This window comes from Idiomarina sp. H2, assembly GCF_004364275.1.
GTDB classification, from domain to species: domain Bacteria; phylum Pseudomonadota; class Gammaproteobacteria; order Enterobacterales; family Alteromonadaceae; genus Idiomarina; species Idiomarina loihiensis.
The window spans coordinates 344,326-433,134 of record NZ_SNZY01000001.1 but is presented as its reverse complement, the minus strand read 5'-3'; the positions used below and the strand labels follow the sequence as shown (position 1 = coordinate 433,134).

Genomic DNA, 88,809 nt, shown 5'->3' with positions numbered 1-88,809 from the left:
TTAAGTGGAGAGCCGTATGCGCTGAAAGGTGCACGTACGGTTCGGTGAGGAGAAGCAGGGAGATAGTGAGACTACGCCCTGCTTCTTACTCTACTCTGGACTGGCTCGGGCTGGCATTATGCCGCCGTCGTTATTGACCTGTTTGCGCGTCGGGTTATCGGCTGGTCGATGTCGCCTCGCCCTGACGCAGAGCTTGCTGCACGTGCACTGGATATGGCTTATGAAATGCGCGGTAAACCCGAGGGGGTGATGTTCCATAGTGATCAAGGTACTCAATATGGGGCACGAAAATTCAGGCAAAGGTTATGGCGTTACCAGATAACTCAAAGCATGAGTCGACGCGGAAACTGTTGGGACAATAGTCCAATGGAGCGAGTATTTAGAAGTTTAAAGTCTGAGTGGGTGCCGGCAACCGGTTACCGTTCAGCAATTGAAGCAAAACGAGATGTCAGTTACTTCCTAATGAATTATTACAACTGGGAGCGACCGCATCAATTTAATGATGGTCTACCACCGGCTAAAACAGAAAAATTAGCTAAAAAGGTGTCCGGGTTTTGTTGACCACTACATGCAGTTATGGATTTGTGGAGTATCGCACGTAAATCGCTGCTTGGTATCCCTCTTCCAAACTATGGAATGGTTGGGCGCTGGATTGCACACATGACTCACGGTCAATTCAGGCATAACGCCATTGCAAATCCCGCCAGGTAACCGGGGAGCATATTATAGGATGGACCACACACTATCTGATAGGCACGATTTTTGCTGCGTTACTCATTACTATTTGGGGAGAGTCGTGGCTTCACAATCCGACAATTACCCCGGCACTACTGGTCGGAATAGCTACCGTTTTAGCCCCTTTTCTAGTTATGCAGCCAGGTATGGGAGCAGGCATTGCAGCGTCCAAAACACAAAACCCAGCCTCTGCCCGACTACAGAGCTTAATAACACACACAGTTTTTGGGCTCGGCTTATATTTATCCGGCTGGGTAGTAAAACTTTTTTACTCAGTATAAAAATACCCAAACCGCTCGTTCAGCCGAATTTCCGTTCGAGAATTTACCCTTACGCCTTCTTAGCTTGCAGCCAGAGCGCTTCGAGTTCGTCGAGGTTGCAGTCGGTTGGGTGCTTGCCCTGGTCGCTCAGGCTTCGCTCTATGTGCTGAAAGCGGCTTTTGAATTTGTCGTTAGCGCGTTGCAGCGCGGCTTCGGGGTTTACTTGTTTGTGGCGGGCTAAATTAACTACGGCAAACAATAAGTCGCCAATTTCTTCTTCAATATGGTCCTGGTCGGTGGCTTCTTTTACTTCCTGAATTTCTTCGTCAACTTTGGCGTAAACGGGCTCGGCTTCGGTCCAGTCAAAACCTACTGACGCGGCACGCTTTTGCAGTTTGGCGGCTTTTAGAATACTGGGCAGTTGGCTGGGTATGTCGTCAAACACAGAGCCTTTGGCGTCTTTCTTTGTGCGCTCCTGCTGCTTTATCTGTTCCCACTGGGCTTTAATTTCGGCGTCAGACAGATTGCGCTGCGCATCGGTGCCGAACACATGCGGGTGGCGACTTATCAATTTTTCAGCGGTATGTGCAGCTATGTCGTCCAGCTCAAACTGCTGTTCTTCGCGCGCTAACTGAGCATAAAACACCACCTGAAACAGTAAATCGCCCAGCTCATCTTTTATCGACTGCCAGTTACCCGACTGAATGGCATCTACCACTTCGTAGGTTTCCTCTATGGTGTAAGGAATGAGCGAGGTCATGTTCTGCTTTAAATCCCAGGGGCAGCCACTTTCTGGGTTGCGTAGCTGAATCATAACCTGTTGCAGTTGTTGCATTCCTTTCACTGAGGTACCTCTATTGTTTCAACTAAAGCTTTAAAGTAATACGCTGAACCTGCTCAACACCATGAACCTGGCGCAGTCTGTCTGTAATACGGCTGAGCGCGTCGCTATCTTTTACGGTCAGAGTTAACACCACTGTCGCCGACTGTGACTTCGCATCGCTCTCGCTGTCCATTTGAGCCACTGCCGCCTTTTCATTCGACAGCACGCTGGTAATGTCATGTAACAAACCGTTACGATCTAAAGCCGACACACGCAGGCTTGCCCGGTATTCCTGTTTGGAATGCCCCGACCAGGACACTTCAATACCGCGCTCGGGGTGCTGATGCAATAAATGCTTCAATTGATCGCAGTCGCTGTGGTGTACGGATACGCCACGCCCCTGAGTAATAAACCCAGTAATGGGCTCACCCGGCAGCGGTTCGCAGCAGTTAGCAAAGTGCATCATCAGGTTACCGATGCCTTCTACCGTTACGTCCGACTTCGGCGTTTTTGGTGACTGCTTGGCTTTACGACGTTTAGTTAAGCGCTCTACTTTGTCGGCTTCGGTTTCCTGCGGTTTCAGGAAGTTCACCACCTGGTGCAAGCGAACGTCGCCAGCCCCAATAGCGGCTAACAAATCGTCCAACGTCGGCACGTTAAAGCGCTCGACCGCTTTGTTGGCATCCTGCACATGCAGTTGATACTTCTGCAGTTCGTTTTCCAGTAACTCTTTACCGGCCTGCAGGTTCTTTTCCCGGTCTTCTTTTTTGAAGTAGGTGTGAACCTTGGCTCGTGCCCGTGACGAATGCAGGTAACCCAGTTGCGGATTTAACCAGTCGCGCCGTGGTTGGGCGTTTTTCTGAGTCAGAATTTCAACCCGGTCACCGTTTTGCAACTGGTAAGTAAAAGGCACAATGCGGCTGTCGATTTTAGCGCCAATGCACTTATGCCCTACCTGACTGTGAATGTAGTAAGCAAAATCGAGCGGGGTTGAGCCCATGGGCAAATCGACCACCTCACCCTTCGGGGTAAACACGTACACACGGTCTTCAAACACCTGCGAGCGAATTTCATCTACCAGCGTTTCGCTGCCGGCCATGTCTTCGTGCCAGGCCAGTAGCTTACGCAGCCAGGCTATTTTGTCTTCAAAACCGTGGCGTTTACCGGCGGCTGCGCCCTCTTTGTACATCCAGTGAGCGGCCACGCCCAACTCGGCGTCGTCGTGCATGTCGTGCGAGCGTATCTGAATTTCAACGTTCTTGTGTTCAGGACCAATAACCACGGTATGTATGGACTGGTAGCCGTTCGGTTTAGGCGTTGCCACGTAGTCGTCAAACTCGGACGCAATATGGCGCCAACTGGAATGCACAACGCCTAGTGCGGCGTAACAGTCTTTCAGGTTATGCGTCAGAATACGTACGGCGCGAATGTCGAACAGCTGGTCAAACTGCAGATGCTTTTTCTGCATTTTGCGCCAAATAGAATAAATATGTTTGGGGCGACCATAGACATCGGCATCAATACCCTGCTGCTTCAGTGACTCCTGCAAACCTGACACAAAGTTATCTATGTAGAGTTCCCGGTCGGTACGGCGCTCATCCAAACGCTGAGCAATGGTTTTGTAGGTTTTAGGATGCAGGTAACGGAAAGAAATGTCCTCCAGTTCCCACTTCAGCTGCCCTATGCCTAACCGGTTAGCCAGCGGCGCGTATATTTCAGCGCACTCTTTAGCGGCCAGTACCCGGGTTTCTTCGTCGGCTTTCTTCACTTCGCGCAGGTAGCAAATGCGTTCGGCTAGCTTTATCAGCACCGCGCGCACATCTTCCACCATAGACAGTAACATGCGTCTCACATTGTCTATCTGGCTGCCGTCTGGCTGACCGTGTTGGAAGTGTTGTAAGTCACCTATACTTTGCATTTGCTGTACGTTACGCAGCAGCACAATCAGGGTTTTCGACTGTTTACCGGTGAGTTTGTCTAAATCGAGCTTGCCTGCTTCCAGCAATGGCACGTACAACGCCGCCAGCAAGGATTCTGCATCCAGCTTTAGTGGTGCCAGTATTTCGACCATTTCCTGGCCTTTCAGCAAAGCTTCAGCTTCCTCAGGAAACTGCTGCTTCAGTTGCTGAAAAGTACTTTCTAACGGCTCAGGATCACTCACAGCGTTCAGCCAGTGCTGTTCACTGTCTTTGTATTTGGGGTCATCCACGTGGGTACTGCGTACATGGACCATGATTTACGACGCTCTCTCCAGACAAACCATAGTTTCAATGTGATGCGTTTGCGGAAACATGTCAACTGTACTCAGGCCAATTATGCGGTAATTACAGCCCTTGCTTTCGGTTAGCATGCCGGCAATATCCCGCGCCAAAGTATCCGGTGCGCAGGAAACATACAAAATGCGTTGTGGTCTGTGTTCGGGCTTCAGCTTATGCAGCAACTTCACCACACCTTCAGCTCCCGGTCTGGCAGGATCTAAACACCACAAATCGGCGGGTTCGCCTAAGTCTGAAGCAGTTATTTCGTTTAAGTCAGCGCTAAGTGAACTCAGGTTATCCATACCGTTGATTTCGGCGTTAATCCGCGTCTGCTCGGCCATACGGTAAACACCTTCTACCGCCAGTACCGACTTTGCCCGGCGCGCCAACGGCAGACTGAAGTTACCAATACCGGCGAAAAAGTCATACACGCGCTGTGTTTTTTCTGGCTTCAGCCAGTCCATAGCCTGTTGCACCATGCGCTGGTTAATAACGCCGTTAACTTGTAGGAAGTCACCCGGCTGAAAATACAGCTTGTCGCCGTCGATGCTAGTATCAAAAGGCATTGCAGCACCGGCTAAAGGCTGCAGATCATTCTCGCTCTGTAACCAAATATTGGTTTTATTGACCGTTTGCCACTCCTGCAACGCCTGCATAGCATCACCCGGCAGCGCTTCCGTGATACGCAGCAAAATAATGGGCGTGTTGGTGTTTATTGCTTCAATATGGCCCAGCTTGCTGGCAACAGTCGATGTATTTAATAACGGGTATAGGGTATTTACGCATTGCAGCAGAACTTCATCGGCTACCAGGCAGTCCTGTATGGCGACAATATGGTGGCTTTGTGCTTCTCTGAAGCCAATCAGCAGCTTTTGCTCTTTGCCCAACCAGCGCGTTGCCAGCCTCACTCTGCGACGGTAACGCATCGGTTCGCTGACAAGAGGTTCCTGCCACGGCAAACTGCTGGTTTGGGGATTAAATACGCCGAACTTCTGAAACAGCTCTTCCACCACTTGCCGTTTATGAGCCAATTGTTTTTGCTCGTCTATATGCTGAAAGTCGCAACCTCCACAGCTAGCATAATACTCACAGGGCGCTTCGCGACGGTCGCTACTGGGTTCCAGAATGCGCTCTAAATGACCACTGTGTTTGCCGGCAGTTTTGTACTCTATAACTTCGCCCGGCAAGGCGCCCATGATAAAACGGGTGGACTGACCTTTTACAGCTGCACGTACAACCGCACGCGCCTGATGGTCAAGTGCTGACACCTGACCTTTTAGGGTTTTACTTACGGACTTATTGCGCTTCTGCGGCTTAAAAAATTGCGCCATGTTGGTTTTGCTTTACCTGATTTATTTCTAGTCTGTTTCTAAAATAACCGTTGCTACCGCGTAGTGCTTTTCATCACTAATGGATAAATGACTACCCCTGATGCCCTGCTCTTTTACCCATTGTGCCGCGGTTTCGGTGAAATGCCATTCGGGTTTACCGTATTCATCATGCACTACCTGCATGTGCTGAAAAGACAACCCCGCGGAAATGCCACGGCCGAAGGCTTTAGAACAGGCTTCTTTAGCGGCAAAACGCTTGGCCAGAAAAGCCGCTTCATCCACCGAGGCTGTCATTTCTTCCTGCTCTTTTGGCGTTAATACGCGTTTCACTAAACTGTTGCCACGAGCTAAAGACTGTTCTATACGGGCTACTTCAACAATGTCAGTACCTAAGCCCCAAATTGCCATTAGCGTGCCTTATCTAAAATATTGCGCATATCGCGCACAGCCTGATCCAAGCCAACCAATACCGCACGGGCTATAATCGAATGACCAATGTTCAGTTCACAAACTTGTGGAATTTCTGCCACTTCTAATGTGTTGTGATAGTGCAGACCGTGTCCCACATTCACCTGCAAACCAATAGAATGCGCGTATTCTGACGCTTCCATTAAGCGTGCCAGTTCAACGGTACGCTGCTCTTCAGTTTCAGCCTCAGCGTATTGTCCAGTGTGCAACTCCACAATCGGTGCGCCGGCTTTTTTAGCCGCGTCTATTTGCTCATGGTCAGCATCAATAAATAAAGAAACCTGGATACCTGCATCGCTTAAGCGACGAGTCGCATGGGTGATGGTTTCTAACTGACCAGCAACATTCAGGCCACCTTCCGTAGTCAGTTCCTGGCGTTTCTCCGGTACCAGACAACTGTAGGTAGGCTGCGTTTTTATCACTATATCGATCATTTCCTCGGTAACGGCCATTTCCAGATTCATGGGAACGTTCAGTGTCTGCTTCAGCATGGCAACGTCGCGGTCAGTAATGTGGCGACGGTCTTCACGCAAATGAATGGTAATGCCGTCGGCACCAGCTTGTTCGGCAATAGCTGCCGCAGCTACCGGGTCGGGATAACGAACTCCACGTGCGTTACGCAACGTGGCCACATGGTCAATGTTAACGCCCAGGCGTAAACCTTTCATTATTCAGCTCCTTTCGCTTTGGCTAGTTCTTCGTAATTCACTGACGCTTAATGCCCCGGAACAATTCACGACTGCGCAGCGGTTTATCACCTAAGTAAACCGCTAAGGCGTCACGCATAATATATTTTAGCAGTCTTAAGCGATTTTCGTCGTCAACATCCCACGCGGCCAGTTTTTGAATATCCGCCACCGAGTATGCTCGTTGTTGATTGTCTCTGGCTTGGGTCACAAAGCCATGATCGGGAATAAAATAGCACCACTTCGAGTCGGACAGCACATTACCGCTGTCGGCGTCATAATGCCAGTCAAACGCCGCTCCCAGATGCTGTAATAACTGCCACTCAAACTGACGCAAAACTGGCTCTACACGCTCGCTGTTGGTCATGTTTTGCAAGGCTGACAAATAGCTTTCAAAAAGCTCGGGGGCTTCAGCTTCTGCCGGCACCAGCCGTTGAATTAATTCGTTGAGGTAAAAGCCACTGTAGAGTTTATCGCCCTGCAACAGCAGCTTCTGAGTTGTCTGTTGCGGCTCCAGCAAGGTTAAGGTTTTTAAGTCGCTTCGGCCCTGGAATTCGGCCAGCAGCGGCATAAAAGGTTGGGCTAAACCACGCCAGGGGCTTTTCGGGCGTTTAGCCCCTTTGGCAACCACCCGAACCCGTCCTTTATCTTCAGTGAACAGATCCAGAATGAGACTGGTTTCCTGATAGTCCCAACGATGCAACACCAGTGCCCGCTGCGCCACCGGTTAATCTTCCCGGTAGCCCAGACTTTTCAGTGCCCGTTCGTCGTCCGACCAACCGGATTTCACCTTAACCCAAAGCTTCATCATGACTTTGTTGTCCAGCAGTTTTTCTAAATCGCGCCGGGCTTCGGTACCTATAGTTTTCAGCTTGCTTCCGCCCTGACCGATGATCATGCGTTTCTGCGCTTCGCGTTCAACCAGTATTAAGGCATGAATGTGAGTGGTGCCCTTTTCAGACTGACCAAACTGTTCAATTTCCACGGTCGTTTCATAAGGCAGTTCATCACCGGTAAAGCGCATTAGCTTTTCACGCACAATTTCTGCCGCCATAAAACGTACAGAACGGTCGGTTACATAGTCTTCGGGGTAATAGTGGTAGCCCGGCTGCAAATGCGAGCGAACAATTTTTCGCAGCTCATCAATATTGTCACCATGAGTTGCTGATATAGGCAGAATGGCGTCAAACTTATGCTGCTCATTCAGCCACTGCAAATGCGGTAACAAACGCTCTTTGTCTTTCAGCTGGTCGACTTTATTAACCAACAGAACCACCGGCGTTTTACTGCGCTGAATTTTTTCCAGCACCATTTTGTCGTCTTCTAGCCACTTTAAGTTTTCGACCACAAACAGCACTAAGTCCACGTCTTTTAACGCGGAAGAAGCGGTCTGATTCATCACCCGGTTTATGGCCCGGGGTTCTTCTTTATGCATACCCGGCGTGTCGACATAAATAGCCTGACAACCCTCGTCGGTGTCCACACCTAAAATACGATGACGGGTGGTCTGAGGTTTATTTGAGGTAATGCTGATTTTCTGACCCAGCAAATAATTAATCAATGTGGATTTACCCACATTCGGACGACCAACAATAGCGACAAAGCCGCTGTGTTTATTCTCGTCCAGTTCTATATCCAGCGTCATGCGCTCTCCTGCAAATGTTCTAATGCGGCCGTTGCTGCAGCCTGTTCGGCTTTACGGCGGCTGGTACCTGTGCCTTTAAAAGGGCTTTCGATACCTTCTATAGAACAGTTTACGGTAAATTGTTGATTATGCGCCTGCCCTTGCGTAGCGACCACGTCGTACTCAGGTAAAGGCTTCTGACGCGCCTGCAATAACTCCTGCAAGCGTGTTTTCGGATCTTTCTGGCTGGTACCAGGTTCAATCAAGGTTAACTGGGGTTCAAACCAATTAAGAATGACCTGCCGAATGGTATCCATGTCACTGTCGAGGTAAATGGCACCAATAATGGCTTCTACTGCATCGGCAAGAATGGACTCGCGACGATAACCGCCACTTTTTAATTCGCCCTGACCCAACGACAAAAAATCGCCCAGTCCCATTTTTTTACCAAGCTTTGCCAAAGAACGCCCGCAAACGATGGCGGCGCGCATGCGGCTTAAATCACCCTCAGCTACTTTGGGAAACTTTTGATACAAAGCTTCAGCTATCACCAGACCTAAAATAGAATCGCCCAGAAACTCCAGGCGTTCATTGTGCGTTGATGAAGCACTGCGGTGGGTCATTGCCTGACGCAATAAATCCTGCTTTTCAAAGCTATGACCAACAATTTTTTCCAGTTCCGTTAAAGGTGGTTTGGGCAAACTCACTCAATACTCCCTAGCCTTTCAAATCGAACTCCCGTAGGAACCCACGACGGCAACCAACTATCGCTACTGCGATCCATTTCAAAACTCATCCAGATGAATACCGCTCTGCCAACCAGCAGCTCTTCGTCAACAAAGCCCCAATAGCGGCTGTCACGAGAATTATCGCGGTTATCACCCATAGCAAAATACTGGCCTTCCGGCACCACCCACTCGTCTTTCTGTGTGCCCGGCTGATTAAAATACGACATAGTCCGTGGCGCAACACGTGGGTCGATAAGAATTTCGTGGCTTACATCGCCTAACTGTTCTTCATAGGTACGCAATGGCGACGAACCAGAGAAATACTCACCATCTGCTTTTAATGAGGTGGATACCACCTTCATTTCTTCACAGTCTTTCTCGCCAACGGCACACGCAGGCTGAATATAAAGTGACTTGTTTCGGTAAATAATACGGTCGCCAGGCAAGCCAATAACGCGTTTTATGTAATCTATGCTCGGTTCTTCCGGATATTTAAATACGGCGATATCGCCGCGTTCAGGCAACGAGGTATCCACCAACGTCTTTTGAAAAAGCGGATCTTTAATACCGTAGGAAAACTTTTCTACCAGAATAAAGTCGCCCTTTAGTAAGGTTGGCATCATTGAGCCTGACGGTATCTGAAATGGCTCGTATAACAATGTACGAACCACCAGTACTAAAGCAATCACTGGAAAAATAGACTCGCTCAGCTCCATAAGTTTAGGCTGAGGTGCCAGTGTGTCAATTTGCTGTTCGGTTAAAGCCTTGGTTGTTTTGGTCTCAACCTCAGCAATAACCGCTTTACGCTTTGGCTTCAGTACTCGCGCATCGTAAAGCCATAACAACCCGGACAGAACGGTAATAACGGTTAAAATAATTGAAAAATAATTGGCCATTTCCTATTTGCCTACTTTTAAAACCGCAAGAAAGGCTTCCTGAGGTACTTCTACGTTACCCAGGTTCTTCATGCGCTTTTTACCCTCTTTTTGTTTTTGTAAAAGCTTCTTCTTACGACTAATGTCGCCGCCATAACACTTCGCTGTTACGTTTTTACGCAACTGCTTGACCGTCGAGCGCGCAATAACATGGTTGCCAATGGTCGCCTGAATGGCAATATCAAACATTTGTCGTGGAATTAACTCACGCATTTTATCAACTAACATGCGGCCGCGCCCTTCAGCGTGATCACGGTGAGTGATCATTGCCAGCGCATCTACCCGGTCGCCGTTAATCAGTATATCGACACGAACCATGTCCGCAGGTTCAAATTTCTTGAACTGATAATCCAGTGAAGCATAACCACGACTGGTCGATTTTAACCGGTCGAAGAAATCCATAACCACTTCTGCCATGGGCAGCTCGTAAGTTACCGCAACTTGTTTACCATGATAAGCCATAGCCGTTTGTACGCCGCGTTTATCAACACATAAGGTAATCACATTACCCAGAAACTCTTGCGGAACCAAAATGTTGGCTTCCACAATAGGTTCGTAAATGGTTTCAATATCGTTAACCGCTGGCAAGTTCACCGGGTTATCCACTTTGACTATGCTGCCATCGGTCTTTTCAACTTCGTAAACAACCGTTGGTGCCGTGGTAATCAAGTCTATGTCGTACTCACGCTCTAAGCGTTCCTGAATAATTTCCATGTGCAGCATGCCAAGGAAACCACAACGGAAGCCAAAGCCAAGTGCCGCAGAGTTCTCCGGCTCATAAAAAAGCGACGCGTCATTTAACGACAATTTCCCCAAAGCATCCCGGAACGACTCATAGTCCTCTGAGCTGATTGGGAACATACCTGCGTAAACCTGAGGTTTGACTTTTTTAAAGCCCGGTACCGGTTCTTTTGCCGGGCTCTTCGTGTTGGTTAGAGTATCACCGACGGGGGCGCCCAAAATGTCTTTAATGCCTGAAATAACATAGCCCACCTCGCCGGTGTGTAAAATACCGGTTTCGTGAGGTTTCGGGTCAAAATAACCAACTTTATCAATTTGATACGACTGACCAGTAGACATTACTGTCATTTTCTCGCCGGCACGCAACGTTCCGTTGCGGACGCGAACCAAAGAAACAACCCCCTGATAATTATCAAACCAGGAGTCAATAATCAGTGCCTGTAATGGCTCTTCTGGTTCGCCCTTAGGCGGCGGTATTTGCCGGACAATGCGCTCAAGCACGTCGCCAATACCTAAACCAGTTTTAGCCGAACACTGAACCGCATCCACAGCTTCAATGCCGACAATGTCCTCTATTTCCTGTGCAACGCCCATAGCATCGGCCTGCGGCAAGTCAATTTTGTTCAATACCGGAACAACTTCCAGGTCCATTTCAATAGCGGTATAACAGTTTGCCAAAGTCTGCGCTTCAACACCCTGAGCTGCATCAACAACCAGCAGTGCGCCTTCACAACCCGCCAACGAACGCGAGACTTCATAAGAGAAGTCAACATGCCCTGGCGTATCGATGAAGTTTAACTGATAGGTTTCACCATCTTTAGCCGTGTAATAAAGGGTTACGCTCTGCGCTTTAATCGTAATACCCCGCTCACGCTCCAAATCCATGGAATCGAGTACTTGCTCAGCCATTTCACGGTCAGTCAGTCCACCGCAATGCTGGATCAAGCGGTCGGACAAGGTGGATTTACCGTGGTCAATGTGAGCGATGATCGAGAAGTTACGAATATTACTTTGCTTGAACGCCCTATTCGGCATTGATGATACCTCTGTAAAACTGAATTCTGGAACTTAAAAAATTAGTCCCGATCATACTCATGTTAGCGGCAAGAACAAAGGACTTTATGACAGTTCAGGGGTTTCAGTGCTGAACTTCAGCCGCGACGGTTTCCAGTTTGACCATTGCATTGACTTGAATGTCACGTTTACGGAACCAGCGTTTTAGTCCCCAGAAGGTAAAAGCAAAGCCAGCAAAGGACAATAAAATAACAAAACCTTCGGGTAACGTGCCTGTGTTTTCCAGTAGCACAGCTAATAGCAACAGTGTCAGTATAGGTAAACCGTAGAGTAGTAGAGCAAAACGTGTTACTGCGGTTTCCGGTACTTCTAGTTGCACCTGGTCGCCGGGACTAAACGTTTGTTCGGTAACCACAGTAAACTGCGCATTTCGGTCGGCAAAAACTTTACTTAAAATGCCAGCGCCACAGTTAGATACCTGCGCGCAACCCGAACAGGCCGTTTTTAACTGGGTGGTAACGGTTACGCGGTTGCCATCAACCGCGGTTACTTCTGCTACTTCTTTCATTATTTAACTTCCGCCGCTATGCGTTGAGCCATGGTTAAAGGTACCTGACCCACCACTGTCACAAGAAAGTTATTATAACGCTTTGAGAACAAAGTGTGTGAAGAAGATAGCGCGAGATCGGTTTCCATACCTTCTGTTAGCTCAGCCACATAAACAGAATATTCGGCGAGGCCATCGGAAAACAAATAATGATCAACCGGCGTTGCGTCAACAACGAGAGTGTGGCTTTGCTGGCTTAATAATTTGAATCCTCGCGGTGCCCACCGCGGCCCAACACTGTAGTTTATCGCACTTTGCACACGGAGGTCTTTTAACAGCGGTGGCATTTCAATATTGCTTATTTCTTTGGTTATTTCGGGAGCGGTATCACGAACCGATAAACTGGTTAGTTGCATTTGCTCCACAACATCGCCGGACTGATTCATCATGATCATTTTAAGCGGCATACCGTTCTTGCGGTCAATCCATAGTGCATAGCTGTAACGTTGATTATCTCGGCTTAAAATACGAATATGCTGGGCATTGCGACCTAAAACCCGTGCACCACCACCCACCATAACTTGATAACTATGGCTAAGACCCTCAAAGGGTTGAGAAAATGCGGCCGGAAAGATAGCGGTAATAGTATCAGACTCTAGCGCGTAATTACTGGATGAGGTATTAAAGTGGGCAACCTTGTTATCCACTCTTAAGATGCGAAAGTCCGGACCGTTCATTTGAATTAACAGTTCGGTACTTCCTGTCTCCGGATCGTTGCCCTGTAGCCACTGATAAGGCTCAATTTGATCACCATGTACATGAACTAAAGAAGCCTCAAAATTCAGTTCAGTTAAAGCTTCTGCCATACGGTTGAACCAGTCAGCGCCACTTTCTGCTGGTTCGTTAGTCTGCTGTGCGCTTACCGAGAAGGTGCTGGCGAATAAAACAGCGCCACATAAAATAGACCGATACAACCGAGTTATCATAGCCTTAATTACCTTTGTTGAGCTCCTGCTCTGACTGCTCATCTTTTTCTGCTTGCTCTGTTTTCTGCTGCAACATCAATTGTTGTTGATGATCAATCAGGTATGACTGAACCTGACGGCGTCTTTGCTGATCGCTGATTTGCGACATTGGCTCAACACGATTCAAGCTCACCGGCTCACGGCCACCACCAATGGGGCTGGTCAGCAGAGTAGGTTCTGCGCTGCTACCATCGGGTGTCGCGGGTTGCTGATAAGTTTGCACTGTCATCACCGCAACCACGGCCACACTTGCTGCAACGGCAACTTTGGCGAAAGGCTGGAACCAACGTGAAGCCGCTTTATTCTGGCTCTTAGAGCGACCAAAACCTGGCTTAACGACATTGGACTCCTGGCTTACGCTAACACGAACACGCTCGCTAATATCAAGGCTGATATCCGAGTTTAAGTCACCTTTTATTGCCGCGCGAATAACACTGTAACGGTGCCACTCCTGCTGAGCCTGTTCATCTTGCAACAGTGCTTCAATTTCATCGGCATTGATGAGTTGTTCATCAAACAGCGCGGATGTTGATTCTGATTTATTCCGAGACATAGATGCCCCTCTGTTAGTTTACCGTTCCAGCAACGGTCGGAGTTGATTATCTATTGCTTCCCGAGCGCGAAAGATGCGAGAGCGGACAGTACCTATAGGACAATCCATTTCTAGCGCAATTTCCTCGTAACCGAGACCTTCAATTTCCCTTAAAGTAATTGCCCGACGTAAATCATCCGGCAATTCATCAATTGTTTTTAATACCACATCTCGAATCTCATCAGAGAGCATTTGCCTTTCCGGAGAGGCGCTGTCTCTTAGCGCACCGGCTCCTTCATAAAACTCTGCGTCTTCTGCATCAATGTCAGATGCGGGCGGTTTTCTACCTTGCGAAACTAAATAGTTTTTCGCCGTATTCACCGCAATTCGGTACAGCCAGGTATAAAAGGCACTGTCGCCACGGAAGTTCGGTAACGCCCGATACGCTTTTATAAACGCTTCCTGTGCAACATCAGCTACGTCGCCCTGTTGTTTGACATAACGCGATATCAAACTCATGACTTTATGCTGATACTTTTTTACCAGCAGATCAAAAGCTCGGTTATCACCTTGTTGTACTCTTTCGACCAGCTGTTGGTCACTCACCTGTTCGCTCATCCGAGCCTGTTCTCCCTTAACCCAGGAACTGCTGGAACTGGCGGCCCGTCCTGTTTCTTACTGACTGTGACAGAGCCGCATGTAAAAAGTTCGCAAAAATATCGTCAAATGCGTAAAATCGTTCAAAATTCACATTGAGTACTTTATGGAACCTGTTGCAAATTATCAATGCGATGTACTGATTATTGGTTCGGGAGCCGCGGGATTAACTACCGCTTTACAGTTGGCCGATAACTTAAACGTTACGGTACTAAGTAAAGGCCCGCTGACTGAAGGCTCAACCTTTTACGCGCAAGGCGGCATTGCCGCAGTATTCGACGAAAACGACAGTATTGAGAGTCACATCGAGGATACCTTAATTGCCGGCGCCGGCCTTTGCGATCCCGAAGCCGTTAAGTTTACCACAGAAAACGCGCGCGCAAGTCTGCAATGGCTGATTGATGCCGGCGTGGGTTTTGATCAAGTCGAGTCTAAAGACAGCAACCCAGCGTACCACCTGAACCGTGAAGGCGGTCACAGTCATCGACGAATTCTGCACGCAGCAGATGCCACCGGCAAAGCGGTACAGACAACATTGCAGAAAAAAGCAATGGAGCATCCAAATATTCAGGTGCTGGAACGATACAACGCGGTCGATTTGATCACGGGTTCTCGTATCGGTAAACCTGACGGTTGCTATGGAGCTTATGTCTGGAGCCGTCAGAAAGAACAAGTGGAAACCGTTGCGGCAGGCTGTGTGGTATTGGCTACGGGCGGTGCAAGTAAGGTATATCAGTATACCAGTAACCCGGATATTGCCAGCGGCGACGGTATTGCCATGGCCTGGCGCGCAGGCTGCAGTGTGGCCAATATGGAATTTAATCAGTTCCATCCAACCTGTTTATTTCACCCCAACGCGCAGAGTTTTCTATTAAGCGAAGCCTTGCGTGGCGAAGGCGCTTTGCTGAAACGGCCCGACGGAACTCGTTTTATGCCGGACTTTCATGAGTCTGCTGAATTGGCTCCGCGCGACGTGGTTGCCCGCGCTATCGACTTTGAAATGAAGCGTCTGGGTGCTGACTGCATGTATCTGGATATTTCTCATAAACCGAAAGACTTTATTCAGCATCACTTCCCTACCATTATGGAAAAATGCTTGTCGCTGGGTATTGATATCAGCAAACAGCCGATGCCGGTTGTTCCTGCGGCCCATTACACCTGTGGCGGTGTTAAAACCGATATGAACGCAGCGACCGATTTACCCAACTTGTATGCTGTTGGTGAGGTTGCCTGCACAGGTCTGCACGGAGCCAATCGCATGGCTAGCAACTCGCTGCTGGAATGTCTGGTTTTCGCCCGTGCGGCGGCTAAAGATATTTTATCTAAACGCCCTCATCAGAAGGCCTTAAATCATATTCCCGGTTGGGATGAAAGTCAGGTAGGTAATTCCGACGAGGAAGTTATAATTCAACATAACTGGCATGAGCTACGACTGTTCATGTGGGACTACGTTGGCATTGTGCGTACCACCAAGCGTCTGGAACGGGCCCTTCACCGAATTCAGTTGCTACAGCGCGAAATTCACGAGTATTACTCGAACTTCCGCGTGAGTAACAATTTACTGGAGTTACGTAACTTAGTGCAGGTATCAGAGCTTATTGTGCGAAGCGCTATTAGTCGTAAAGAAAGTCGCGGCTTACATTATACTCTCGACTACCCTGACACATTGCCGGATCCTCAGCCTACGGTGCTGACACCGAAAAGTTAAGGCTCTGACAACTGTTGTAACTGGCGCCGCAGTTTTATCTGCTGCGCCTTTGACAACTGAAACCACCAAACCCGGAGCCAGTGCCGCTTTTCCTGACCTTTTTCTGTTTTATAGGCAAGCGGCAGTAAAACCAACATACCGCCTACGACCAGTGCCTTGCTGAATAATTGACAACGTTCACCCAGCCACCACCAGTAACGTCCGCACGCTGACACAGACAACACGCGCATAGGTCGCTGTAAACGAAAATAACTGTCAGGGTTCACCGCGCGGGTCTATACCTTAACGCGTGACAACATAAACCGAATCATTTCAGCAAGTTCTTCGTCTTCACACTTTTGGTGACCCATAAACCAGGCAAAAAGATCCGGGTCATCGCAGGTAATTAAACGGCGAAATACCGCTTTTTGTTCTTCACTTAGTTCGTCGTAAGCCTGATCAACAAAAGGTTCAAATAATACATCCAGCTCCAGCATGCCCCGGCGGCACGCCCAACGTAAACGACGCTTGTCTTTTAGTGCTTCTTCTGACTGTTTTAACGGCAACATAAAATCTCCGCAGCAATTGCCCTTGTAATTCGATAATGTGCCCTAATATTACCACGTAAGCCATTTAATAAGGAGTCATTGTGGTTGAGTTAACGCAGCATTTTACTGACGCAAATCAGGATCACCTTTCCGTTCAACTGACGGACTATGGTATCCTCTCGGTTTCTGGCGAAGATGCTGACAGTTTTTTACAGGGTCAGCTGACATGTGATTTACGCAAACTCGACCAGGATAATTGCTTATATGGCGCACATTGCGATCAAACCGGAAAAGCGTTTAGCATCTTCTGGCTTTATCGCGAAGACGACGCCGTTTTTTTAATTATGCATCGCAGTGCAATTGAAGGCTCTTTGGCACAATTAAAGAAATTCGGTGTCTTTAGTAAAGTCACTATTGAAGATGTAAGCGACGACTGGAGCATAGCCGGTGTTTTCGGTAGCAAAGCAGCCAGCGTTGCAGCAGAATTTGATGGCCGGGTAATGCAGGTTGGGACCAGTCCCGACCAATATCTGTTACTCAGCCAACAGCCAATTTCTACGGATTATCCGCAACCTTACTGGGATGCGTTGGAAATTGAACGGGTTCGTCCACAACTTACGTCTGAGAACATCCAGGCGTTTGTCCCGCAAATGATGAATTTGCAGGTGTGGGATGGAATCAGTTTTGACAAAGGATGTTATATCGGCCAGGAGACTATTGCCCGGATGAAATATTTGGGCAAACAGAAACGGGCGCTCTTTCGCTTATCCGGTAAAGTAACGGCTCAAGTTACTGCTGGTACGCAATTAGAGAAAGCCATTGGCGAGAACTGGCGTCGTGCAGGTACGGTCATTATGGCAGTGAACCGCACCGACACCCAAGTGGACTTATTAGCTGTTTTACCCAGTGACATAGACACTGACACGGCTATACGAGTCCGGGATGACGACGCAAGTCTTCTGGAAATACACTCACTGCCTTATCAATTAGGTTAAATTTATGAGCGAAACCATTGCACCAAACAAAGTCGTGGCTATCAACTATGCCGTTAAAACGGAAGATGGCCAGACGCTGGACCAGTCTAAAGATGGCAGCCCACTGAACTTCATCCACGGTCGTGGCATGCTGATTCCTGGTCTGGAAAATGCACTGGAAGGCAAAAAAGTTGGCGATAGCTTCACTGCAGAAGTTAAACCAGAAGAAGCTTATGGCGAACGTCATGACGGCTTAATCCAGACTGTACCACGTAACCTGTTCGGCGAAAACGAAGTACAGCCTGGCATGCAGTTCCGTGCCAGCACGGATCAAGGCGAACAGTCTGTTGTTATCGTTGAAGTAAAAGACGACGAAGTGACTGTTGACGGTAACCACCCACTGGCCGGTGTTAACCTGAACTTTGACGTAGAAGTTATTGAAGTTCGTGAAGCGACTGAGCAAGAACTTGAGCACGGTCACGTTCACACTGACGGCGAAGATCACTAAGCGCTGTTTTTGATAAAAGAAACCCGGCTAATAAGCCGGGTTTTTTTGTTTCAGAGAGGTAATTAATCCGCTTTTGGGCGCATATGCGGGAACAATAATACGTCGCGAATAGACGCAGAATCCGTTAGCAACATTACCAGACGGTCAATACCGATGCCCTGACCGGCTGTTGGCGGCATACCGTGTTCCAGTGCGGTGACATAATCTTCGTCGTAGAACATGGCTTCGTCGTCGCCCGCTTCTTTCTGTTCAACTTGCTCGCGAAAACGTTCAGCCTGATCTTCAGCATCGTTAAGCTCCGAGAAACCATTCGCCAACTCACGACCACCGGCAAAGAATTCAAAACGATCAGTCACAAACGGATTGTCGTCGTGACGACGAGCCAACGGTGAAACTTCAGCCGGGTACGCAGTAATAAAGGTAGGCTGAATTAAACGATGCTCAGCAACAGTCTCAAAAATTTCGATTTGAACTTTACCTAAGCCCCACGACGGCTTAACACTGACACCAACCTGCTCGGCAATTTCAGTTGCTGTGTTCATGTCATTAAGCTGCTCAAGGCTCACTTCCGGCATGTACTTAACAATAGCTTCCAGCACTGTCATGCGCTCAAACGGCTTACCGAAATCATAATCCACGCCCTGGCTGGTAAACTGAGCAGAGCCTAAGACCGACTCAGCCGCACCGCGTAACATCTGCTCGGTTAAATCCATTAAGTCGTGATAATCCGCGTACGCCCAGTAGAACTCCAGCATAGTAAACTCTGGGTTATGGCGTGTGGAGAGACCTTCATTACGGAAATTACGGTTAATTTCGAACACCTTCTCAAAACCACCAACGACTAAACGTTTCAGGTAAAGTTCTGGTGCAATACGTAAAAACAGCTCCATATCCAGTGCGTTATGGTGCGTGCTGAAAGGACGAGCTGCGGCGCCACCCGGAATAGCCTGCATCATAGGAGTTTCAACTTCCAGAAACTGACGGTCACTTAAAAAACGACGAATATAGTCAATGATTTTAGAGCGAGCCATGAAAGTACTGCGAGACTCTTCGTTGGTAATCAGGTCCAGATAACGCTGACGATAACGCATTTCCTGATCTGACAAACCATGGAATTTATCCGGCAAAGGACGCAGTGCTTTAGTCAGCAAACGTACTTCGTCAACTTGCACACTTAACTCTCCGGTTCCGGTAATAAACAAGGTACCAGAAGCGCCGAGAATATCGCCTAAATCCCACTTTTTAAATTCCGTGTTGTAATAACCTTCAGGCAGGTTGTCGCGGGCAACATACAGTTGAATTTTTCCGCTCATATCCTGAATGGTTGCGAAACTGGCTTTCCCCATAATACGGCGGGTCATCATACGGCCGGCAACTTTCACGCGAATGCCTTTTTCTGCCAGCTCTTCTTTACTCAGATTATCGTATTCAGCGTGTAAGTCACCAGCTAACGAGTCCCGACGGAAATCGTTCGGGAATGCGATACCCTTATCGCGAAGCGCCGACAGTTTCGCCTTTCGCTGCGCGATCTGTTCGTTTACGTCTACTTCAGGTGCCTGCGATTTATCAGTCATTATCGATTTTCCTCTGTCGGGATACTTAAATTAAACTTACAGCCCGCTTTTTAAGCTGGCTTCAATAAACGGGTCAAGTGCGCCATCAAGCACAGCTTGGGTATTACGGTTTTCGATACCCGTACGTAAATCTTTGATACGCGCATCGTCCAGAACATAAGAGCGAATTTGACTGCCCCAGCCGATATCAGCTTTTGAGTCTTCTAATGCCTGTTTCTCTTCGTTCTGTTTCTGTAATTCAAATTCGTACAATTTCGCTTTCAGCTGTTTCATTGCTGAGTCGCGGTTCTTGTGCTGCGAACGGTCACTCTGACATTGCACCACAATGCCTGTTGGTTCGTGCGTTAAACGAACTGCAGAATCGGTACGGTTAACGTGCTGACCACCGGCACCCGATGCCCGATAGGTATCCACCCGCAGGTCAGACGGATCAATTTCAATATCAATGTCGTCGTCTACTTCCGGGTAAACAAAAACCGAAGCGAACGATGTATGACGGCGATTACCTGAGTCGAAGGGGGATTTACGTACTAAACGGTGCACACCGGTTTCAGTACGCAGCCAGCCGTAGGCGTATTCTCCGACCACACGTACCGTAGCCGATTTTATACCAGCGACATCGCCTTCTGACAGCTCAGTAATTTCCGCTTTAAAGTCATGCGCTTCTGCCCAGCGCAAATACATGCGTAGCAGCATATTAGCCCAGTCCTGAGCTTCGGTTCCGCCGGAGCCTGACTGAATATCCAGGTAGCAGTCTGCCGAGTCGTTGTCTTTTGAAAACATACGACGAAACTCTAAAGCTTCCAGCTGTTTTACTAAACCGGACAGCTCTTCATGGGCTTCGTTAAAGGTGTCTTCGTCTTCTGCTTCCACTGCAAGATCAACAAGACCCTCGACATCATCCAGCCCTTGCTGAAGTTTATCCAAGGTTTGTACCACTTGCTCTAATGCCGCACGCTCTTTACCTAAGGCTTGCGCCTTGGGTGGATCATCCCACACATTGGGCTGTTCCATCTCACGGGTAACTTCTTCCAGACGCTCTAACTTAGCATCGTAGTCAAAGATACCCCCTAAGCGAATTACTACGCTCACGCATTTCTTTGATGTTGTTGTAGGTTGCGTTGGTCTCGAACATGCGACTACCTAATTCTGTTAATTCTAAAAGGGGCGTAGTTTAACGTATTGCGCGGATTTGCTCCACCAACAACTGAACGTTTGTGCGTCCGCGAAAGTGATTAAGTTGTGGCTTGTATAAAAGTTCAACAACCGAGGCCTGCTGCGCCGGCCATTGTTGTGTATCAACGTTAAAGGCAATCGCATCTAATAATTCGCCTTGCGGGTGACGCACAACCAATTTTAGATGTCGCTCTCCGACAATACGCTGATCCACCAGCTCAAACTGGCCGTCAAACATAGGCTCGGGAAACTGCTGACCCCAGGGACCTGCACTTTGCAGCATATTCACACTGTCCTGCGAAAGTTGCAGTGTTGTGAGTTCGCCATCAGACCAGAACACACGTTGCTTCTGTTCTTCTGACAACCACTCCGACGCAACTTGCTCCGCCAGTTCAGAAAAGCGCGCCAGATTTTCTTTTTTCATGGTTAAGCCGGCGGCCATGGCATGTCCCCCGAAACGTTCCATAATGCCCGGCTGCAGACTATGAACACGTTCCAGTAAATCCCGCATATGCAGACCACTAACCGAACGTGCGGAGCCTTTTAGGAATTCATCGTCATCGTTGGCTAACGCAATAACCGGCCGGTTCACCTGCTCTTTTACCCGGCCCGCGACAATACCAATGACACCAGCATGCCAGTCCGGCTGATACAAAGTGACTAAATCAGGCACCTGCCCTTGATCAAAACGCAGCTTTGCGACAGCGCTTTCGGCGTGCTCGCGCATTTCCGTTTCAATCGATTTACGTTGCTGGTTTAAATCGTTAAGTTGCTGCGCTAACTGCTGCGCCCGGGTCTCACCCGCTAATAAGCACTCTATTCCCAGCCCAATATCGTCTAAGCGGCCAGCAGCATTAATTCGCGGACCAAGGGCAAACCCTAAATCACTGGCGGCCAGCTGACTGGCATCACGGTTCGCAACTTCCAGCAACGCTTTAATTCCGGGTCGGCTCATGCCTTTACGAATACGGGCTATCCCCTGCTGCACTAATACGCGATTGTTATAATCCAGCGGTACAACATCCGCTACAGTGCCAAGAGCAACAAGATCCAGCCAGTCAGCCAGGTTAGGTAACGGTTCAACGCCTTGTTCACGTAACGCTGAACGCAACGCCAGCAGGACATAAAACGCCACACCCACACCCGCTAAATTTTTGCTGGGAAACTCACAGCCATGCTGATTCGGGTTCACTATCGCATTAGCCGGAGGCAGCTCTTCAGGCGGCAAATGGTGGTCGGTAACCAACACTTGTATGCCCTTCTCACGAGCAAGTGCAATAGCTTCGTTCGCTGCAATGCCGTTATCGACAGTCACAATTAACTGCACATTCTCGACAGCTAGTTGTTCTACCATGGCAACAGAAAGTCCGTAGCCGTCAGTCATTCGGTTTGGTACGCGATACCCCACCTGCTGTAGACCAAAGGCCTGCAAGGCCGACACCATTAATGCCGAACTGGTTGCACCGTCGGCATCAAAATCACCGCAAATACAAACTTTTTCTTGATTTTTTAACGCATTTTGCAGCAGTTCAACGGCTTTTCCGATGTCTCTTAACGAAGAAAAATGCAGTAAACCGGAGGCTTTCAAAGATAATTCGTCAGCACGACGGACACCCCGGCGGGCATAAATTTGCCGCAACAAAGGTGGCATTTGTTGCGGCAAAAAGTCATCGTCAACCAGTTGATAACGACGTATTTCATAATCACTCATGAATTACTGTGACTCACCTTTTTTAATTTCAGCAATTAAGCGTGATGCAGGTAACGCCCCCGGTACTAAGCGACCGTCGGGCAGAACGATAGCGGGCGTACCGCTTACCCCAAAAGATTTGCCCAGTTGGTAGTGCTCAGCAACCGGATTGGAGCAGCTTGAGTCGCCACTGTAATTTTCGTCTTCTTTAAAGGCGGTAATGGCCGCTTTTTTGTCATCCGCACACCAAACGGTTTGTAGCTGCTGCCCGCCTTTGCTACTCATACCACCACGGGGAAAGGCCAGGTATTTTATGGTAATGCCTTGTGCGTGATAGCTGTCCATGTTTTCGTGCAGGCGCTGACAATAACCGCAGGTAGTGTCAGTAAAAACCGTTACCTGATATTTCTCATTCTCAGCCGGGTACACGATCATATCGTCAGCAAAGCCTTTTAGCATTTTCAGGCGAACTTTAGCCATGCCGGCTTCACTTAAATTTTCCGGTTCACTCCCGGTTATATCAAACACATTGCCGCTAATAAGCCGTTCACCGTCATCTGACACATAAAACATGCCCTGATTAGTCACCGCACGGACATAGCCGTCAATTTCACCGGGCTCTGTGGACAACACTTCAATACCAATTTTATTCAGGTGCCGGGTGTCGACTTCACTTTGTTCCGCACTAATAGCCGACGCACTGAAACTTGCGCCGACCAGCCCTACTAATCCAACTACAGACATTAAATTGCGCATAAATACCTCTTAAATTAACTGTCCGAACCCTACCCTGTTACCAGCCAAAATGCAATTAGCCTCGCGGGTGATGCTGAGCATGTAAGGCCTGCAGACGTTCACGTGCAACCTGGGTATAAATTTGTGTGGTAGATAAATCACTGTGACCTAACAGTAGCTGTAAGACACGTAAATCGGCCCCATGGTTCAGCAAGTGCGTGGCAAAGGCATGGCGTAAAGTGTGTGGCGACAAATGGGCGTAAATGCCGGCCTCTTCGGCGTAGTGCTTTAATCTGTACCAAAATGCCTGACGCGTTAATAACGAGCCTCGCTGTGTAACGAATATCCAGGGACTACTCTTATCAGTTATTGCCGGGCGCCCATGCTTTAAATAATTGTCCAGCCACTCCAGCGCTTCTTCCCCTAACGGCACCAAACGTTCTTTGTTGCCTTTGCCAACAACCCGAACTAAGCCTTGCTGGCGGCTCAACTGATCATATTGCAGACGAATAAGTTCGGTTACCCTTAACCCGGTAGCATAGAGCACTTCCAACATAGTTCTGTCACGCAGACCAATAGGAGTTTCTGTATCCGGTTGTTCCAATAGAGAAATTACATCCTCTTCGCTTAACGAATGTGGAATGCTTTGCGGTAATTTAGGGCGTTTCAGGCGTGTGGTCGGATCTACTGCCATCCACTGCTGTTTTACAGCAAACTGGAAGAATTTCTTCGTCGAACTTAAAAAACGCGAGGTACTTCGTGGCGATAAGCCTTGCATACGCCGCCACAACAGGTAGTCCTGCAGCACCACTTCATCGGTGTCCATTAAGGACTTTTTCAATGGTATTAAATATTCGCAGAAACGACGAAGATCACTGCGATAAGCAGCCTGAGTATTATCGCTGGAACCATGATGCAGCCACAAGTGCTCAGTAAAAGCATCAATACGGTCTTCGTCCTCTGGGCGGAGTTGCTTCATGCGTTTTGGAAATTAGCGAAGTGATAATGCCATTATGCCGTATAGTAAGAGCCGCGGGAACTCTTACTAAAAATAACTAGCTAAGAAAAGAAAGAGCCGCTAGTGGGTAATACCCAGCTTTTGCAGAACATCGTAAAGACCGGCTGGCCCTTTGTGTTTGTATTTGTATTCGTCTTCTTCTTCCGTTTGCGGATGTTTCTTCTTTTCCAGCCGCTGACGAACCCGCCAGTCCAGGTTATGAAGAAGCTCCAGGGGCAAACGATCAGGCGTTGCATCGGGAATAAGCGGCTGAGGATGAGTTGCGTCCTGCAGTTTAAAGTCTGACAACTGACTAACTGTTGCATAGACACCACTAGCCAGCACCATGCCTGGCTTTACATCTAAAGGCCGCGTTCTGCCGGCACCAATGGTTCTTTGCCAGTTAACTTGCGCAGGGCGCTCAGAAATAACCGGGTCGTCACCCAAGGCAGACACCCAATAAGCAAACTCGCCCGCGAAGCCGTGATTAACTGCTTCGCTCGCGTGTTGCTCAAAGAAATGAGCGGCCTGGTTTTCGACAGCACTATTCTGTACAGCTGAAACTTGACTCATTAAGACTCTGGATAATCGGTTACAGATACTTCTGTATCGGCCAAAGTCCTAAAAGTTTAAGTTTTCTCTTTACAGCTAAGCTAAGACTGTTATTATACGCGCCTCTTGAGTGGAGGGGTTCCCGAGTGGCCAAAGGGATCAGACTGTAAATCTGACGGCTCAGCCTTCGCAGGTTCGAATCCTGCCCCCTCCACCATTTCTTTACTGCACCGGCAGTTGGCTATCAGCCTGAATTACTCTTCCGAAAGCGTTATAACCACCTTACCCTGAGTTTTATTATCTGCAACATAATCCAGTGCTTGCTGAATATCGTCAGCGGCAAAAACCTCATCGATGATAGGTTTTATGGTGCTGCTTTTAAACTTATCGCCAAAATCACGCCACAAACCCTGTAAAATTTTTCCTTTGCGTTCCGGTGATAATGCTCGCAGAGTTGAGCCAATCAGCTTTTGGCGCTTCATCAGCATACGTCCGAAATCAACTTCGCCAGTCACGCCAGCCATTAAGCCAATTAAAATAATACGGCCATCCTGAGCCAAATACTGCTGGTCTTTTGCTATGGACTCACCAGCGACAGGATTCAGAATGACGTCGACTTCGCCCAGAGCTTTAACTTCTTCAACAATGTTCTGTTTGTGCCGGTTTATCGCATTTTTCGCCCCCAGTTTCAGGCAAAACTCTGATTTCTCTCCACTACCCACTATGGCGGTAAGCTCATTACCACTTTCCCGGCACAACTGGATCAGTGACGAACCCACACCGCTGGCACCCGCATGAGCTAATACTCTCTCTCCGGGTTTTAAGTCAGCTAATTGATAGACATTAAGATAGGCCGTAGCAAAAGTTTCCAGCCAACCCGCAGCTTCTGCATTACTCCAGTTTTCAGGCACCTCCAGTATTTGTTCAGCGGAAACATTCACTTGTTCAGCAAAACCGCCGCCAGCCAATAACGCGCTGACACGTTGCCCGGTTTGCCAGCCATTGACTTCGCTACCTACTTTTTCTATAACCCCACAGACTTCTAGTCCAGGAATAGTTGAGGCACCTTTAGGTGGTGGGTATTTCCCTGCTATTTGCATTAAGTCGGCACGATTAAGCCCGGCGCTCAGTACCCGCAGCTGAACTTCATTAGCCTGTGGCTCGTCCAGCTCAGGATGGTTCTTCCAGTGTACTTTTTGTTCGGAAATAGCAATTGCTTTCATATCAGCCTCTGTTGCCGCTTAACATTATTGAAATTAGCCAGTATGCTGTCGGTATGAATAAGATCAGGATACTGTTTGACGCAAATGGACAAAACCTTAGAGCTCAATAATAAACGCGTATTATTAATAGATGACCAGAAGCCCTTTCAGGTCATGCTCAAAGGCTTGCTGTTAAACTTGGGGGCGCAGGACGTACAAGTCAAGACCACTGGCGAAGCCGGCATTGCCGCTTACATCAAAAATCCGCACGATATTCTGCTGGTAGACTATAACCTGGGACGTGGCCGCAATGGTCGTCAGGTTTTAGAGGAACTGCAAGTTCGAGGGTTAATGAAAGAGCATACTCTGTTCTTTATTATTACCGGCGACAACACCCGTCCTATGGTTCTCAGCGCACTGGAACTTCAACCCGATGATTATTTGATGAAACCGTTTTCACATAGAGTGTTGCGCTCCCGCCTGGTGCGAGCCTATAAACGCCGCATGTGGTTAAAAGACGTATTCAAGGCGCTGACAAATCATGATTATGAAGCCTGTATTGGTGCCTGCCAGAAACATATTCAATCTAACAGCCGCTACAGTAATTACTGCCGCAAACTGCAAATTGAGTTGTACAACAAAACCGGTCAATTAGATAAAGCGGAAACGGCAATTAAAGAACTACTTGAGGAAAACTCTCACAGTTGGGTCTTTCTAAAACTGGCTGAAACGCGGTTATTACAAAACTCTCCCGAAGAAGCCCTGAATATTCTTAATCATTTAATTAAGCGCATGCCTAATGCTGTTGAAGCTTATGACCTGAAAACCGAATGTTACCTTCAACAACAGCAGCTGGAAGACGCTTTGGAAAGCGCCCGTGATGCCATCACCATGGCGCCATTTTCAATTGAAAGGCAAACCAAACTGGCCCATATTGCCCGCGACAACGGCGACTTTGACATTGCCAAGCAAGCCATGAACAACGTTTTGCAAATAGCTCGTAAATCGGTTTTTCGTAACGCACATCACTTATGCAACTATTTACGCAGCATTTTAGATGCGGCCGAAAATAGCGATACACCGCAGCAAATCAGTAAGTATCAGACGGAAGCAACAATGGAGCTGCAACGAGCCCGCTATGACGAGCATCTGTTGCATGCCGATATTTCGTTTGAGGATTTGGAATCCATTTTATTATCGCGTATTGATTCATTTAATGGTCGTTTACGCGAAGCTCAGCAACGCTTAAACGAGGTTGTTGGCGAAAAACTGGCGCACAACCAGCCTATCAATAAAGACTTACTACCTGACGTTATCGCCATTTTACTGGATGTCGGGGAGTATGAAAAAGCGAATGCGCTAGCAGCGAATCAGGACGAAAATCCGACTCTTGACAGTTATACCACTAAAATTTTACAGGCACGCTTGACTGCAGCTCAAAAACAGCAGGATAACTTCTTTGAAGTTCATAAGGCAGGCTTAGATGCTTATCAGCAAGGCAATTATATTCGAGCACTGGAGCTGTTTCGTAAAGCCATGGAAGCTGCGCCAATGAACAGTGGTGCGGCACTTAACTTTATTCAGGCGGCCGTCCGTTATGTTGAAGAAACTCCAGGTGGAGAGCGAGTTCGGCTTAAGAAAGAATGCGATAATTGCTTTAAAGTCTTAGAGGGGCTGCAATTATCCAGTAGCCACAGTAACCGCTATGAGCGGTTACTGGAGCAAACTGAAGGGTTGGAACTGCGCTAGCTCAGCTTTTGGTTAGCGGCTAACTGACCTGATTGATAATCCTTAATAGCCTGCTCAATCTGATCCGACGAATTCATGACAAAAGGACCGTATTGGGCAATGGGTTCTTCAATAGGTTTAGCGGCCAACAAGATAAAGCGCGCATGTTCAGTAGCGGAAAAATCTAAGGTTTCAGCAGGATCAAGCAAGATCAACTCGCCCTCTTTCGCCGCCTCCCCATTCACTGTCAGCTCACCCTGATAAACATAAGCCAAGCGTCGTTTTTGCCCTTGTGACGGCAAACTGAAGCTGTCACTTTCTAAGTGAACATCGAGCATTAGAAAGTCTCGTCCCGGCGCATTTACTGGACCCTCCTGCTGCTGGTATTTCCCTGAAATAATTCGGATCAGGGCATCACCATTTTTCACTTCAGGAATGCTGGCTGCCGGATAGTCGTGCCACTCAGGTTCACTCATTTTTTCATCGCCCGGCAAGTTTACCCAGAGCTGAAAACCCCACATAAGGCCTTCAACTTGCTTCGGCATTTCGGCGTGAATAATACCTTTCGCCGCCTTCATCCACTGCACACCGCCAGCATCAACTTCACCGCTATTACCAACAGAGTCTTTATGTTCCATAGTGCCCGCTAACATATAGGTCAGCGTACAAAAACCGCGGTGTGGATGGGGCGGAAAACCCGCAATATAATCGTCCGGGTTATCGGAGCGAAACTCATCCAGCATTAAAAACGGGTCCTGATGTTTTAGCCCCGGCTGATTAATAATACGAGTGAGTTTAACTCCCGCGCCATCCTGCGCCGGCATTCCACGGTGTTTGGCTAAAATAACACTCATGACTGGCTACTCCCCTTGCTACCCCGATTATGTGCCTGGTGAAAATCGATTTCCGGCCCCTTAGGCACTACTTGTGTCGGATTAATGGTTTTATGGCTGGCATAGTAATGCGTCTTAATGTGGTCCATCACGACGGTCTCTTCTACCCCGGGATGCTGATATAGCTCCAATAGGTAATTCCACATATTAGGGTAATCGACAATGCGCTTCTTGTTGGTTTTAAAGTGCCCGAAATAAACCGCATCGAAACGTACCAGAGTAGTAAATAAACGCCAGTCAGCCTCGGTTAATACGTCACCAGCTAAATAACGGCTCTGACTAAGAATGTTCTCTACTTTGTCTAAGGCAGCAAATAGCGATTCGTACGCTTCTTCATACGCCTGCTGCGTGGTCGCGAAGCCACTACGGTAAACACCGTTGTTAATGTCGTTGTAAACCCACTCATTAACTTCTTCTATCTGCTTTTGCTTACCTGCGGGAAAGAAGTCCAATGTATTCCCGGTCAGTTCATTAAACGCTGAATTGAAAATACGAATAATTTCGGCCGACTCATTGTTCACTATGGTTTGATTTTTCTTATCCCACAGTACTGGAACGGTTACTCTTCCGGTGTATTCGGGGTCGGCTTTTAAATACAGCTGATAAAGAAAGTCTGCGTCGTACAGTGGTTCGTTAAGTGGCGCGTCAGCAAACTCCCAGCCATTCTCCAGCATCAGCGGGTGCACAACGGAAACGTCGATATGACTTTCCAGACCTTTTAATTTACGGAAGATAAGCGCCCGATGAGCCCACGGACAGGCGTAAGAAACGTAAAGATGGTAACGCCCCGATTCAGGCTCAAACTCAGTACCCTGCGCTACGGTATTACGAAACTGTGATTCGCTGCGAACAAAGCGCCCACCGTGTTTTTTGGTGTCATACCATTTGTCGTGCCATTGACCATCAACTAATAAACCCATAATAAACTCCTTAAGTTGGTATAGCTTTATAATAGAGTCTATTTTTTGGAATTATTAGCGCATTATTTTCTATTTATTTTTCTAAAAAATAGAACTATAGAAAGGATTCAACCACGTCAGCAGCTTTTTCGCTCGCCGATACCTGTAATTGCTGGTGAATATTCGTGAATTGCTCCAATAAGGGCTGGCTGTCTTGCTCAATTAACTGAACTAGCGCTTGTTCGATTGCCTCTTCCGAAGCATCAGATTGAGCCAGTTCCGGCACAATTTCTTTACCCGCTAAGAGGTTAGGTAAGGAGAAAAAAGGCGCGTGAAATAAACGTTTAATGATTTGATAAGATAACCAATGAAAACGATAAGCTACTACCATAGGGCGTTTTATCAGCAAGGCTTCAAGCGCAACGGTTCCTGACGTTAGCAGTAAATAATTGGCTGCGGCCATAACTTTTCGACTTTCACCAACAGGTAACACAATATTCAGTTCGGGACTGTATTGGTCAACTAGTTCCCGAAATTGTGCGGCGCGAGCTTCGCTTATCATAGGCGCAACAAAGCGAAGTTCTGGGTATCTTTCTGCTAGTTTGTTCGCTACTTTCAAAAATACCGGCGCCATACGGGCAATCTCACCTTTACGACTTCCAGGTAAAATAGCCAGATACATAACAGCAGGTTCAAGTTCCAGCTCATTACGTGCTTCTGTTTGCTGCCATTGCATAGGAATATCATCTGCCAACGGATGACCAACAAAAGTTGCAGGCAATTGATGTTTATCGTAGAAATCTTTTTCAAAAGGCAATAAGCACAGTACGTGATCAACTGCTTTTTTTATGCCTTTAATGCGCCCTTCTCGCCATGCCCAGACAGATGGACTGACGTAATGAATGGTAGAGATACCGGCTTTTTTAAGGCGAGCTTCAACCGTTAGGTTAAAATCAGGAGCATCAATGCCTATCATCACATCCGGTTGCTCAGAAATGAGATAGTTGACCAGGTTCTTTCTGTGTTTTAACAGCTTAGGAAGTTGCTGAAAAACCTCGGCGATGCCCATAACGGCCAAATCGTCCATGGCAAAGAACGAGTCCATTCCCCGTTCTGCCATTAAAGGGCCACCGACCCCAATAAAAGTTGCATTGGGGTGACGTTTGGCAATGGCCTGCATTAGCCCGGCGCCTAGAAGATCACCCGAGTGCTCACCGGCAACAATAGCTATTTTAGGCGGCTGATTGCGGCTCATTACGGACGAATAATGCCTCGTGAACTGTTTTCAACAAAAGCTTTAAAACCATCCAATACCGGTTCATTTAATGCTGAAATACCTTCCAGGGCTTCGTCTACAGTCAAGCTGGAGCGATACAAAATTTTATAGGCACGACGGACATTTTGAATTTGTTCGGGCGTATAGCCGCGACGCTTTAAACCCTCGGAATTGATTGTTCGGGGTTTGGCGTTATGACCCTGCGCCATCACAAAAGGAGGAATATCCTGAACGATAATAGAGTTAACCGCGGCAAAAGAGTGAGAACCAATATGACAAAATTGATGCACACCACTCATGCCACCCAGAATAACCCAGTCGCCTACGTGAACATGGCCAGCCAGAGTAACCTGATTAGCAAAGATATTATCATTACCTATGACACAATCATGCGCAACATGTACGTAGGCCATAAACAGGTTATTATCGCCAATTTTAGTTAACGAGTTATCCTGCACCGTGCCACGGTGAATCGTTACCGACTCGCGGATAACGTTGTTGTCGCCAATCTCAAGCTCAGTCGGTTCGCCGTCGTATTTTTTATCCTGGCAGTCTTCACCAACCGACGCAAATTGATAAATGGTATTGTTCTTACCAATGGTTGTTGGGCCTTTTAAAACAACGTGTGAACGGATATCGCAGTTGTCGCCGATAACAACATCGGGGCCAATAACCGTCCAAGGACCGACACTAACGTTCGTACCGAGTTTGGCGCTGGGGTCGATAATTGCGGTTTCGTGAATCACTTAAACTTCTCTTCTTGCACAAATAATTTCAGCAGTACAGGCAACGTCACCGTCAACTTCCGCGCGACCAGTAAATTTCCAGATACCACGGCGTTCTTTTTCGAAGGTAACAAAGAAATCAACGGTGTCCCCCGGGATAACCTGACGTTTAAAGCGGGCATTATCAATACCGGCAAAAAGGTACAAATCGTTTGCATTCTTTTTGCTTTCTGTAATTTTAAAACCTAATAAGCCACAGGCCTGAGCTATAGCTTCAAGCAACAACACTCCCGGGAAAATAGGCTTTGCCGGAAAATGTCCATTGAACATGGGCTCGTTAAAAGTCACGTTTTTTATCGCGTGTAACGAGTCTTTAGAGTTTGTTTCTATAACTCTGTCTATTAATAAAAACGGATAACGATGAGGCAGTAAATCTAGTACGCCCTGAATATCAAAACCTGATTCCGTAATTTTCAAATCTTCCACCTTACTCAGTTATTATCGTCAGCTTGTTTTTCTAACTCTTTGACACGCTTAAAAAGATCATCCAGCTGACGGAATCTCGCTCCATTACGTCGCCATTCACGATGCCCACTGGCAGGAATACCTGACGCATAAACACCTGGCTCGGTGATTTCTTTTATCACCATAGCAAATCCCATAATTTGCACGTCGTCACACACACTGATATGACCGTTAATAGCCGAAGCCCCACCAATCATACAACGCTTACCAATGCGGCAACTGCCTGCTAGTACAGTACAGCCTGCGATAGCCGTATCTTCATCAATGAATACGTTATGCGCAATTTGACATTGATTATCAATAATACAGCCCGACGAAATAACCGTGTCGTCCAGAGCTCCGCGATCGACCGTTGTGCTGGCACCAATTTCAACATTGTCTTTAATAACAACGCGGCCTAGCTGAGGAATTTTTAGCCACTTGCCATTATCAGGAGCCCAACCAAAACCATCAGCACCAATAATTGAGCCAGAATGAAACAGGCAATCATCGCCAATAACACAACGGTGATAGATTTTAACGCCTGACCAAAGTGTGCACCCAGCGCCAATTTGCGTTTCCGGGCCAATATAGCAATGCGGGCCAATACTGGTGTTATCACCAATTATAGCGCCTTCGTCAATCACCGTATATTCACCAATGCTAACGTTCTTACCGATAGTAGCTGACGGTGCAATTTTCGCAGACTCTGCGATACCATGAGCTGGCTTTGGAGTGGTGTCTAATAGTTGAGCAATTCGCGCAAAAGCCGCATAAGGGTTAACTACCCGGATTGCATTATCTATCGCATCGCTATCGTCTTTTTCAGAGACAATAACAGCGCCGGCGGAGGTTGTTTCTAACTGACTTTTGTAACGGCTATTCGCCAAAAAAGCGATAGCGTCACCAGTAGCAGACTGCAAGGTCGCCACGCGCAAAATGGGGAGCTGCGAATTGCCTCGCACCTCCCCACCCACATGGTCAGCCAACTGCTGCAATGTGTACTCAGACATAAATTAGTTACCTGAAGTCATTTTCTCGACAACAGCACCAGACAAGTCATTATCGGCTTTCATGTAAGTAACCGCGTTACTTTCAAGAACCATGTCATAGTCTTTAGCTTCTGCAACAGCAGTAATCGCGTCCTGAACTTTTCCAAGCAACTTGTTACGTTCTTCATTTTGACGACGACGAGTGTCCTCTTGCAATGCTTTGCTTTTCAGCTGCGCTTCAGAGATAGTCTGCTCAAGATCTCGCTCTAGCTGAGTTTTCTCAGAAGCTGACATGATTGATGCATCGCGTTCTTGCTTTTGACGCAGTTCCTGAACTTTCTGTTCAAGCTGACGCATTTCCTCAAAGCGATCCTGAAACTCTGTTTGCAGCTGTTCGGAAATTTGCTCACGTTGTGGTAACTGCTGGAATACTTCCATCATATCGACAACACCAATTTTTTGCTGTGCCTGTGCAGCACCAGCAAAAAGCGCTGTTGAAACAGCAACTGCTGCAGCTGTAGATTTAATTAACTTTTTCAAGGTAAAACTCCTTCAAATTTTTTGTAACTATTATGTAATTATTATTATCAGAATGTAGTTCCGATATTAAATGAGAACACTTGGGTTTCATCACCCTCAACTTCTTTTAAAGCCCGACCTAACGAGAAAGTTAATGGACCCATTGGAGATATCCATTGCACAGACACACCAGCCGATGCGCGGAAATCTCCCGGTGAGCTATAGTCAGTTAACGGTTGTGGACTAGTATTTTCCAAGTCCTTGTATCTATCGTAGTCGAATTCAGTATCCCAAACCATACCAAAATCAACAAAGACACTAGTTCGTATGCTATTACGCATACCTTCGTCAACAAAAGGTGTCGGTACAATCAGTTCCAGTCCACCAGAGACTTTAGCGTTACCGCCTAAAGAATAGTTATTTTGTACAAACAACTGCTGGTTACCCGTTTCCGAACTGTAGTTCGGTGTTGGCAACCCGGTGAAATCCGGAATACCCTCAGAGTTGACCGACTCAGGTACAACATAAACAGCTCTCGGACCGACAGTATTCGGTTCAAAACCGCGTAAATCGCCCTGGCCACCAATACGGAAGTATTCCCAGAACGGTAAGAGGTAATCATTTCCAGCATCGTCTTCACCGTAACCGTTACCATAACCTAAATTCAGTCTGGTGAGAAATGACCACTGCTGGTCACGACTTAACGGATAATAGTGCTTGTACTCATAGTTTAAACGAAAATACTTTACGTCACTAAATGGCGCCGAAATTTCGGCACTAGCACGCTGCGAGGATCCACTAGTCGGGAATGTTCCACGATTAAGCGTCACCCGAGACCAACCGGCATTTAATTCATAAATATCGAAACTGATTGGTCGCTCCGGATTCTGGTCATCCAGATAAGAGCGGTAAAACTGCTGGATTTGCTCGATACTTTGGTTCTGCGAATTAACACTCACTTCCTGATTTTTATAACCCACGCCAAAGTTTAAGCGGTTAATTTCATCTATTGGAAAGCTAAGTCCCGTGGATAACCCATAGGTTTTCTGATTATAGTTAACGAGGTTTTGCGCATTACCTGCGTCAAACTCGCTCATATAAATCTGACCGGAGAGTCCAACACCATTCATAGTAAAATAAGGGTCGGAATACGACACACTGACGTTTTTGTTAAAACGACTGGTACTGATATTGAACCCGACTCGGGTACCCGTACCTAAAAAGTTGTTTTGCTGAACACCTGCGTTAAGTTGCAGACCTGAGTAGTCTCCGTAACCGATACCAGCATTGAAAGATCCTGACTGTGCTTCCTTAACCTTATAAGTCACATCTACCTGATCATCCCTGCCTTCAACCCGTTCAGTGGACGTTTCTACGGTCTCGAAATAGCCCAGACGCTCAAGACGAACTTTACCTTGCTCAATGTTGCTGTCAGACAACCATGCGCCTTCAAGTTGACGCATTTCACGGCGTAACACCCGGTCTTTGGTCGCGCCATTGCCTTCAAAATTAATATGACGAACGTAGACGCGTTTTCCTGGGTTTATCGAAAAGGTAATTTTAACCGTTTTATCTTCATCATCGTGCTCAGGGATAGCTCTAACTTCTGGATACGCATAACCATAGCGACCATAAAAGCGGCTGATCATGTCTTCAATATAAGTAACCTGTGCCGCGTTATAGAGCGTGCCTTTCTCAATTTTAGCAATTTTTCCAACCAACTCGTCATGGCCTTTTAAATCACCAATGACATCGGTCTCGCTAATTTTATATTTATCACCTTCACTGACATTTATAGTGATATAAATGCCTTCGCGATCCGGCGTCATAGAGACCTGTACAGACTCTACCCGGAAGCGCAAATAGCCGCGGTCACGATAAAATGACTCTAAGGTTTCCAGGTCACCGCTTAATTGTTGTTTCTGGTAACGCTTTTCGCCTATAAAGTTCCACCATGGAAGGCTATCCCGAAGTTCAAAGGTATCCAGTAATAGCTCATCAGCGAAAGCTTTATTGCCCACAATATTAATTTGCGCAATTTCCGCCGCATCACCTTCTTCAAAGTTCATGCGTAACTCAACACGGTTACGTGGCAAGTCCACAACCTGAACTTCCACCGACGCATTATATTTACCCACACTGTGATAAAAGTCTTCCAGACCTTTTTCAATGCCAGAAATAGTGGTTCTGTCTAAAGGTTCACCAGTAACAATATTATTATCAACTAAGCTTTCCTGAAGCTGCTCGTCTTTAATATCGCTGTTACCTTCAAAGGTGATTTCGGCAATGGTTGGCCGTTCACTAACAGTGAAGATCAAAGTGTCTTCACTTCTGCGCGCATCGATATAGTCGAAATGAGTAGAAGAATAAAGTGAGCGAATAGCGCTGCGAATTTGCAACTCGCTAACTTCGTCACCGACTCTCACAGGTATGTAGGTTAACGCAGCACCTAAAGCGACACGTTGTAATCCTTTTACTTCAATATCTTCGACAACAAATTCATCTTGTGCGTAGGCTGGTGCTACTGCACCTGCAATCATGGCACTCACTAACAGCTTTTTAAACGTCATTATCACTAGCTACTTATTGTTAATTCGTGACTCAGAATGCGAAACGGGCGATGTCATTTGATATTGCTAACGCCATCAACGCGAATACCAGCACCCCACCAATCCTATAGCAAACGTCTTGCACTCTTTCGGATACCGGCTTACCGCGCACCCATTCAATGCTGTAAAACATCAAATGACCGCCGTCTAATACCGGTAAAGGTAATAAATTAATTATCCCTAAATTGACACTTAACAGCGCCAAAAAACTTAAAAAATAAACGAACCCATTGCTGGCACTAACTCCAGCACCTTCGGCAATACTTAAAGGCCCTGCCAGGTTCTTTACAGAAACATCTCCGGTCAGCAGTTTACCTATCATTTTCACGCTAACAACCATCAATTCCCAAGTTTTTTCTGCGCCTTTCGCTAAGCCGCTAAAAAAACCATATTGATGCGTGAAAACGTAATCATCTGGCAAAGGCTCTGTTACCGGAACTACGCCAAGGTAGCCTATGACACCATTTTGGCTTTCCCGTTCCCCTATTTGAACAGAAATTTGCTGCTCAACCTGATTCCTCTGAACCGTAAATAAAACATCCTGTCCCGCCGATTTAGCGATTATTTTACGTATTTCAGTCCAACTTTCGACACTTTCATCACCAATTCGGGTGATTGTGTCACCTTCTTTTAATCCGCCGGCCTCGGCTGGGGAGCCACTTTCTACCTGGCTAAGTTCGGTATAAACAGCAGGTTGATAAACCTCAATTCCCAAACTGCCAAAGGTCGATTCCGTTTCCGGATCAAACTGCCAGCCACTTAAATTCAGTGTGCGTTTTACTTCGTCACCGTCCGGCGTTCTTAATGTGAGTACTGTTTCATCGTCGCCAATTGCCGACATAAGCCCCAGCTGAACCTGTTGCCAGTCATAGGCTTCAACATTATCAACTGAAAGAATTTCGCTACCTCTTTCAAGCTGAGCTTCGGCTGCAACAGAGTCGGCTTTTACATAGCCGATAACCGGTTTCACCGTGGGAACACCAATGCCAAACATCAACCATAAAACAGCGACCGCTAAAACAAAGTTCGCGATTGGACCGGCAGCAACTATCGCAAAACGTTTATATACTGATTGCGCGTTAAAGCTAACATCTCGCTCTTCCTCGCTGACATCATCAATACGTTCGTCCAGCATGCGAACGTAACCACCAAGGGGAATAATCCCCAGTTGATAAACCGTGCCGTCTTTGCCTTCACGTTTCCATATAGCCCTGCCAAAACCTACCGAGAAAGTTAACACTTTTACACCGCAGCGGCGCGCAACCCAAAAGTGCCCAAACTCGTGAAAAGCAACTAAAATACCGAGAGTTACAACGAAGGAAAAGAAATACCAAATTGCGTCTATCACTGTGCGTACTCCTGCAACCATTTATTGGCTGCTAAACGCGCTTGTTTATCTATGGCTAACAGCGTCTCTAAGCTGTCGGCCTCATCAGCTTGTATTGACTGCAATACCGAATCACAAACTTTTGCAATATCAGTAAAACCAACCTGTTCTTGTAAAAATGCAGCAACGGCAACTTCGTTCGCCGCGTTTAAAGCCGTAGTGGCCCACTGCCCTTCCCAACATGCTTCTATCGCCAACTGTAAACACGGATAACGTTGCGCTTCGGGCTGCTTAAAGGTCAGTTCGGCTAATTGAGTAAAATCTAAGCCCGCAACACCGCTTTCTAAACGCTCTGGATAACCCAACGAATGGGCTATAGGCGTGCGCATGTCCGGTTCACCCATTTGAGCAAGTACGGAACCGTCGGTGTATTGCACCATAGAATGAATAACGCTCTGCGGGTGAATAACAACTTTCAGTTGGTCACGCGAACAATTGAATAACCAGCGGGCTTCAATGTATTCCAGCCCCTTGTTCAGCATGGTGGCAGAATCCACTGAAATTTTCCGACCCATGGACCAATTTGGGTGATTGCATGCCGCACCAGGGGTTTGTTGCGGCAACTCCTCAAGAGGTATATCGCGAAACGGACCGCCGGAGCCGGTTAACAGTAAATACTGAATGCCATGCTCCGCTAACGCCATAGTACCAACCTGTTGCTGCGCAGCCTGGGGTAAACACTGAAAAATAGCGTTGTGTTCGCTGTCGACCGGAATAATTCTAGCGCCGGAACGTTGAGCATGATCAATAAACAACTGACCGCTCATAACCAGAGCTTCTTTATTGGCTAACAGTACATCTTTACCTGCGTCAATCGCAGCTAGTGTCGGTGATAGTCCGGCCGCACCGACTATAGCCGCCATAACCACATCCACCTCACCGTCCGAACTGACCTCAGCTAAAGCCTGATCTCCATACATAACCTGAGTTGAAGTCTGTTGACCGAGAAGCGCTTTAAGCTCCGCAGCAGCATTTTGTGAGCCCATAACCGCGTATTGCGGATTATGCTTTACACAAAGCTCAGCCATAGCACTAATCTGGCTATGGGCTGTTAAGGCAAAAACCTGAAAGTCATCCGGATGCCGTGAGACAACGTTCAATGTGTTTTGACCAATAGAGCCGGTTGCTCCCAAAACTGTTATTCGACGCATAGGTTTAATGCAAAAACTCCAGATAAGCTAAGGTGAAAATAGGCACTGCAGCGGTAAGACTGTCAATACGGTCAAGAATTCCCCCGTGCCCGGGTAAAATTGAACCGCTGTCCTTAACCCCTGCACTACGCTTAAACATGCTTTCGTTTAAATCACCAAATACTGAAGCAACCACAGTAAACAATCCGGTTAAGTAATAACCGGTAAACTGATCGGCAGGCACTTTAGTCCAGTGCGCCACAACCATCATCACCACAAAAGCTAAGGTCACACCACCACAAAGGCCTTCCATTGTTTTACCCGGGCTTACCGCTGGCATCATCTTATTACGGCCATAACGCACGCCGGCAAAATACGCACCAACATCAGCAGCCCAAACCAGCAGTAAAATAAAGAGAACCACCCAGCCACCAAAGAAGCGCGACTCATCAATATCAATTGAGCGAACCGTGACTAATGCCGCCCAGGTAGGAATAAAAATTAACAAACCAAATACACCGACAATGGCTCGGGTTCGTGACCACATACGTCGGCTGGAGGGATAATTTACGATCATTGCCAACGCAACGACCCACCAGACACCGCCAGCTAAAATAGTGTAGTAGATGAGTTTAGAGAGCTCACCGCCCTCCCACAAATGCTCGTAGGGAGCCAGCCAGGACAACACGCCAATTATGGCGCCGACAAATAAGGTGTAAGCGATGCGCGCTGAAATGCGACGCACGCCCATTAGCGGAGACCATTCCCAGGCGCCCAGCATAAGGACCCCCTGAATGAAAAGAGCAAAGCCCCACAACGGCAGCATAAAAACACCGTACAGTGCCACCGGAACCAGCAATAGTGCTGTAATAATACGTTGTTTTAGCAAGTGTTATTCCTCTATCCGAGTTTCTATGCCTTGCATTAGCACGGTTAATTGTTCGCTCGTTAAACCAAAACGGCGTTCCCGTTGCGCAAAATCTGTAATTGCCTGAGCAAAGGCCGTATCGTCAAAATCAGGCCATAATACTGAGGTGAAATACAGTTCGGCATAAGCCAGCTGCCATAAAAGAAAGTTACTGATACGATGTTCACCGCCTGTACGAATAAGTAAATCCGGCAAAGGCTGGTCTGCCATCATCAATTCGCCTGCTATTGTCTGTTCAGTAATTTCCGCCGGTTCTATTTCACCCGCTTTCACTCTCTCAGCTAATCTACGACTGGCTTGTGTAATATCCCACTGACCGCCGTAGTTCGCCGCTATGTTTAGATTGAGTCCGCTGTTACTGCGCGTTTGCTCTTCTGCTTCACTCATGCGCTTTTGCAAACGCTTTGAAAAAGCCTCTTTGTCACCAACTATGCGCAAGCGAATATCGTTGTCATCTAATTTTTTAATTTCGCTTTTCAGTACTGACATAAACAATTCCATCAATACCGAGACTTCAGTTGCCGGACGCTTCCAGTTTTCACTACTGAATGCGAACAAAGTCAGTGACTCAATACCGTTACGGCGAGCAAAAGCAACAGCCTTGCGCACTGCTTCCGCGCCGGCTTTATGCCCGAAGGTTCTTATTTTACCGCGTTGTTTCGCCCAGCGCCCGTTACCATCCATTATAATGGCAACATGCTTGGGGACTAACTGCTCAATTGACGGTAATTCTTTCATTCAATCTGCCGTAAACATTAAAAAACGCCGTGCGAGTATACCTGACACGGCGTCATAGACCAACGTAGGGACGGTTTGATGGTTAAATTTCCATCAAATCCGCTTCTTTTGCTTTCAGAGCTTCATCAATTTGCTTCACGAATTTATCGGTCAGTTTTTGAATCTCTTCTTCAGCATTACGTTCTTCGTCTTCAGTAATTTCTTTCTCTTTCAGCAGATCTTTAATATCGCCATTAGCATCGCGACGAATATTACGTACCGCAATACGTCCATTCTCAGCTTCGGCACGAACAATTTTAACTAAGTCGCGACGACGCTCTTCTGTCAACGGAGGTAATGGAATACGAATAACTGCGCCTGCTGAGGCCGGATTCAGACCCAAATCAGAATTAATAATGGCTTTTTCAACTGCCGCTGAAGCTGACTTATCAAACACTGTCAGAGCCAGAGTTCTGGAGTCTTCCGTGGTGATATTAGCTAACTGCTTAAGAGGCGTGTCAGTACCGTAATAGTTCACCATGACACTGTCCAGTATGCTTGGATGAGCACGACCCGTACGCACTTTTGACATTTGACTGCGCAGCGACTCAACACTTTTTTCCATGCGATCTTTAGCGTCTTCTATAGTTTCTTTTATCACTGTCTTATACCCTTTTATTCAATAACTGCGTTTACTCTGCGTTCTTGCTAATCAGTGTACCTTCTTCTTCACCCATTATCACGGCTCGTAAGGCACCCGGCTTATTCATATTAAACACCCGGATAGGCAAAGCGTGATCACGCGCCAGAGTAAAAGCCGCTAAATCCATTACTTTTAACTGTTTTTCCAGTATATCATCGTAATTAATATGCTTATACAAAGTCGCATCCGGGTTACTCACCGGGTCATCAGAATATACTCCGTCAACCTTGGTTCCCTTAAGTACGACTTCAGCTTCAATTTCGATACCGCGCAAACAAGCGGCAGAATCTGTAGTAAAGAACGGATTACCGGTTCCCGCAGAAAATATCACTACACGTCCTGATTTTAGCAAACTGATGGCTTCTGCCCAGTTGTAACTGTCACAAACACCGGTCAATTCAATAGCTGACATTAAACGTGCGTTAACAAAGGCTCGGTGTAAAGCGTCGCGCATAGCCAGGCCATTCATTACTGTGGCCAACATGCCCATGTGGTCGCCCACAACCCGATTCATACCAGCTTTTGCTAAGCCTTCTCCACGGAATAAGTTACCGCCCCCAATGACTAAACCAACCTGAACCCCAAGTTCAACCAATTCTTTAATTTCCTGCGCCATACGATCAAGTACTTTGGCGTCAATACCAAATGGCTCATCTCCCATAAGGGCTTCACCACTGAGTTTTAACAATATGCGTCGATAACTGGGTTTCGGATGGGTGCTCATCATTGCCTCTACTCTTTCCTTTAGTTTAAAAAAAACCGCGTCCTGAACGCTCAAGACGCGGTTTATAATTTTCTATTTCATGGGGCTGGTCGAGACCACGCTATTAGCCTTTACTCGCTGCCGCCACTTGTGCCTGAACTTCAGAAGCGAAATCTTCTTCTTTACGTTCAATACCTTCACCCACTTCAAAGCGAACGAAAGTCACAACATCAGCACCAGCTTTCTTCAGTAACTCACCAACAGTCATTGATGGATCTTTAACGAAAGGCTGACCTGTCAGGCTGATTTCGCCGGTAAACTTACGCATACGGCCTTCAACCATTTTTTCAGCAATTTCTTTCGGCTTACCGCTTTGCATTGCGATATCAACCTGAATAGAACGCTCTTTTTCTACAACTTCAGCTGCAACGTCTTCAGGCTTAACGAATTGCGGGCTGCTTGCTGCAACATGCATGCACAGGTCACGAGCCAGATCTTCGTCACCGCCAGTTAAAGCAACAGCAACACCAATGCGGGCACCGTGAGTATAAGTCGCAACAACGTCGCCAGCTTCAAGAGTTTGAACACGACGAACGTTCATGTTCTCGCCAATTTTAGCCACTAAGTCTTCACGAGTTTTCTCAACAGTCTGACCATCAATGTCAGTTGTTTTTAATGCTTCAACGTCATTTTCTTTATTAGCAAATGCTGCGTTGATAACTTTATCACCGAATTCCAGGAAGCTGTCATCGCGAGCAACAAAGTCGGTTTCACAGTTCAGTTCAACCAAAGTTGCCTGATTACCTTCAGATTTAACTAAGATAACGCCTTCAGCCGCAACACGGCCTGCTTTTTTAGCTGCTTTTGCCTGACCGCTCTTACGCATCAGTTCAATTGCCGCTTCCATATCACCGTCGACTTCCTGCAATGCTTTCTTGCAGTCCATCATGCCAGCGCCTGTGCGCTCGCGCAGTTCTTTAACTAGAGCTGCTGTAATAGCCATGATTCTATTCCTCGATTATTCAGTTGCTTCGACGAAATCGTCTGAGTCTTTCGCTTCAACTTGCGCTGTACGTGCTTCTTTTACCGCTTCAGCAGCAGTGTTCAAGTATAATTGAACCGCACGGATTGCGTCATCGTTACCTGGAACAATGTAGTCCACACCGTCAGGGTTAGAGTTTGTATCCACAACAGAAACAACTGGAATGCCCAGGTTATTTGCTTCTTTAATAGAGATGTGTTCGTGATCTGCGTCGATAACAAACAGAACGTCTGGTAAGCCGCCCATGTTTTTGATACCGCCTAAGCCTTTTTCCAGCTTTTCCATTTCACGAGTATTAACCAAAGCTTCTTTCTTGGTCAGTTTCTCGAAAGTACCGTCCTGGCTCATTGTTTCAAGGTCTTTTAGACGCTTGATTGATTGACGAACTGTTTTCCAGTTAGTCAACATGCCGCCTAACCAACGGTGGTTTACATAGTACTGACCACAGTTAATGGCTGCTTCTTTAACCGCTTCAGCTGCTGCGCGCTTAGTACCAACAAACAGGATTTTACCTTTGTTAGAAGCAACGTGCTGCATATAGCTCAACGCGTCGTTGAACATAGGCACAGTTTTTTCGAGGTTAATGATATGAATTTTGTTACGAGCACCAAAAATGTAAGGTTTCATTTTTGGGTTCCAGAAACGAGTTTGGTGACCGAAGTGGACACCCGCTTTCAGCATGTCACGCATTGACACGTTAGCCATAATATTTTCCTTTTTAGGGGGTTAAGCCTCCATACATCCCATAAGCCGACCTGTTCTTAGACAAGCACCCCGCCTTATGTGTCGATGTATGTGTGGATTATAATTTACATACAAGTGTACTTTGTTGGCATAAGGCCAAAAAAGCGTGCGTTTTATACCATAAAGCCGAGCCCTGCACAACAAAAAACCTTCGCTAACTTCTGCTTTGACCCACCTCAAAGATAGCGAATTTTATCAGTCACTGTTAAACTGTCGGCTTTTCCAGCAGTCATGGACAGGAAGAGAATGACCATCTCAATTAAGACACCCGAAGAAATCGAAAAAATGCGCGCCGCAGGCAAACTCGCCGCCAGTGTGCTTGAAATGATTGGTGAATACGTCAAACCAGGCGTAACCACGGAAGAACTGGATGATATCTGCCATAAATACATCACGGATCATAACGCCTATCCAGCACCATTAAACTATCACGGTTTCCCTAAATCGATATGTACGTCGGTTAACCATTGTGTCTGTCATGGTATTCCTGGCCCGAAAAAACTGAAAGACGGCGATATCATGAATATTGACGTTACCGTTAAACTGGATGGTTACCATGGCGACACTTCGAAAATGTTTGTTGTGGGTAAACCTTCAATAATGGCCGAGCGGTTAATTAAGGTAACTCAGGAGTCGCTTTATAAAGCCATAGAAATGGTTAAGCCAGGTATCAAGCTGGGTGACTTTGCTGAAGTTATTCAGAAACACGCCGAAGGCCATGGCTATTCTATTGTTAGAGAGTACTGCGGTCACGGTATTGGCTCTGTATTCCATGAAGACCCACAAATTCTGCATTACGGTGAGGCAGGTACTGGCGAAGAGCTAAAAGCCGGTATGTGTTTCACTATTGAACCTATGGTAAATGTGGGTAAGCGCCATACTAAACTGATGAAAGACGGCTGGACCGTACTGACTAAAGATCGCAGCTTAAGTGCACAGTGGGAACATACATTATTAGTTACCGATAACGGTGTTGAAGTACTGACACTGCGCAGTGATGAGCCTGACTTAGCGCGAGTTATCGAGCACAGCTAACGCATTTGCAGGGGGAGCCTATGGCTAACGTTCAAGAAGATAAAGACTTTCACGGGCGCTGGCCTGACCGAACCCTGCAACCTTGCCTAAAAGACTACAAAGCGCTTTTAGAAAGTTACCAAAACTGGTCTGCAGCACGTTTTGTTACCGCCGATATCGATGAGCTGGTTCATCACCGTGCGACCTTCTTTGACCAGCTAATTAGCCAGTTGTGGCAGCAATTTCAGCTTGAAGACGAGCCGGCAAGTATTTTAGCTGTGGGTGGCTATGGTCGTGAGACTCTGCACCCGGGTTCAGATATCGACCTGCTCATTTTAGTGGGCCCTGAAAATGCTGAAGCCGAAGCTAAGTTGTCTGAAAAACTCGGACAGTTTGTTACCTTTTTATGGGACCTGCACCTGGATATCGGCCATTCGGTACGTACTATCGAAGACTGCTTCGCTCAGTCAGAAAACGATATCACGATAGCCACAAACCTTATTGAAAGCCGATACCTCTCAGGAGCTGAATCGCTTTACAATGAATTTCATCAACAGTTGTTAAATGACTTCCCCTGGTCAAGCCGCGATTTCTATCAGGCCAAGCTGGATGAACAAAAGCAGCGCCACCAGCAATACCACAGTACATCTTATAACCTGGAACCGAATATTAAATCGAGCCCCGGAGGGCTACGTGATATTCAGACCGTAGGCTGGATTGCTAAACGTCATTTCCGTACTCACTCAGATGAAAACCTGGTTGAGTACGGTTATATGACAGCCGATGAATTCGTTGAACTGCGTGACTGCATGAACTGGCTATGGCGCATACGCTTTGCCCTTCATCTGGAAGCAGGTAAACGCGAAGACCGCTTACTCTTTGACTTTCAGCCAGGCGTAGCTGTTCGCCTGGGCTACGGTAATGACGGTAAGGCATCCGTTGAAACCATGATGAAAGATTACTTTAAAGTGGTCTTACGCGTCAGCGAGCTTAACCAGATGCTTCTGCAGTTTTTTCATCAGGCGATATTAGGAACACAGGACTTACAACACGCTGAACATATTAGCGATGACTTTGCGGTTGCGAATAAACTGTTAACAGCACGCCACGACAAAGTATTTGATAATCACTGCAATATTATCCGCGCTTTTGTCTGCATTGCGGAACACCCGCAAATACAGGGCATACACTCGAATACCATACGTTTACTCAGAAATGCCCGAGCCCAATTAAGCGAACCGTTAAGCCATGACCCAGAATGCCGCGACTTATTCAATCAGTTGATTCAGCACCCCAGAGGCTGTGGTTTGTCCTTTGCACTGATGCATCACCACAGTGTGCTGGCGAGCTACCTATCGCAGTGGCAACAAATTGTCGGACAAATGCAGTTTGACCTTTTTCACGCCTACACAGTGGATGAACACACCTTTCGTTTAGTGAGAAACTTATACCGCTTTAGTGACGAAGATTATCAGGATCAATTTCCACTGTGCGAAAAACTCGTGGCGCAAATGGATCGCCGTTATTGCCTGTATCTGGCGGGTATCTTCCATGACATAGCTAAAGGTCGCGGCGGTGATCACTCAGAGCTTGGCGAAATGGATGCGCGAAATTTTTGCCACCAACACGGTTACAGTGAAGAAGACGCAGAGCTAGTGGCCTGGCTGGTAAGACACCACTTAACCATGTCAGTTACCGCACAGAAACGTGACATTCATGATCCTGAGGTTATACAAGACTTTGCTAATCAGGTTTCAACGCTCGAGCGGCTGGACTACCTTTATTGTCTTACGGTGGCCGATATTCGCGCAACCAATCAGTCGCTCTGGAATAACTGGAAGGCAACCCTGCTGGAAGAGCTATACAACGCAACATCTTATTTGCTGCAACAAGACAGTAATAAACCAACTCTGGATATTCGCCAGAAAATAAACGAAAACAAAGCCAATGCAATGGCTTTGCTGTTAAGTGCCGGGTTTGAAAAGTCAGAAATTCTCGCTTTGTGGGGCCGTTTTACTGCCGATTATTTCTTCCGGCATACGCCAGAGCAGATCAGCTGGCATTCACAGCATATATTAAACTTGCCGACCGACCAGTTACCACTGATTCTAATTGGTGATGAAAACAACTATGGTACAACCGAGCTGTTTATTTATCATCATGAAGAAAGCCACTTGTTTGCGTCTGTTGCCGGTGTTCTGGATAGCCAGCAGTTAAATATTCTGGATGCACAAATCCTTGCCACCCGTGACGGTTTTGTCATGGATACTTTCGTTGTACTGCAACGGGACGGCAAGCCATTGACAGAACCGCAGCGCATTGAAGAAGTCAAACAACAATTGCTGGACGTTCTGCATAAACGCATACCTGTCCCCAGTACAAAACGCCCCTTGTCACGGCGCATGAAAAACTTTTCAGTAGCCACAGAAGTGACATTTATACCAAGTAAGCATCACGGTCGCACAACCTTTGAGCTAGTAACTCTGGACAGACCCGGCCTTATTGCTAAACTTGCGGCTATTTTACAGCAACAAAATGTCACCTTACTTGCCGCAAAAATTACCACCATAGGCGAGCAGGCAGAAGATTTATTCATTGTCACCACGGAGCAACAAACCGCTTTGGACGACAAGCAGAAACAAACGTTAAAAAAACAAATTATCAAAGACCTGGAGTTTTAAATCCTTATCATGGAAAACATAAAACAACGCATCATCGATGCATTTGAACAACGTGATCAGCTCAACGCCCATACTGAAAATGACGACTTGCGTGAAGCAGTTCGCTACGTCATTGACGAGATTGACCGCGGTGAGTTGCGAGTCGCTGAAAAAATTTCGGGCGAGTGGGTTGTTCACCAATGGCTGAAAAAAGCCGTTCTGCTGTCGTTTCGTTTAAACGACAATGACCTAATTGAAGGCGGAGAAACCCGCTTCTGGGACAAAGTGCCAGCCAAATTTGCCGACTATGACAGTGCTCGTTTCCGCGCCGAAGGCATGCGTGTTGTACCACCCGCGATGGTTCGTAAAGGTGCCTTTATTGGCCGCAACGTTGTCGTAATGCCATCGTACGTTAATATTGGTGCTTACGTTGGTGAAGGCACTATGGTGGATACCTGGGCTACCGTGGGCTCCTGTGCGCAAATTGGTAAAAATGTTCACTTGTCCGGCGGCGTAGGCATCGGTGGTGTTCTGGAGCCGCTGCAGGCCAACCCAACCATTATTGAAGATAACTGCTTCATTGGTGCGCGCTCAGAAATTGTTGAAGGCGTTATTGTTGAAGAAGGCGCAGTGATTTCCATGGGCGTTTACATTGGCCAGAGTACCCGTATTTATGACCGCGAAAATGACCGCATTCTTTATGGTCGCGTACCTTCGGGTTCCGTTGTTGTACCGGGTTCCTTGCCTTCCGCAAACGGGACGCACAGCCTTTACGCGGCTATCATTGTTAAACGGGTTGATGCTAAAACTCGTGCCAAAGTGGGTATCAATGCCCTGCTACGCAGCGCGGAATAACTTTTACTTAAGAAATGGCTGGTGAAACTCATTCGGCAGTGGTATTTCCAAATTGATGGACTCGCCACTGACCGGATGTTTAAAGCTAAGTCCAGTCGCTGCCAGCAGTAAACGGTGACAATTAAAGTGCTCGCGAAAGAAGTTATTATGCCGTCCATCACCATGGTTAGTATCACCGACAATGGGATGCCGAATGTGTGCCATGTGTCGACGTAATTGATGCTTGCGCCCCGTTTCCGGTTGCATCTGAACCAGTGAATAACGTGTGGTGTCATGTTTTTTACTGACTTTATAAGGCAGTTCAATCTGCTTTAAACATTGATAATGCGTTACCGCAGGCTGCTTATCTTTATCCGGATCCGCGTCTTTATCAGCAAGCTTATCAAGTTCTTCTTTCAGTGCGTAATCAATAGTGCCCTTTTCTGGTACGTAACCTCTGACCACAGCGTGATATGTTTTGCTCACTTCGCGCGCGGTCAGTTGCTCTGTCATGGTACGGGCAACATCGCTATTTAAGCCAAAAATCAACAAACCGGATGTCGGGCGATCTAAACGATGAACAGGGTAAACGTGGCAACCCAGTTGATTCCGCAGCATTTGCATTGCAAACTCACGGGCACCGCTGGCTATACGGCTTCGATGAACCAATAAGCCACTGGGCTTATTAATAACGGCAAGGTGCTCATCCAGATAAACAAGTTCTAACTGACTCACCGTTAGACATCTTCCTGCAAAGGGTCTGTGCCACTGAGCAACACATCAAATTCACGTATCAGTGCAATAAGTTGTTCGTATTGTTCCAGCTCGCTGCGGTATATATGCGCAGCCATGGGGCTAACGGCAATCCCCTCAGGCAGAGGTCGCTTGCTATCCACTAACGCCCACATTCGGGGAAGCATAATAAACTGCAACCACTGATGAAACTCCAGCGTGTCGACAGCAAAAGGCTGCTGACTCTCTAACGCCTGCACCGGCGGGTGGTGAGACTGCCATAAGCCAAGACTGTTCAGTTCACGCTCTATTCTATCCAGCAATCGAGCGGCTTTCTGATACTGCTCCATATCAGACTCCGTTACCACATCATTGTATAAACCGATATAATGGCGCCATAGTGATTTAATACGCCTTAAAATTCAAGCAAAAAGGGAGCGCCTGTGTCAGCACCAACCATCACCACCTTGGGTGAGTTTTTGCAAGCCGGCCAAGCCGAATACAAAATTTTTGATATTGGCAGATGCCTGACGGAGCTGTCTCAAGAAGAGTTTGCAGCCATTGAGCAACAACAACGTCCGTACCCCTACCCCATTGCGCGGCAAGCTCAATTGGCAATACTGTTCCAGCATAAACAACATGACCAACAGCCTTTTATTTGGTTTTTGCAATTTCCGTTGGACGAGCGCGGTCTTTTAAATATAGCCGCACGTAATCAATACCTGGAGTATGTGGTCAATGCATTGGGCCATGAAATAACCGGAGAAATGACCGAAGAGCAGCAAAAACAGCTGCAACAAAACCCGTATTTATTAACGCCGAATGAGCAACAGCGCGCGGCTTTGCATGCCCGGGTTCAGCGCCAGCAAAAGTTGTCGCCGTCTATACATTTTGAAACGGCGGAAGCGTATTTAAGGCAGCCTGAAAGCGGCATAGACTGGCAACAAATGGGCTTGCAGGGGTTACATGACTGCGCTGCCCGGTTAGAGCAATTGCCGGAACTGAGCAAAGCCATAGCAACGCATTTCTCTCATTATCCGAGTGCGGTGCGCCAGCCGTTGGCGGTTGCGCTTGAGCAACAAAGCCTGACGCCACCGGTACGAGACGTTCTTCTGCAGAACCTCGAGAGCAGTAATGCTCAACTGTGCACTGACAGTTTGCGCGCGCTGGCCTCCGCTTCAGCTCATCCTCGGGTAAAAAAGGCAGTAAACAAGCTGGTTCCAAATGCCAATGCCGATCAGCTCGTTGTTATTGCTGCGCGTTTATGGCCGGTGCTTTGCGAAGAACCAAATTTGTTGCGCTACTTAGACGCCATAGCAGAGCTTGATAATTCACTGTTTGATGCCTTATTCCAGGATATTATTGCCCTGCCGGACATACGTCCGTTACTGTTATCTATTATTGCTCAACAAAAACAGTCTGCGGCGGTTAATGAAGCATTAAACCGATTAAAACAACAGACTCAGGGAAGCTGATGAATTTACTCGATGTCATTGTTTTACTGGCGCTGGCAACGGCAATATGGGTGTTTTGGCAACACCGCCAGCAGTCAGAAAGCGCACAAAAACATGCAGTATTTTACTGTAAGCAGCAGGGGCTTCAGTTTTTAGATATTCGTCGCGAGGACACGCGTTGGTCTTTTAAAGGCAGCCAGCCGGGCTGGCGTAGTACTTTTAAAATGGGCTTTAGTAGCGACGGCGAAACTCGTTATGAAGGCGACTTAACCCTTCATAACCAGCGTTTGGTAGGTGTTGAGTTACCGCCGTTTCGAATTCCCGCGGAATAATTTAATCAGGCTGCCGTTGGTAGAACAGAACTTCACCTGGCAGCTTTTCCACTTCTATCTGAGCTTGAATGCGATAGCCGCGCTTTTTAAAGAAAGCCTGATAATCCGAACGAGTCACGTAAACGGCTATCCCTTGTGATTCCGGGTCTTCCTCAAAAACCGCTTTGGCAGCTTCAACAAGTAAATGCCCCACTCCCTGCGACTGATACTGTGGTGCTACCGCAATAAATGCCAGCATATGGTAAGGCACATCAGGCATCGCTTCCTGAATTAAGCGTTCCTTTTCAAGTACCTGCTTAGTACTCAAAAAACCAGCCGTTAATAACATGCTTATTCGCCAATGCCAGAAACGTCCGGGACCAAAGCTTTTACCAGGACGGGTAAGACACGCGACACCTAATAGTGTGCCGCCATCTCTAATACCAATAATAGGCTGTCCGCTTTCCCAGAAAGCGTTTAAGTCTTCGCGGATAGCCGCCCGTAAACGCTTATCGTAATCAGGTTTGTCTGACCGGAAAATCTTTTGCAGTAATTCATCATCGTAATACGTCTGGAACAAAAGCGAGGCCGCTAATTTCAGATCTTCAGCAACAAGGTAAACCAGCTCGCCCTGAACATGCTCATTGCTGTTTTCACCTGCTTCATCAATTTCGTTTTCCGTTTTTTCTGTCAGACCCTGCATAATGAATAGCCAATTGTTAGTTTTTCATAACACCAACTTAACCATTTTTCGGAATTCTGTCGAGAGTCATTTATCCGCCATTCAGGCAAGACTCTCATCAAGAGTTTTTATCAGTCTCAACTTGAGGCTGACAATTATAAAGCCAGTCAGCCAATGAGTCAGACAGAACTTCGTGTTGTTCCTTACCTACCCATTCGAGTCCAACCGCACCACTTTGGTTATCTATGGTTACCAACAAGCCGTCATCCTCGCTACCTAAACCAATAAAGATCGTTTCAGGCTGTTTCAAACGACGCTTCATTAAAATGTGACCAGTAATATTCTCTAATAAACGTTCACCGTCTTCTGCACTCTGCGTCTGTAGTAAACTAATTGTGTGCCCCTGATAATCAAGCGCAAGGTCTCCTGCATACCAGCGGCCAAACAAAGTTTTAATACTCTGATGGAAACTCATTTCCAGAGCACTCTCAAGATCATCAAAGTTTAACGCTTCGGGTTGCCGGCACGGCGTCCACTCAACCGTATTCTCATCAATCACAGTTCCGTAAATTGGGCTATTCCACTCTTCTACATACTCGGTATAGCGCACAGGAACATTTTCCTGATAGCGTGTCATTAGTGCATCTATTGATTCTTCTAACGTCTTCATCTGGTACTTACACCTCAGAAAATTTACAATACGGCCATTGTACTTACGGAGCGACTTAAATGCCAAAGAAGGACGCACTAGACCATTTATCACTGGGTCAGCACACCGACTATCCGAATGAATATGATCCGAAGCAGCTGCAGCCAGTCCCCCGCTCACTGAATCGGGAACCTATAGGGCTTAAAGATAAGCTACCTTTTTCGGGTGTGGATTTATGGACCGGTTATGAAATCTCCTGGCTAAACTCAAACGGACTGCCACAGGTTGCGGTGGGGTATTTTGCAGTGCCAGCAGAAAGCCCTAACCTGGTCGAGTCCAAGTCGTTTAAGCTTTATTTAAACAGCTTCAATGACTCGCGTTTTGAGACCTGGGAGCAGGTGCAACAACTGATGGAAACCGATCTCTCAGCTTGTGCCGGCGCGCCGGTTAAAGTCAAGCTGAAACAGGTATCTGAGCTGGAAGGTGAATCTGTGGCGACTTTCCCGGGTCATTGCATAGATGATCAGAATATCAGTATTTCGCATTACGACTATCAGCCGTCACTGCTTGCTACAGAACAAAATGAAACAGAAGAAGAACTGCACAGTCATCTGTTAAAATCGAACTGCCTGATAACCAATCAACCCGATTGGGGTTCGGTTTACATTCATTATCAGGGGCCGAAGTTGGATCGCGCTGCGCTGCTGGCTTATCTGGTCTCATTCAGACGTCATAACGAATTCCACGAGCAATGCGTCGAGCGCATTTATCAGGACTTGAAAGCACTAGGAATAAAGAAGTTGACGGTTTATGCCCGTTACACACGTCGTGGCGGTCTGGACATAAACCCATTTCGTTCCGACTTCGAGCCAGCGCTGCAAATGCAACGCATGGCCCGACAATAACGGGTTTTAAGCGTTAGGGTGCGGAATTTGTAACCATTGCAGAAAACGAGCTTTCTGTTCAGCCGTAGGCTCGTCTAATGGTTCAATTTTCGCATCGGTTGCAGGGATTGGTTGCACCGTTAAGGTTTTCTTGTGCAACTGGTCGCGACGGAAGAATGTCACTTCAATTGAATCACCCGCTTTATATTCAGCAAAAGCTTCTTTAAAGCGACCATCAACTACGGTGTGTCCGTCGTAAGCAACAATGACGTCGCCCGGCGTAAAGCCCGCTTCCCAGGCGGGGCTGCCCTTACTAACCCGGGTCAATTCCATTCCTCCGCTGGCTTCACTGGCACTCCAGCCAGCCCAGACTTTCTCAGCTTCGGGTTCGCCCTCGTCTTCATCCTTGTCCTGATCATAAACCAGCTCTAAACCCACCTGCTCGAGCATACTCTCAAACGGAATATCTGCGGCCGGACTCTCAACATTTTCTTGCCACCAGTCCTGCCAGGACTCACCCGTTAAATCTTTCAAAATAGTTAGCACGTCGGCTGAGGTGAAGCCCTGCTCTTCGGCATCGAAGCGCTGATACAATTCATTATGCACGTCGCGATAGCTAACTTCCCCATCAGTTGTTTTCAACAATTCGCTGTCCAGCAGCCAGGAAACCAAAGCACCTTCCGAATAAATATTCACAGAATCGTTGTGCGCACGGTCTCCATATTGATCAATCCACGCCTCAAAAGAGGCCTCAGCCACTGACATAACCTCCCGGCCTGGTTTTGATCGATAACGGTCAATACTAGTTGCTACTCGTTCAAAATATTCAGACGGTTCCATAATGCCCGCCTGTAATAACAAATGGTTCTGGAAGTAGCTGGTTGAACCTTCCGCAATCCAGAATAAATCAGTGTAGTTTTCCTCTTGATAATCGTATGGAACCAGCCCGTCGGGACGATAAGCTTTCACGTTCCAGGTATGCACAAACTCGTGTGACGCTGTGGACATAAACGACAGGTAATCATCGCGACTGGCAAAGCTGTATCTGGGGCGCTGGATAATCGTCGAGTTTTTGTGCTCAGTCGCACCACCCGCGCCGGTTGTCGCGTGGATCATGAAAACATAACGCTCAAATGGGTAACTGCTCCAAATCGAATCACCGGTAGCCACCAGCTTGTGTAAGTCTTCGACCGTTTTTTCAGCGTCGTAGTTACCCTCTCCCCAGAATACGACTTCATAATCGCGATTATCCTGAGTGAATTCATAGTGTTTGTTAATGCCCGTTTCTATCGGCGAGTCAACTAAGACATCCCAGTTTGCGGCCGAGAACTGGTGCTCGCCTTCTCTCTCCATACCGGAGTAACTCTTCCACTCGCCCGGAACATCCAGAGAAACGGACACCGGCTCATCACGCCAGGCGTCTGCATACATAAATACAGCAGAGGCATCTAAGTAGGCATGAGTATCATCGATATGACGACTGCGACGCCCAAGTTGATTGGCGTAAATTTCGTAGTCAACGGTTACTTCACCGCTGTCTTCAGGTAAGTATACGCGCCAGGTGCTTTTATCGACCTTTTCCCAGCGAAGTTCTTCCCCGTTGCTCTGAGCATCAAAGTCACGAACGCCATTAGCGAGATTCAAAATGCGATAATAACCTGTTCTCCAGGCTGGCATTTTTACATCCAGAAACTTAGCGTCACTGGCCGGGAAGGTTATAGATACTTCGCCTTTGTGGTGCTCAGGTTGCGTTAAATCAATTTTATAATCGGTATTTGCCAATACAATGGAAGGTGCCAACATAACACCAACAGCTAATAAGCTCTTGCGCACAGTTTATCTCCGTTAGTTTCGCTTTATTTGTTAGTTAACTTGTTCAAAGACTACCACAATTCACCAATAGAAAATAAATTCAGATAGGTTAGACTTTATGGGATTATTTTTCGTATTATGCGTATTGACTTCAACATTTGGTAGGTGAGCATTGGCAATACCGGAAACACCGCAAGAGCAGGTTCAGCACCTTAGCAAGAAGCTGCGACAAAGCATCCAGTCGCGTAAGCAGATAGAAGACGATTATCTGCGCGATTCACAACGTTACTCTAACTTTGTGAACGACCTTTGTCTGGCATTAAATGGTGTTGATAGTGAGTTAGACGGTTTACTGCATAAATTACGCGGTCACCTGCAGCAAAATGCGTCCGCTGCGGTTCTAGAGCCCATGATGCAACAGGTGGGTGAGGTGATTTCTCAGCATACTGTTCGCATGCAAACTCTGCTGAAAGAAACCAACGAAAGTATCCAACTGGCATTACAGTCTATTAAGCCACGTGATAGCAGTGGCAGAAGCCAGCTGCAAAAAATAGCAAATGAATTCGAGCAACCAACAATGGCGGTTTCTCATTATTTGCCATTAGTAAACCAATTACTGGCACTTTCCTACCAGCAGCAAGGTACTCAGACAGAAACCCAAGTAGCTCAATATCAAAGTCAATTGCTTGATTTACTCAGCGAAGTCGAGTTTCTGGGAAATGCTGCTGACACCTTGCAGCAAGTAAAAGTAGCTTTACAAAAGCCGCAAACTAACGAAACCTTGTTAGCTATAACCTTGAAGGTTATGCGGCTGGTGTTTAACAACATCAACGATGAACGCCGCTCAGCACAACTATTTCTGCAACAATTAAATGCTTCTTTAGAGTCTGTTCAGAGTGTATTAGGTAAAACCATAAGTCATTCTGCGGACTTTGCCGACCAGCGACTGCACCTGAACCAACAACTAAAAAGTGGCGTCTCCGAGATAAAAGCTTGTGTCACTGACGCGTATGAACTGAACGATTTAAAAGAATCGGTAGGTTTGCAGCTACACCGTTTAGGTGAAACTTTAAATCAGCACCTAAAGTTGCATGACGAAGAACGTCAAAGTTTCCATAGCAACACACAGGCCATGGAGCAGAAACTCCGTGAAACCGAAGAGCAGGTTTTACATTACAAGCAGGAGCTGGCTAAACAAAAGTTCCGCAGCTTACAGGACAACCTGACCAAGCTGCCTAACCGCTCTGCTTTTGATGAGCGCTTAAACCTGGAATTCCAGCGTTGGGTCAACGATGAAACCCCGCTGAGTATAGCCATTATCGATGTTGATCATTTTAAGAATATTAATGATAGCTTCGGCCACATTGCCGGCGACAAGACCTTACAAGTTATCGCAGGTACTCTTAGCAAATCGTTACGAGAATCAGCTTTTGTTTGTCGCTATGGTGGCGAAGAGTTTGCTATCATATTCTGTTCTGATGGACAAAATGCCTATCAACATATCGAGAATACGCGGGAGAAAGTGGCTAATATCCCGTTTAAATTTAAAACCGACGATATACGCATTACTATTTCCGCGGGAATAGCCGAATTTAAATACAATGAAGATACACCGCTGGCGGTTTTTGAAAGAGCCGATAAGGCGCTCTATGAAGCAAAAAATAGCGGGCGCAACAAAGTCATCACAGCAAAATAGAAACCAACGCTGAGGATCACCGCCGGCACAAGGATGACGCCGAGTCATCGTTATTACAGGAGTATGGAAAAATAATGAGAGCAAGCATTTCTCCAAGAGGCACTATGTCTCTTTTGTCACAACTGGAAATAGAACGTTTAAAGCAATCCTCAAACAGCCAACTTTATAAATTATTTCGCAACTGCTGTCTCGCGGTTCTAAATGCCGGAAGTAATACCGACAGCAGCGCTGAAATTTACGATAAGTATAAAGATTTCGCCGTTAATATTATCCGCAAAGAGCGCGGTATTAAAATTGAGTTGATTGAACCGCCGGCGGAAGCTTTTGTTGATGGCGAACTCATTGTCGGTATTCGTGAGTTACTGGAATCTGTATTGCGCGATATTCTCTTTACCGGAGAGCGCTACTCAGAAGAGGAACTGAAAGACGCCGACAGCGCTACCCTAACCCACGTGGTGTTCGATATTTTACGCAACGCCCGTACTATTCAGGCCATGCAAGAGCCCGATATGGTTGTTTGCTGGGGTGGTCACTCGATTAACGAAGCTGAGTATAAATACACTAAAGAAGTGGGTTATCAGTTGGGTTTGCGTGGCTTAAATATCTGTACCGGGTGTGGTCCGGGAGCCATGAAAGGCCCTATGAAAGGCGCGACCATTGGTCATGCTAAACAGCGTATTAGTGGTGGTCGTTACCTGGGCCTTACTGAGCCTGGCATTATCGCTGCCGAGCCACCTAATCCTATCGTTAACGAACTGGTTATTTTGCCCGATATTGAAAAACGTCTGGAAGCTTTTGTTCGCTGTGCGCACGGCATCGTTATTTTCCCAGGTGGCGCGGGTACGGCTGAAGAACTGCTGTATCTTCTTGGCATACTGATGCACCCGAAAAACCAACAACAAAGCTTACCAGTTATATTGACGGGCCCTGAAGCGTCTAAAGATTACTTTGATGCGCTGGATACCTTTATTGTCGAAACTCTGGGTGAAGAGGCTCGCGGCTTTTACCGTATTATTATTGCTGATCCATCAGGTGTTGCGCAGCACATGCACGCAGGCATGGCAGCCGTAAAACAATACCGCCGTGATTCTGGTGACGCTTACTACTTTAACTGGACCTTGTTTATTGATGAAAACTTCCAACGCCCGTTCTACCCGACTCACGAAAATGTGGCGTCACTGAACCTGCACCCGGAACAGCCTAAAGAAGAGTTAGCAGCGGACTTACGCCGCGCATTCTCAGCTATTGTTGCCGGCAATGTGAAAGATGGTGGCATTCGCCAAATTAGAGAAAAAGGCGTATTTACCATTCACGGTGAAAAAGAGTTAATGAAACGACTGGACGTATTGTTAAGAGCATTCGTCGAACAAGGGCGTATGAAATTACCAGGTTCGGTGTATCATCCTTGTTATAAGGTTGTTACTGACTGAAGGATTTATGAAAAATAAAGTCTTTGTCATACTCGCCATTGGCGCTGTTTCTTATCTAGCTATAGTAGGAGCAGTGCTGATGCTTTATCAGGCTGATCCTGCTGATTTACAGTGGCAGGAACGAGAGACCTACAACGCCAGACAAATTGGTCAATTTGATCTGGGTATGTCAAAAGACAGTGTTATTCGAGTTTTAGGCTCACCAGACATAACTGAAGCGAAAGCGTCATCTGAAGGTGACATGCAAGTTCTGTTTTATCGAACTCATCACGTGACTTCTGACGGAATCACGACTAAAGATGAATGTACCCCTTTGGTTTTTCGCGATAATAAGCTTATCGCCTGGGGTAACGACTCTTATCGTGACTATCAGAATTATCAGAGGCGAGAATGAGAGAACTGACCGAGTGTTGTGAAAAAGCGGCAAGTTTACTGAAACAACACGACGTTCGTCAGCTTTATCGTCTGGTTCAGTTTATTGATGAAGAGTATCAACAAAACCGCTGGCCTGAACTGCTTCCCCTTTACGCTCAGCAACATGCTCAGGACAATAATCAGCTAATAAGTGAGTTACTCGCGGTTTGTGTAAACGCGCTGCATTGCGGTTACCAATGGTCTTTGCACTCACATTATCGCCGAATTCTGGCCGCCGCTTGCGTCAGTGAGAAACTCAACCCAGACCCCAACTACTGGAAGCAACTTCATTTAAGACAGCCGCTGTGGCTGTCTGCTTTAGAGTCTTTAACACTAAAATCCGCTGATATTCTCTTTTTTCGCTACTGGGTTAACGCCTTAACTCAGGTTCAGCTCCAACGTAGTAAGCCCACACAGACATTTTTTCCCTTATTGAATGGCGAATTCCGCTACCGCTTCTGGGCGCTGTTAAATAAGCAGGATACGCTTCCTGTAAGACTCACGGGTCAAAAGTTTTCACATCACAAAAACCAGCAGACCGCGGTACTTTTAGGTTATGAAGGAAAGCACCAAGTTCTGGCTCTATTACATAAACTGGATAGCCCGTTTTATGTCAGCCCGGACGAAACACAAAATTGGCAAGTTAACGACAAGCCTCTGACACAGGAACAAATGAGCGCACTGGCTCAGCATCGGTTGCTAAAACAAGAGCAAACAAGCACAACACAACAAACGCCCAGACAACTGTTACGGGCAATAAACCGTTACGCCAATGCCAGTGGCGCCTTAAACGCAGTAATTCAGCAAATTAACCAATTGCCTTTTTTAGCCAGCAGTCTTCATGCCGCCGTGCATCAGAGCGAACGCATTGGCTACAGCGAAGCCAGCCGTATGGACTTGAAACAGTCTTATTTATGGCTAGGCTCTAAACGAGCTTCAGTTATTCTTGCGACCGCTTTTTTACAACACCAATTTTCATTAAATACAATTCCTCTGCATAACGCATTGATGCAAAAGCTCGGCTTACTGACCACAACGCTACAGCACTTATCGGCGGAAACCGGCGTTAGCCTGCCAACCCCGGCTCCGCTACTTGCCCTACTCTCAGGCTCTGATCTTTTTCGTCACCCAGAGCTGATTAAATCAGCGAAGTGGCCCCGTCCGCGAGAAATAGAACACTGCTATAGCACAAGTTGGGTTGGCTCTGCACTGGATATCAGTGACTTTCGCCGCAGTCGACAATTAGTTAAGCGCTGGCAATTGCCTCCGGCTACCGAAAATTTATTAAACCCTGATAAAGCCGAGACCAGCAAATTAAGTGCACTATTTTTCTTAGCCCACTATTTAACGCTAAGCACTTATTATCCAGAAGTGTCGTTAAGCAGTTCAGTAAAATCGATGCTAAAGTCTTATTGTCAGCAACTGCAAATAAACAGTGAGCAACTGACCCGAATTAAAGCTAAATCGGCTTTTGAAAGTCACTGTTACTCACCGTTATAACCTACATTCACTGGCTGAATAATGCTTTGCTAGTCAGTATTAGCGCGGCAATGGTAGAATTACCGTTCCTGTTTTTGTTGTAACACGGTTTAAAGGAATCAATTCATGAGTAGAACTATCACAGTTATTCCAGGTGACGGCATCGGCCCGGATATTGTCGAGTCTGCAACAGCCATTCTTGATAAAGCAGGTTGTGACTTTGAATATGAATACGTCGACGCTGGTCTGACTGCTTTGGAAAAAACCGGAGAGTTATTACCTCAAAATACTCTTGATGCGATTGAACGTAACGGTGTTACATTAAAAGGTCCACTGACTACTCCGGTTGGCGAAGGCTTCACCTCTATTAATGTCAGCCTGCGTAAACACTTTTCGCTATATGCTAACGTACGCCCTGTTTTGTCTTTTACCGGCACCCAAGCGCGCTACGAAAACATTGATATTATTACCATTCGTGAAAATACCGAAGGTATGTATTCCGGCTTAGGCCAAAAAGTGTCTGAAGATGGTAATGAAGCAGAAGCAGTCAGCAAAATTACCCGTGAAGGCGCTGAGCGGATTGTCCGTTTCGCCTATGAAACCGCACGTCGCGAAGGCCGTAAGAAAGTCACCGCAGTGCATAAAGCCAATATTCTGAAGTCCACTTCTGGTCTATTCTTAAAAGTAGCGCGTGAAATTGCGGAAGAGTATCCGGACATTGAATCAACAGAAATGATTGTTGATGCGGCCTGCATGCGCTTAGTTATGAACCCTGAAGAGTTTGACGTTATTGTTACCACCAACCTGTTTGGCGATATTCTGTCAGACCTGTGCGCAGGTTTGGTCGGCGGCTTAGGTATGGCACCCGGCGCTAACATTGGTAAAGACTGCGCCATTTTCGAAGCTGTACACGGCTCAGCCCCGGATATTGCCGGTAAAAACCTGGCAAACCCAACCTCAGTTATCTTAGCGTCAATTCAGATGCTGGAATACTTGGGCATGCAAGAGCAAGCCGAAAAAATCACCAAAGCACTAGAAGACGTGATTTCCAGTGGTGACCGTACCACTCGTGATTTAGGCGGTTCGCACGGTACCACTGATTTTACTCAGGCAGTTATTGAGCGTCTTTAAGGCGAAAGGCATAGCCATGAATGAACTCAGGCTATGCCATTAAAGCTAGCTGCGGGGCAGCCAGCGCAAGTGTACGGTAATTTCTTCACGGTCGTGGTAAAGGTGCTTGGCCTGAATTTCAAACGGCTTAGTCCCCTCGGTTTGTAGTTGTTCTTTAATCTGATCCAGGTAGCCTTTAACTGCGGCATAGCGCTGACGCATTGGTAACTTAAGGTTAAAGATGGCTTCTTCACAGTCACCTTCGAGTAACCAACTGGTCATCAGCTCGCCGACACGTGCGGGTTTTTCAACCATATCGCACACCAGCCAGGTAACATTTTTGCGTTTCGGACGAAATTTAAAGCCGTCTTCCTGAATGTGCTTAACCTGCCCGGTTTCCATTAAGGACTCAGCCATCGGGCCGTTATCAACCGCTTGCACCATCATACCGCGGCGAACCAGCTGATAAGTCCAGCCTCCCGGCGCTGCACCAAGATCTACCGCCTTCATGCCCGAGTGAACACGTTTTTCATGTTCGTTTTCAGGTACAAATACCTGAAAGGCTTCATCCAGTTTTAACGTTGAACGGCTTGGTGCCTCTTTTGGCATACGCAAACGCACAATACCACCGTTGTGTAAGGTTTGGTTATAGCTGTATGAATAGCCCACCAAGGCATGCGCCGGGTTGACGAATAACACATGCAGCATCGGTCGTTTAGCTAGCGGTTTATTACTTAAAAGCTCTTCTTTACGCAACGCCTGACGCAGCGGCACGCTAAACTTACGGCAGAATTTGGATAGCTGATTAGCTTCATTAGTATCTGGAGTTCCCACCCGTAACTCACCGGCTAAACCGAAGGTTTCCTGGTGAGGTTTTAATACCTTTATGACTTCGCTGGCACGGTCTTCAATACCAGCCACTTTAACAGGCCCCAGTAAGGCAAACATTTCGCGCGCAAAGACCAGGTCTTTCAGCGTCAGTTTACGGGCAATATGCTCTGCTTCTTCGTGCTGACAATGATAGGTAACGTAAGCTTGCTCGGGTTGTGTCTGGCAATAACCATAAACACCCAGTTCCGCGGTTTTATCCTGAATTTCGGCCGCGCAATCACCTTCGAACCCAGCACGACACAGCAATACAATGCCACTACCTCTGCCGTTAACAATCTCACTCATTAACTACCTGCTCCTAACTTTATTGCGCCAACTAATAAACTGACCCAGCCAGCAATAAATAATAACCCGCCAATAGGCGTTATAGGCCCAAACCATTTAACACCGGTAAGTGCTAAGGCATACAAACTGCCGGAAAATAAAACCACGCCAGCCAGCCACAAATAACCACTGGCAACAAACCAGACCGACTGTGACTGCTTTAACCAAAGCGCTAAAGCAAACAGTGCCAACGCGTGATAAAATTGATAAGTGACTCCGGTCTCAAAAGCGCTCAGCAAACTCTCGCTTAATTTCGATTTTAAACCGTGCGAAGCAAAAGCGCCCAACATAACGCCGGTACCGCCTAAAATGGCGGCCACAATTAAAAATATTTGACTCATTGAATAAACTCCTTAATGGCATCTGCGGCCTGTTGCCAAAGCTTAGGCGTATTCTCCGCTTTAGCTTTTGTGGCGGCAAAACCGTGATCGGCCCCCTCTAGCCACTGCAACTGCCAGTTATGCGGCAACTCCACGCTTTGCCCCTGCTCCGCTCTTTTTAAAAGCGGTTTACTGAACGGGTCCCGTGTTCCCTGCAAAACAAGACCGGGCGCCTGCGTCATTTCTAATTCTTCATGACGTGACTTCTCTGGTTTTTGCGGCGGATGGAACGGAAAGCCCAAAGCAATTACTGCTTTCGCGCCGTATTTATCGGCTAAACGCAACATCACCCGGCTTCCTAATGACTTACCCATCAAAACTAACGGCTTATTATCTTGCTGTAATTCGATCAGCAGTTCATCAGTCGCATCAACCAATGCCTGCATTTTATTCGGCGGCCGTGGCTTACCGGTTTCTCGAACCTTTTCCCAATACGGAAAGTCCGGACGGACAAGCTCTGCGCCAAGCGCTATGCCCTGCTCCGCAAAGAAATCCATAAAAGCTGTGTCGGGACCGCCTCCTGAACCGTGCAAAAACACGATGCGGAAGGCTCCTTCCGGGTTCTGTTGTTGATAACGCATTATTGGTTAAACTCTTGCTCTTCTTTTTGAACCAAGTTTAGCAACCACTGACGGAAGGTCGCGATTTTACCTATCTCCGCCTGATTGTCACGACAAACCAGATAAAAGGCTTTATTCCGCTGCAAAGCCTGAGGAAAAATACGAACCAGGTGTCCGCTGTCAATTTCGGATTTAACCAGCACATTATTCGCTAATGCAATGCCCTGTCCGTGAACCGCCGCCTGCAAAGCCAAACTGGAATGGCTGAATACCGGTCCGTTATCGCCTTTATATTGGGGCAACCCTACCAACTGAAACCAGTCCTTCCAGGCATTTCGGGTTTCATCATGCAGCAGCGTTTGTTTGAATAAATCTATCGGCTCTTTGATATTCGCTTTGTTCAGTAACAACGGCGAACAAACCGGCCATAAGTATTCTTCATGCAATTGGTATGCTTTTACCCCGGGCCAACGCCCGTCGCCATAATAAATAGCAACGTCCACGTCGTCGGTTAACGAACCACTAATTTCATCCACGGCTTTAATTCGTATATCCATATCCGGGTGTTCTTCGCGAAAACTACTGAGCCGGGGAACAAACCATAAAATAGCGAAACTGGGCGGAACCGACACAGTCAAAGCCCCACGCTCAGATACTAGCCGAAGTTTATCGGTAGCCTGCGCCAGTTGCTCAAAAATATCCCGTAATTCTAAGTAGTATTCCTGCCCTTCTTCGGTCAGCAACAGCGAGCGGTTACGCCGGATAAAAAGCTTAAGTTCAAGGAAGTCTTCTAACGCTTTTACCTGATGACTGACGGCCGCCTGGGTCACAAACAACTCTTCGGCTGCTTTGGTAAAACTGAGGTGACGCGCTGCCACTTCAAATGATTTAAGCGCGTTTAAGGGAGGTAATTTCCGCATGCTATTAACTAAAAAGCGTCTCTGTTTAGTAGATAACCACCACTATAACAGAGACGCCCTTTGTTCGGCTATTTATCATTACTTTATCTAATGTGACTTACAACCGAACGCCGCCGTCAATTTCGACCACACGGCCGCTGAAGAAGTCATTTTCAATAATGTAGCGCGCACTGTGGGCAATTTCATTGGGCTGGCCCCAGCGTTTTAGCGGAACCATAGACAACGCGCGATCAACCGCTTCAGGTTTCATCTGTGCCGTCATTGGAGTTTCAATAAAGCCCGGCGCAATGGCACCGCAGCGAATGCCGTAACGACCCAATTCACGAGCCCAGGTGACTGTCATGGCAACCACACCAGCTTTGGTTGCGGAATAGTTTGTCTGTCCCATGTTGCCAGCACGCGCTACGCTGGAAATATTGATGATAACGCCTTTCTTACCGGCTTTTACCATCTGTGCCGCGGCTTCACGGCCGCATAAGAAGGTACCGGTGAGATTCACATCCAGTACCGACTGGAACTGTTGTAAAGGCATTTTCTGTTTCAGTTCGCCGTCTTTGAATTTGATCAGCAAGCCGTCACGCAATAGGCCTGCGTTGTTCACCAGCACATCAATGCCATCAAACTCTTGCTGAATTTGCTCAAATACGGTTTCTACCGACTCTTCGTCGGTGATATCAACTTCATAACCAACCACTTTGGCTGCGCCCAGCTTTTCGCATTGCTCCTGAGCTTCACCTAATACGTCGCCGTTAATATCAATAAGCGCAAGTTTGGCACCTTGTCTGGCGAAATCTTCAGCCATCGCAAGGCCCAGCCCCTGAGCACCACCGGTAATAACAATGACACTGTCTTTAATTTGCATGTGTTTCCCCAATTCTTAGGTTACTTCTGTGACTTAGGTGCCACATAATTAAAAATACTGGAAAAGTCCTGGCGACCATGGCCTTGCTCAGACCAGCTGTGGTAAAGGTTGCGAGTCAGTGATCCCATAGGCGTTGCGGCACCGCTTTCTAATGCGGTTTGTTGCGCCAGACCTAAATCTTTAGCCATTAAGTCAACCAGAAAGCCGCCTTGGTAGTCGTTACTTGAAGGCACGTTGTCCATTACCCCTGGGCATGGATTATATACCTGTAATGTCCAATTACTACCCGAGCTTGCCAGCATAATTTCCGATAAAACTTTCGGGTCCAACCCGTTAGCCTTACCTAATTGCAGAGCTTCAGAAGTACCCACCATTAATACTGACAACAACATGTTATTACAGATTTTTGCAATCTGTCCGGCACCGACATCACCGGCGCGGAAAACATTTTTGCCCATGTCGTTAAGCACGCTACGAGCCCGGTCAACGTTAGTTTCTGTACCACCGCAAATAAAGGTTAAGGTACCCGCTTTCGCGCCACCAACACCGCCAGAAACAGGAGCGTCGATAAAGGCAATACCAGCTTTCTCTAACTGTTCACCCACATACATAGCGGTTTCAGAAGAAATGGTACTGCAATCAATAACGAGCTGATCTTTATTCAGCTTGTTGATTAGGCCGTCGTCACCAAGGTAAACGCCTTTTACGTGACGGTCTGCAGGCAGCATAGACACCACAAATTCAGCTCCGTCGATGGCTTCAGCTGCTGTTTTCGCAGCCTGTGCACCGTCAGCAACTATCGCTTTAAGTGCTTCTTCCGATAAGTCAAAAGCCTTAACCTTGTGGCCGGCTTTTGCCAGATTGCTGGCCATTGGGCCACCCATGTTACCCAGTCCAATAAATCCTACGGTTGCCATAAAGGCACTCCTTCTTGTTAATTCGTTTTATTTATCAAGATCGGCTAATGGATGCGTTCGCTCGCCCCAGGGCGGTAAAAAGAATGCATCAATCTCTTCCGCTGGTACTTCGGCTACCGAGCTATGCTGCCATTGTGGATTCTTATCTTTATCAATCAGCAGTGCCCGAATACCTTCCGCAAAGTCACCACGAACTGCACAGTTACAGGACAAGGTTAGCTCTAAACGGAAACAGTCAGCCAAAGACAAGTCAGAGCCTTGCTGCAACTGGTTCCAGACCAGGTGCGATGTAAACGGACAACCATTGGCCAGGTTCTTACGCGCCCGCGCCAGCCATTTATCATCAGTTTCGTCATTGACAATACGTTCAACAATTTCACCGATATCATTGCCCGTTGTCAGCTCTGTTATTAGCTTCTGATGCGGTTCTACCTGAGGCGTGGGTAATGCCGTTGGGTCACTACTTGCCACGTCACTCAGTAAGTCCGTCACTTTTTGTTTGTTCAGAGCCTCGGTATTGCCCCATTGAACTTCTTTCAGCTTATTCAGAATGCTTTCTTTGCTCTCATGCCCAACAAAGTGATCGGCCAGGTTCAGATACAGTGCATCGTTCGCATTCATCGTTGCGCCGGTAATACCTAAGAACAAACCGCAACCTCGTGGCATGCGATTAAGGAAGTAGGTCGCACCAACATCCGGGTACAAACCAATAGTCACTTCTGGCATAGCCAGTAACGAACGTTCGGTCACAATACGGTGGCTGGCGCCATTCATTAGCCCCATACCGCCGCCCATCACAATGCCGTCACCCCAGCAAATAAGAGGTTTAGGGAAGGTCTGAATAAAGTAGTCCAGTTGATATTCCTGGGTGAAGAAGTTTTCGACTTCTTCCACTAATTTGCCCGGCTCTGCCTGCATGGCTTTATACATAGCCACAATGTCACCACCGGCACAGAATGCTTTTTCACCGGCACCCTGTAACCAGACACAAGCAACTTTGTCATCTTCTGCCCATTTTTTCAGCTGCGGTAACAGCTTTTCAGCCATTGCCAGGCTTAGGGCATTCAATGATTTCTCGGAATTTAACGTAGCAACGCCGATGACTTTGTCACCGGCGTTCAGTTCTTCAAAAAGTACAACGTCTTGCATGGAATCTCCTTACAAGATTTCGCGATCGTTATCAGCCAGAATGCGACGTCCAATAATCATGCGCATAACTTCGTTTGTGCCTTCCAGGATCTGGTGCACACGAACATCACGCACATGGCGCTCTAACGGATACTCTTTAATGTAGCCATAACCACCGTGCAGCTGCAGTGCGTCGTTACACACTTTAAAACCAACATCGGTCGCAAACTGTTTTGCCATAGCACAATAGGTAGTTTTATCAGCATCGTTGTTATCGACTTTACTGGCTGCCAGACGCACCATTTGACGGGCTGCAACCAGCTCAGTCGCCATATCGGCTAACTTAAACTGTAGCGCCTGAAAAGCCGCGAGGGGCTTACCAAATTGCGTACGTTCCTGCATATAAGCTTTGGCAGTATTTAACGCCGCTTGCGCTGTACCCACAGAACACACCGCAATGTTAATGCGTCCGCCGTCTAAGCCCATCATGGCAAACTTAAAGCCTTCGCCTTCTTTACCCAGCAGGTTTTCTGCCGGAATGCGAACGTCTTCAAAGGTCACTAAGCGGGTTGGCTGGGCGTTCCAGCCCATTTTATCTTCGGCTTTACCGTAAATAACTCCTTTGGCGTCCGCCGGTACAGCAAAGGCAGAAATGCCTTTAGGTCCGTCTTCGCCAGTACGAGCCATAACCACTAAAACGTCAGTTTCACCGGCACCGGAGATGAACATTTTAGAGCCATTTAAGACGTACTCGTCGCCGTCTTTTTTCGCACTGGTACGCAAGCTGGCAGCGTCTGAACCAGAGCCTGGTTCAGTCAAGCAGTAAGAGCCAAGCTTCTCACCGGTAACCAACTCGGGCACCCACTGGTCAATCACTGACTGTTGGCCGAAAGAACCAATCATCCAGGTGACCATGTTATGAATGGTCATCATGGCCGTGGTTGCGGTACAACCACCTGCCAGTTGCTCAAAAATAAGCGCTGAGTCCAGACGGCTCATACCGAAGCCGCCTGCCTCTTCCGGCGTGTACATGCCCATAAAGCCCATTTCACCAGCTTTACGGAACACTTCAACGGGGAAATAATGCTCTTCGTCCCACTTAGCCGCATTAGGCGCCAGCTCTTTGTCGGCAAAAGCTTTGGCTGTATCCACAAAGGCTTGCTGGTCTTCTGTCAATTCGAAATTCATCGTTATCCCCTATTATCTCAGGTTAATTGACATGTTCGGACCTGCTGGATCTTCAAGGTCGCTCTCAAACCAACGCGCTGTTACCGTCTTAGTTTCGCTGTAGAAACGAACGCCCTGCTTACCATAAGCGTGAAGGTCACCAAAGAATGAACGCTTCCAGCCAGTAAATGAGAAGAACGGCAGCGGTACCGGAATTGGAATGTTGATACCGACCTGACCCACTTCAACTTCGTGCTGGTATTTACGCGCGGCGGCACCACTTGCGGTAAAGATAGAAGTACCATTACCGTAAGGGTTGTTGTTAACCAATTCCAAAGCGTCTTCAAGGCTGTCCACTTCTGTGGCGCACAATACCGGACCGAAAATTTCTGTTTTATAGATTTCCATATCCGGCGTTACGTTAGAGAACACTGTTGGGCCAACCCAGTTACCATTTGGCAGACCGTCAACTTTGCAATTACGACCATCAACCAGCAATTTAGCGCCTTCTTTCTCACCCTGAGTAATCAAAGCTTCAACGCGTTCTTTCGCTTGTGGACTAATAACCGGGCCATAAGCGGCACCTTCGTCATTCCATGCGCCCGGACGAACCTTAGCAATAGCTTCCGCTATTTCAGGGATCCACTCTTTTGCCGCGCCAACAAATACTGCGACAGAAATCGCCATACAACGTTGACCCGCCGCACCGACAGAAGAGCCAACCATATTGTTGATGACTTGCTGTTTATTGGCGTCAGGCATAATAACGCAATGGTTTTTCGCACCGGCAAAGGCCTGTACACGCTTACCATTTTCAGTACCACGGCGGTAAATATATTCAGCAACCGGCACTGAGCCTACAAAAGACAAGGCACGAACGTCGGGGTGGTCTAACAGAAAATCGACCTGATCTTTATTACCATGCAAGACCTGCAACACACCTTTAGGCGCGCCTGCTTCTTCGAACAGTTCAGCCAAACGGGTTGGCGTTAACGGATCTTGCTCAGAAGGCTTCAGAATGAAGGTATTACCACAAGCAATGGCCAGCGGGAACATCCACAGTGGGATCATCGCCGGAAAGTTAAACGGCGTAATACCAGCGCAAACACCTAATGGCTGAGTGTAGCTGTAAGAATCAATTTTACGGGCAACGTTTTCAACGGTCTCGCCCATTAATAACGAAGGAATATTCGCCGCGTGTTCAACCACTTCAATACCACGCCAGACATCACCTTTGGCATCTTCAAAAGTTTTACCAGTTTCCTGTGCCAGCGTTTCCGCAATTTCTTCCTGATGTTCTTTTAACAAGGCCTGATAGCGCATCATTACGCGAGCACGCTCAGAAACCGGCACTTCTTTCCAGGTTTTAAAAGCTTCGCGAGCACTCTCAACCGCTGCGTCCATTTCGCTTTGAGTAGCAACTGGCACTTGAGCGATAACTTCCTGAGTTGCCGGGTTGGTGACAGGAATCCACTGTTCTGACTTCGAGGCGATAAATTCGCCATCTATATACAGAGGCACTTTCTTAGACATAATTCACCTTCTTATTGTGTTATTTTGTCATCTATTGATGAGCTAAATTTAGTTAAGTGAGCCTTTTACGTGACCCTCTTAATTCTGATTACTTTACTTTGGGCCGCCAGTTTTTCGCTAATTGGCGTTTACCTTGCGGGCCAGGTTGATGGTTATCTGGTTGTCTTTATTCGCATGATTTTAGCACTGATAACAGTGTTGCCCTTATTCCGCTGGCGTCATCTGTCGCCCCAAAATGGGCAATTGCCTCAACTAGCTAAACTGGCCGTTATTGGCGCTGTACAAATTGGCGCCATGTATTTGTTTCTTTATCATGCGTTTTTGTATTTGAGCGTTGCCGAAGTGCTTTTGTTCACTATCTTTACACCACTCTACATAACGCTAATTGATGAGCTGATACTTAACCGCAAGCATCTGCCGCTGTTATGGTGGATAGCCGCTGCAGTATCGGTATGCGGTGCCGCCATTATTCGCTATCAACCCTTGTCCGATGACTTCATCACCGGCTTCTTTTTAATTCAGGCAGCCAATGCCTGCTTTGCCGCCGGTCAAGTTGCTTATAAACGTTTGCCCACGGGTAAAACCTTAGAACAAAGCCAGCAATTTGCCGCCTTTTTCTTTGGCGCCAGTGTTATCGCCGGCCTTGGTGTTTTATTCTTTGGCGACTTAACCAAAATGCCGACCACCAATCTTCAATGGGGCATTTTATTGTGGCTCGGTATTGTTGCCTCCGGGCTTGGTTACCTTGGTTGGAACCTTTCCGGTAAACGAGTCAATACCGGGCAACTGGCCACCATGAACAATGCGTTAATTCCCGCGGGCATTTTGGTTAATGTCATTTTTTGGGAACAGTCTTTCGACTATACCCGGTTAAGCATTGGCGCTCTTATTATTATTCTTGCCGTATGGCTGGCAGGACGGGTTAACAAACTTAAACCCGCCCGCTAACCAGCGCTTTAGATCATTTCTACGGCCAGAGCAACGGCTTCACCACCACCAATACACAGTGAGGTGATACCCCGTTTCTGGCCTTTTTGTTTCAGTGCATGCAGCAAAGTAACCAATAACCGCGCACCACTTGCGCCAATAGGATGCCCTAAAGCACAGGCTCCGCCATGCACATTCACTTTAGCCGGGTCCAATTTCATTTGCTGAATAGCCAGCATGGTAACCATGGCAAAGGCTTCATTAATTTCCCATAAATCGACGTCGTCTTTAGTCCAGTCCAGCTTACCCAGCAAAGAATTCATTGCACCAATTGGGGCAACGGTAAATTCAGACGGCGCCTGAGAATGCGTAGTATGACCCATAACTCGCGCCAGCGGCTGCAGGCCCTTGGCCTTTGCATCGCTCTCACGCATTAAAATAAGTGCTGCGGCGCCATCAGAAATAGAACTGGAATTAGCCGCAGTAATAGTGCCGTCTTTTTTGAATGCCGCACGCAACTGAGGAATTTTGTCCAGACGCGCTTTACCCGGTTGCTCGTCAGTATCGACAGTGACGTCGCCTTTACGAGTAGAATATGTAACTGGGGTGATTTCGTCTTTAAAAAAGCCATCTTTAATAGCAGCCTGAGCTTTGGTAAGTGAATGAATGGCAAATTCATCCATTGCTTCACGACCCAGACCGTATTCGTCAGCGGTGTCCTGAGCGTAACACCCCATAGCTTTATGCTCGTAGGCGTCTTCCAAACCGTCCAGCATCATATGATCCAGCACTTGTCCGTGCCCCATACGATAGCCGCTGCGGCCTTTTGGCAGCATGTAAGGTGCATTCGACATGCTTTCCATGCCACCGGCCAGCACCACGTCTGCTGAGCCCGCTTTAATTAAATCGTGCGCCATCATTGCAGCTTTCAATCCGGAGCCGCATACTTTATTAATGGTGGTCGCGCCCGTTGAGCGAGGTAGATCCGCATGCAGCATTGCCTGACGCGCTGGTGCCTGACCTAAACCGGCAGGTAACACATTGCCCATGATAACTTCTGAAATATCATCGGCTGCTAAACCGCTGTTATTCAGCGCTGCTTTTATAGCTGTTGCGCCCAAATTGGGAGCAGTAACTTCACTCAAGCTGCCCTGAAAACCGCCCATTGGCGTACGATTGGCCGCTACTATAACGATAGAATCGCTCGACATTTTTCCTCCAAATGCACTTTACGTTAACGTAAACTTCCTCTAAGCTTAGATCTTAGGACAACCAAAAAGCAAGTACCGATGAACAATAAAGTGACCTACAGTATTGGCGAACTGGCAAAAGAATTTGACATTACCACCCGCAGCATTCGTTTTTATGAGGACGAAGGCTTGCTTTCCCCCAGACGCCAGGGGCAACAGCGCATATATACCAACAAAGACCGGGTTCGTTTAAAGCTGATTCTACGCGGCAAACGACTCGGTTTTTCACTGGCCGAAACCCGTCGTTTGTTCGAACTTTACGACGCGGATAATAGCAGTGCGGCCCAGCTCGAAAAGGTACTTGAGCTGGTCAGTGAGAAAAAACACTCACTTAAACAACAAATGGAAGATATTAATGTGTTACTGACCGAACTCAGTGGTCTGGAGCAACGTTGCCAAGACGAGCTCGAGAATATTCAGTCGTCAGTTTCAGAAGTTCATTCTCAGGAGTCGTTATGATCAGTCAATATACCACCTTTAACTTTGGTCTCGGCGAAACAGCCGATATGATCCGTGAACAGGTTAATGCCTTCGCGCGTGATGAAATAGCCCCACGCGCCGCCGAAATTGATGAAAAAAATGAATTTCCCGGCGATTTATGGCAAAAACTTGGCGACATGGGTCTGCTTGGCTTAACCGTTGCTGAAGAATATGGTGGTTCCGGCATGGGCTACCTTGAACATGTTATTGCTATGGAAGAAATTAGCCGCGCTTCTGCCTCGGTTGGCTTAAGTTATGGTGCCCATTCAAACCTTTGTGTTAACCAAATTCACCGTAATGGTAACGAAGAACAGAAGAAAAAATACTTACCGAAACTGTGCACCGGTGAACACGTTGGCGCTTTAGCTATGAGTGAACCTAATGCCGGTTCTGATGTAGTCAGCATGAAATTACGTGCAGAGAAGAAAGGCGACAAGTACATTCTGAACGGCAATAAAATGTGGATCACTAACGGTCCGGAAGCTAATGTCTTCGTAATTTACGCGAAAACCGAACCCGAGAAGAACTCACGGGGCATTACGGCCTTTATCGTTGAAAAAGACACACCAGGATTCAGCCAGGCGCAAAAACTCGACAAACTTGGTATGCGTGGTTCAAATACCTGTGAACTGGTCTTCGAAGATGTCGAGATTCCTGAAGAAAACATTCTGGGTGAACTTAACGACGGCGTTAAAGTGTTGATGAGTGGCCTTGATTACGAGCGCGCTGTTCTTGCAGCGGGCCCTTTAGGCATTATGCAGGCCTGCCTTGATACTTGCGTACCTTATATTCATGATCGTAAACAGTTCGGTAAAGAGATCGGCGAATTCCAGCTAATTCAGGGCAAAGTTGCTGATATGTACACTCGCACCAATGCGGCGCGTGCCTACGTTTACGCCGTGGCTCAATCTTGCGACCGTGGCGAGACCACTCGTAAAGATGCCGCCGGAGCAATTCTTTACGCCGCAGAATTAGCCACTCAGCTAGCACTGGACGCTATTCAGTTATTGGGCGGTAACGGCTACATTAACGAATACCCCACAGGACGCCTGCTACGTGACGCCAAGCTATACGAAATTGGCGCTGGTACGTCAGAAATTCGCCGTATGCTCATTGGCCGCGAACTGTTCACTGAATCCAAATAATAAGGAGGCAACGCCGTGGCGATTTTATCCAGTAAAATCAACACCCGCGATGCACAATTTGCAGCTAACAGCGAGTCTATGCAGACCGTCGTTAACGACCTGCAGGAAAAAGCGGCAAAAATTCATCAAGGTGGCGGTCCTAAGTATCAGGAGCGCCATTTGTCCCGTGGTAAGTTATTGCCCCGCGACCGTATTAATAAACTACTGGATGCGGGTTCACCGTTTCTGGAAATAGGTCAGTTTGCGGCCTGGGAATGTTACGAAGACTACGTTCCTTCTGCTGGTGTGGTTGCCGGTATTGGTCAGGTTGAAGGCACCGAGTGCATGATCATCGCCAACGACGCCACCGTTAAAGGCGGTACTTATTACCCGTTAACGGTTAAAAAACACCTGCGTGCTCAGGAAATTGCCGAACGTTGCCACCTGCCTTGTATTTATCTGGTGGACTCCGGAGGCGCTAATCTGCCCCGTCAGGATGAAGTATTCCCGGACAAAGAACACTTTGGTCGCATTTTCTTTAATCAGGCAAATATGTCAGCCAAAGGCATTCCACAAATTGCGGTAGTTATGGGTCTTTGTACCGCAGGCGGTGCTTACGTACCGGCTATGGCCGATGAAAGCGTCATTGTAAAAGAGCAAGGCACTATTTTCCTTGCGGGTCCGCCGTTAGTTAAAGCTGCAACAGGTGAAGAAGTCTCAGCCGAAGAGCTCGGCGGTGCCGATGTGCACACACGCATCTCCGGTGTTGCGGATCATTTTGCTCACAACGACGAACACGCTTTAGCCTTAGCGCGTCGCTCAGTAGCCCGCCTTAACCGCGGTGAACCAACTAAGCTCGACCGCCAGCCAGCCAAACCGCCGCGTTACGACGCAAAAGAGCTGTATGGCATTGTCGGCACTGACTTGCGTAAACCTTATGATGTACACGAAGTGATTGCGCGCATTGTCGATGACTCAGACTTTGACGAATTTAAAGCCAATTATGGCAATACATTGGTGACCGGCTTTGCCCGCATTGACGGCTACCCGGTAGGCATTGTCGCAAACAACGGTATTTTGTTCTCTGAATCTGCACAAAAAGGCGCTCACTTTATTGAACTTTGCGCCCAGCGCAAAATTCCACTGGTGTTCTTACAAAACATTACCGGCTTTATGGTAGGTAAAAAATACGAAGCCGAAGGCATTGCCAAGCATGGTGCGAAAATGGTGATGGCGGTTTCCTGTGCCAAAGTACCTAAGTTTACCGTGTTAATCGGTGGCAGCTACGGCGCCGGTAACTATGGCATGTGTGGTCGCGCCTATGACCCAACCATGATGTTCATGTGGCCTAATGCCCGTATCTCAGTTATGGGCGGTGAACAGGCCGCCGGCGTTATGGCGCAGGTGACTAAAGACAACTTAGCCCGTAAAGGCGAAAGCTTAAGTGAAGAGAAAGAACAAGCGCTGAAAAAGCCCATTGTTGAACAGTACGATAAACAGGGGCACCCCTATTATGCGTCAGCCCGCTTATGGGACGATGGCATTATTGACCCGGCACAAACGCGCGAAGTTCTGGCATTGAGCCTTGCCGCTTCATTAAATGCACCGATTGAAGACAGCCGCTTCGGCGTCTTCCGCATGTAATCGGAGGTTATTAATAATGGCAAAATACACCAAGCTCGATATTAACGACCAGGGCGTTGCCACGCTGACATTGAACCGGCCTGACGTTCACAACGCGTTTGACGACGTGATGATTGCAGAGCTGCTGCAGGCGTTAAAAGAAGTTGAAGAAAGTGCCAGCGCGAGAGTGCTGGTGCTTCGCTCAGAAGGTAAAAACTTTTCTGCCGGTGCGGATCTTAAATGGATGCGCTCCATGGCCGATAAAAACTACCAGCAAAACGTGGATGACGCCGGTGAGCTCGGGCTGTTAATGGAGCGTCTGGATTTGCTCAGCAAGCCCAGCATTGCTTTAGTCCAGGGAGCCGCTTTCGGCGGTGCCGTAGGCCTGGCCGCTTGCTGTGACATTGTACTGGCGCAGCCGCGCAGCAGCTTCTGCCTGAGTGAAGTCAAAATTGGGCTTATTCCTGCGGTTATCAGCCCTTATGTTGTGCGTACTATTGGCGAGCGCCAGTCGCGTCGCTATATGCTCACCGCCGAGCGCTTCTTTGCCGACAAAGCACAGGAGCTAGGTCTGGTTAACGAAGTTGTAGAAGATTTCGAGGAGCCACTGAATAAGTTATTAGAAGCTCTTCTAGCCAATAGTCCACAAGCGGTAGACGCCTGTAAGCAACTGATTCGCAATGTTGGTTCACGTCCAATTGATAAAGACGTGCGTGAACACACCATTAAAGCCATTGCCGAAATTCGCGTGTCGGAACAAGGTCAGGAAGGACTCAGTGCGTTTCTTGAAAAACGCCCCGCCGCCTGGCTTAAACAGAGTTAACAACAGGTCTCATTATGATCAAAACATTATTGATTGCGAACCGTGGTGAAATTGCCTGTCGTATTATTGCCACAGCTAAAAAAATGGGAATTCGCACCGTAGCGGTATTCTCCGATGCCGACCGTAACTCACGCCACGTTAAGCTGGCAGATCAGGCCGTACATATTGGTCCTGCAGCGAGCACGGACAGTTACCTGCGTGCGGATAAAATTATCGCCGCCGCTAAACAAACTGATGCCGAAGCCATTCATCCTGGTTACGGTTTTCTCTCAGAAAACGAAGATTTTGCCGACCAATGTCAGGCTAACGATATTATCTTTGTTGGCCCGCCAGTATCATCCATTGCTGCTATGGGTTCGAAGAGCGCGGCTAAATCCATTATGCAGGACGCCGGCGTACCTCTGGTTCCGGGTTACCACGGAAGCGAGCAGGACATTAAAACGCTAAAAGCAGAAGCTGAAAAAGTGGGTTTCCCGTTACTGCTGAAAGCGGCGTACGGCGGCGGTGGTAAAGGCATGCGTGTGGTCGAAAACATGGGCGAATTCGATGACGCCCTGAATTCCGCCAAACGCGAAGCTAAGTCCTCTTTCGGCAATGATAAAATGCTGATGGAGCGCTTTATTCGTAACCCTCGCCACGTCGAGATTCAGGTATTTACCGATGAACACGGTAACGCCGTTTATCTGGCAGAGCGCGACTGTTCAGTGCAGCGCCGTCACCAAAAGGTGCTTGAAGAGGCCCCCGCTCCGGCACTAACCGAGAAAACACGTACCGAAATGGGCGAAGCTGCCATTAGAGCAGCCCAGGCAATAGATTACGTTGGCGCCGGTACGGTTGAGTTTTTGTTCGACCAAAGTGGCGAGTTCTACTTTATGGAGATGAACACTCGCTTACAGGTTGAGCATCCGGTTACGGAGATGATCACCGGCCAGGATTTAGTCGAATGGCAGTTGCTGGTCGCTTCGGGTCAGCCATTACCTCTAGCGCAAAATGACATTCAGGTAAACGGTCACGCGTTTGAGGCACGGATTTACGCCGAAGACCCGGACAACGACTTCTTACCTTGCACCGGTACCATTAAGCATTTACGTACGCCTGCAGAAGAAAACGGCATCCGCATTGACACCGGTATTGAAGAAGGCGATGAGATATCTGCTTTCTATGACCCAATGATAGCTAAGCTGATTGTCTGGGACACCGATCGTACCCGTGCCCTGCTGCGTCTGCAAAAGGCTTTGCGTGAATATCGTTTAACTGGGTTAACGACTAACGTAGACTTTTTGCATCGTTTGGCCTCACATCCTGAGTTTGTGAAAACAAACCTGACAACCGAATTTATCCAGCAACATCAGGAAGAGCTGCTGCCCGATAGCTCGGTAAATTATCAGCAAATTGCAACGGAAGCGGCTTTGTTTGATATTTGTCAGCGCCAACAACAGCGTGGCAGTTCACCATGGCAAAGTGGTAATGCATTTAGAATGAACTCAGCGGCGACACATACGGTTCCACTGCAATTTGGCGAAGAAACCTACTCCATTTCACTAATAGAAACCGCTAACGGAGAGTTCCTGCAGCAAGTTGATGACGAAAGCATACAATGGCAGGCATCTTTAACCGACGACGAACTCACTCTGACTGCCGGTAGTATGCGCTATCATCGCTATGTCAGTGCCGACGACCAGCAAATTACCGTATTCACCGATAACGGCCCTATGACTTTCCATCGACACCGCGTGACTGATACGCTGTCGGATGAAGCGGCTCATGGTGGTCACGTTGCCCCAATGAACGGGACCATCATGGAAGTACTGGTCAAAAAAGGCGATACAGTCAAGAAAGATCAACCGCTGGTCATTATGGAAGCCATGAAAATGGAGTACACCATTAAAGCTGGACATGAAGGTGAAGTCACCGACGTCTTTTTCGCCGCGGGGGATTTGGTCAGCGACGGAGATGAACTGCTTGCAGTGAGCGAAGCCGAATAATAAGACATTATTAGAAGTAACCAGGAGTAATTATGGCAATTGCAGAACAGATAAAAATCGTCGAAGTTGGTCCTCGTGACGGCTTGCAAAATGAAGCAGCTGTTTCTGTCGATGCAAAAGTTGCCTTAATTGAAGCGCTGGCAGAAGCCGGCGTTTCTTATATTGAAAGTGCCAGCTTTGTCAGCCCCAAATGGGTGCCTCAAATGGCCGACAGCACTGCCGTTATGGAGCAGATTAAACGTCGCCCGGGAGTCACTTACGCCGGTTTAACGCCAAATTTGAAGGGCTTTGAAGCGGCAGTAGCAGCCAACATGGACGAGGTAGCGGTATTCGGTGCAGCGTCGGAAGCTTTTGCCCAAAAGAACATTAACTGCAGTATCGACGAGTCGCTGGAGCGTTTTAAGCCAGTTATTGCCGCAGCTAAAGAAAAAGGCATTCCCGTCAGAGGCTATGTTTCCTGCGTTTTGGGTTGCCCGTATCAGGGTGAGGTTCCGGTAGAAAATGTGGTTAAAGTTGCAGAAGCCTTATATCACATGGGCTGTTATGAAGTATCGTTGGGCGACACAATAGGCGTCGGTACGCCGTTAAAAGCTCAGGAAATGCTTGCCGCCGTTGCAGAGAAAGTCCCCATGGACAAGCTCGCGCTGCATTTTCACAATACCTACGGACAAGCTTTGGCCAATATCATAGCCTGCCTTCCACTGGGTGTTGCTACCATTGATTCAGCCGTAGCTGGTCTGGGTGGCTGCCCATACGCTAAAGGCGCCAGTGGCAATGTTGCCACTGAAGACGTGGTTTACATGTTAAATGGTATGGGCATTAAAACCGGTATTGACCTGAACAAGTTAATCGCGGCCGGAGCCGATATTTGTCAGCATTTAGCGCATGGCCCCCGCTCTCAGGTCGCAGTAGCAGAATTGGCAAAAGCTTAATTAGCAAAATAAGGGGATTAAAATGACTTCAGAAGCTTTATGGCAACCGTCAGCAGATACCATTGCTAATGCCCGCATGACAGACTTTCTACAACAAGTGAATAAAGATAAAAACGTAGCGCTGGCCAATTATCACGACCTTTATCAGTGGTCCGTCGAGAACGACGAAAGTTTCTGGTCTATGGTGTGGGATTACTTTGATGTTGTTGGTGAAAAAGGCTCTACGATAGTTACCGATAAAGAAAAAATGCCCGGTGCCCAATGGTTTCCTGAAGCCAGCCTGAATTTTGCCGAGAACCTGTTGCGTCATAAAGACGACCATATTGCTCTAGTTTTTCGCGGTGAGAATGGCACACGCCAGCAGTTAACTTATGCCGAACTCAACCACGAAGTTGCAGCTTTTGCCGAAGGCTTACGCCAACGCGGAGTTGAAGCCGGTGACCGTGTTGCCGCCATGATGCCTAACTGCATAGAAACCATAATTGGTATGCTGGCAACCACCAGTATCGGCGCTATCTGGTCGTCTTGCTCGCCGGACTTTGGCGTTCAGGGCGTACTTGACCGTTTCGGTCAGATAGAACCTAAAGTTCTGATCACTGTTGATGGTTATTTTTATAACGGCAAAAACCTCAACATAAAGAACAAAACCGCCGATATCATTAAACAAATTCCAAGCATTGAAGCCACGGTGCTGGTTAATTTCAGCCAACAAAAAGACCGCATTGAAGGCGACAAAGTGTTTTCATGGAGTGATTTTGGCGACGCTGAAAAGACCCAGATAGATTTCGCTCCACGCAACTTTAATGACCCGCTCTATATTATGTTTTCATCAGGTACTACGGGCGTACCTAAGTGCATTGTTCATGGTACGGGTGGTACCTTATTGCAGCACTTAAAAGAGCACGGTCTGCATACCGACTTAGATCGTGACGACAATCTGTTTTACTTCACCACCTGTGGCTGGATGATGTGGAACTGGCTGGTCAGTGGACTGGCAGTGGGCGCAACCCTGACCTTATTCGACGGTTCACCTTTTGCACCTAAACCTGAGTTTTTATGGGATGTGGCTGACGAAGAAGGCATTACCGTATTTGGTACCAGCGCCAAATATTTAGCAGCGCTTGAAAAAGAAGGCGTTAAACCGGGAGAAAGCCATAACCTGGAAAAGCTGCGCAGCATCTTAACCACGGGGTCGGTACTACCACCAGAAAGCTTTGACTACGTTTACCGCGACATTAAAAAAGACCTGTGTCTGTCCTCAATATCAGGCGGTACGGACATTGTCTCCTGCTTTGCCCTTGGCTGCCCTATTCTGCCGGTTTACCGGGGCGAATTACAATGTCGGGGCCTTGGTTTAGCCGTTAACGTTTATGACGAGAACGGAAAGCCGGTTAAAGGCGAAAAAGGCGAACTGGTTTGTGAAAACTCATTCCCCTGCATGCCCGTAAGCTTCTGGAACGACGAGAATGGCGAACGCTACTTCAACGCGTATTTCGATAGATTTAAAAATACCTGGGCACATGGTGACTTTGCTGAGCTCACCGAGAACAACGGCGTTATTATTTACGGCCGTTCCGATGCCGTTCTTAACCCGGGCGGCGTACGTATTGGCACCGCTGAAATTTACCGTCAGGTAGAAAAGGTTGAGGAAGTATTGGAAAGTATTGCTATCGGTCAGCAATACGAAGATGACGAGCGCGTCATTCTTTTTGTAAAACTCAGAGATGGCATAGAGCTTAGCGACGAACTTCGTCAAACCATTGCAAAAACCATTCGGACCAACGCGACTCCGCGGCACGTACCTGCCGTAATTTTGCAGGTTGAGGACATACCCCGTACTATAAGCGGTAAGATAGTCGAATTAGCGGTACGTAATGTGGTTCACGGCGAGCCCGTGAAAAACACGGATGCTCTGGCAAACCCAGAGGCACTGGATTACTTCCGTGATAGAGAGGAGTTGCGTTAATCCATGATGTTCCTGCACGGATCACGGCAGGCTGTTATAGCAGCCCTTGTTGGTTTGGTCATTACTGTTACCGCTTTTAGCTATTTGCGTTATCAGGAAAATCAAGTTGTCCACGATGCCCTGGAAGCCGAAACTTATAACTTGCAACGCGACATTCGACAAAGTCTGGTATCCCATTTGTTCGTCGCTGAATTGTTAGCTCGCGAGTGGGAACGTAGTGACCTTTCAATAAAGGAACGCTGGAAGGAAAATGCCGATATCGTTACTTTGTACTATCAGAATGTACAAGGCATCACCTGGCTCAATGATGAACTGGATATTGAGCTTATCTACCCTCAGAACGAACAACCCGAACTACTGGGAACGCCTTTTGCTAAAACTCCATTACTGGAAAAGCTGAAGGCTTCGGAAGGAAACCGTCACGCAATGATGGGCCCTGCCGGGAATTTGGGCCGTATTAGCAGCGACATAGCTATTTTTGTCCGTGTAGAGCAGCAAGATCAAACTCACGGCTTTCTGGGTTTTGTAATAAGCCTGCAAAGCCTGTTTAACAATGTGGTGCGCAGTAACATCAGTGAAGGTTTCCAACTCAGTGTACGCAGTGCCAACGACATACTGTATCAATTTTCCGGCGATACTTCATTACGCAAAGAGTGGTCACATTTTCATTCATTACAATTGGTAGGAAATAGCTGGGAGCTTTCAGTCTGGCCAACCGCTGGTCATCTGGAACAACTACGCGGGGGAATTTCACTAGCCGCTTTAATCGCCGGTTTACTCGTAACCAGCATGCTGACTTTTGTCCTTTATATTTTAGGCCAGAGCCGTTTTAAAGCTCAGCAACTGGCCGATTCAAATATTGAACTTTATAGTGAAATTGATGAACGCGAGCGCATTGAAAAGCAGATGGCTTATCTTGCCGAGCATGATTCTCTTACCGGTCTTGTAAACCGAAACGCCTTGAAACGTATTCTGGGTGAGTGGCTGGAAACCGAATCGCCGCATAAAAAAGCCGCTTTGTTATTTATCGATTTAGATAGGTTTAAGGAAGTCAATGATGCGCTGGGCCATACGGTTGGCGACGAATTGCTACGCCGGGTTGCACGACGCATTACAAAATTAGCACCTAAAGGTAGTGTTCTGGCGCGGGCTGGTGGTGATGAGTTTTTACTGGCAATAGCAAAACCTGATAGTCGCGAAAGTATTATCAAATTGTCTGAGCAAATGCTCCAGGCTTTGGACACGCACTTTTTCGTCGACGTCTATGAGCTCTTTATTAGTGCTTCTATTGGTGTCACTTTCGCGGATGATGCCGATTTTAACGCTGAATACTTTATTCGTAACGCAGACACCGCGCTATATCAGGCAAAAGAACATGGCCGCAATACCTATAAAGTTTACGATAAAGCCATTCACCGCGACTTGACCAAAAAACTGGAACTGGTTAAACGGCTGCGCCACGCCGTTTCTAAGCAGCAACTAACGGTTTATTACCAACCTAAAGTTGAGCTCGGTAGCCGCCGTATCAGTGGTTTAGAGGCTCTAGTTCGCTGGGTTGATGACGATGGCAGTATCATTCCTCCGGATGAGTTTATTCCACTGGCTGAAGATACCGGTCTCATTATTCCAATATCGGAATACGTGATGGAAGAAGCCTTCCTACAATTAAAGCAATGGCACGAACTTGGCTTCGACGAATTGAGCATTGCCATCAATATCTCCGGAAAACAGCTACACTTAGCTGATTTGGTCGATGATATTATGGAGCGGGTTAACGAAGCACAAATACCGCCAAACAAAGTTGAACTAGAGCTAACTGAGCAAGTATTTATCGAAAATATTCAGTCCCATACCCGTTTCATGCACTCGGTGCGTGAACAGGGAATGTCACTGGCTATAGACGACTTTGGTGTGGGATACTCTTCGCTTTCATATTTGAAGAATTTCCCGGTTACTTCGTTAAAAATAGATCGCTCTTTTGTCAGGGATTTACCACACAACGAAGACGACGCAACCATTACGCAGACCATTATTAGTCTGGCGCGTAATTTAAACCTGCAATTGGTTGCCGAGGGTATAGAAACCGAAGAACAAGTCGAATTTTTATTACAACGTGAATGCAGTACCGGACAAGGCTTTCTTTTCAGTAAACCGGTTCCGGCACGGCAAATCACTGAACTATTACAGCAGTATAAAGGGCTTATCCCTATCCAGATAGCCTGAATATAGTGGAGGTTAACGTGGAACGCGAAAGCATGGAATTTGATGTCGTCATAGTTGGTGCAGGCCCGTCAGGGTTGGCAACCGCCTGTCGACTCGGCCAACTCGCACAGGAAAATGAGCAAGAACTCATGATATGCGTAGTTGAGAAAGGCGCTGATATTGGCGCTCATATTTTATCCGGCGCGGTGTTCGAACCACGAGCCCTGAACGAACTTTTCCCTGACTGGAAAGATCGCGGCGCCCCGCTCAATACCGAAGTTACCGGCGATGATGTGTTATTGCTAAAAGACGAAAATAATCACAGTCGTCTGCCTGACTTTAGTGTGCCTAAAACCTTTCACAATAAAGGCAATTACATTGCCAGTATGGGTAACCTGTGTCGTTGGATGGCAGAACAAGCCGAACAACTGGGCATCGAAATATTTCCTGGTTTTGCGGCCTCTGAAATTCTGTATAACGACGATGGCAGCGTTGCGGGTATTCAAACCGGTGACATGGGTGTGGCTAAAGACGGTAGCGAAAAAGACGGCTATATGCCGGGAATGGAACTGCGTGCTAAATACACCTTATTCGCAGAAGGTTGTCGCGGTCATTTAGGCAAAGAGCTGATTAGCAGGTTTGAACTGGATAAAGACAGCACCCCGCAACATTATGGTCTAGGCTTTAAAGAAATTTGGGATGTACCAGAGGACATGCACGAGCCCGGCAAAGTGGTTCACACCGCAGGCTGGCCGCTAACCGACAGTGATGCTACTGGCGGCGGTTATCTATATCATGCCGAAGACGGACAAGTGTACTTAGGCCTTATTGTTGATCTTAACTACGCTAACCCTTACCTGAATCCATTTCAGGAGTTTCAGCGGTTCAAAACTCACCCGGCTATTAAGCAAATCATTGAAAATGGTAAGCGGGTGTCCTACGGCGCACGCGCTATTGCTAAAGGTGGCTATTATTCGTTACCGAAAATGACCTTCCCCGGAGGTTTGCTGGTTGGCTGTAACGCAGGCACCTTAAACTTTGCCAAGATCAAAGGAAACCATACCGCAATGAAGTCGGGTATGGTGGCCGCTGAATGTGTATTTGAACAGCTAAAAAATGGTAAAGCCAACGACGACATTACCAGCTACAAAGAGGCGTTTGAAAAGTCCTGGGTATTTGATGAATTGTATCGCTCACGCAATTTCGGCGGTGCTGTGCATAAATTGGGCACAATACTTGGCGGCGCTTATAATATGGTCGATCAAAATTGGTTTGGTGGTAAATTACCCTTTAAATTTAAAGAGTGGACACCGGATTATAAAGCGACAGGTAAAGCCGAAAACTATACGGCAATCGACTATCCAAAAGCAGATAATAAACTGACATTTGATCGTCTGTCATCGGTATTTTTGTCCAATACCAATCACGCAGAAGATCAACCCTGCCATTTAAAGCTCAGTGACGCTAATATTCCATTAGAGGTCAATTTACCGAAGTATGCAGAGCCTGCGCAACGCTATTGCCCTGCCGGGGTTTATGAAGTGGTTGAAGAAGACGGCAAACAAGTTTTTCAAATTAATGCGCAAAACTGCATACACTGTAAAACTTGTGATATTAAAGATCCTAGCCAGAATATAACCTGGGTTGTGCCCGAAGGTGGCGGCGGACCTACCTACCCTAATATGTAAACACTTCGTAAAGTTAATAACAAAAAACACCAAAGCATGTTAAATGTTTTGGTGTTTTTTCGTTTTAGGAACTAAAAATTATAAGTTTGTCGACTTATTAAGTCATAAATGTACTTTTAAACGAGTCATATAAAAATGAAGTGAAAAGAGAGCAGTATTGATAGTAATTATAAGTAATTGTTAATAAGTAACGCTATACGGTGATTTTAATCCTCTTTCTCTATTTCTATGTACTTATTCAATAAAAAGAAGTTTCAACTTAAACTGTAATAACAGCTATAATGCAAACAAACCAATATTTAAGCAATCAAATAAGGTAAGCAAAAAATGAGTGAATTCATTAACATTCTTCGTCACGAACGCCGTTTAAAAGCAGCATTAAAAGAACTGGATTTAAACGAGCTGGAAAGTGTTAAATCTAAATTTGATTCGGTAATTTCTCAGCGTCGCGAAGAGGAAGCTGAAAAGCAACGCCAGAACGAAGCAAAGCAGAAAAAAATTGAAGAATTTAAAAGCGCGATGGCCGATGCCGGCATTGAATTGTCCGACATATTAGAGCAAGAGCTGGGTGGCGAACCTATCGTTAAAACCACTCGTAAAAAACGGGAACCTAAGCCTCCTAAATACGAATACACCGACGAAAACGGCGAAAAACAAACCTGGACTGGTCAGGGTCGCATGCCTAAAGCCATGAAAACAGCGGTCGATAATGGCAAATCATTAGAAGCATTTCTAATTAAGTAGCGTTAGTCAAACGTAATCTCTACCAATAATAAAGAGTAGAGATTACGCTTTTTGTTGAACAATAGGCTCAGCTTGATTAGGCTATAGAAAATTCAAACTGGCAAGGATCGACATTGCGCTATCGTTTCATAGCATTCGTATTAACGCCATTATTCGGCCTTTCTGCCTGTAGCATCTTACCTCAGATGTCAGGAGGCTTTAATCAGATCGACTCAGGTGATGTTGAAGTTTATCGCGGTGACAACAAGCCCTCACGTGCATACGAGTTGATAAGTATTGTAAATGGTGAAAGCTGCCAGCGAAAATTTAGAGGCGCAGAAGCGTCGGCGAACGATGCCGTTCAAGCCCTGCGGGAAGACGCTGCCCGATTTAAAGCTCATGCCATTATCGGCGCTCAATGCTTTTCTTTTAAACCCGAAGCCGACTCCATCTGTTACAGTGAAGTCAGCTGCGTGGGCCGCGCTATTCAATGGCGTGATTAATAACCTTGTTTCAAGGTAACGTCGCCAACGCCAACTTCAACCTTAACTCTGACAGAGCCGTTACCCTGATAACTCGACTCAGATGTCACAATCATTCTGTCTTCCTGAGTGTTGCCGAAGTTCTTTAAACTGGTATCGCCAACTCCTACCGATGCTTCTACTTGCTTGTAGTCGCCCTTGGCTAGATTCAAAGAGACATCACCAACACCTAAATCAACTTTTAAGTCGTTGAATGGTACGTCACCTTCAATCTGACCAACACCCAGGTCTATCTCAAGCAATCGGCTGCGCGGTACGGACACTATCCAATGTTGTGACATATCGTCATCGGGTGTTGCCGAAATTTCCAGGCGATTCCCGTCTCGTTCACCTTTTATAATAACTTTATCAAGCTCACCGCCACTGACTAACCAGCCGTCATCATCCGACTCTACACGAAGCTCAATTCCGACCGTATCGCCTTCTGTTACACTTAACTCAACCGTTCCCACCGTTGCGTCTAAATGAATTTCTGTATCACTGCTAACAATATAACTACTGGTTAACGTGCGTTCACTTTCGGCAGAAAACGCGGCTGTACTTACTGTAACTAAACCAATAAAACCTAAAGTTAAAGGCCAAATTTTGTGTTTCATCATTTTTCTTTTCCTATTGTTATTAAAACGATTCATGCTAATCCCTAAAGCACTAAAAGTTGCTTATGACTAGCTTTTGCAACGCCTGTGCCAAAAATAAAAGTCACGTAAAATCAGTGAGTTAATCCATCTTTGATTTTCGAGGTTAGTGAATTAACAAACTATGTGGTCAAATTGGCTACCACAATTCTGGATATTCACTAACGGAGGCAGAATGAAAAGCCAGCAACAACTAACACCCATAGCTATCATTCGTACGCCTTTTCCTGAAAAGTTTAGTGTTCCCCGGCAACCCGGCCTGGCTCCCTCTGCATTGGCTCAGGTTGAGCTCGTTGGGAATTACCAGCATGTACAAGCTATAGAGGGTATAGAACAGTTCTCTCACCTTTGGCTAACCTTCGAGTTTCATCAGCACAGTTCGTGGCAGGAGCGCGTTCGCCCGCCCCGGCTTGGCGGTAATGAACAGCTGGGCGTCTTTGCCACCCGCTCCCCCTTCCGGCCGAATCAATTAGGCTTATCTGTGGTTGAGTTAGTTGCAGTAGAAACCGAGCCTAAGGTGGTGTTGACGGTACGCGGAGCTGACTTGGTGGATAACACCCCTATTGTTGATATAAAACCTTATATTCCCTACGTCGACGCTATTAGTGACGCTCGTGCGGGATTTGCTCAGCAAAAACCGGAAGAAAGCTTAGAGGTGAAATTTTTGGAAGCGGCGGATTCGACTCTTATCAGGGAGTCAGAGTGCGCTCCTGAGCTTAAAACACTGATTACCGAGGTGCTCAGCCAGGACCCCAGACCCGCTTACCACAAGTTACAGGAAAACCAGAGAAATTACGGCACAGCGCTTTTGAACTACAATATTCGCTGGTATGTACAACAAAACACCGTTTTTGTTGAAGAAATCTCACTAAAACAGCTGTAAAAGGCTTTTGGGCGGCGTCAGACACTGCTAAACTTCGCTCTAATTTTTGACCACTATAACTTGCAGAGATGCCGGACTATGCGCAGCAGCAAATATTTATTATCAACGCTTAAAGAGACACCTTCTGATGCTGAGATCGTGAGTCATCAGCTGATGTTGCGGGCAGGTATGATCCGTAAAGTCGCCGCTGGGTTGTATACCTGGACGCCAACCGGTTTGCGTGTACTGCGCAAAGTTGAAAACGTTGTGCGCGAGGAAATGGAAGCCATTAACGCATTGGAAATTTTAATGCCAATGGTACAACCCGCCGATCTTTGGCAGGAGTCAGGACGCTGGGATGACTACGGCCCGGAATTACTGCGTATAAAAGACCGCAACCAACGTGACTTTTTACTGGGGCCAACCCACGAAGAAATTATCAGTCAACTGGTACGTAAGGAAGTTAGCAGCTACAAACAACTGCCATTAACCTTGTTCCAAATCCAGACCAAATTCCGTGATGAAATACGCCCTCGTTTTGGCGTGATGCGTGCACGGGAATTTCTGATGAAGGACGCCTACTCTTTCCATTTGACCGACGAATCGCTGCAAAAAACATACGACGATATGTACAAGGCCTACTGTCGTATTTTCGAGCGTCTTGGTTTAGATTATCGTCCGGTTATAGCCGATACAGGCTCTATTGGCGGAAGCCACTCGCACGAGTTTCATGTGCTGGCAAGTTCCGGTGAGGACGCCATCGCGTTTTCTGACTCTTCAGATTACGCCGCGAACGTGGAAATGGCAGAAGCTCTGGCTCCTGCTGGTGAGCGCCCTGCTCCTAATCAAAAAGTAGAAAAGCATGAAGTACAAGGCGACGAACTCGCTGCTGTACTGCAGCCTTTGTCTGTAGAAAGCCAGCAAGCAACCAAGTCTTTTATTGTTAAAGCAGCGGACGACATTGATTCTGAATACGTTCAGCTAGTTCTTCGCGCTGACCATGAACTGAACACAGTAAAAGCTGAGAAACTGGCTCAGGTTGCGGCTCCGCTGGAAATACTGACTGAAACAGAGAAAGCCACCGGCGTAGAAGCACCTTACATTGGCGTTGTAAACGCGAAACTGCCTCTGTTAGTTGACAGCAGTGCGGCTCACCTCGCCGATTTTGCCTGTGGTGCAAATGAGAACGGCCAGTGGCTAACAGGTGTTAACTGGAAACGTGACACGGGTGATTTCAGCGTCGTGGATATTCGTAACGTTGTTGCCGGTGACCCGAGTCCTTGTGGTCAGGGCAAAGTCAAAATTGCTCGCGGTATTGAAGTTGGTCATATTTTCCAGCTGGGCAAAAAATACAGCGACGCTATGAAAGTTGGTGTGTTGTCTGAAAGCGGTAAACACGAAACTTTAACCATGGGCTGCTATGGAATAGGTGTTTCGCGCATAGTCGCTGCCGCCATAGAGCAAAATAACGACGAGCGCGGTATTTGCTGGCCGGAAGCTTTAGCGCCTTTCCAGGTTGTTATAGTGCCAATGAATATGCACAAGTCGGCACGGGTACAGGAAGCCGCTGAGAAGCTTTATACCGACTTAAAGGCTCAAGGTATTGATGTGCTGTTTGATGACCGTAAGGAGCGCCCCGGGGTCATGTTTACCGACATGGAGCTCATAGGCATTCCTCATCAGGTTGTGGTTGGTGAG

The 88,809-nt window shown here is 47.2% G+C and carries 84 protein-coding genes, 1 tRNA gene and 2 pseudogenes (1 of these 87 only partly in view); 32 read left to right on the top strand and 55 right to left on the bottom strand.

The window, feature by feature from the left end; translation table 11 throughout:
• Positions 1 to 84: 84 nt before the first annotated feature.
• A pseudogene (locus tag DET62_RS02175) lies at positions 85 to 561 on the top strand (IS3 family transposase); the annotation flags it as partial.
• 15 nt (positions 562 to 576) lie between these two features.
• A pseudogene (locus DET62_RS02170) lies at positions 577 to 1,016 on the top strand (DUF2938 domain-containing protein).
• A 49-nt stretch (positions 1,017 to 1,065) separates the two neighbouring features.
• Here the strand turns inward: DET62_RS02170 and mazG are convergent.
• From mazG to rpoE, 14 genes are all read right to left on the bottom strand, one after another.
• Complete coding sequence (gene mazG, locus DET62_RS02165; RefSeq protein ID WP_110012509.1) at positions 1,066 to 1,839, bottom strand: nucleoside triphosphate pyrophosphohydrolase; 774 nt, start codon at positions 1,837 to 1,839, stop codon at positions 1,066 to 1,068.
• Positions 1,840 to 1,861: 22 nt separating this feature from the next.
• A complete protein-coding gene (gene relA, locus DET62_RS02160; protein ID WP_110012510.1) occupies positions 1,862 to 4,051 on the bottom strand; it encodes a GTP diphosphokinase in 2,190 nt (729 codons plus the stop codon).
• Positions 4,052 to 4,054: 3 nt separating this feature from the next.
• Positions 4,055 to 5,407, bottom strand: a complete 1,353-nt coding sequence (rlmD, locus tag DET62_RS02155) for a 23S rRNA (uracil(1939)-C(5))-methyltransferase RlmD (RefSeq protein ID WP_110012511.1) — start codon at positions 5,405 to 5,407, stop codon at positions 4,055 to 4,057.
• A gap of 27 nt (positions 5,408 to 5,434) precedes the next feature.
• Positions 5,435 to 5,815 (bottom strand): holo-ACP synthase, encoded by a 381-nt coding sequence (gene acpS / locus DET62_RS02150; protein ID WP_110012512.1) that lies wholly within the window; start codon positions 5,813 to 5,815, stop codon positions 5,435 to 5,437.
• On the bottom strand, positions 5,815 to 6,543 hold the full coding sequence (gene pdxJ / locus DET62_RS02145; protein ID WP_110012513.1) for a pyridoxine 5'-phosphate synthase: 729 nt from the start codon (positions 6,541 to 6,543) through the stop codon (positions 5,815 to 5,817). Before pdxJ ends, acpS begins: the two co-directional genes overlap by 1 nt.
• Positions 6,544 to 6,580: 37 nt before the next feature.
• Positions 6,581 to 7,285, bottom strand: coding sequence for a DNA repair protein RecO (gene recO / locus DET62_RS02140; RefSeq protein WP_110012514.1), 705 nt, complete (start codon positions 7,283 to 7,285; stop codon positions 6,581 to 6,583).
• A 3-nt stretch (positions 7,286 to 7,288) separates the two neighbouring features.
• Positions 7,289 to 8,206: a GTPase Era gene (gene era / locus DET62_RS02135; protein WP_110012515.1), complete on the bottom strand. Its 918-nt coding sequence runs from the start codon at positions 8,204 to 8,206 to the stop codon at positions 7,289 to 7,291.
• The gene (gene rnc, locus DET62_RS02130; protein ID WP_110012516.1) at positions 8,203 to 8,892 is read right to left on the bottom strand and encodes a ribonuclease III; all 690 of its coding nucleotides are present in this window, start codon (positions 8,890 to 8,892) and stop codon (positions 8,203 to 8,205) included. The genes era and rnc overlap by 4 nt, the downstream gene beginning before the upstream one ends.
• The gene (gene lepB, locus DET62_RS02125; RefSeq protein WP_110012517.1) at positions 8,889 to 9,809 is read right to left on the bottom strand and encodes a signal peptidase I; all 921 of its coding nucleotides are present in this window, start codon (positions 9,807 to 9,809) and stop codon (positions 8,889 to 8,891) included. Before lepB ends, rnc begins: the two co-directional genes overlap by 4 nt.
• Positions 9,810 to 9,812: 3 nt before the next feature.
• A complete protein-coding gene (gene lepA / locus DET62_RS02120) occupies positions 9,813 to 11,624 on the bottom strand; it encodes a translation elongation factor 4 (RefSeq protein ID WP_110012518.1) in 1,812 nt (603 codons plus the stop codon).
• A 103-nt stretch (positions 11,625 to 11,727) separates the two neighbouring features.
• Positions 11,728 to 12,171 (bottom strand): SoxR reducing system RseC family protein, encoded by a 444-nt coding sequence (locus DET62_RS02115; RefSeq protein WP_011234064.1) that lies wholly within the window; start codon positions 12,169 to 12,171, stop codon positions 11,728 to 11,730.
• On the bottom strand, positions 12,171 to 13,136 hold the full coding sequence (locus DET62_RS02110; protein WP_110012519.1) for a MucB/RseB C-terminal domain-containing protein: 966 nt from the start codon (positions 13,134 to 13,136) through the stop codon (positions 12,171 to 12,173). The genes DET62_RS02115 and DET62_RS02110 overlap by 1 nt, the downstream gene beginning before the upstream one ends.
• A gap of 4 nt (positions 13,137 to 13,140) precedes the next feature.
• Positions 13,141 to 13,728 (bottom strand): sigma-E factor negative regulatory protein, encoded by a 588-nt coding sequence (locus DET62_RS02105; RefSeq protein ID WP_110012520.1) that lies wholly within the window; start codon positions 13,726 to 13,728, stop codon positions 13,141 to 13,143.
• Positions 13,729 to 13,746: 18 nt separating this feature from the next.
• Positions 13,747 to 14,325 (bottom strand): RNA polymerase sigma factor RpoE, encoded by a 579-nt coding sequence (gene rpoE, locus DET62_RS02100; protein WP_011234067.1) that lies wholly within the window; start codon positions 14,323 to 14,325, stop codon positions 13,747 to 13,749.
• A gap of 145 nt (positions 14,326 to 14,470) precedes the next feature.
• Here rpoE and nadB point away from each other — a divergent pair, with 145 nt between their 5' ends.
• Positions 14,471 to 16,072 carry an L-aspartate oxidase gene (gene nadB, locus DET62_RS02095; protein ID WP_011234068.1) on the top strand — a complete coding sequence of 534 codons (1,602 nt, stop codon included), beginning with the start codon at positions 14,471 to 14,473 and terminating at the stop codon, positions 16,070 to 16,072.
• Here the strand turns inward: nadB and DET62_RS02090 are convergent.
• The gene (locus DET62_RS02090) at positions 16,069 to 16,302 is read right to left on the bottom strand and encodes a hypothetical protein (RefSeq protein WP_153849033.1); all 234 of its coding nucleotides are present in this window, start codon (positions 16,300 to 16,302) and stop codon (positions 16,069 to 16,071) included. The two genes, nadB and DET62_RS02090, sit on opposite strands and share 4 nt — an antisense overlap.
• A gap of 45 nt (positions 16,303 to 16,347) precedes the next feature.
• Positions 16,348 to 16,620, bottom strand: coding sequence for a succinate dehydrogenase assembly factor 2 (locus tag DET62_RS02085; protein ID WP_011234070.1), 273 nt, complete (start codon positions 16,618 to 16,620; stop codon positions 16,348 to 16,350).
• Between the two features lie 80 nt (positions 16,621 to 16,700).
• On the opposite strand from DET62_RS02085, the gene DET62_RS02080 reads away from it, so the two are divergent.
• Positions 16,701 to 17,594 (top strand): hypothetical protein, encoded by an 894-nt coding sequence (locus DET62_RS02080; protein WP_011234071.1) that lies wholly within the window; start codon positions 16,701 to 16,703, stop codon positions 17,592 to 17,594.
• Positions 17,595 to 17,598: 4 nt separating this feature from the next.
• The gene (slyD, locus tag DET62_RS02075) at positions 17,599 to 18,081 is read left to right on the top strand and encodes a peptidylprolyl isomerase (RefSeq protein ID WP_034820491.1); all 483 of its coding nucleotides are present in this window, start codon (positions 17,599 to 17,601) and stop codon (positions 18,079 to 18,081) included.
• A 62-nt stretch (positions 18,082 to 18,143) separates the two neighbouring features.
• Here slyD and lysS read toward each other — a convergent pair whose 3' ends face one another.
• The 6 genes from lysS to DET62_RS02045 all read right to left on the bottom strand — a co-directional run bounded on the left by lysS (position 18,144) and on the right by DET62_RS02045 (position 24,826).
• Entirely contained in the window at positions 18,144 to 19,655 is a 1,512-nt protein-coding gene (lysS, locus tag DET62_RS02070) for a lysine--tRNA ligase (protein ID WP_110012521.1), read from the bottom strand.
• Positions 19,656 to 19,691: 36 nt separating this feature from the next.
• Positions 19,692 to 20,790 (bottom strand): peptide chain release factor 2 gene (gene prfB, locus DET62_RS02065; RefSeq protein WP_110012522.1). Its coding sequence is split into 2 segments (ribosomal slippage): positions 19,692 to 20,714 and positions 20,716 to 20,790, totalling 1,098 coding nucleotides; the frame shifts between segments, so codons are not numbered across the junction.
• Between the two features lie 39 nt (positions 20,791 to 20,829).
• Positions 20,830 to 22,542 (bottom strand): single-stranded-DNA-specific exonuclease RecJ, encoded by a 1,713-nt coding sequence (gene recJ, locus DET62_RS02060; protein WP_110012523.1) that lies wholly within the window; start codon positions 22,540 to 22,542, stop codon positions 20,830 to 20,832.
• A gap of 3 nt (positions 22,543 to 22,545) precedes the next feature.
• Positions 22,546 to 23,277 (bottom strand): bifunctional protein-disulfide isomerase/oxidoreductase DsbC, encoded by a 732-nt coding sequence (dsbC, locus tag DET62_RS02055; RefSeq protein WP_110012524.1) that lies wholly within the window; start codon positions 23,275 to 23,277, stop codon positions 22,546 to 22,548.
• Positions 23,278 to 23,332: 55 nt separating this feature from the next.
• Entirely contained in the window at positions 23,333 to 24,235 is a 903-nt protein-coding gene (gene xerD, locus DET62_RS02050; protein WP_110012525.1) for a site-specific tyrosine recombinase XerD, read from the bottom strand.
• 99 nt (positions 24,236 to 24,334) lie between these two features.
• Positions 24,335 to 24,826: a VC2046/SO_2500 family protein gene (locus DET62_RS02045; RefSeq protein WP_110012526.1), complete on the bottom strand. Its 492-nt coding sequence runs from the start codon at positions 24,824 to 24,826 to the stop codon at positions 24,335 to 24,337.
• Between the two features lie 111 nt (positions 24,827 to 24,937).
• Between DET62_RS02045 and DET62_RS02040 the strand changes: the two genes are divergently transcribed.
• Positions 24,938 to 25,022, top strand: a tRNA-Tyr gene (locus DET62_RS02040).
• A gap of 37 nt (positions 25,023 to 25,059) precedes the next feature.
• Here the strand turns inward: DET62_RS02040 and DET62_RS02035 are convergent.
• The gene (locus DET62_RS02035; protein WP_110012527.1) at positions 25,060 to 26,028 is read right to left on the bottom strand and encodes an NAD(P)H-quinone oxidoreductase; all 969 of its coding nucleotides are present in this window, start codon (positions 26,026 to 26,028) and stop codon (positions 25,060 to 25,062) included.
• Positions 26,029 to 26,112: 84 nt separating this feature from the next.
• Here DET62_RS02035 and DET62_RS02030 point away from each other — a divergent pair, with 84 nt between their 5' ends.
• Positions 26,113 to 27,756: a tetratricopeptide repeat-containing response regulator gene (locus DET62_RS02030; RefSeq protein WP_110012528.1), complete on the top strand. Its 1,644-nt coding sequence runs from the start codon at positions 26,113 to 26,115 to the stop codon at positions 27,754 to 27,756.
• Here DET62_RS02030 and DET62_RS02025 read toward each other — a convergent pair.
• From DET62_RS02025 to rpsB, 16 genes are all read right to left on the bottom strand, one after another.
• A complete protein-coding gene (locus DET62_RS02025; RefSeq protein ID WP_110012529.1) occupies positions 27,753 to 28,589 on the bottom strand; it encodes a pirin family protein in 837 nt (278 codons plus the stop codon). The genes DET62_RS02030 and DET62_RS02025 overlap by 4 nt on opposite strands.
• Positions 28,586 to 29,548, bottom strand: a complete 963-nt coding sequence (locus DET62_RS02020) for a glutathione S-transferase family protein (RefSeq protein WP_110012530.1) — start codon at positions 29,546 to 29,548, stop codon at positions 28,586 to 28,588. The genes DET62_RS02025 and DET62_RS02020 overlap by 4 nt, the downstream gene beginning before the upstream one ends.
• A gap of 94 nt (positions 29,549 to 29,642) precedes the next feature.
• Positions 29,643 to 30,782, bottom strand: coding sequence for a lipid-A-disaccharide synthase (gene lpxB, locus DET62_RS02015; RefSeq protein WP_110012531.1), 1,140 nt, complete (start codon positions 30,780 to 30,782; stop codon positions 29,643 to 29,645).
• Complete coding sequence (gene lpxA / locus DET62_RS02010) at positions 30,782 to 31,549, bottom strand: acyl-ACP--UDP-N-acetylglucosamine O-acyltransferase (protein ID WP_011234084.1); 768 nt, start codon at positions 31,547 to 31,549, stop codon at positions 30,782 to 30,784. The genes lpxB and lpxA overlap by 1 nt, the downstream gene beginning before the upstream one ends.
• Entirely contained in the window at positions 31,550 to 32,005 is a 456-nt protein-coding gene (gene fabZ, locus DET62_RS02005) for a 3-hydroxyacyl-ACP dehydratase FabZ (RefSeq protein ID WP_011234085.1), read from the bottom strand.
• 14 nt (positions 32,006 to 32,019) lie between these two features.
• On the bottom strand, positions 32,020 to 33,045 hold the full coding sequence (lpxD, locus tag DET62_RS02000) for a UDP-3-O-(3-hydroxymyristoyl)glucosamine N-acyltransferase (RefSeq protein WP_110012532.1): 1,026 nt from the start codon (positions 33,043 to 33,045) through the stop codon (positions 32,020 to 32,022).
• Positions 33,046 to 33,048: 3 nt separating this feature from the next.
• Positions 33,049 to 33,564, bottom strand: coding sequence for an OmpH family outer membrane protein (locus tag DET62_RS01995; RefSeq protein WP_011234087.1), 516 nt, complete (start codon positions 33,562 to 33,564; stop codon positions 33,049 to 33,051).
• A gap of 47 nt (positions 33,565 to 33,611) precedes the next feature.
• On the bottom strand, positions 33,612 to 36,113 hold the full coding sequence (gene bamA, locus DET62_RS01990; RefSeq protein WP_110012533.1) for an outer membrane protein assembly factor BamA: 2,502 nt from the start codon (positions 36,111 to 36,113) through the stop codon (positions 33,612 to 33,614).
• 31 nt (positions 36,114 to 36,144) lie between these two features.
• Positions 36,145 to 37,500 (bottom strand): sigma E protease regulator RseP, encoded by a 1,356-nt coding sequence (rseP, locus tag DET62_RS01985; RefSeq protein WP_110012534.1) that lies wholly within the window; start codon positions 37,498 to 37,500, stop codon positions 36,145 to 36,147.
• On the bottom strand, positions 37,497 to 38,690 hold the full coding sequence (gene ispC / locus DET62_RS01980) for a 1-deoxy-D-xylulose-5-phosphate reductoisomerase (RefSeq protein WP_110012535.1): 1,194 nt from the start codon (positions 38,688 to 38,690) through the stop codon (positions 37,497 to 37,499). The genes rseP and ispC overlap by 4 nt, the downstream gene beginning before the upstream one ends.
• A 4-nt stretch (positions 38,691 to 38,694) precedes the next feature.
• Complete coding sequence (locus DET62_RS01975) at positions 38,695 to 39,558, bottom strand: phosphatidate cytidylyltransferase (RefSeq protein WP_011234091.1); 864 nt, start codon at positions 39,556 to 39,558, stop codon at positions 38,695 to 38,697.
• A 3-nt stretch (positions 39,559 to 39,561) separates the two neighbouring features.
• A complete protein-coding gene (gene uppS, locus DET62_RS01970) occupies positions 39,562 to 40,335 on the bottom strand; it encodes a polyprenyl diphosphate synthase (RefSeq protein ID WP_011234092.1) in 774 nt (257 codons plus the stop codon).
• 82 nt (positions 40,336 to 40,417) lie between these two features.
• The gene (frr, locus tag DET62_RS01965; RefSeq protein WP_011234093.1) at positions 40,418 to 40,975 is read right to left on the bottom strand and encodes a ribosome recycling factor; all 558 of its coding nucleotides are present in this window, start codon (positions 40,973 to 40,975) and stop codon (positions 40,418 to 40,420) included.
• Between the two features lie 31 nt (positions 40,976 to 41,006).
• A complete protein-coding gene (gene pyrH, locus DET62_RS01960; RefSeq protein WP_016341299.1) occupies positions 41,007 to 41,741 on the bottom strand; it encodes a UMP kinase in 735 nt (244 codons plus the stop codon).
• A gap of 103 nt (positions 41,742 to 41,844) precedes the next feature.
• On the bottom strand, positions 41,845 to 42,723 hold the full coding sequence (gene tsf / locus DET62_RS01955) for a translation elongation factor Ts (protein WP_011234095.1): 879 nt from the start codon (positions 42,721 to 42,723) through the stop codon (positions 41,845 to 41,847).
• A 15-nt stretch (positions 42,724 to 42,738) separates the two neighbouring features.
• Positions 42,739 to 43,467, bottom strand: coding sequence for a 30S ribosomal protein S2 (gene rpsB, locus DET62_RS01950; protein WP_011234096.1), 729 nt, complete (start codon positions 43,465 to 43,467; stop codon positions 42,739 to 42,741).
• Between the two features lie 285 nt (positions 43,468 to 43,752).
• Here rpsB and map point away from each other — a divergent pair, with 285 nt between their 5' ends.
• Genes map through dapD form a run of 3 tightly spaced genes read left to right on the top strand, consistent with a single transcriptional unit; the run spans position 43,753 to position 48,035 of the window.
• Entirely contained in the window at positions 43,753 to 44,541 is a 789-nt protein-coding gene (gene map, locus DET62_RS01945; RefSeq protein ID WP_034820440.1) for a type I methionyl aminopeptidase, read from the top strand.
• Between the two features lie 20 nt (positions 44,542 to 44,561).
• Complete coding sequence (gene glnD, locus DET62_RS01940; protein WP_110012536.1) at positions 44,562 to 47,201, top strand: [protein-PII] uridylyltransferase; 2,640 nt, start codon at positions 44,562 to 44,564, stop codon at positions 47,199 to 47,201.
• Between the two features lie 9 nt (positions 47,202 to 47,210).
• A complete protein-coding gene (gene dapD / locus DET62_RS01935) occupies positions 47,211 to 48,035 on the top strand; it encodes a 2,3,4,5-tetrahydropyridine-2,6-dicarboxylate N-succinyltransferase (RefSeq protein ID WP_054488173.1) in 825 nt (274 codons plus the stop codon).
• Positions 48,036 to 48,038: 3 nt separating this feature from the next.
• Here dapD and truC read toward each other — a convergent pair whose 3' ends face one another.
• Both truC and DET62_RS01925 read right to left on the bottom strand, forming a co-directional pair.
• A complete protein-coding gene (gene truC, locus DET62_RS01930; protein WP_110012537.1) occupies positions 48,039 to 48,749 on the bottom strand; it encodes a tRNA pseudouridine(65) synthase TruC in 711 nt (236 codons plus the stop codon).
• Between the two features lie 2 nt (positions 48,750 to 48,751).
• Positions 48,752 to 49,096, bottom strand: coding sequence for a YqcC family protein (locus DET62_RS01925; RefSeq protein WP_011234101.1), 345 nt, complete (start codon positions 49,094 to 49,096; stop codon positions 48,752 to 48,754).
• A gap of 93 nt (positions 49,097 to 49,189) precedes the next feature.
• Here DET62_RS01925 and DET62_RS01920 point away from each other — a divergent pair, with 93 nt between their 5' ends.
• Together DET62_RS01920 and DET62_RS01915 are read left to right on the top strand one after the other, a co-directional pair.
• Complete coding sequence (locus DET62_RS01920) at positions 49,190 to 50,221, top strand: DUF3549 family protein (RefSeq protein ID WP_110012538.1); 1,032 nt, start codon at positions 49,190 to 49,192, stop codon at positions 50,219 to 50,221.
• Positions 50,221 to 50,532 carry a DUF3301 domain-containing protein gene (locus tag DET62_RS01915; protein WP_110012539.1) on the top strand — a complete coding sequence of 104 codons (312 nt, stop codon included), beginning with the start codon at positions 50,221 to 50,223 and terminating at the stop codon, positions 50,530 to 50,532. The genes DET62_RS01920 and DET62_RS01915 overlap by 1 nt, the downstream gene beginning before the upstream one ends.
• A gap of 1 nt (position 50,533) precedes the next feature.
• Here the strand turns inward: DET62_RS01915 and DET62_RS01910 are convergent, their stop codons facing one another.
• Entirely contained in the window at positions 50,534 to 51,214 is a 681-nt protein-coding gene (locus DET62_RS01910; protein ID WP_011234104.1) for a GNAT family N-acetyltransferase, read from the bottom strand.
• Between the two features lie 97 nt (positions 51,215 to 51,311).
• Entirely contained in the window at positions 51,312 to 51,863 is a 552-nt protein-coding gene (gene syd / locus DET62_RS01905; RefSeq protein WP_110012540.1) for a SecY-interacting protein, read from the bottom strand.
• Positions 51,864 to 51,922: 59 nt separating this feature from the next.
• Between syd and queF the strand changes: the two genes are divergently transcribed.
• The gene (gene queF, locus DET62_RS01900; protein WP_110012541.1) at positions 51,923 to 52,747 is read left to right on the top strand and encodes an NADPH-dependent 7-cyano-7-deazaguanine reductase QueF; all 825 of its coding nucleotides are present in this window, start codon (positions 51,923 to 51,925) and stop codon (positions 52,745 to 52,747) included.
• A 6-nt stretch (positions 52,748 to 52,753) separates the two neighbouring features.
• Here queF and DET62_RS01895 read toward each other — a convergent pair whose 3' ends face one another.
• On the bottom strand, positions 52,754 to 54,559 hold the full coding sequence (locus DET62_RS01895) for a PDZ domain-containing protein (RefSeq protein ID WP_110012542.1): 1,806 nt from the start codon (positions 54,557 to 54,559) through the stop codon (positions 52,754 to 52,756).
• Positions 54,560 to 54,710: 151 nt separating this feature from the next.
• Here DET62_RS01895 and DET62_RS01890 point away from each other — a divergent pair, with 151 nt between their 5' ends.
• From DET62_RS01890 to DET62_RS01870, 5 genes are all read left to right on the top strand, one after another.
• Positions 54,711 to 56,234, top strand: coding sequence for a GGDEF domain-containing protein (locus DET62_RS01890; protein WP_110012543.1), 1,524 nt, complete (start codon positions 54,711 to 54,713; stop codon positions 56,232 to 56,234).
• A 74-nt stretch (positions 56,235 to 56,308) separates the two neighbouring features.
• Positions 56,309 to 57,664 carry a nucleotide 5'-monophosphate nucleosidase PpnN gene (gene ppnN, locus DET62_RS01885; RefSeq protein ID WP_034820396.1) on the top strand — a complete coding sequence of 452 codons (1,356 nt, stop codon included), beginning with the start codon at positions 56,309 to 56,311 and terminating at the stop codon, positions 57,662 to 57,664.
• Between the two features lie 7 nt (positions 57,665 to 57,671).
• The gene (locus DET62_RS01880; RefSeq protein ID WP_011234110.1) at positions 57,672 to 58,058 is read left to right on the top strand and encodes a DUF3192 domain-containing protein; all 387 of its coding nucleotides are present in this window, start codon (positions 57,672 to 57,674) and stop codon (positions 58,056 to 58,058) included.
• A complete protein-coding gene (locus DET62_RS01875; protein WP_110012544.1) occupies positions 58,055 to 59,578 on the top strand; it encodes a hypothetical protein in 1,524 nt (507 codons plus the stop codon). Before DET62_RS01880 ends, DET62_RS01875 begins: the two co-directional genes overlap by 4 nt.
• A 105-nt stretch (positions 59,579 to 59,683) precedes the next feature.
• Positions 59,684 to 60,688 carry an isocitrate dehydrogenase gene (locus DET62_RS01870; RefSeq protein WP_011234112.1) on the top strand — a complete coding sequence of 335 codons (1,005 nt, stop codon included), beginning with the start codon at positions 59,684 to 59,686 and terminating at the stop codon, positions 60,686 to 60,688.
• Positions 60,689 to 60,733: 45 nt separating this feature from the next.
• Here DET62_RS01870 and rlmM read toward each other — a convergent pair whose 3' ends face one another.
• From rlmM to DET62_RS01825, 9 genes are all read right to left on the bottom strand, one after another.
• Positions 60,734 to 61,843, bottom strand: a complete 1,110-nt coding sequence (gene rlmM / locus DET62_RS01865; RefSeq protein ID WP_110012545.1) for a 23S rRNA (cytidine(2498)-2'-O)-methyltransferase RlmM — start codon at positions 61,841 to 61,843, stop codon at positions 60,734 to 60,736.
• Positions 61,843 to 62,223, bottom strand: a complete 381-nt coding sequence (locus tag DET62_RS01860) for a DUF423 domain-containing protein (RefSeq protein WP_110012546.1) — start codon at positions 62,221 to 62,223, stop codon at positions 61,843 to 61,845. Before DET62_RS01860 ends, rlmM begins: the two co-directional genes overlap by 1 nt.
• Positions 62,220 to 62,843: an alpha/beta fold hydrolase gene (locus DET62_RS01855; RefSeq protein WP_110012547.1), complete on the bottom strand. Its 624-nt coding sequence runs from the start codon at positions 62,841 to 62,843 to the stop codon at positions 62,220 to 62,222. The genes DET62_RS01860 and DET62_RS01855 overlap by 4 nt, the downstream gene beginning before the upstream one ends.
• A complete protein-coding gene (locus tag DET62_RS01850) occupies positions 62,843 to 63,742 on the bottom strand; it encodes a transcriptional regulator GcvA (RefSeq protein ID WP_011234116.1) in 900 nt (299 codons plus the stop codon). Before DET62_RS01850 ends, DET62_RS01855 begins: the two co-directional genes overlap by 1 nt.
• A gap of 97 nt (positions 63,743 to 63,839) precedes the next feature.
• Entirely contained in the window at positions 63,840 to 64,604 is a 765-nt protein-coding gene (locus DET62_RS01845; protein WP_011234117.1) for an SDR family oxidoreductase, read from the bottom strand.
• Between the two features lie 20 nt (positions 64,605 to 64,624).
• Positions 64,625 to 65,521, bottom strand: coding sequence for a 3-hydroxyisobutyrate dehydrogenase (gene mmsB, locus DET62_RS01840; protein ID WP_011234118.1), 897 nt, complete (start codon positions 65,519 to 65,521; stop codon positions 64,625 to 64,627).
• 27 nt (positions 65,522 to 65,548) lie between these two features.
• Complete coding sequence (locus DET62_RS01835) at positions 65,549 to 66,670, bottom strand: enoyl-CoA hydratase/isomerase family protein (protein ID WP_110012548.1); 1,122 nt, start codon at positions 66,668 to 66,670, stop codon at positions 65,549 to 65,551.
• A gap of 9 nt (positions 66,671 to 66,679) precedes the next feature.
• Entirely contained in the window at positions 66,680 to 67,837 is a 1,158-nt protein-coding gene (locus DET62_RS01830; RefSeq protein WP_110012549.1) for an acyl-CoA dehydrogenase family protein, read from the bottom strand.
• Positions 67,838 to 67,849: 12 nt separating this feature from the next.
• On the bottom strand, positions 67,850 to 69,349 hold the full coding sequence (locus tag DET62_RS01825; protein WP_110012550.1) for a CoA-acylating methylmalonate-semialdehyde dehydrogenase: 1,500 nt from the start codon (positions 69,347 to 69,349) through the stop codon (positions 67,850 to 67,852).
• Positions 69,350 to 69,418: 69 nt separating this feature from the next.
• Here DET62_RS01825 and DET62_RS01820 point away from each other — a divergent pair, with 69 nt between their 5' ends.
• Positions 69,419 to 70,297, top strand: a complete 879-nt coding sequence (locus DET62_RS01820) for an EamA family transporter (protein WP_110012551.1) — start codon at positions 69,419 to 69,421, stop codon at positions 70,295 to 70,297.
• A gap of 8 nt (positions 70,298 to 70,305) precedes the next feature.
• On the opposite strand, the gene DET62_RS01815 is transcribed toward DET62_RS01820, so the two are convergent.
• The gene (locus tag DET62_RS01815; protein WP_110012552.1) at positions 70,306 to 71,487 is read right to left on the bottom strand and encodes an acetyl-CoA C-acyltransferase; all 1,182 of its coding nucleotides are present in this window, start codon (positions 71,485 to 71,487) and stop codon (positions 70,306 to 70,308) included.
• A gap of 78 nt (positions 71,488 to 71,565) precedes the next feature.
• Here DET62_RS01815 and DET62_RS01810 point away from each other — a divergent pair, with 78 nt between their 5' ends.
• From DET62_RS01810 to rcsF, 11 genes are all read left to right on the top strand, one after another.
• Positions 71,566 to 71,985 carry a MerR family DNA-binding transcriptional regulator gene (locus tag DET62_RS01810; protein ID WP_011234124.1) on the top strand — a complete coding sequence of 140 codons (420 nt, stop codon included), beginning with the start codon at positions 71,566 to 71,568 and terminating at the stop codon, positions 71,983 to 71,985.
• Positions 71,982 to 73,151 (top strand): isovaleryl-CoA dehydrogenase, encoded by a 1,170-nt coding sequence (locus DET62_RS01805; protein WP_110012553.1) that lies wholly within the window; start codon positions 71,982 to 71,984, stop codon positions 73,149 to 73,151. The genes DET62_RS01810 and DET62_RS01805 overlap by 4 nt, the downstream gene beginning before the upstream one ends.
• 15 nt (positions 73,152 to 73,166) lie before the next feature.
• Positions 73,167 to 74,774, top strand: a complete 1,608-nt coding sequence (locus tag DET62_RS01800) for a carboxyl transferase domain-containing protein (RefSeq protein ID WP_011234126.1) — start codon at positions 73,167 to 73,169, stop codon at positions 74,772 to 74,774.
• A gap of 16 nt (positions 74,775 to 74,790) precedes the next feature.
• Positions 74,791 to 75,576: an enoyl-CoA hydratase-related protein gene (locus DET62_RS01795; protein WP_110012554.1), complete on the top strand. Its 786-nt coding sequence runs from the start codon at positions 74,791 to 74,793 to the stop codon at positions 75,574 to 75,576.
• 14 nt (positions 75,577 to 75,590) lie between these two features.
• Entirely contained in the window at positions 75,591 to 77,561 is a 1,971-nt protein-coding gene (locus tag DET62_RS01790; protein ID WP_110012555.1) for an acetyl/propionyl/methylcrotonyl-CoA carboxylase subunit alpha, read from the top strand.
• 32 nt (positions 77,562 to 77,593) lie between these two features.
• Positions 77,594 to 78,493 carry a hydroxymethylglutaryl-CoA lyase gene (locus DET62_RS01785; protein ID WP_110012556.1) on the top strand — a complete coding sequence of 300 codons (900 nt, stop codon included), beginning with the start codon at positions 77,594 to 77,596 and terminating at the stop codon, positions 78,491 to 78,493.
• A gap of 22 nt (positions 78,494 to 78,515) precedes the next feature.
• Positions 78,516 to 80,459 (top strand): acetoacetate--CoA ligase, encoded by a 1,944-nt coding sequence (locus DET62_RS01780; protein ID WP_110012557.1) that lies wholly within the window; start codon positions 78,516 to 78,518, stop codon positions 80,457 to 80,459.
• A 3-nt stretch (positions 80,460 to 80,462) separates the two neighbouring features.
• Entirely contained in the window at positions 80,463 to 82,682 is a 2,220-nt protein-coding gene (locus DET62_RS01775; protein WP_110012558.1) for an EAL domain-containing protein, read from the top strand.
• Positions 82,683 to 82,699: 17 nt separating this feature from the next.
• Positions 82,700 to 84,349, top strand: coding sequence for an electron transfer flavoprotein-ubiquinone oxidoreductase (locus tag DET62_RS01770; protein ID WP_011234132.1), 1,650 nt, complete (start codon positions 82,700 to 82,702; stop codon positions 84,347 to 84,349).
• Positions 84,350 to 84,676: 327 nt separating this feature from the next.
• A complete protein-coding gene (locus tag DET62_RS01765) occupies positions 84,677 to 85,093 on the top strand; it encodes an H-NS family nucleoid-associated regulatory protein (protein WP_110012559.1) in 417 nt (138 codons plus the stop codon).
• 113 nt (positions 85,094 to 85,206) lie between these two features.
• The gene (gene rcsF / locus DET62_RS01760; protein ID WP_227016305.1) at positions 85,207 to 85,575 is read left to right on the top strand and encodes an Rcs stress response system protein RcsF; all 369 of its coding nucleotides are present in this window, start codon (positions 85,207 to 85,209) and stop codon (positions 85,573 to 85,575) included.
• Here rcsF and DET62_RS01755 read toward each other — a convergent pair.
• Positions 85,572 to 86,213: a hypothetical protein gene (locus DET62_RS01755; protein WP_110012561.1), complete on the bottom strand. Its 642-nt coding sequence runs from the start codon at positions 86,211 to 86,213 to the stop codon at positions 85,572 to 85,574. The genes rcsF and DET62_RS01755 overlap by 4 nt on opposite strands.
• 211 nt (positions 86,214 to 86,424) lie before the next feature.
• Here DET62_RS01755 and tsaA point away from each other — a divergent pair, with 211 nt between their 5' ends.
• On the top strand, positions 86,425 to 87,132 hold the full coding sequence (tsaA, locus tag DET62_RS01750; RefSeq protein ID WP_110012562.1) for a tRNA (N6-threonylcarbamoyladenosine(37)-N6)-methyltransferase TrmO: 708 nt from the start codon (positions 86,425 to 86,427) through the stop codon (positions 87,130 to 87,132).
• A gap of 78 nt (positions 87,133 to 87,210) precedes the next feature.
• Positions 87,211 to 88,809, top strand: the 5' portion of a protein-coding gene (locus tag DET62_RS01745; RefSeq protein WP_011234137.1) for a proline--tRNA ligase. Its footprint extends 105 nt past the window's final position; only the first 1,599 of its 1,704 coding nucleotides appear in the window; it begins with the start codon at positions 87,211 to 87,213; its stop codon lies beyond the right edge, outside the window.

Excerpts from the sequence above, each read along its gene's own strand:
- relA (WP_110012510.1), bottom strand. The coding sequence starts at position 4,051 with ATGGTCCATGTACGCAGTACCCACGTGGATGACCCCAAATACAAAGAC.
- rlmD (WP_110012511.1), bottom strand. The coding sequence starts at position 5,407 with ATGGCGCAATTTTTTAAGCCGCAGAAGCGCAATAAGTCCGTAAGTAAA.
- acpS (WP_110012512.1), bottom strand. The coding sequence starts at position 5,815 with ATGGCAATTTGGGGCTTAGGTACTGACATTGTTGAAGTAGCCCGTATA.
- pdxJ (WP_110012513.1), bottom strand. The coding sequence starts at position 6,543 with ATGAAAGGTTTACGCCTGGGCGTTAACATTGACCATGTGGCCACGTTG.
- era (WP_110012515.1), bottom strand. The coding sequence starts at position 8,206 with ATGACGCTGGATATAGAACTGGACGAGAATAAACACAGCGGCTTTGTC.
- lepB (WP_110012517.1), bottom strand. The coding sequence starts at position 9,809 with ATGGCCAATTATTTTTCAATTATTTTAACCGTTATTACCGTTCTGTCC.
- lepA (WP_110012518.1), bottom strand. The coding sequence starts at position 11,624 with ATGCCGAATAGGGCGTTCAAGCAAAGTAATATTCGTAACTTCTCGATC.
- DET62_RS02115 (WP_011234064.1), bottom strand. The coding sequence starts at position 12,171 with ATGAAAGAAGTAGCAGAAGTAACCGCGGTTGATGGCAACCGCGTAACC.
- DET62_RS02110 (WP_110012519.1), bottom strand. The coding sequence starts at position 13,136 with ATGATAACTCGGTTGTATCGGTCTATTTTATGTGGCGCTGTTTTATTC.
- DET62_RS02105 (WP_110012520.1), bottom strand. The coding sequence starts at position 13,728 with ATGTCTCGGAATAAATCAGAATCAACATCCGCGCTGTTTGATGAACAA.
- rpoE (WP_011234067.1), bottom strand. The coding sequence starts at position 14,325 with ATGAGCGAACAGGTGAGTGACCAACAGCTGGTCGAAAGAGTACAACAA.
- nadB (WP_011234068.1), top strand. The coding sequence starts at position 14,471 with ATGGAACCTGTTGCAAATTATCAATGCGATGTACTGATTATTGGTTCG.
- DET62_RS02090 (WP_153849033.1), bottom strand. The coding sequence starts at position 16,302 with ATGCGCGTGTTGTCTGTGTCAGCGTGCGGACGTTACTGGTGGTGGCTG.
- DET62_RS02085 (WP_011234070.1), bottom strand. The coding sequence starts at position 16,620 with ATGTTGCCGTTAAAACAGTCAGAAGAAGCACTAAAAGACAAGCGTCGT.
- slyD (WP_034820491.1), top strand. The coding sequence starts at position 17,599 with ATGAGCGAAACCATTGCACCAAACAAAGTCGTGGCTATCAACTATGCC.
- lysS (WP_110012521.1), bottom strand. The coding sequence starts at position 19,655 with ATGACTGATAAATCGCAGGCACCTGAAGTAGACGTAAACGAACAGATC.
- recJ (WP_110012523.1), bottom strand. The coding sequence starts at position 22,542 with ATGAGTGATTATGAAATACGTCGTTATCAACTGGTTGACGATGACTTT.
- dsbC (WP_110012524.1), bottom strand. The coding sequence starts at position 23,277 with ATGCGCAATTTAATGTCTGTAGTTGGATTAGTAGGGCTGGTCGGCGCA.
- xerD (WP_110012525.1), bottom strand. The coding sequence starts at position 24,235 with ATGAAGCAACTCCGCCCAGAGGACGAAGACCGTATTGATGCTTTTACT.
- DET62_RS02045 (WP_110012526.1), bottom strand. The coding sequence starts at position 24,826 with ATGAGTCAAGTTTCAGCTGTACAGAATAGTGCTGTCGAAAACCAGGCC.
- DET62_RS02035 (WP_110012527.1), bottom strand. The coding sequence starts at position 26,028 with ATGAAAGCAATTGCTATTTCCGAACAAAAAGTACACTGGAAGAACCAT.
- DET62_RS02030 (WP_110012528.1), top strand. The coding sequence starts at position 26,113 with ATGGACAAAACCTTAGAGCTCAATAATAAACGCGTATTATTAATAGAT.
- DET62_RS02025 (WP_110012529.1), bottom strand. The coding sequence starts at position 28,589 with ATGAGTGTTATTTTAGCCAAACACCGTGGAATGCCGGCGCAGGATGGC.
- DET62_RS02020 (WP_110012530.1), bottom strand. The coding sequence starts at position 29,548 with ATGGGTTTATTAGTTGATGGTCAATGGCACGACAAATGGTATGACACC.
- lpxB (WP_110012531.1), bottom strand. The coding sequence starts at position 30,782 with ATGAGCCGCAATCAGCCGCCTAAAATAGCTATTGTTGCCGGTGAGCAC.
- lpxD (WP_110012532.1), bottom strand. The coding sequence starts at position 33,045 with ATGTCTGAGTACACATTGCAGCAGTTGGCTGACCATGTGGGTGGGGAG.
- bamA (WP_110012533.1), bottom strand. The coding sequence starts at position 36,113 with ATGACGTTTAAAAAGCTGTTAGTGAGTGCCATGATTGCAGGTGCAGTA.
- ispC (WP_110012535.1), bottom strand. The coding sequence starts at position 38,690 with ATGCGTCGAATAACAGTTTTGGGAGCAACCGGCTCTATTGGTCAAAAC.
- uppS (WP_011234092.1), bottom strand. The coding sequence starts at position 40,335 with ATGAAAGAATTACCGTCAATTGAGCAGTTAGTCCCCAAGCATGTTGCC.
- pyrH (WP_016341299.1), bottom strand. The coding sequence starts at position 41,741 with ATGAGCACCCATCCGAAACCCAGTTATCGACGCATATTGTTAAAACTC.
- tsf (WP_011234095.1), bottom strand. The coding sequence starts at position 42,723 with ATGGCTATTACAGCAGCTCTAGTTAAAGAACTGCGCGAGCGCACAGGC.
- rpsB (WP_011234096.1), bottom strand. The coding sequence starts at position 43,467 with ATGGCTAACGTGTCAATGCGTGACATGCTGAAAGCGGGTGTCCACTTC.
- map (WP_034820440.1), top strand. The coding sequence starts at position 43,753 with ATGACCATCTCAATTAAGACACCCGAAGAAATCGAAAAAATGCGCGCC.
- glnD (WP_110012536.1), top strand. The coding sequence starts at position 44,562 with ATGGCTAACGTTCAAGAAGATAAAGACTTTCACGGGCGCTGGCCTGAC.
- dapD (WP_054488173.1), top strand. The coding sequence starts at position 47,211 with ATGGAAAACATAAAACAACGCATCATCGATGCATTTGAACAACGTGAT.
- DET62_RS01925 (WP_011234101.1), bottom strand. The coding sequence starts at position 49,096 with ATGGAGCAGTATCAGAAAGCCGCTCGATTGCTGGATAGAATAGAGCGT.
- DET62_RS01915 (WP_110012539.1), top strand. The coding sequence starts at position 50,221 with ATGAATTTACTCGATGTCATTGTTTTACTGGCGCTGGCAACGGCAATA.
- DET62_RS01910 (WP_011234104.1), bottom strand. The coding sequence starts at position 51,214 with ATGCAGGGTCTGACAGAAAAAACGGAAAACGAAATTGATGAAGCAGGT.
- syd (WP_110012540.1), bottom strand. The coding sequence starts at position 51,863 with ATGAAGACGTTAGAAGAATCAATAGATGCACTAATGACACGCTATCAG.
- queF (WP_110012541.1), top strand. The coding sequence starts at position 51,923 with ATGCCAAAGAAGGACGCACTAGACCATTTATCACTGGGTCAGCACACC.
- ppnN (WP_034820396.1), top strand. The coding sequence starts at position 56,309 with ATGAGAGCAAGCATTTCTCCAAGAGGCACTATGTCTCTTTTGTCACAA.
- DET62_RS01880 (WP_011234110.1), top strand. The coding sequence starts at position 57,672 with ATGAAAAATAAAGTCTTTGTCATACTCGCCATTGGCGCTGTTTCTTAT.
- DET62_RS01875 (WP_110012544.1), top strand. The coding sequence starts at position 58,055 with ATGAGAGAACTGACCGAGTGTTGTGAAAAAGCGGCAAGTTTACTGAAA.
- DET62_RS01870 (WP_011234112.1), top strand. The coding sequence starts at position 59,684 with ATGAGTAGAACTATCACAGTTATTCCAGGTGACGGCATCGGCCCGGAT.
- rlmM (WP_110012545.1), bottom strand. The coding sequence starts at position 61,843 with ATGAGTGAGATTGTTAACGGCAGAGGTAGTGGCATTGTATTGCTGTGT.
- DET62_RS01860 (WP_110012546.1), bottom strand. The coding sequence starts at position 62,223 with ATGAGTCAAATATTTTTAATTGTGGCCGCCATTTTAGGCGGTACCGGC.
- DET62_RS01855 (WP_110012547.1), bottom strand. The coding sequence starts at position 62,843 with ATGCGTTATCAACAACAGAACCCGGAAGGAGCCTTCCGCATCGTGTTT.
- DET62_RS01850 (WP_011234116.1), bottom strand. The coding sequence starts at position 63,742 with ATGCGGAAATTACCTCCCTTAAACGCGCTTAAATCATTTGAAGTGGCA.
- DET62_RS01845 (WP_011234117.1), bottom strand. The coding sequence starts at position 64,604 with ATGCAAATTAAAGACAGTGTCATTGTTATTACCGGTGGTGCTCAGGGG.
- mmsB (WP_011234118.1), bottom strand. The coding sequence starts at position 65,521 with ATGGCAACCGTAGGATTTATTGGACTGGGTAACATGGGTGGCCCAATG.
- DET62_RS01835 (WP_110012548.1), bottom strand. The coding sequence starts at position 66,670 with ATGCAAGACGTTGTACTTTTTGAAGAACTGAACGCCGGTGACAAAGTC.
- DET62_RS01830 (WP_110012549.1), bottom strand. The coding sequence starts at position 67,837 with ATGAATTTCGAATTGACAGAAGACCAGCAAGCCTTTGTGGATACAGCC.
- DET62_RS01825 (WP_110012550.1), bottom strand. The coding sequence starts at position 69,349 with ATGTCTAAGAAAGTGCCTCTGTATATAGATGGCGAATTTATCGCCTCG.
- DET62_RS01815 (WP_110012552.1), bottom strand. The coding sequence starts at position 71,487 with ATGTCGAGCGATTCTATCGTTATAGTAGCGGCCAATCGTACGCCAATG.
- DET62_RS01810 (WP_011234124.1), top strand. The coding sequence starts at position 71,566 with ATGAACAATAAAGTGACCTACAGTATTGGCGAACTGGCAAAAGAATTT.
- DET62_RS01805 (WP_110012553.1), top strand. The coding sequence starts at position 71,982 with ATGATCAGTCAATATACCACCTTTAACTTTGGTCTCGGCGAAACAGCC.
- DET62_RS01795 (WP_110012554.1), top strand. The coding sequence starts at position 74,791 with ATGGCAAAATACACCAAGCTCGATATTAACGACCAGGGCGTTGCCACG.
- DET62_RS01790 (WP_110012555.1), top strand. The coding sequence starts at position 75,591 with ATGATCAAAACATTATTGATTGCGAACCGTGGTGAAATTGCCTGTCGT.
- DET62_RS01785 (WP_110012556.1), top strand. The coding sequence starts at position 77,594 with ATGGCAATTGCAGAACAGATAAAAATCGTCGAAGTTGGTCCTCGTGAC.
- DET62_RS01780 (WP_110012557.1), top strand. The coding sequence starts at position 78,516 with ATGACTTCAGAAGCTTTATGGCAACCGTCAGCAGATACCATTGCTAAT.
- DET62_RS01775 (WP_110012558.1), top strand. The coding sequence starts at position 80,463 with ATGATGTTCCTGCACGGATCACGGCAGGCTGTTATAGCAGCCCTTGTT.
- DET62_RS01765 (WP_110012559.1), top strand. The coding sequence starts at position 84,677 with ATGAGTGAATTCATTAACATTCTTCGTCACGAACGCCGTTTAAAAGCA.
- DET62_RS01755 (WP_110012561.1), bottom strand. The coding sequence starts at position 86,213 with ATGATGAAACACAAAATTTGGCCTTTAACTTTAGGTTTTATTGGTTTA.
- tsaA (WP_110012562.1), top strand. The coding sequence starts at position 86,425 with ATGAAAAGCCAGCAACAACTAACACCCATAGCTATCATTCGTACGCCT.